This is a genomic window from Serratia sp. PAMC26656 (genome assembly GCF_016469055.2).
In the GTDB taxonomy this organism is placed as follows: Bacteria; Pseudomonadota; Gammaproteobacteria; order Enterobacterales; family Enterobacteriaceae; genus Serratia; species Serratia plymuthica.
In genome coordinates, this window is the sequence record NZ_CP150486.1 from 4,218,325 (window position 1) to 4,331,639 (window position 113,315).

Below are 113,315 nucleotides of genomic sequence, written 5' to 3' on the forward strand. Positions count from 1 at the left end.
CCGCCGCGTGCCAGCCCGGCCAGCTTAACGAGGGTGACCTGCGGTTGGCTGCGCATCAGTTCGCCAAAGGCCTGGAACGGATTAAGCCCCTCCGGCACGTTGCGCGCCAGTTCATCGAAGGCGTGCGGCTCATCGATCAGGGCCATATCGACATGCGCAATGAAGAACTCGGGATCCGCGCTCTGGAAAACCAGCACGCGCGTGTCCGGATCGTCACGTACCGAGAGCAATAAACGACTCATTTCCGACATCAGTGCCACATCAAGCACGTTTACCGGCGGATTATCGATAGCGATCGTCAATACGCCGTGCGCGTGAGACAGGCTGAGCTTGCTGAAATCTGTATCTGTCATATCCATGTCCTTTCTGCCAGGGGATAGCGGTGCTGGATTTTCGCGCCGTTCGTCGAATGGTATACTTTGCATACCTGGCGTCAATTACGCACCTTAAGCATCCCAGGGATGCTGGAGAATACCTATGGACAAGACTGACCCGATCTACCGCGCAGACTGCCCGAGCCGCATCGTTCTCGACCAGATCGCCGACAAATGGTCAATGATGGTGCTGGAGGTGCTGCGTGAACCGCAGCGCTTTAACGCCATCAAGCGCCGCCTGGATGGCGTCACCCAGCGCGTACTGACCCAGACACTGCGCAAGCTGGAACGCAACGGCATGGTGAAACGCAAGGTGTTGGATGGGCGGGTGCTCGGCGTCGAGTATTCACTGACGCCGCTTGGCGAATCCTTGCAGGGGCCGTTCTCGATACTGTTCAACTGGACGCTGGGGAATATGGAGGCAATTCAGGACTGCCAGCGCAGGTATGATGAGCAAAGCGAGTGATGCGATTGCCATAAAAATAGAAAGATAATTAAGGAATGATTTAAATAAAAATATTATTTAGCATATAAATTAGATGACCGTCTAAACGGTCATCATAAAAAATACATATAGAACAAAAAGCATCACCGTACATACTTAAATTTAACAAAGTTGTTGATGAAAGCATTAAGCCCATCACCATTTTCGGCAAGCCTCTTCATCGCCTCTACATTTTCAGCACCAGCACTTTCGTAACTATAGGTATAAGATCTAGCAGTGCCGTCAAACCATACAGTTATGTATGTATCCCCAATGTCATAACCTCTGACACCTGAATCATGATTAGTATCTTTATAAACTTGCATTTTACTCTCCTAAGTAATAATTCAATATGAATTGATAATCGAGAACAATGCCATAACGAGCATTAATTAAATCATTAAAAAAAACAAAAATAAATATATTTAATGCATTACTAACACCCAATTCAATTACCAAGATAATTAATTAAATTTAAACTTATAACCTATCAAAATGCATTCACACGATTGATTAAAAACATGAGAATAAAGAAATATGACACTAGTCAATTCCTGACTGGATTTTTATCCCTCATAAACCCAGTCAGGAACACTGATACATGTTAATAACGAGATGGCCAGATTTCATCAGGACGTTTATCTAACGCCGCGGCTATGAGCCTCTCCCCTTTAGGCCAGCGCCTAACTAATGTATTCGCTAGTGTTGAGGAAGCGAGCCCTGCCTCTCTGGATACGGCTGCCAATGTAGTCCCTTTCTTCCTCAAACTTGCAATAATATCAGCCGGATGCCAGTCATTTGTTTCCATACAAACCTCACCTTTAGTTGACTATGAGTCACAGTTATAGCACAAAAATTAACGATTGTGACTAATAGTCCGTGGACTGATAATCATCAAAGAAGAATCATTGCCGGATGAAAGCATCCGATTCCATCAAAGTCCACTTAGGACAGCGTGTTAAGTTACTCAGATTGCAGGCAGGCCTGTCCCAGGAAGCTTTTGCCGATAGGTGTGGGTTAGATCGAACCTATATCAGTGGTATCGAGCGCGGGGTCAGAAACCCTACGCTGGAAGTGCTCTCTATCATTGCCACTGGTTTAAGTATTGATCTGCCTACACTGTTTGCATTTGATCATTCCGTCTAATTTTTAGACTTTTAACCCCATCAACAAAAAAACACCATTTGTGACTCATCGTCCGTGGTCTGATAGGCAACAAAGAATAATGCTTATCGACATGAAAAAATCAAAAGAAATTACAGTTCTCTTTGGACAACGCGTAAAAGCATTGCGCTTGCAGGCAGGGCTATCACAAGAAACCTTTGCCGATAAGTGTGGTTTAGATCGCACTTATATTAGTGGCATTGAACGAGGGGTTAGAAATCCTACTTTAGAAGTGATTGGGGTGCTTGCTGAAGGGTTGGAGATTAAATTAGCTGTATTGTTCAAATTTCAGTAAACCTAAAAAATCATAATTAAAACTGCTTAATTCAGGAGTGCTTATGATGATTTATAATAGCAAAAAAGACGCAATAGCTGATAATTATTTCAATAGAATCAACGCATTCTCATTTAGCACAATCAATAGCAATTTTAACGTTCTAACCCTACAGCCTATTGCATGGTTCTTCTTAGGACTAACTTCGCTCTCAAAGAGGGTAAATAATATAAAAACCTCCCGCCGCTATGCAGAAAAATATAAGGTACTTCATAAAGTTGAAAGCATTATTCCTAAAATATTTTTAAATGACCAATTCGATTATGAAGATCGAGAGATTTCTGATGAGGAATACATCGAGTTACGTCAGCACCTCTAACAAGGCACTGCTGGTGAACAATTTTCCGAAGGGTGTAGAATTATATTTTCTGAGGATTCAGTGAATGGGAACAACAATCGAAGATATCCGATATGAAGAAATGTTAAGTGAGCTTCAATTCGAATCTGTGATGAAGAGTGAAGCACGCAAGCAATGTATTTACATATTTGTAGAAGGTGAATCTGAAGAGATTACCTTTCAACCTTTGTTAGAAAGTTTTGGTGTAGATTTTGAGAAAGAAGGAATTATAATTGCAAATTACAATGGAATCGGAAATTTGAGACATGCAATTAGAATTTTAGGGAAAACACTTAGTCATGACCGCCCAATTATAGTGACGTTCGATGATGATCTCGAAGGAAAAAAAGTTACCGGGTTAATTAATGATCCTTTAATAACATATTTCAAAATACCATACAGTCCAGTCGTTACATATAAGGATGGATCTAAAGGTGGGTCATTTGAAGAGTGCTTCACACCAGATTGTTTTATTGACTCCTGCTTTAAACCAAAAGCTATAGACAGTAATATTTTAACAAAATCATCTGATTTTAAAAAAATATTTAACCCAAAAAAGCCATGGATTTCACAGTTGGCAAAATTCATTTTAGATAATGGAGGTAAACCAGGCTCTATAAAGAAAGTTGAGATCGCTGGGAATATGGCCTCCGCAGCATCACCTGTACCGCAAACCTTTTCAGAATTGGCGAAGGTTATTACTGATATTAGAGCTAAAAATCCAATAAAGCATCCTGACAATGTGGAGCTAAAAATATAAGAATACCAACCGACCAATAGCAGATATTAGTTCATTTAACTTAGATAATCCTATACCTGCTTAGAGTACATAATCAGTATGTCGGAATATCTCTAAAAGTGAATGGTTCGTTTAAGTGGGATACTTTGTTGCTGAATTGGGAGGTGCTCAAACAACCGGAAATATCAAAATAATGTAGAACTAAAACAGGAGAGCACTTTCATTACCAGCACCTTTAACAACATGAAAAATAAAACTCAGTTCCAATCATTATCAACTTAAGTTAATATAAAAGTCTTTAGACGGTGAATAATAAATTCACATTAATCACAAGGATAATAAATGAAAGCTAGAACATTTATAGGTGACATCAAGAAGAAAATAGTTACTGAAATAAATAATAATACAAAAGCAACTATTCAAGAAACAAAAGCATACATACTAAGAAAATATCAAGAAAACCCCACCTTAGCCGACTTAATAATTTCATTGATGGGTATCAAAGAGGAGTTATATATTAAATATAATGTTCTGCCATTATTAGAGGATTTAGATACACATTTTTATCAATTGGAGTTATATCCACTTGACGATAATTTCTTTGTAAATACTCCATATAATAAAAGTAGGCTAGGAATAATTTTTAATACTGAAAAGCTTTCGCCTAAAGGTATAGTATATACCGCTACAGTCTTCTTTGAACCCTCACTAAGTAATGGAATAGTCAGAACAGAGTTAAGAATGAGGCAAGATGAGCCGGAACCATTTCTATCGCTACTGAGCACTGACGGATATATTTATCTTACTAAAAATGAATCCATGGAAGACCCATTACTCCGTGTAATATTAAAATCCTTACTCGCTTATAAAAACTATAGAAGACCAACTGTACCTTTAAGCTCAATAAAAGGGTCAATTATTCCTAGAAAAAATAGAAATCTAAAATTAGAAAAATTAATAGCAGATGCCTACACTGGCTCCATACAGTGTGCAAGAGTAGAGGTACCTATCGAATTGATAGAGATAAAAGATATAGATTATGCACTATCAATACCTCAATCATTAATTGAAACCATGATCAATGACATTCAAGAAAACAGGAACTGTAACATCGAAATACTATTATATGAAGATAATAAAGGAAAGTTAGTCATGGATGATGACTACTCTGTCTTTCTCGCCTATAAGGCAATAAATAAAAAAACCATTAAATCTGTAATAGTTGGTAAATACGATAAAAACAAAGATCATATAAAAACCATCTCTATTGGTAATGGTAATCTAATCCCTAAAATTATTATCTATCGGGAAGAAATATCTCCTAGAAAAATATCAAAAAAAGAACTATTAGACGAGAAAATAAAAAAATAGCAAAAGAACCGATTAAAAATCATGAAAACAATCTAATTTTTTCATTCATAGAGTTTTGTAGGCTACTAGAAAACGAAAAAACAAAAGAGAGGGATTTACATAATTTCCTACTTAACCACCCAGTACTTATAGATATTAATGGTACCCACGTTATGATTCACTCAGAGGTCAGAATAGGGAACTATATAGCTGACTTAGTTTTGGAATACAACTCTTTACACAAAGGAATCCTATTAATAGAGTTAGAACGACAAAGCGATCTTATATTTACAAAAAAAGGAAGACTAAGAAGTAAAGTAACGCATGCATTGCAACAAGTTGAAGATTGGATAAAAGAAATGCGCGAAAACAAACCAAACATACCAAATTGGTTAAAAAACGAATACACTCCAGAAGGCATGGTCATTATAGGACGTTCGAATATGCTGAGCATGGAAGACAAACTAAGACTTAAATCAATAAATAATAACAGAACTGTAAAAGTATTAACATATGATGATTTACTGCAGCACTTAATGCAATTAATAGAAAATTTATCCAATTAATACATACTTTGACTCAATGTATGATTACACTTAACCTCCTGAAAAAGAAGAGAGGTTAAGTGAGTTTTCTTAACCAATACTGGATCTAAAAATATAATTTAGACCGTACATCACCTGCATGAAAATTAACTTTTAAAACAACCTACTTAACGATAGATGACATAACTCACCCATCAATCAGTTATATTTTAAATTCATGGGGAGCAGAAAAATAATGGCCATACAAAAACAAAAAAACCCGCAATTACGCGGGTTTAGCTATTTTCAGTGCCTGTCAGTGCCAGCTTAAGCCGGCAACCGGATCATTCCCACTCAATTATTTACAACAAGCGTAACTAATTGATTTTATAGTGTGTTATATGCATAGGTGAAATTAGATACCGTCTTTTATACCGTCACCAGAAAAGTCAGCTCAATTTTTGCACGCTTCGTTAGCGGCGATTAGCTCTTTTTCATAACCGATACGCTGGTGACGCTCGGCGCGTAGCGCTCGCATCTGGACGTCGATAGTAGCACCGATCGGCAACTGGTCAACAGCGAACGCCGGGCGCGCAACGTCAGCTGTTTTGCATGGCACGGCGACCGGTACTTTCACCTCAACATAAGACGGTGTCTGCGGCGCGCCGGCGCAACCTACCAGCACCAGTGCGCAAACCACGATCAGAATTTTCATTGTGCTCGCTCCCGGCGCAGTTCGTCATCAAACGAAGCTGATGCCGCTGCGCAGGCTTCGCCGATAGTTCGCTCAGACAAAACGGCATTGGCCTTGCCGTAATCGCCCTGGGCTTCACGGCGCGCTTTATCCTGTTCTGCTTTGGCCTTTGCTGTTCGCAAGGCTTCAGCCTGCTGTAGCGCCACTATGCCAGCGTTCTGGCTGGTGATTGTTGCCGCCTGCTGCCGGCTAGTATCCCTGCACTGCGTCAGCGCGGCGTTGAGCTTATCGATCTTTGGCTGGTAGTGCTGGCCCGCCAGCCAGGCGCCAGCACCGACAATGGCCATCAGCGCGAGAAGGATCACCACAGCAGACGCTATTTTGCCAGACATAGTGCGCGCTCCTTGTCACGGCGAATAACCAAACCGGGTAATTTCTTCCCGTTCGCGTACACCCAGCGCGGGAGCTGATCACAGGCGGCAGCCGCTTGCCCCTGCCGGAAAAGTCGGAACATGGTCGATTTCTGCATCGTCGGGCAGCCAACATTAAACGTGATGCTCACAGCCGAATCGAAAGCCCCCTGTCGCAACTTGTCGCCGGCGGCGTAGCGGGTCACGCATTGCTCAGCTTCGAGAATATTACGCTCCCAGTCAGCGGCGATCTGCGCGTCAGATTTGCGTGCGCCGGTAACGCCGTGCGTGTTGCCGATGCCATCAGTCCACACATCCGCCGGGCATTTGTACGGATCCCGGCGGCACCCTTCCGCGTTGCCGATCAGCTCAAGCCCAGGCTGACTGGTTTTTACGTTGCCGTTGCTCAGCACTAGGCCGATGATCACCATGACTGAGCAAGCCGTACCGCCTGCGACCTTTTTCAAATTGCTCATGCTTCTGCCTCAACTTTATCTACCTGATGGCCAATGACATCGATCGCCGCAGCCTGTGCAGATGCCGGCTTAGCCTTCTGCGACTCTATCCAATCCGCGTAAATGCGCGTGCGTTCTTGCTCAGCAGAAATGGCAGCCTTGTTTTTTCTATCGTTAGACCGATATGTCAGGTATGTGAAAATAGCAGTTACAAGAGCGCCACCTGCAAACGCAATATCCTGGAGCGAAAGTGTGCTTAATAACCCAGTTATCGCCCCCCAAAAATACGACCACCACCCGCTATTTCCTGTTCCCATTTTCATGGCTCCAACCTCCCCTACGGGGATAATTAAAATTCGCCAGCCACCAAAGCTTTTTCAAGCTCTTCAAGCGACTTGAACGCCACGACACAATCAACAGTTACGATACGTCCTGACACATCATTCCCCATCTGTCCGACGAATATTGATGCACCGCACGAAGGAAGCCAGTCACCCGATGTTTGGTAAATTTGTGGAGCATCTACCCCAATACGAGTTTTATATGTCTCAGCATCTAAATTAGGGTTTACTGGAATTACGTCGTAATGCCTGAATGTCTCGTAAATATTTAGTGAAAGAGCGATTGATGACTCCACATCAGCCATATACTCGCCGCCAGTTGGCGTGTAGATGTATAATAATTTCATTATGAAACTCCGTTAAAATAGGTTCTGTTTTCTATCCAGTCAGTGTTCAAGACATGGCTATTTGTTGATGCCGTAGTTAATCTGGTCCATCCGGTAATCACATAATTTGGCTGGCCAGAAAAGTTCGTTTTTACTGGAATAGTCAGTACAGCCATATCACCTGGGCGATAAAACGTTCCGCTTATTGGCATAGATTCAACCGGGAATCGCTTCGGGACATTACTGATAAAAGAGACGTTGTTTCGTCCTGGCATGCCACCCAACGAAGTACTGTTAGATGTATTTACCTGACCATTTGCCCATCTGAAACTGTCCAGTGTTGTGCCTGAGATAGTCGTGCTATCGCCCATCGTCAGCGTACCTGTCGATGTGGTTCCGTAGAAACCACGGGTTTGAGTACCCGAGGATCCATCAACACGCGTTCCCAACACCGTCATACTCGGGTTTGTTCCCGTACTCGTCGCGATTGCCGCGCGCTGTCCGTTGTCAAATCCATAGCCGTAGAACTGTGCGCCGATGCATTTAACATGAGCAGCAGTCTGGATCGCGTCGCTGGAGTAGTTGTTCATCTCTGTAGAATCAAGAACTATTACACCCCCCTCGCTTGTGCCAGAAAACAGGTTAACACTCGGCTCCTTCTCTACGAGACCACCCGTCGATTTAGCATTCCCTGTGAATTTTCCATTAGTGACTGTTAATTGGTTTTGCCAGTTTTGAAAGCGCAACGGATGCACGCAAATATCCATATCGCAATCAGTAAACCTCACACTGTTTGCCGATCCGGTATAACGCTCTGTGCGCAAAAAAATTCCGTTAAAATATCCGAACGCAAATATTCTACTGAAGGCGCCAAAGTCACATCGCCCAAGGTGGAAGGCATCCGCAAAATCATGTATCCATTGACGTAGCGTAAGATCATACGAATAGCCTGCATTATTTGACGCGTCGAGATAGTTGTAATTGAAATGCCAGTTATCGCACTTTGGTATATCCAGTACACGATCCAGCGTCACACCACGCCTTATCGGTGCACCAATAATGTCGCGGATAGTAATACGGGAGGCTGAATAACTTGAGTCACCAAATTGCAGCCCACGATACGTGTTACCCAAATCAAGGTTAATGAACTCAGATGCAAACCCATTACCAGTAAGAAGTGGGAGATATGCAACTGGTGATTCTCCGGTGGCCAGCGATCGTTTTTGATTCGGGTATCTGAAAGCAAAGTTTGCAAAATAGTTGAACCCGCCTTTTAGGGTAAACTGAGATTGCACAGTATCCGTATGGTCTATCAGAATTACCGGCCGCGTTCCTGGCGAACCAAAGAATCTACTGGTTATTTCAGCAGCAATCCCCGCGCTTTCAACACGCAGTACGTAATCGCCTGAGACCTGCACATTAAGTCCAGAGTTAAGCGCGTCGATAACCGCCTGTGTGGCGTTAACACTGCCGTCTTTTACAGTCAGGAAGCGGCGAAAATCTACGATCGGTCCGTTCTTGATATGGACATGGTCAACAGGAGCAAGGTTCTTATCGCTGCCGGCAAGCTGCAGCAACACATCAGCAGCCGATCCACTGGTCGGAACCATAACTGTTGGCGCACCTGTATCATCGAAAGCTGGGAAGGTGTTCCGGCGGCTGGCCGCTGGCGGCAATTGCGGGATAGGTTCCGGAACTCGCAATGCCCTGTTTAAGTTCGCTTCAGCTATTACGTCAACATAACCCTTTGTCGCTGCGTCTTGCTGGTTGATAGGGTTTCCAAGGTTGGCAATCCGGTTTCCCATCGCATCATAGTATTTTGCCAGCCAATTGGGTTTGCGTAGCGCCAGGCCAAAAACACCGAACGCCTGTTGGATCAGCATTGTCAACTTGTCGAAAGCGTCCTCATGAACTTCTGGGAAGAAGTTACCCTGATTACGGATATCGGTCTCTTGCGTTACTGGGAGATCGCGATCGATGCTGATGCGCCAATCAACCGCCAGCGGGTTTACCAGCTTCACCTTCCCACCCGTTCGGCTGCCGGCACCGGTGACCGTGTAATTCGTGTTTAACGTCAGCGTGCTGATGTTTTCTGTTGTGTCAGCGACAGTAACAACAAGCTCATCCGCAGAGAACACACGAAATCGGTAGTCGAAGTCTGTCGTCACCCCGTTGCCGGTGTATTCCTCTCGGCTTATCTCAGTTGATACGGTCATATCTATTGCCCCATTTGCTCACTTAAAGAGCATTCTAGCGGCAGACAATCCATACATGAATTTAATTGTGTGCTATTATAATTTTTGTTACCTAAATGGTAATTATATTGCGCATATTGCTAAACTAATCATTTTTATATATGGTTATTTATACAGTAGTTACAAGCTGAGCGAGGTGCATTAAGCAATGAAGAGGTACAGCTACCCAGTCAGCAGGACGCTGGAAAGAAGAATCAACGCACGCGAAGGGATCGCGGGATTAGCTAAGGCTTCACTACTGGAAAGGCTACTGAAAGAGCTGGATGCGGACGGCTCAGAGATCGGCGGCGCTATGCTGGAACTGAACGCTTTAGTGAACTATGTCACACAAAACGAAAAACTAAAGGAAGAAATCAAGACCCATTCGAAATTTATTACACACCAGTTGGAACAATAATTATCACCATAAATAACTAAGCCCGCTATGCGGGCTTTTTACTTAACGTGACCCACCGCCACCTTTCCTGGCATCTGCCGAGCGATCACCGCAAACAGATCCATCCTTCGCGCGGTCTGTTGAGTGGTCACATGAACCGGCGTATACCTGAGCAGAAGCACCAATAGCCATTACAACCAGTAGCATTGAAATTATTTTCTTCATTATATTTTCCATTGTGTGTAGTTACCGCAAATGCGGAGAGATTAATATAGACAATATTAGGAAAAATGAAAGCCCCGTTATGGGCTTGGTGGGGTTAGTGGATCCGGTCTTTTGCCCCTGATTTATATAGGAAGCTATCTACTTGCTCCTTACTCTCTCCAATTTCTTTTACTTCTTTCCCTGATGAAGAAACCAAGTAGTATGGGTCGTATGAACCACCACCATCTTTGTATTTGTGCTTGTTAACGATTAGATTACCGGCATGCTTCCCAGTTTTAATAACCTGAACATAGTTGCCATCTGTAATATATTTAATGTCATTATTTGATGGGTATTTATTTGACTCTAGCGCCGCCATCCAAATATCTCTAGGCAGCATGTGTACTGCTCCAGAAGTAGCCCAGGCATCAGTAATAAAATAAACGCCACCTGTAATAGGAGCAATAGATATGTTATTTATACCCTCAATGCTTTTCTTAATATCACCTGAAGGCAGTTCACCAAGTATCTTTACAAACCCTTCTTTCCCAGCAAAAAACGCGGCTGTTCCGAGACTTGATTTAACGGTGTAAATAACCATTTCATCGTTAATTATTGAAAAACTTGTTATTTCCATTCTCTGGGCTTTAGCAATTTCTTCCGCGTAGTTCACCTTATCAAGGCATAAAATCTCTCCTACAGAGTGAAAACCCTTAACATTAGTCATTGCACACGAAGCTGAAAGTGCAGGTGCTGAAGTAAGTGCCAGTAAAGCCACAGTTGCAATTATAATCTTGTTTATCATTTGAGCTGTTCCTCAACTCTATTTAGCAGCGGGGATATGTAAAACAGGTTCTGATATGGTAGCAACTTCCTGACCGCATGTGTCTGCTTGTCGTCAAATTCTCCGTTGAGCACTCCGTTGGCGATCACTGCCCCATCACCTGCCATATCGAAGGTTGGCCCCAGCAGCGCGCCGATGGCGTTACGGCTCTGGAAACGGGACACCGGCGGTGCGCCGAACATGGCACCAAGCCCAAATCGTCCGCCACTCATGTTCTCGACGGTGTTCACCGGCTCAGATAACCAGCCCAGCATGCCCGATCTGTCGAGCCCTTCTTTTACCAGGTTGTTTGGTCGATAATCTACCTCACGACCGGATAGATTTTGCTTCATCGTGTAAACCATGGCACCCAGCGCGATAGAGCCGAGTGCGCCAAGATAGAACGATGCATCACCCTGCTGTATTCCTGACGCCAGAACGCGGTTATGAGAGGCAAAAATAAATGTCTTGAACTGCATGATTATTTTTCCAGCTTCAGTGCTCATCATAAGCGGCGTATCTCCCGCCCCCGGAGTGACAATTGTCGAGTCAACATCCTTCAGTACAGCAGCCTGAAACGCTTCTCGCACCGTGCGGTCATCCCACAGATGGCTGTGTCCAGTCAGCAGACCATCCATATCCTCACCATGCTTTGAATATTGCTCCGCGATGCGTCCCAGCATGCTTTGATCAATGCCGAGCTGGGCCAGCTTCCTGATTTCTTTCATAGGCAACTCCTTTCCTGCTGAAAGTAATTGTGCGTTATCGAGGATTCGAGACTGCACAATCAGGCCAGACCACGATTTCAATGTTGTGTTCCACTGATTCATCAAGGACCAGTTGCCAAATTTCTGCGTCCCCCAGTTCAATCCTTTCTCTAACGCTGACCGCCGGCTGTAGGGATCGGTCAGGTCTGCAATTGCTTTGGTTCGGGTGGACAGTACGTAATCCAATCCAACCGCCATTTCGCGCAGGTCTTTTGTAGCCACTTTGATGGAAGACATGTTTCGAAGCATCACACCAAGGGGTCGCAAAGATTTAGCCAGGCCATGTTGCATCATGGGGCGCGCGAGGTCAGGCAGGGCTGATATTGTCATGCCGCCGAGCAGGCGAAGGAAATTAATATTACGTGCCACACGGCCGGCGCGGACAAAGAAACTGCGCGGGTCTTTAGGTGCTCCATACGTACCAATCAACCTATCCCGCATAGCCCCAATGTCGCGCAGGTCAGCTTCACGTTGCTTCTCCAGCTTCGCGCGTTGCTTTGGCGTCTTAGCGTCCTTGATCAGTTGGGTATATTCCTCTGTAACCTGGCGGATCTGCTCACCCATATCCTTGCTGCCGAATTGCGCAGTAAGTTCGATTTCTGGCCCAACCTGACGGAGGTAGCTCTCCATGACATGGTTGATATCCGACTCTAAAAACTCCTCGATTCGCTCATCAGGAATAAGCAGGCTACGGCTCTTCGTGAAGCCTGCCCGTCCGATTATCTTTTCAGGTAAAAGCTGAGCCGGTACAAGGCCAGATGGTGCGCCAATTATTTTATTGACGATCTCGTCAGCGGCATCCTCTGCTTCTTCTCTGGAAAGTGGATCCATCGCCTTCAGTGCGCGCTCACGGCTTGCGTTAAGCCTGGTTGTTGAGCTGGCCTTCTTCTGCAGCTTGCGCAGCTCTGAGCGATGCTTGCGCGGGTTGTCCAGTAAATCCAGGTGACGCTGATATTTAGCCAGTGTACTTTCTGCCTCAGAAATACGAACGAGTTTTGCCTCCAATTCGGCCTGTTTCTTTGTTGGTTTTTTTCTCTTTGATAGCTTAGATATATGCCCCTCAACCTCAGTGCGTTGACTGACTAACTGCGTGAGTTTATGCATTTCATCGCTGAGTAAGGATTTTTTACCAGACCATGACTCGGCAGCGGCGATCTCGTCAGCCAAGGTCTGCGCTCGCGGTGCTGCTTCTGCAGCGTCATTCAGGCCGGTGTTAATCTTTTCCAGACGTGCTGTGGCTTTCTCTGCACCACCATAGCTTATGCCGCGTAGCCACGTAGCAATACGCCCACGGAACTCTGTCCGGTCAGACAAAATTTTATCGAATTTGTAAATGCGTGGCAGGTAGCTTTGCGCCGTAGAAACGTTAACGTCTTCCGGCAAAATTCCCAGTTCCTGCATGCGGACTTTGGTCGCCTCAAACATCGGGCGGATTTGTGCTGCTGCCTGGGCAACTTCTGGAATTTCACTCTGATCCCCACGGCGCATTGCCATGCCAACTGCTTCGTTAAAATCCACGAAGTTAATTCGCTTCCCGCCAGTGGCGCGGATGTTTTTGCTATACGCCTGGTAGGCGTCTTTGGTCGACTCCATCTGTTTGTATAGCATCACATCGTACTGTTTGATCTTTGTTTCCGCCGCGGTAAATGTGGCCAGCCCTTCATCGTTCTTTGCAAAGTAATAGTTGTTCTCTGCCAACTGCTGGTTGATAGCACGTGACGCGCGAGATGGTGACTGAGCCAAGCGGCCACCAGGGTTAATGCTCAGCGTTTTATTGAACAGGCCCAATCCTGCAAGCTGCTCCTGGTCGAGAGTTGTATTAAACACCTGTGCCGCGCCAATGCTCTGTGGTGCGTCAGTTCCTCGTAAGTTGGCAGAGACTGAGGCGTTGACTGCCTCACGAGAACCCACACCAGCTAGCACCTGCGCTCCGGCACCGAGGATCCCGCCAACCATTGCATCAACCACGACATTCATGGCGCTCTGCCCGAGGGTTCTGGTCTCCTGCGTTTCGTTTAACGAGAACTCGGAAGCTATCCCAGCCCCAGCATTGGCGGCCGCAAAGCGAGCGGCGGTGCTGATTGCAGATCCGCCACGTTGAACAGCGCCAAGAGGAACAAAAACTGAGGCTACGTTAATAGGGTCAATCAGACCCATAGCCATGCTGGAAATGATACCCGCACCGCCGGTATCCGCAAGATATTGACGGTCCTGCATCTGCTGATCTATGCGGCCCTTTATGGCTCTCGTCTCATCAGAGGACCCGGAATCAATGAAGGAATCAGCATAATCCTCATATCCCTTTAGGTCTGCTGCGTCGTTGTCGAAAGGGTTATACCCATCAACTTTGTCAAACTGGCTAAATGGCGCAGTTGCGATGAAGCTCCCAAGGGAGTTATCCAGCCGGAAAGCCGCGTCACGTCCCCGCTGCACCTGCTGGTTATCGGTAAATGGGTTGATCGCCGAAAGCAACGACGGCGTTTCCATGTATGCTGCACTATCATCTGGCTGGGGAATGGCCCGGAAATCAGCAGAAAGCAGATCGTCAGGTTTCATCTCATACGTTGGCATTATTGTCCCCCTGCGGTGATGTTGCTCGGCAATTGGTTAGCAATGCCGGTACCAAATGGTTTAGTGAGATCAGGCGGTATGTAGCCCTGTTGATTGGTAAATGCTGGCTGCTGCTCTTCCTGTCTCGCCGCGCGAGCCGCGTCGACTCTCTGCTGCTGAACTCCCATTGTTTGCTTATACATTGGTGAGCTTTGTTGCTCAGGCTTGAATCTCAAAGGCATGCCATTTTCCCCGTAGTACGGGCGCACATCATCATAGCCTTCAGCATTCTTCTGGCGGAGCATGACGCTATAGCTCTGGTCGCGTGGCGTTACTGCATCAGGTATCAGGACTAAATCAGTGTCATCGCGCGCACCACCAAATGCAGACCTTTTAAGCGCCCGCTTCTCTTCTTCCCACTGGCCTTGGATCCAGTTACCCGAGCCGTTTGTAACGCCATACACGGCTTCAGGCGCATATTTCATTACCTCTTCTTTCCCGTTAATGGTAGAAACCGCCCACACCTTTTTAATCATGGCGTTGGTCATGGCCTTGGCCTGATCAGCATCGCCGCCGGTCTGGGCAAAGTTGGCGTCGTAAATGGTCTGGTAGTCACGCTGGTACAACTGATTAGCCTGCCCAGCGGCGCTGATGCTTGGCGCTCCGAAGCTTGTCCACGACGGCGAAAGGCTATTGATATTGTCCTGCGCTGCGGTTGACCTGGCTTTGATATAATCCTTATCCCGTAGCTGCTGGCTTACCATTTGTTTTAAACGATCGTCCTGCTGATAAACCTGGTTGTAGGCCATATCAACAGCTTTCTCGGCAGGCACACCAGCACGGTCATAGGCATAAACTTTCGAATAGAACGCCATGGCACCCTTATCAACACCGGTGGCCGCCGCCGGATTGTTATCGAAAATCTGCCCGTACATCTTGGCCATTGGAACGACGACGGAAGGATCGCGTGATGTAGCCCCTGCAGTGAGCATCGTCTTGATCTGCGTCGGCAGCATGCCGGATTTTGTGGTTATCTCAGCGACCTGGTTCATGCTGTCGGCGTTGTTGATATTGAAGCTAGGCGCTACCTGACGATCAAAATAATGGTCAGCGGCCGCCTGGTTGTTTTTATCATTTGGGTCCAGTGGAAAGTTGTTCTGCAGTGATGATTCAAATCTGCTGCTGCCCTGATTCTTTTCCCATTCCGTATCGAGCTGTTTAAACTTCGCCTGCATCTTGTCCCATCGCTGCTGATTTGCTGCGAAGTTAGGTGCATTAGGGTCTGATGGGCGCAGGCGCTCGAGCAAGTCTTGGCGGCCGGCGGGCGACATGTCTTTTGCTGCTCCGATTACTCCGCCATAGCTCTGTTGATCCTGCAGGTCCTGCCACTGCCGCAACCCTTTAGCCGGGCCATAGGCATTTATCAGATCAGCCTGCGTTGGCAGTTGTCCTGGCTGCAATCCCTCATCAAAGGCTGAATATGCATCCTTCAGAGATGCTCCAAGCTGCTGGGCGTATAGCGCGCGCTGCTCGTTCTGCATTGCCTGAGCCTGGCGGAGATAGGTTCCCTGCGTCGCTGGGCTGGCTGCATCAAAAGCTGCGTTACCGGTACGACGCTTCGATGACTCCAGCGCTGATAGACCAAGCGCGGCGCTGACGCCGTTATTAATCTGATCGGCACTGTATGGCTGGTTACCATTCTCATGCTGCACAATACCAGCACATAATGCGGCCAACGTGCGCGGATTGGTTACATCGATCTGGTCATTGGCCCCAACACCAAGTTGAGCGCAAATAGCCTTGATATAGGAATCGGTATCGTTCTCTTCCGGTGGCGCCCAGCGGGTGATCATCTCCCCGACGGTGTCCAGACCATGGCGCTTGTTGTACGCCAGCAAGTTTTTTCCCAGGGCGCGAATTCCGTGTTCAGGCGTTTCGAACTTGGCAAAGCGGCCATCACTACCGGTCTGACCTTCCCATGGATTATCAGCGCTGGCCTCAATGTTACCTGGGTTGTTGTTTCGGAGGCCACGTGATGCCGATGAATTACCATGAGCACTGAATCGTGGCATTCCGCCGACGTCAGACGGTTCACCATTGCGCGCCAAAAACTGATCATACCGGCCAGCGGTTAACTGGGCATTCAATGCTGCTTTAGCTGAGTTCTCACGGAAGTTTACCCAATTGGCCTCGATCTCTTCCGGGCTTTGGCCGTGAGCCTGACCGAATGCCATGATCTGCTCTCTGGCCAACAGGTTGGTGTTCACGAACCCTTCGTTATCATCAAAGCTGTTTTCGGCCTGCGTTTGCAGGTTAGCCAGCAGACCCTGTTGCTGACCAACTTCAAATTGCTGGCGCTGCCCGACTTCATACTGCCTCGCGCGGTTGGCGATCGGTTGGCCAGCGGCAGCGAACTGGTTCCTGAACCGCTCTTTTACAGGCCCATCAGGTATTGAATCGAAAGCGGAACCGGCCATCTGGCTAAGTTGCCCGGCCACTTGATCGCCCTGGCCGATAGCATTAGCGCCCTGCTTGGTGATCAGTCCAGTCTGTGGGTTATTGATCAGGTCATCAGCCTGCTGGTTAAACTGAAGTAGTGCGTTCTGAGCGAATGCAAGATCCTCACGCTCACGCTGCTGCTGATAAACGCCCAAGGCATTAGCGCCAACGTCGGCCAGGGCAGTGAGTCCATTTCCCTGCGGAATGCGGAGGTTTTGCGTGTTTACAGGCGCCATCTCTGATTGTGACTGGCGCTGGTATACCGGTACTGTTGGCATCGCTCCCCCTTAGAACGTGTACGCGTTGGCGCCGTAACGGCTGCCGCGGGCATTGGTGAACATGTTGTTTCCTGAACCGCTGCCTGTCTTCGCCGCCGGCTTATCCAGTGCACCAGAGGATTGATAGGCACCGTAGGCTGACAGGGACGAATTAAGGATCGTTGTCGCAGCCCCAAGGTTTGCCGCGTTGCGGTCGATCTGGCCCTGTGCACGGCTAACGCCAGCCTGGAAGTTAAGCCCTGCCCCCTGCCTCTCTGCGTTATTGACCGTTGTCAACGCATCGAGCTGGCCACCTTGCGCAGTGTTGCCGAAGATATTCAGCGCGCTGCCGCTGGTCATGTCTGTGCCGGCGGCGCCGAATGCGGCCGCCTGTTGGCCCTGCAGTTGTCGCGTCTGCTGGCGCTGCTGGTCTGCCTGAGCATTGCCGGTGTTCACAGCATCCTTAGCGGCAATCTCCTGAGCATCAGCATTGGCATTGGCCACCTTCGCAGCCGAGCGCCCCTGCTGCACCTGTCCGTATGCACTGACTGCGGCCAGTGCCAGCGAGGCGCCTGCGATAATCGTGGTTGGTTCACACATGGACACCTCGTCTCATATCAAATCTGTGGAATGGAAGCCCGGCCCGGCCAATTGGCTGTGCATCGTGAATGGTGAAACCCATCCAGTGCAGCCAGCATTTCGCCGCTGTGTTACGGGCATCGACGTAATTTTCCAGCACCGGGTAATGCTGCAGGAATAACTGCAACACCGGCCGGCACCGGCGAAGGAAGGTTGCCTGATATCGCTCTAGTAGCTCGGAACCCACCAGCCAAGGAACGCCGGAGCCAGTGATAATGGAGCGCGGCGCCACGCCGAAGATGGTCACCACCTGCCCATTGATCAGACCGGAGAACGAAAAGGCAGAAGTGCGCAGGGCCAACTCCAGCACCTGCGCCGGTGTCTGACCGCTCATCGCTTCGAATTCATCAACATCCGCCTGGCGGACGTGCGGCAGTAACGCCGATACGTGTTCCATTGTGGCTTCGACAACTTCCACCTTACGCATTAAATGCCCCCTACGGTTACGCGTGGGATAATGGCGAGAATGGTCATGGGAAGCGGATCGTTCTGCTCTACGATCAGCCGGCCATTCTTGCCCCAGTTGGCATTCAATTGTAATTCAATGGTTCCCGTCTTCGGTTCGATCGGGTCATCATAAAATTCATCGTTGCGCTGGGCATATTCGTACATCTCGCCACCTGGCGTACCGGCGAATACACCACGCGACTCATTGACCAGAATGGATGCAGCACCGAAAAGCTTTTTCTTATCGAGCAGGGTTTCGTTGCCGTTAAGGTTTACGTCCAGAGTTTCAATGACCGCAGCGATCGGCAGACCTGCATGCACAACGGCGCCGGCTTTCTCCAGTGTGATGCTGCCACCAGTGACAATCTTCTGCGGCTCAACGTTAGCGTCGGAAAGGATGCTCACTGCGTGCCCCTCAAGATGATCAAGGCCGCTGAACTCCCCACGCGCCATACTCCAGTTGCTGACCGACACACCACGAAGTTGCTCAGGAACATCACGGTTGCTGGTTACGGTAGCCTGGTTGCCATTCACCACGGAACGGATCAGCAGCTTAAGGATTTTGTTCTCGTCATTTTCGAAATATGGGATATGGATTTCGCTGCCAACATCACCCGCCGTGAAATAGCTGGCGCCGGCTACCGTCAGCGTCATCTCTTCGTCGTATGGCCAGTCTCCGCTGCCGCCGGTCAGCATCATGGTTTTGCTGGCATCGCGGTTACGCCCGTCGTATGTCAGACCACAGTCAACGAAAAAGGCATCATCCATATCAGCATATAGGCGGGTTTGCATGCGTTCGATATAACGCCGCTGCTGGCCATTGATGGTTCGCGCCACGACGCAATAGAGGGCATCCTCTGTGTCTTCGGCAATGCTACAGAGGGACTCATATCGGCCAACGCCAGGGTGTATGTGCCACGCTGCAACCTGTTGATCGCGCATGTATGTTAGGCCCAGCAGCGCGCCGTCATTACGCGCACACCAGACAATGGACATTGGAGTGATAGCGAAGGCCCAATCAACAATCTGGAATCCGACAAAGAAATGGTTAGCGAGGATGGTAAGGTCTGATCCTTGGAATCCGTCCACATCGAACGAATAGGCAAGGTCGCGCACCGCACCGCCCTTCTGCTGGATGAATAGCGCGACGTTGCTGATGGCTATCGGCTGCACGTGGCTGGCGCCATTCTGACCCTGGCTGGAAAATTGGAAGGCTGACGGCGTTAAGGTTCCCTGCTGGTTGCCGTTAACCTTGTATTCCCCGCCGCTCGTCAGCGCGACCAGTGAGCCAACGTCTATCAGGTGGCGGATTTGGTTAAGCTGGCGCCCGGCATAGGTGTATGTAATCGCATCGTCGTCAACAGTCGGGTTTGAAGTGCCGAAGTCTTTGTAGTCACCGCTGCGGCTTGTCCATATTGTCTGCGGCTGGCTGCGGGATCCGGCAAACATCAACCGCTGCTGGAAATAAACGACAGTGCCGGGGTAGCCAGCATCGGCATTCCAAGCATAATGCGCCCACTTATAGGTTGCAGATTCAGCGCCGACAACCTGGCCGGGAAGTTCGATCTCACCATCCTTGCGGATCACCACATCGGCGGTGGCAGTCAGGCCATCACCACTAACGGCAGTGATGCGACAAATACCGCGACCAGAATGCAGATATCGCCACTTGACACCATAGGCATCAGAACCGGCGACAGCCCACCCATCCCAACTATCGCCTGTGGTATGTGACGGCGCTACCGGTCCAGTATGGCTACGTTCACCAACATCGACACATCGATAATAGTTTTCCTGATATCGGCAAATGTTATCCAGGCTCACGGCTTCTCCAGTAACCCATCGGCCTACCGTATCGACGTTCTTCTGCTCCATGTAGAACAGGCTGCCAACGTGCCAGCTTTTGAATATTGAAGCGCTGGCCGTCAACGTTACCGTGCCGCTCGTTGCGCTGGCGTAGACGGTGATCGCCTCATCAATATTGACGTTGGCGAACGGGCCGCTGACAGTAACTACCGCCGCGGTGCGCCAATCATCATGCGCGTACCGTTGGATCTCCATCGGCGGGTAATTGGGATGACAAACCGTCATCACATCTGCGCTCTGCGTGTACTTCAGCAAATCGATATCACCTGCAGCCCACGGCGTTGCCACATCTACAGGCTGGCCAGCGCTGGCACCAGATGAGTAAACAACCTGGGCACCGTCCATGAATACGCGGAAGTAGTGATCGCCAACCTCGAGAACATAGGTCTGCTCGGTGTTGAACTGGAACGGGATCAGTCGGCACGTGCGATCGGGATATTTGGCCGGCGCCACGTAACGCGTACCAGGGCGATTCTCTACGCCACCATATTGGCGGACGATGAAATTACGGCAGCGGCGCAGCGAGGTCTGGTATTTTTCGAGGTCAACACGGCCGTAAAGGCTCGGGGAAACTTCACCGCCGGCAAAGGATGGCTGAATCAGGCTGGTTGTCATTATGATGCCCTCACATCGGAAACCTCAGACCACGGCGCTGGCGGTTCCTGGGTTTCGTTCATGCTCAGCGTTGAAGCCGAAGAAATGGTTAGCTGGTACTTCTGCTCGGCACGGTTGCCAAGGTTTGCATCGCCAGTGATCTGCATGTTGATTTCGGCGGCCAGGCGCCAGCTCAGCGCGTCGCGAAACTCAGCATCGAACATGTTCGGGTCTGTAACGCGTGATACATAGCGGATCCATGCCGTCGGAAGGTCAGTCAATATCATGCGCCCGGTGCCGCTTTCATCGGCCCCGACCTCATACGGAACCCGCTGTTCTGGCGTTACGAAGCGCTGCCCATCTGGCGAGACTACCGCGACAATGCGCATGCAGTCTGTTGGGTAGCGATAGCTGTATTGCCAGTCAGGCTGTTCAACATCCAGATCGGCAAGCGCCACACGTTTAGTGGCAAAACGCCAAGGGAAGTCAGAAAGTACAGCGTCGCGGCAGTCTTCATAAAACAGAGAGCATACCGCCGCCTCTTTACTTTTTTCCGTCAGGCTGGCGATCACCCGGCTATTGCCAAGACGGCCCAGCGCCACGTTGCAGATCTGGATAACGGATGCCATTACTCGCCCCCGGCTTCGCCATAAAGAGTGTCGGCAGCCGAGCGCTGTGGTGCAGCAGCCGGCTCAACGCCAATATCAGTGAACTGCAGATCAACGGTGTTCTCTTGGTCTCCACCGTCTGAACGCTGTGAAACAGAAAGAACTTTTACCAGGCCGGCAACCTGCAAAATGTCGCCAACTTTCGGAAGTTTTTCTGCATCAATGCCGAGCTTTTCCAGTGCGACGTTGCTCAGAGAAAAACGAAGTCCCCACGGATATTCGTCTTTTGTTTCGGTTTTGCCACCTTCGCCTTCGAAAGAGTCGGTGCCGATTTTGAGGTTTACGGTTTTCATGCGAGGACTCCAGGGAGGAAAGGGGCCGAAGCCCCTATGAGATTAAACGCCCAGCTCTTTACGCTTTTCATCGATAGCAGCCTGCAACTTAGCCGCGCCAGTGTTGAAGTGCGGTTTCTCGTTGAACAACTCTTCATACTGCTGGCGAAGCTTTTCCAGGCTTGTGCTGTCGTCGTCGCCACCGTCGCCGCCCTCTTCCAGCAGGTTGCCTTCACCATCGATCAGTTGCAGGTTGTCGCCAGCCTTGCCGCCGTATTCGATGGTATCGCCCTCTTCCAGCAGATGACCGTTGATGAATGACTTACGCGTGACGCGGTACATTTTCTTTTGTGACATGTCACGCCCCATTAAACGGTGATTTGGAAGGCGCTTGCATAGCTGCGTTGTGCATCAGCATCCAGCAGCAGGCCAGCAGTGAAAGCACCGGCGGTCAGTGGACCCGTCGCCACGGTGTAGTTAACACGCAGGTAGCGCTGCACGCCGTGCGGAACGGTGCCGACGTAGCGATAACCCACCTGCAAATCAGCAACGGCAATCGCACCGGTTTGCAGCAACGTGGTTGCACTGGCGAAATCGCTGGTCTTGGAAGTTTGCAGACTGATCGTCACGGTAGCCGAACCGCCAGCCGCGCCATTGGTTGCTACCTGGGCGAAGAATTCCACCGGATAGCCGGGGCCGATATCACGAACATCGTTACCGGCATACAGAGGGCCGAGATCGATAACGTCGTTGGATGGCGCAGTTGCCGTTACAGCCTGCGCCTGCGAGAACATATTGAGATAGTCGAGGATCATTTTGTCTCTCCATCAATGAGAAAGGAGAGCCGCACCCGGCGGCTCAGCCGGGATTAAACAACCTGTGATTCGGTACTCAACAGAGCATCGCAGGTACGCACTGGCACGCCACGGAACGAGGTCCAGAAAACGCCCTCAGTTTCCTTCACGCTGATCGCCAGAGAGGCTTTTTCAGTCGCCTGAATATCCAGGTACTCTGCCGCATCGCGGTTCATGTAGAACACGGCCTTGCCCATCTGCAGGTTAGGGATGCGGTGCAGAGCCTGTACCATCAACTTGGCCAGGTTAGGGCCATCATCGGCGCCCAACTTGGTGGTGTCGATGTTGGCAATGCGTACTACGTAGCGCCAATCGCGGACGGTAAGACCGTTATCCCACTTGTAATGGGTGCGATAGCCTTCGTATTTCCCTTTATTTTCGTCTTCAAGGGTGACTTGCCCCTTGTCGACGTGGCTCAGCCCGGCGGCCTTACCTTTAGGGAAAATGCCATGGACTGTATTTGTCCCCCAGACAACCAACCAGATAGACGTCAGGTTAGAGCCAGTGCCACCTGCATCAACGATGTTCTGCGCATTTTTGGCAGACTTGTCATTGTAACGAGCCGCCAGACCAGTAAAGCGCTGCGGGTAAATTACCGTATCACCATAGATCACCGTCTCCGCCATCTGTTGGTTCATGGCTTCAATGAATGCGCGATCTTCCGACAGTCGAAACTCATTGGTATTACCATTCAAATCAGCCAGGTCTTTATCGATTTCGGCATAAGCTTCAAGCATGCCGGTACTATCAGTTACTTGTGCGGTGGTAGATTTGCTTGGCTGCACGCCATAGTTAAGCAGGCGCCAGGTTGCCGCTGGCAACCCAGTGCGAACAGTGGTGCGGTGACCAGTTGGAAGGTTCCCCTCAACAAACACCATTTCTGACAGGAAAGGGTTGGTCTGCGAAAGCAATTCTACAATTGCAGAAATTTTCCCATCTGGGTCCATGCGCTTTGCGTGGTCTGCCAGCGTCAGCGCGTTGATGCCTTTAATAGCCATTCGGTGTTACTCCTTCTTACCGTAGAGAAGATCGGCCGTGCTACGCTGACCGCCTTGATTTGGCACGACGAAGCTGTCTTCAGCCATCGACTTGCCTACTTTTGCACAGAAGCGAACCAACGCCGGGTGGTTACCCAGACCGCTAGCTTGCAGGTATTCACGCAACTCAGGGTTGCCAAACTGATCCAACGCGCGCTGTGCTGCCCCGACGCTTGCATTGAACTTGTCGCCGCCGATTTCTTTGTCGGCTTTGACCTGCTCGCCCCAATCGGCTACCTGTTTGCTCCAGACCTCAGCCTGCTGCTGCTGAATCTGCGGATAGATGTCGACCAGCTTCTGAGCCTGTTCTTGGGTCAGGCCCAATTCTTTGGCGATCGGCTCGAACACGGCCAGTGCATTGGCATCCAGCTCCTGGCCTTCAGGTGCTGCGAACTCGTATTTCTCAGGTGCGGAAGGTTTATCATCCTTCTTCGCCTTATCCGCAGATTCCTTTTCTGCCTTCTCTGCAGCGAGTTCTTCAGCGGTTTTCTCAGTGGCCGGTTTATCAGTGCCAGTGGGATTATCACCAGTAGCAGGATCACCAGAAGCGGCCCCATCTGCTGGAGTGTCAACAGCAGCGGCAGGGGTTGTCCCGCCACCACCATCACCACCGTCGGCTGGCGTTTCACTGCACAGGCGGTGATGCATCAATCGTTCGAACAAATTCATGTGACGCCTCTTAGCTTGTTGCGATGATGCCGGCGGCGCGCAGGCTTGCCAGCAAAGCGTTGTATTCGGCCTGTGTTGGGGCGGCCGCTGCGTTTGCTACCGCTGCCCCCTGTTTCACGCCACCAACAACAGATGCTGTTGCGGCCACCGGTGCAAACGTGGTCGGTTTTCCGGTGATGTCGCCCCATGCCGCAGGCGAACCGCCACCGCTCAAAACCTCAACGACTTGCACGCCGCCGTCATTCCGGATCACTTTCTGGCGTTGTGTTGCCATGATTAGCCTCTCTGTCTTTCTCGGCCTCGGCGGCCATTTTTAAGTACAAGTCCGGACAGGTGCCGAACACGTGATTGAATAAAGACAGCCCAGCGTTTCGGTTGCCTTCGTTGAAAATGGTGCTGTTTACCTCGCCGGTGAACGAAATGCGGAACACGCCAGCCTGGTCGAGTAATCCCCAGATGAATCGGCGCCCACCCTCTGTGCTCATCACCTGCTTCACATCGTCAGCGTGGCGCTGCTGTAACTGCTCGCGAGTCATCATTGCTGCGCCCCTTGGCCTTGTTGCATTGCCTGCTGAATGCTGGTCAGCAAGTTAGAGTCGCCGGTGCCGGATTGGCTGAGTGTCTTCGCAATGTCAGCGGCGCCAGCTCCCATCTGCAGGTTTTGCGCAGCCTGTTGCTGCTGCGCGCGCTGTTCGCGCTCAGCCTGCACCTGCTCATCGGATTTGGTGATAGTGGTTGGCACACCCAGCATGTCGAAGTACTCATCAACCGACTGATCAACGTCCAACTTGTCGGCAGCCTGCTGGAATCCAGCGGCTACCAAGTTCCCAATGAAGCCTACGGCACGCTCGATGGAGCCAATGCCAACAGCCTTCTGGGCCTGAGCCATCACGCTGGTGTATTCCACGCGCAACGGTTGTCCCTGTAATTCTTCAGGCGGCGGTGGCAACATGCCTCGGCGGTTCATGATGTTGAAGATCCGGTCAATGGCCGGGTCGAGCAGCTCATCGTTGAGGCGGTCGAGCACCGGCCCGATCTGCAACATCTTCTCGTCGCGCAACTCGTTGACGGCTTCGATCGGCATGCTGCGGGTGTTGATGTTGCTGAACATGTTGAACAGCGGAACGAAGTAGCACTCGTTGACGAGCTGGCGCCCGTCCTGAATGCTTTCGAGTAATTCATTGATTCGCGGGTTGATCTCGTAAACCGGTTTGAACCCACCCATATCTCCCGCGCCATTTACGTAGGAAACATCGCCAGGTAGCAGTGATAGGCGTTCATTTTTCATTGAACTTGGCGCCATCATTGGCGGGTTGACCAGCTTGTCGATCGCCTGGTCTTTGCGCTTCTGCTGAAGCTGCAGCGCTTTAACGCCGCCAAGTGCCAGAATGCCGGGGCAAGATGAGCCGTAAGCGTCCTCGCCGTTGATATCCCAGCGCGGCACCAGTATCGGCATTTCATCAAAGCCGGATTCGCTCAGCAATTTGTCGCCAGAACCACCCGACTCGTAATAAATAGAGCTGTAGCGTTTGTTCCGCGAGTTCAGCTTTCCGGTGTCTCGGTTGGTGTTCGGCAATACCGCGTGCACCACCTCAAACCACGTTTCATATGCGCCGGCATCCCACGCGGATTTAACGCTGTCGCTGACGTTTTCCAGGCCAAACTTTGCCACCAGTTGGCGGCAAGTCATGGAGAACTTGCGGAAAACGGTATCAACCTGCAGGCGATCGCTGTTCGAGATGTAGTAGCTCCCGATCGGCAGCACGTGCGTGCGGATCACGTCTTCGTCATCTTCCAGAATGGAAATAGCACCGGTGGCAAACGTGCCCAGGTAGCGATAGAGAACGGTCAGGGACTGGTACCAGTTCGATTTGTTCATCACGTCGTTCATCAGTTCAACGACCTGAGAAAGCCACATCTTGACCGGCCAGCTATCCATCAGCTGTTTGTTCGGGGTGTTCAGTGAGAACCACGGACGCGTCGGGCTGGTGATGCCGGACAACATGCCTGATTCGAGAGTGCGTGAAGCAAGGCCGCCGGTAGGGTCAACCACCTTGGTATTGCGTTTGTTGCGCCCGGCGTCGGTAGTCAGGAAGCGTCCGCAGTTTGGCAGAATGAAGTCGCTCAATTCCTTCCAGTGCGTGTCGTACGTCGCGCGCGCAGTAACCAGCTGAGACAGCTGATTTTGAAGGAACTGTTTGCGGGTTTCCTGTTCAGCCATGATTAGCCACCCAACAGAGTTTTGCCGGTGGTGCTGGCCTGCCCGGTTGCGCCTTGCGCCCCAGTCAGGATCGTTGATTGCTGACCAGCGGCAGCGCGGCGGCGGGCTTTGTCTTTATCGGCGGCATCAACTACAGCGGCGTCCTGCGATTGTGGCGCAGCCTGTACCTGTGGAGCTGATGAAACCTTTGGCGAACTCATGCACATGCGCGTAACCCTCCCAAATAATTACCAATTAAACCACACATGATTTATTTTAACTATTTTGCTGACGTTACAATCAAAACAAATTACCTTTATGGTAATCATTGAGGGCGCAAGCCGAACCAGCTTCTATCACTTTACACAGTATAAAACTGGTATCGGTGCTCTCGATGGTTCAACGATGGAGGCATTTGATAAAACACGTCGGCGCCGGCAGCCACCACTGCAAAAGAGTGCCTCCACCGTTGTGCCATGACCGTTAACACCCTAAAGCTGTGTGTACCACTTCGCCCGCCTTGCGCGGGCATTTTTTTAACGAGGCCCCGCCATGACTAAATCAGCAACTGAATTCACCCCAACCCACGAAGACAAAACACAAGAGGCTTTGGCGAGATACCACGCCAAGCTTGAAACATTGCGCAGCGTTCTTATTGAGTGCGCTCCACGTGATGGCAAGGACATTCTGGAAAGCGTCGCCGAGAACATCAGCGCAGCATTCGACAAAATTAAACTGTGAGGCGTAGACCATGAACGACAAAGCAATCGAGCAGGAAATTCAAGTCAAAGGAAAAACCGCACCGCGTGTGACGCCTGACCATATCGAGAGCGTTATTCGCTCAGAAGTATATTTTACCGTTGGCGATGCAATCAAAGCGCCTGGCGGTGTGCGCATCAAATCTGAGTATGTCGAAGGCGAGCGAATTTTAGCCCCGCTCGATCTATTGACGATCTGCGTACTGGTGCTGCGCAACGGCTTCACAGTCACCGGCGAAAGCGCCTGCGCCAGCCCGGAGAACTTCGACGCGGAGATCGGGCAGAAAATTGCCCGCGCCAACGCCGTGCAAAAAATCTGGATGCTGGAAGGTTATCTGCTCAAGCAGCATCTTTATCAACAATGCACAGATGAACGCATGTGTGAAAATTGCTACTCAGGGCAAGGAACCTGCCGGAATAAGTAATCTCATGAACAACAGTCAAGCCAGCAACCGCTGGCTTTTTTATGCATACGGATCATATTCTGTTATCGCCCCGCCGCGCTTCTCGCCGGGCAGTGCGTGCTGGCTCTTAGTGACTGGATAAGCGAACGTCAGCACAAAAGCATCACCGCAGCCCGGCGATCGCCCTAACCGCTCCTTTACCTTCTCTTTCGGCTCCAGCACGATCTTGCCGTCAACCCTCACCTTGTACTCAGCCGCTGATAAATCCTCCGCCGTCTCGCGTTCGTCCAATGCGCCGCCGAGCTTTAGCCAGGTCTTGGCATTGTTGTACATCTCACCGCGCTTATTCAGCATCTGCGGATCGCTCGATGCGCTACCGAATGGCACCAGCGTCCATGCGCGGCCCCAGCCATTGCCGACCGAGTTAATGCCAGTACCATAGCCAAAGTCTATGAACACGGCGTCAGCCTGATACTGGTCCTCATAGTCGGCTATGCGCTTGGCCATAATCAGATCGTCGGTAGTCTTGCTACCGCGCCATAGCAGTTTCGCATGCAGCCCACGCCGCATGTAGATCACCGCGTCGTCGGCGCCACTGTATGCCGGGTCAACGCCAATAATTGTCGGGGCGTGTGCCACGTCGCGCTCGGTAACTATGCGCGCCAGAGCGGCATCGGTTAAGCCGGTGGGGATAAATTGCGTCTCCGAGGCATCCGGGAAAACGCCACGCACACGCACTTTGAAGAAGTCGCTATCCTCGCCGTTGTCCTGCTCCCACTTGGCGATCTGTTCTTTGTTGGTTCCTTCAACTGTGCGGCTGTCGATCTGCTTTCCTTTCCAGCGGTGGCGGAACTTGCGGAAGCACTCGCGGAACCGGCCCATGTTTCGCGTCGGGTTACCGAACGCCACCCAAATAATCTCTGTCCCTTCATCCGTCAGCGCACCTTCAGCAACTTCCCACACCAGATCGGCAATGTTGGATGCCTCATCGAAAATCAGGATGATGCGCTTACCCTTGTTGTGCAGCCCGGCGAATGCCTCGGTGTTATTCTCTGACCACGGAACAGCGTCGGCGCGCCACGATTTTGCATGCGCTGGGTCATTGGCATAGATTGCGGTGGCCGTGCAGTTAAACCAGTCGCTGGTGATGGATAAGCGCTGCCACTTGGCGATCTCCGGCCAGGTCTTTGTGCGTAGCTGGTTCTCGGTATTAGCCGTCACCACAACCTTGCAGTCTTCGCAGGTATCCATGCCCCACTTAACCAGCATAGAGATCCAGGCAGATTTGCCGATACCGTGGCCGGACGCGCGGCAGATTAGCAGCGGTTGATGGCGAGTGGCCGGGTTCTGCAAGTGATCGCCGATCTCATCGAATGCTTCACCCTGCCACTGGCGCGGACCGGCTGAGTCGTGCAGCTCGGTTCCTTCCTCGCCCCAAGGGAAAGCGTATAGTGCGTATCCGTGCGGGTCGTGCGTGAAATTGGCGATATCCTCAACCAGCTGCTGCTCGAGTAGATCTTCGTTATCACTCACTTGGTATTTTTCTCCAATGCGCGCCGGCGGGCGTTGGCCATGCGATCAGCCAGGGTCACGTTAACGTTGACGTCCATCCGTTCTTTGAATGCCTGAACATCGACGTGCTTACCGATCAGCTCGAGGTTCTTCACTTTGTCCGGCCACTTGATCTTCTTCAGCATATTCTCAAGGGTGGTTTCATCGAAGTTGGTGATGGTCGTTGAAATGTCCAGCCCGCTTAACGTCGTGCGCCAAACTTTCGGCCATTCACTGATCGGCTTCAGTCCACCGTCATCCTTCAGAATGTCCAATACGTCCATCTGGTCTATCTCAACCAGGCGCTTGAGCACGTAGTCGGCGTCGATCTTGGTACGTTTGTTGCGGTGCTGCATCAGCTCTGCGATGCGAGCATTCACCTTTGGGTTATCCATGTTGCGCGATGCGGACACTGCTGCATTCTTATAGCCGGCAGCGGCGGCCGCCGCCGTCTGGTTATCCGGGTTCTTGATGTATTCTTGGCAGAAACGTTCCATCTGCGCGTTAAGTTTACCGTCTTTAGCCATAATAATTACCTCCTTGGTAACATCATAACACGCAGTGAAAAACCGCCAAGCGGCGGACGTTGTACTGTGTGACCTGCCGTGACTTGTCACGCGTTATCATGTGACACGTCACAACGTTTTTAGCATCAGGTCCCGCCAAATCTGCGTTTGACCGCAGGCAGCTTCGCCATTGCGGAAACATCCACCAGCCGGGCCGGGCATCGACTCTCCGCACTGGCATTTGTGGCTGGCCAGTTCAGCAAGCTGCCGTTTAAGCTGATTGATATCCTGCACCGCCAGCAGTTCGAAATATTCATCGACGCTGTACGGGTCTTTGCCTGGACGCCTGGCGCTACAGTTGGCCTGGATCTGTTCGAATATGTGATCGCTAACCTCGAACGTAATCCGACGCCGACCGCTTGCAGCGACGCTGCTCGCCGCTTCTCTTTCGCGCTGGCGCTGTGCGCGCTTCCGGTCGCGGGCATCGGCCCGGCGTTGTTCGTCTGTTATGTTCATTGCTTTCAATTTCCCCACTTATGTCAGCCTAAAGTCATCATCAAACACGTGTGAATTTGACTGAACCTCGTTTGATAGCATCAAAAATCGTATGCCATCGAAAAGCGACGTTGGCCGCTCGTACTCGATAATGAAAACGTCATCGTATGCCCGTCCCAGCCAGTATCCACCGCCGCAGTTAAGCGGTCGCTGGAAGAACACCCAAGTACCTGGACGGATGTAATCGACTGTATCTCCGCGATAAACAACCATGTACGCACTATCTTTTTTGCCCATAACTCACACCACAAAATACTGTTTATGCATACAGTATAATTATGGCATGGCGGGAGTCAATTGCCGCCCTCCGGTGCTGCTGCCAGCAATCCATCAATCACTTCCATGGTGTTTTCGCAATCATTGATAGTTCTTTCCTTGTAGCTACTGGTGTCCTGCAAGATTGTGTACGTCCGGCACAAGTCGATCAGCGTTGATGCCGTGGCGAGAACCTCAACAGGCACCAACTTGCAACCATCCTGCCCTGTATGGGCTGGCTGTGGGGTGGTGTAGAGACTGCCTTTCATGGTTACTGATTCACACTTCCTTGCCCAGCCACGTATATATCCATTTGCGAAAGTCGCTCCGTGCATTTGCTCCAATTCTTCAAAAGAGAAAGGCATGTCAGGCCACGTAACGGGTTCTTTTTCTTCCCTATCCATAAAATCAAGCAACATTTTAGCCATAGTCTTTATGTCCATGTCTGAATCACAACGATATCCATTTGCCCACACAGCCAATTGCTCTTTATTTATTTCAGTCATTTTGATGTTCCCCACCCGTGGTAATGCATGAACGCGCAGTAGTTAGCGACATCCAGCGGGTCGCCTTTTGTGATGTGGTGATTGAAATCATTCAGGCATTTATCCTGCCAATCACCCAGCATCCACATATTCGAGTAGCCATATTTTTGCTCTGCTTTATGCAGTTTGACCGCCATTGCAGACGCGAACACCAACAGTAACGCTTTCGTGTCACGGTGTAGTCCATCTGGCATCACTAACATATCCTCTCCCCTACCAATCGGCTTGGCCTGCTTTGCTGCTGCCATCGCTTCTATGATTTCATTGGCGATGGAGTGCATGTTGTGCCAGTAAACCTTGTCAGCGAACTCATTAGACTTTAGCCACTGGTTTCGAACGGCTTCACGTAGCGCGGCTACGGCTCTGATGTTCAGGCTATCGAACTTGTAACCCTGCCTTACAGGTTGAGCCTTTTCGTTGGCGTCACCGGAATGGTTCAGCATTGCGCGGCGTTGCCAGACAATCCATGCCACCGCCATATCCCATGCCATATATTCATTGTCGCCGTTCTCGGCCCGGCGGCGATCTACTGCCTCACCGAATTTTTGAGCAATGAAAGACTCAAATTCCGCTCGCTCATCCGGCACTGCTGGCGCTGGCGGGGCGGTGAACACTGCCTGGTACTCCGAATGCCACCCCTCCGGCGTGTTGGGATGAAGGATTATTTCCGGGTCAACGCTATCAAAGCGCTGCGAGTCGATAATCGACTTCTTCAAGTAGGCCACCGGCTGCGCCTCCCGGTTAGCCAGGAGTTCGCGGGCCATTGATACCGATGCATCCAATACTGAGCATGCGTCGAATTCACCTGCTGCGATTGCATTAAGCTGCTTAGTCGTTAGTGTCTGTGTCATGGCTTAGTCCCCGTAATAGCTAAGAGCTTCTAACGCGGCATCAACTGGGTCTTCTAAGCGCCAGTTGTAGAGCGTGTCGTTAGTCTCGAACGGCCAGCACTCCAATTCCGCGGCGACAGCGCAATCGCAGTTGCCAGTGCATTTGCGGATCTGCTCTGAGAATTTTTCAACCCAGGCATCATATTTTTGCTTCTCCGCCATGTGGCGTCGGATTGCCTTGAATGCTTCAATCATCTACTCATCCCCCTCTACGGTGAATGTGAAGCCAGCATTTTTGATTGCGAGGCGTGTTAACCCGGCGTTAAATTTCCCGCGCGATGCCGTCGGCAACCTCACCGGCGTAGCCAGCTGCTTTTCTGCTGACTCTGCACGTTCGGTCAGGTTCATTGCTTTGGCGCACATCACATCAACTCTGGCGTTTGCCGCGGCAATTTCTCTATCCTTCGCTTCCAGCTCTGCCAGCAGGGCTAGAATAGTTTCAGGGTTGGCAGCTGCAACAAAGCGAGCTATCGCCTCGCGGCCAGTTCGTGATGCAACATCGGACGAATCAAAACCAGACCAAGTGATCACTTCGCCTTTGGTATCGGCGTTGAATATCGCCTGCGTTCCTCGACCTCCGGCGCGTCCGATAAAGGGTTCAAAACGTTGCACTGGGCATTTTTCTGCCAGTCGCTTCAGTTCGATCAGCTTATTGTCCATCTGCTAGCTCCTGTTTTGGCATTAACGCCTGCCGCACACTTGGCTTGTAGTAGTGATGGAATGAGAATGTTAGGCCAAGTTTTGTTGGCTTTTCCTTCCTGCAAAGCAACCCAAGACGTGTGCAAATTGTTGTTGCTGTCCAGCCAGAGTGAAAACCAGCGGCACGCTTCATAACTGTTTCTGCAAGAATGGTTCGGAAGTCGGTTCGCCCGAAGTTAGCCCCTTCAAATGCTTTATTAATCAACTCATCGGTTAGGTGTGAATCATCAACGATTCTCATAATGCTTTCTCCTGGGCTACATATGCCGGGTAGAACTGGCTGACCTTGTAATGCCCGTAGCCGTCAACCAACATGCCGTAGAAGGCGAACGGCTCATACTTAACGACTACCGCTGGTTCGTTCTGTAAGTGGTCTGGAACCCAACGGCGCTCAACCTCACCAAGAGGCTGTATAAACACCCACGGGAACGGATTGGATTTGCTCAATTTGTACGGCAGGCCCAAAGCCTTTCTTGCCGCCCTGTTGCTCTTACGCTTAGCCATGCTGGGTTCCTTTCACGAAGATGATCCAATGCGTTTTATCGTTCTTGCCGGTGCGCTGCCAGATAGCCGGTTTCTCGTCGGTGAGGGCGATAATCTGGCTTACCGGTATCTGGGTTTCGTTCCACTTGAAGATCAGCACGCCGTGTGGCCGCAGCACGCGGAAAGCTTCAGTGAACCCGGTGCGCAGTTCATTGCGCCATGTTTCACGGTCAAGCTTCCCGTATTTCTTACCCTGCCAGCCATTTGGCCCGACGCGTTCCAGGTGTGGCGGATCGAACACGACAACAGGGAATGTGCAATCAGCAAACGGCAACGCGGTGAAGTCGGCGATCAGGTCAGGAGAGATAACCAGCTTTCTGCCGTCGCACAAGGTGTGGCTCTCGCTGCGCTTATCGTTGAATACGGCCCGTTCATCCTGCTTATCGAACCAGAACATGCGGGAGCCGCAGCACATGTCGAGAATGCTTTTGCCGTCGAGGCTCAGTTCATTTGCTGGCATCACGCACCTCCCCGATCACTGACAGCGTCCAGATGATGTTATTACCGTGGTCATTTCGTGACTTAAGTAACCCGCGTAACACCATCCCTTTCAGGTGCTCACGAATTTCTTTCGTCACGATGTGGTGGCATGGATATGCAGCTTTAAAGAAGTTCTTTATTCGCCAAGTTGGCACGCTGAAATTGCCATTCCAGTCTGGGTAGTAGTCACTCGATATGGCGTCCAGCATGTTGCTATCGGTAGGCATAAACTTGAATATCATTTGGCCTCCACTTGTTTGAACTCGATCACCCACACCCAGGGGTTAACCTTGAAATCGTTATCTGGGTAAATTCCGTCCCACAAATCACGGAACCACAGCCATGGGTCATGCGCGCCACCATCCACTTCACGCTCCACTGGGTATCCCTCAGCCTTGGCATCCTCTTCGCTGATGCTGTTCAGCCGCTCAACGCGCACGGCGGTGATTTCCAGCGTGATTCTGCTGGCCCAGCGCGGCATGTGGATTGATGGGCGCCATGTGCCTTCGTATTGAATGTCTCGATCAGGTATCGACCACAGGCCGTAGTTCCCCGGTTCTTGCCAGCACGACGCCTTATAAATCCGCGCCGCATGCTTCTCGTCGCCCTTAATCAGGTTTCCGTCCCAATCGATAGGACAGCCGTCTTCGTTGCCGAGAATGGCGAATGTTTCGCGCACCCACAGCTGATCGCCTACACCGCCGAATGGGCAGGCAATTTTCATCATCTCGTTGCGAACCATAGTTTTCCCAGCGTTGAATGGAATCCAGTAGCCAGGGACTCCGCATTCATCTTTTTGCGGGATAACCTCCGGCTGGTCTTTCATAACCCGCCGGGTCTGTGTCTTGCGACCGTCGAGTAGGGCGCGAACCATCTCACCGTTGAAAATCACTGGGCGCTCTTTCATTTGGCCTCCCGCAGCTCGATGGCTTCACGAAGACGCATTGCGAAAACTTTGGCATCCATAGCATTGTCGTTATAAACATCGGCCAGACCAGAATTGCCTATAGCTCTATGCTCTAAGCTTTTTTGAATTTGGCTATCTGCGAATTCATCTACGGCTTGAGATCGGATAGCTTCAAGGGCGGCGTCAGTGGCTGGGGTTTCTGGATTCCAATCATTGTCTCCAAACCAGTTATCAAGCGGTTCGGTTGCCCCGTTCAGGTGCCACCCCAAAACCTCAAACCCTTTTCCGTATAGTTCTTCGTTAAATCCGTCAACCGCCACCCGCAGCGCCGCATTCTCCACAGCCAGCGCATCTGCTCGTTTCTGCTGCGCATCGCGATCAGCCTTCAGGGCTTCGTAACTCATCGCCAGCGGCTTATCAGTTTTTATATCTTGATTTACAAGGTTATTTTTCATTATCAAACCCTTATCTGTGTGTACGTTGTTGCAGTTCTTCCAGCTCTTTGCAGTCGATGCAGAGGCGGACACCTGGCACGGTTCTGCGCCGTGCTTCTGGAATTGGTTCGCCGCACTCGTCGCATTCATGCGCCGCCGGCAGTGATGACTTTTTGGTTGCTGCATCGAGTTGCGCCTTCAGGTACATCTCGGCGCGTTCGTTGGCCTGGTCGATGTTGTCCATGTCAGGCTCCTATGCCGTGGCGGGCGATTAGCAGCGCGTCGGCTACGGCCTGGCCTTTTGCTTTCTGGTCGAGGATCCGCAGTGACGGGTAAAGCTGGATTGCCCGGCTGCGTGCCGCGTCTTTGTCGCTACCGATCAGGCCTGCGGTTTTCTTCCATGCTTGCGGTGTTACCAGGCTGTAGGGAATCAGCAGCCCCTGCAGGATCCCTTCAACTACACCGGCGGCGTGCCCAAACGTGAACATACTGCTGACGCCCTGCCCTGGCATCGCTCCGACCTGCTCCAGAAACGCCTCTGCACCAGTCAGGTCGAAGGCACGAAGAAACGATGCTACTGCTGCGCCGTTAACGCGGGACTTTGCTCCGACCTTGACCGTTGGCATGCAAATCGCGTTTTGGTACACGCAGTTGGAATCCAACACGACAATCGCTCCTGAGCACCCTGGGTCTATGCCGATGATTACTTTGCTCACTGCTTACTCCTTAAGTCACCATTTAGGTAATCATTACCAATTTGGTAACTATATGCAACTAAAAAATAGCGATTGCTCTCACAATTCGCACATGCGCTAAAACTCTCTGTACGGGCCGTGGTTGAGATTTATCGCCTAATCCATCTCGTTATGTGCCTTAATGACACTTAACGGATTCTACCCACCGTAGCCGCAGGAATTTCAGCATTTCAATTCGTATTTGGTTTGCCACTTCTCAATCGCTTTAGCATTTCCATTGCTGCGTAGTGTCCTGCTCCTGGTGTGCCCCGCTTAATTTCAGAAGCTTTTTCTGACAGCAGCGGTACCGGCTTGGGTATCGTCTCCCCCGCCCTGACTTTCTCCGCCCAGCGCTTCAGGTGTTTATCAGCCCGGCGCTCAAGCTCCACTTCGCTCAGGTTCTTCTGGATCATTTCCCGGCGCAGATCGCAGATAACCCAGTACAGAACATCATGGCGCCATGGGTAGGTTTCTGCGCAGCTATGCAGATACTTGTTCCGGTTGTACTTCCGAAACTCTTCCATCACGTCGTCTACAGTCAGGCCAAACATATTTGCCGAAGATTGGCTAACGATCGCCATGAAATCAGCCAGGTCTGGTGCATAGCTGTTGCTATCCCAACAGCGTTGAACACATGCGGCAATCGCCTGCTTGATCTGTTGGTCAGTGAGCGCTGTAATCGCCTGTTTCCAAAGTAACGACGGTGCCCTGCCGTTCTTCGCCGTCCACCGGTCCGAATAGATCTCCATCATTCTCATCCAGAATTTTGCGTATCTGGCTTTCGCTAAGTCCGTCTGCTCGCAGTTGTTCTGTGAGTGCGGCGTATACACCTTCGGCAGCATTTCCGCGCCAATGTCCAGTTGTCCCATCAGGTCGCTTACCTGTTTCATGGTTTTTTACTCCTGTCGTTTTACGGGCGCGGCTCATGAGCACGCTGCGTGCAAGTTTCTGTTCCCACTGCGCTTGGTGGAACGCCTTACCTTCTGGCTCCCAGAAGCTGATAAATTCCTGCAGTTCCTCCGGCGTCACCGGTTCGGCGATCTTCATCCCCCAGGTAGCAGCCATTCGTTGGAAGTCGGTTCCGGGTTGCCAACCGTTTTGCATTGTGAACTTTCCAAAGTTATTCCCGTTGAGCGGGAACGGTGGCGGCGGTTCGGGTTCTACCGGAGGAGGCGGATTTTCCTCTCGCGCTTTAGAGTGGGGTTTATGATCTTCTCTTCTCTTCTCTTCTCTGGTCTTCATTTTGTCCTCATCGGAAGCGGACATTTTGCGGACGTTCCTTTTTCGTGCTGCATCCTGTGCCCGGCGCTTGGCAGATTGCCCGTTATGCTCGTCAAATCTGGGCATTACGAGGTTTTCGCCATCAACCTCAAGCCAGCCTACAGCCATCATCGCGCGTGAAAATCCGGGAAATCCGATCATGTCATCGAGCGTTTCAGGACCGTAACCGTCAAGGAAACCGTCAACAGAATGGACATCGAAAAGACACCATGCGGAATGTAGTCCGCCAACTATCCGAAGTCTGTCCGCTTTCAATGCGGACGCCATGCGGACAATTTTCGGATGCGTATGGAGGTCTGAACGCATCTTGATCCAGTCACCGGCCATCAACGCACCTCCGCGACTTTTGCCCTGGCGTCATGGATCAGCTTTTTGATGTGCTTACGGTAGACGGAAGAATGCTGTGCGGAACATTCGACGCATACCCCGTTACTCGTAAAGCGCTCAGAGTAGTGACCATTACGGCAAGGCTTGCCGGTATAGAACCGGAGTTGACCGAGATTTATGGCCTCGGCCCGGGTAACAATTTTCATTCATAGGCCTCTTTTACTGTCGTCAGTGATGTAAGAATGCACGCAAAGCAAAAATAGATCAACCATAAATGAATTTTTGTTACCACACCTGCGAGACCAATAAAAAAGGGCCGCATAAGCGACCCCTGTTTCGGTGAAGGTGGATCAGTAGAAGAACGATACCAACTGCGGCTTCGTCAGCTCTGGATTGCGTTTCTTGCACGCCTTAAATAGCTGATCCATTAACTTTTTCTTCGGCATACGCGTTCGGCGCTGCGTATGCGTCATGATGTAGTGCGCGGTTGTGCCGGCTTCTGTTGCAAACACATCGCGCTCGTCTTTGCTCATCGCCAGCCAGAACTGTTTGAAGTTGAATGGCTCCATTATGCTGCCTCATATCCGGGGTTTATCGTGCAGATAATTACCTAAAAGGTGGCGATAGGCAAATTTATTACCATTCCGGTTCGTTTACCATTAAGGTAATTTTGTTTTAAATACAGGCAGAAAACAATTCAACGGACTGTGTAACACACTATGAAAAGCATTAACGACATCCGCCGCGAGAACCTCCGCGACATCATCAACCGTGATTTTGACGGTCGCCAGGTTCGACTTGCTGAACGGCTGGAGATTAATGCCAACGTGATCAGCCGTTGGCTGAAGCCGCCGACAGACAAAAACCATAAAGGCATTGGCGATGCTGTTGCCCGCAAGATTGAAGTTGCGGCAAATAAGCCAAAGTTCTGGTTGGACCGCGATCACATGATGGCATTGGCCGCCGGTGCAGAACCTGCCCAGGAAGCAACAGAGGTTGGCGACATCGTAGCCACCAATCTGGAATTGTGGATGAGCAATAACCGCGAGCTATCCAGCCAGGGGAAAGTTGGTGCCGCTGCCGGCGTCGGCCAGTCCACGGTTAACAGGGTGTTGAGCCGCGAAGGTAATATCACCATCAACAGCCTGGAGGCGATCGCCGGTGCGTTCGGTCGCCGTGGCTATGAGCTGCTGCTCAAGCCGAAAGACCCAACCCTGATTAACTATGATCGATCACAGTTTGCGATGCTGTCCGCAGAGGACAAGGCAAAGATCGAATCGTTCATTGAATTCGTGATGCAGCAGGCCCGGCAATGACAGAGAAAAAATCCTACAATCTGGCTAACCTCGACAAAGAGGATATGGATAAGGTAAACGTCGATATGGCCGCCGCCGGTGTGGCCTACAAAGAGCGCATGAATATGCCGGTGATCCCAGTTCAGATTGAAGCTGAGCAACCGGAAGCTCTGCGCGCGTATTTCAAGGAGAGACTTGAGCACCACCGAGCAGCCGGACAAAGATTACCTCGCGGCACGGACCCGGTTTACCTGAAGATGGCCGAGGCCAACGGCAAGAAGTAACCCACTCCACCTTTCCTTCCAATAAGTTACCGCTATGCGGCGGTTAACCACGCAAACAATAATTACCTTTTTGGTAACTTTTTCTATTACTGACTATTGACCAAGAGCTATTTATGGGTAATTATTACCTCAAGGCGTTACCAATCTGGTAATGATGCTCTTTAACAATCAGGCAGGAATTGAGGCACCGCGATGATGCGGTGACATTGCCGGGAAGCCCCGTGCATAACCACGCCATCAATAGTTACCAAATTGGTAATTAATAGAGGTTAAAGATGATTTCTCAAACCATCAACGGGATTTACTGCGTGACCGTCTGCGGCTGTGTCAGTTGGCGGTTTGCAGATTTCCAAGAAGCCCTGCATTGGGCGTTTACAACACGTGTCGCGCTGGACGCGGCCAATCAATTAGAGGTTGCACACAGATGAGCAAAGAAACAGGCGGCCAAGCCTTCCCATGCCCGGCTAGCGAAAACAACTTCTTCTATGAAGGGATGGAATTGCGCGATTACTTCGCTGCAAAGGTGATGCAAGGCACTCAATCAAACCCTGAGTGGAATCACTGGAGTACACAACAACACGTTGCGTATGCGTATGAAGTGGCAGACGCCATGCTGAAAGCGAGGGGTGATTAGCCATGAACGCACAACAGGCTATCGATATTGAAAAAATCGTTGCCAGCTTCACCGAGCAGGACAACGAAGCGGTTTATGCAGAGGTTAAGGCGCTCGATAAGAAAGTACCTCTGCATGCATTCACCACATTCCTAAAGCAGTACCTCCCGGCCGACACCGACGAGAAAGTGCTGGAACTCGGAACCGACTCAACCGATTACCAAGAGCTGGCCAGTTCCGCGATCTGGGACGGCCTAACGGAGCTGGTCAAGCGCCAGCGCGCTGCGGAGATTTACCGCCGCAACCATCAACTTGATGAGGTGGCGTGATGAAAACAGGCATCTATCACGATATTTCAAACGAGGATTACCACGCCGGGGACGGCGTGAGTAAGTCCAACCTCGATCTGGTCGCCAAGAACCCGGCGCTGCTGCAGTGGATCAAGTCGGCCCCGGTCGACACTGAAAAACTGAAGGCGCTGGACATGGGAACAGCCCTGCACTGCAAATTGCTGGAGCCGGACGAGTTCAGCAAGCGGTTCATCGTGGCGCCGGAGTTTAACCGGCGCACCAACGATGGCAAGGCTGCCGAGGCTGCATTCCTGAAGGACTGCGAGCACACCGGGAAAACGGTCATGGACGCAGAGCAAGGCCGGAAACTTAACCTGATGCGTGACAGCGCGATGGCCCACCCGGCTGCGCGGTGGTTTCTGGAAGCTGAAGGCCATTGCGAATCTTCGTTCTACTGGACTGACCCGGATACCGGCGAATTATGCCGGTGCAGGCCGGACAGATACCTGACTAATCACCCGGTGATTGTGGACGTGAAGAAGGTTGCAGACATGGACCGTTTCGCGCGCCACATCGAGGAATTCCGCTATCACGTCCAGGATGCCATGTACCGCGATGGCTTCCAGCAAGTGACCGGTGAAACCCCTGGATTTATCTTCCTGGCTGTCAGCGAGACGATCGACTGCGGTCGCTACCCGGTACGCGTTTTTGAACTCGACGCAGCATGCGTAGATGAGGGCCACCGACTCTACCGCCGGGATCTGAATACCTATCACCAATGCCGCACCACCGATGACTGGGGCGGAGTCGAAAAAATCCAACGCCCGGCATGGGCCAGAAAACAGGACCAATACGCATGAGCAATGACCTGATTGAAGTCAACAACCAGCCATCAACCATGACCGCCAGTAACGCGGTATTTAACCCTCAGGCGCTGGGACAATTGACATCCTTTGCCAATCTGATGGCTGATTCAGTCGTGAGTGTGCCCGCGCACTTTGTTGGCAAACCAGCCGACTGTATGGCCGTGGTAATGCAAGCGATGCAATGGGGCATGAACCCATATGCTGTGGCCCAGAAAACGCACATTGTAAACGGCACCCTTGGGTATGAGGCCCAGCTTGTTAATGCCGTCGTTACCAGCTCAAACGCTGTTCGCGGCCGATTCCATTACGAGTACACCGGTGACTGGTCAAAATGTACCAGCTCTAAAGAAGTCACCGTTAAAAAACCCGCCAAAGGCGGTGGTTCTTACGACAAGGTTGAACGTGTTAGAGACTGGAGTGATCAGGATGAAGCCGGCTTGTGCATCCGCGTTGGGGCCGTATTGCGTGGAGAAGAAGAAATCACCTGGGGTGAGCCGGTTTATCTTTCCAGCGTGGCGATCCGCAACTCCCCACTGTGGGCAACAAACCCAAAACAGCAGATCGCCTACCTGGCCGTTAAATACTGGGCGCGGCTGTACTGTCCCGAAGTGATTCTCGGCGTGTATACACCAGACGAGTTCGACGCTCCACAACCTCGCATTGAGCGTGACGTTACCCCACCAGCAACCAGCGCCGCCGGACTGAACAGCCTGATCAACTCCAAGCCAGCAGAAAAGGAAATCAAGCCGGTTAATCAGGATGACCGAACGCCTGACGATCTGCTTGCAGCCTTTACCGAAGCGGCCACGAAAGCCGCCAGCGTTGAAGAATTGGACAAGGCCTATAAGTACGGCGCCCACGTATTGGCCAGCCATGAAGAACACCTGCAGTTGGCCACCGACGTTTACAACGTTCGCCGCGATGAAATGAACGAAGTTCCTATGTAACCCACCGCCGCGGGGCGTAAGCCCCGCCAAAGGAGTAACCATGAAAGCAGCCATTCGAAAAAAACAGCTCCTGGAGAAGGTGCCGATGTCGGAATCCCAGATCACCAAGCTGGAGAAGTCCGGCGATTTTCCGCAGAGGTTCGCGTTAACCAACCGCACGGTAGCCTGGAACCTCGATGAAGTTGAGGCATGGCTTGATAAGCAGCAGGCAGAAAATACCGGGCGCACGCCGGACCATATTCCTGATGTGCGCCAGCGTAAAAACCGGCCAGTTCAGGAGCGCGCAGCATGAATATTAAACGGCATCTGATGCGCAATGTGTGGGCCTACATGCTTGCCGGCCTGTTCGTATTTTGGTTTCTGTCGATCGGCTTGACTGTTCTGGTCGTTAAGTTTGTGGAGGCGATCCGTGGATGAACGACAGTACGACCTCATAATGGCAGATCCGCCGTGGCAGTACGGAAACAAGATCAGCAATGGCGCCGCCGGCAACCACTACAGCACAATGACGCTGCAGGACTTAAAGCGGTTGCCGGTCTGGTCCATAGCTGCAGAAAACAGCGTTCTCGCTATGTGGTACACCGGCACCCACGCGGAGCAGGCAAAGGAACTGGCCACTGCCTGGGGTTTCGACGTCCGGCAAATGTTCCTTTTCACGTGGGTGAAGTTCAACGAACTGGCAGAGCGCACCATCAACGCAGCGATAGAGGATGGGCTTGTCGATTTTTACGACTTCCTCGACCTGCTTAATGGCGTCACCCGGATGAATCCGGGCAACTACAGTCGCGGAAACCAGGAATCAATGCTCGTTGCTGTGCGCGGTACCGGACTCGAACGCCGAGACGCATCGGTGAAACAGGTGATTTACGCACCAATTACTCAGCACAGCGCGAAACCATGGGAGGCCCGCCACCGGCTCGAGCGCCTTTATGGTGACGTGTCACGAATCGAACTTTTCAGCAGAGGTGACGCGCAGGGCTGGCACCACTGGGGAAACGAATGCCCACGCAATGACGTCGAATTGCTGCCAGGCGGATTTACCATCCCGCAACCAGTGAGGATCGCATCATGAAACATAACCGCGACCATGTTATGCAGATCGTGAAGGAGCACGAAAACATCGGCCATGCTCAGATCAAAGAGCTGTACGAGAAGAAGCACCAGCCAATCACCGCGCACGCGCTTAGCCGCGCGCTGGCCACGCTGGTTGATTACCAGTTACTTGACCGAATACTGCACGGAAACCAACCGTGCACATACGTGTTTATCGGCGGAAAGAAACGCTTTTCGCAAAGCCCAAAGATAGCCATGTTTGATCGGTGCCTGGCATCGGTGGGAGGAAAAGCATGATTTATTTAATTTTCGTACTGATAGCCGGATACATCTTCGTGTCCGGCTACGTGCTGGGTTTCGCAGAACGCGATAACTACTATGGCGCCACGTGGTGGGATTGGCTTTACGCTGCATTATGGCTGCCATTCGTTGCTTATCACCTATATTCAGTTTTGTTAAAAAAGGAATTAAAAGATGATTATTACCGTTAGTAAAATAGCTTTGCTTTCAGCAATGATTTTTCAAGCAAAGAAAGATGTTCGCTATTACTTGAATGGAATTTGTTTCGCACCAGAAAAAAAGTGTTTTCAACAGACGGGCATCGGGCTTTTATTGGTGAGCATGAGACTGAAGGCCTGAAAGAAAACATCATCATTGCAATCAAGGGGGCAAAATTCTCCAAGTTTGAAAAGGCTGAAATCGACACGGACACAGGTCTTGTGGCGTATTTAGATGAGCATGGAACGCGCGTAAGTGCTGGTCTATGTGAAGTTGTCGATGGCCGATTTCCTGACGTTGAGAGGGTTGTTCCAAAAGAAAATAACCCTGTATATGAAATTGGATTTAACGCCAGCTACCTGGCAGATATAGAAAAAGCCGCAAAACTTTACAACCCTAAGTTCTGCGGAATTCGAATAAAACCAAATGGGAACATTAACTCAGCAATAGTTGAATTCAGCAGTGCATACGAAAAAGGATCGGTGATAATAATGCCAATGCGCATTTGAACATTTTTTTATTACCTCTCCTTATCCGCCTCTATCCACTCGTCCACCATATTGGCCCACTGCTGCAGCATATCCCGGCGCTGTTCGGCGTACTCCGCTTTGTTGTACACCGCACGGACGCCGCGCTGCTCATGGGCCAAACACTTCTCTATCCAATCCGAATTAAACCCCTCTTCATGCAGAATCGTGCTGGCCGTTCTGCGCAAGTCATGCACGGTGAAATGCTCTATATCACCACCGGCCTCACGTATCTTCTCGTTGGTAGCGTTGATCACCCGGTTCAGCGCTGAGTTGGACATAGGCTTTCGCGGGTTATACCTGGCTGGCAGCATGTAGTCAGATCCGCATGCAGATACCTGTAACGCCACCATAATATCCAGCGCCTGCTGGGAGAGATAGACGACATGGGGGCGCGATGCCTTCATTCGCTCCGCCGGTATCGTCCAGCGCGCAGAACCAAAATCGACTTCTTTCCAGGTAGCTTCTGTCAGCTCACCCTTACGGACCATCGTGATCAGTATCAACTTGATTGCAAGCTTCAGCGATGACGCCGCGCCGGTAGCGTTCAAGGCATTGAAGAAACGCCCGATCTCATGTGGTTCAAGCGCTCGCTCTCGCTCATCGAATGTGGCAATGCTCGATGCCTTGATGTTTGCTGCTGGATTAGGCACGGAGTGGCCACGGTCAATGGCATGCGTGAACACAGCTCCGACAATCTCACGCACCTGGATCGCCGTCGCCCTGGCACCTCGGTCTACTATCTTGTCGCATAGCGCACGCAGCATTGGCGTTGTGATTTCATGCAGAAGCTTTTTACCCAGCGCAGGCAGAATATCCCTGTCTATCACCGCCTGCTTCATTGCCCGCGTACTATCCGCCAGGCGGACGTGTTTCATATACGCGACGGTATAATCGGCGAAATTATCCGCCCCTTTGATCTGCATGATACCGTCACGCTTTAGAGCAGCCGGCGACTGGCCTGCTTCTACCATCTTTTTGGCGGTATTGAGTTCGTCGCGTGCTTCCGCCAGCGTAATACCGTCTGCGCCATAACGACCTATCGTTAACGTCTCACGGCGGCCGTTCAGCCGGTAGTCATATCGGAACGAGATAGAGCCGCTTGGCTGCACGGCAACATAGAGGCCATCGCGATCGGTGACCTTGTAGAGTTTCTCTCTTGGCTTCAGGTTTTTCAGTTTCGTATCGGTGAGCATGCCGGTAACTCTCTGCTGTGGTTTGTACCGTCAAAAATTACCAAAGTGGTGTCGGACGGATTGGCAGGAGAGTACAGCGAAAGGTGATATACCGTCAAAAATACCGTCAAAAATTGAATGCTTTCACAAATAGCAATTGATAGTCAGAAAGAGAAAACCCCCGCACAGTCTGCCTGTGGCGAGGGTTTTTAAATAATCACTGGTAGTCAGTAATTAGCCGTTCATCATTCCCACTCAATGGTAGCCGGTGGCTTGCCGCTGATGTCATAAACTACGCGGGAAATGCCGTCCACTTCGTTGATGATGCGGTTGGAGACGCGGCCGAGGAAATCGTACGGCAGGTGCGCCCAATGCGCGGTCATAAAGTCGATGGTTTCCACTGCGCGCAGTGAAACAACCCAGTCGTATTTACGGCCGTCGCCCATCACGCCTACCGAACGCACCGGCAGGAATACGGTGAACGCCTGGCTGACCTTGTTGTACAGGTCGGCTTTATGCAGTTCTTCGATGAAGATGGCATCGGCACGGCGCAGCAGGTCGCAGTACTCTTTCTTCACTTCGCCCAGCACGCGCACGCCCAGACCTGGCCCCGGGAACGGGTGGCGGTACAGCATGTCGTACGGCAGGCCCAGCTCCAGGCCGATTTTGCGCACTTCGTCTTTGAACAGCTCTTTCAGCGGCTCGACCAGGCCCAGCTTCATCTCTTTCGGCAGGCCGCCCACGTTGTGGTGCGACTTGATCACGTGCGCTTTGCCGGTGGCGGAAGCGGCGGATTCGATCACATCCGGATAGATGGTGCCTTGCGCCAGCCATTTCACTTCGTCTTGCTTGCAGGCTTCTTCGTCGAACACTTCAACGAATACGCGGCCGATGATCTTGCGCTTGGCTTCCGGTTCGTCAACGCCGGCCAGCGCGCTCAGGAAGCGCTCTTCCGCCGCGACGTGCACGATGTTCAGGCCAAAGTGGTCGCCGAACATATCCAGCACCTGGTCGGCTTCGTTCAGGCGCAGCAGGCCGTTGTCGACAAACACGCAGGTCAGGCGTTTGCCGATGGCGCGGTGCAGCAGCATGGCGGTAACGGAAGAATCCACGCCGCCGGACAGGCCGAGGATCACGTGATCTTCGCCCACTTGCTCGCGGATACGCTCAACCGCATCTTCGATGATGGTCGCAGGCGTCCACAGGGCTTCACACTGGCAGATATCCAGCACGAAACGCTCCAGCATGCGCTGGCCCTGACGGGTGTGGGTCACTTCCGGGTGGAACTGCACGCCGTAGAAGCGTTTTTCTTCGTTGGCCATAATGGCGAACGGGCAGGTATCGGTGCTGGCGACGGTCACGAAGTCGGAAGGAATAGCGGTCACTTTGTCGCCGTGGCTCATCCACACGTCCAGCAGCGGTTTGCCGGCAGCGCTGAGCGCGTCTTCGATGCCGCGCACCAGCGCGCTGTCGGTGGTCACTTCCACCTGCGCATAGCCGAACTCACGCTCGTTGGAACCCTGCACATGGCCGCCCAGCTGCATCGCCATGGTCTGCATGCCGTAGCATACGCCCAGTACCGGCACACCGGCGGTGAACACGTATTCTGGCGCACGCGGGCTGTTATGTTCGGTGGTGCTCTCCGGGCCGCCGGAAAGGATGATGCCGCTTGGATTGAATTCGCGGATTTGCTCTTCGCTAACGTCCCAGGCCCACAGCTCGCAGTAAACGCCGATTTCGCGCACGCGGCGTGCTACCAGTTGAGTGTATTGCGAACCAAAATCCAGAATAAGGATGCGATGCTTATGGATATTATTTGTCATGTGAGGCGAATTCCAGCAACAGAGAAAAAGAGCGAAAAATAAGGTTTCGGGGCGAGGAGCCAAGCCCCCCGCCCCGGCCTCTCCCGCAGGAGAGGGTCAAGCATTAACCCATGCGGTAGTTCGGTGACTCTTTGGTGATGGTCACGTCATGCACGTGGCTTTCCTGAATGCCGGCGCCGCTGATGCGCACAAATTCAGCCTTGGTGCGCAGATCGTCGATGGTGGCGCAACCGGTCAGGCCCATGCAAGAGCGCAGACCGCCCATTTGCTGGTGCACGATCGCTTTCAGCATGCCTTTGTAAGCCACGCGGCCTTCGATACCTTCCGGCACCAATTTGTCGGCGGCGTTATCGGTTTGGAAGTAACGGTCGGAAGAGCCTTTGGACATGGCGCCCAGCGAGCCCATACCGCGGTAGGATTTGAACGAACGGCCCTGATACAGCTCGATTTCGCCCGGCGATTCTTCGGTGCCCGCCAGCATGGAGCCGACCATCACGCAGGATGCGCCGGCCGCGATGGCTTTGGCGATGTCGCCGGAGAAGCGGATGCCGCCGTCGGCGATAACCGGGATGCCGGTACCTTCCAGCGCTTCAACCGCGTCGGCGATAGCGGTGATCTGCGGTACGCCCACGCCGGTCACGATGCGGGTGGTACAGATGGAGCCAGGGCCGATACCCACTTTCACCGCGCTCACACCGGCGTCGGCCAGCGCTTTGGCGCCGGAGGCCGTAGCGACGTTGCCGCCAACGATCTGCAGATCCGGGTATTTGGCGCGGGTTTCGCGAATGCGCTGCAATACGCCTTCGGAATGGCCGTGAGAGGAGTCGATCAGGAGTACGTCAACGCCTGCAGCGACCAGCGCGTCAACGCGCTCTTCGTTGCCGGCACCGGCGCCAACCGCTGCGCCAACGCGCAGGCGGCCATGTTCGTCCTTACAGGCGTTTGGCTTGCGCTCCGCCTTCTGGAAGTCTTTTACGGTGATCATGCCCAGCAGATGGAAGTTGTCGTCCACCACCAGCGCTTTCTCAACGCGTTTTTCGTGCATTCTTTGCAGCACGACTTCACGCGCTTCACCCTCTTTCACCGTGACCAGGCGCTCTTTCGGCGTCATCACGGCGGTAACAGGCTGGTTCAGATCGGTCACGAAGCGCACGTCACGGCCGGTGATGATACCGACCAGTTCGTTCTCTTCGGTCACTACCGGGTAGCCGGCAAAGCCGTTACGCGCGGTCAGTTCTTTCACTTCTTTCAGCGTGGTGGAGGGGGTCACGGCTTGCGGGTCGGTAACTACGCCGCTTTCATGTTTTTTCACGCGGCGGACTTCTTCAGCCTGACGCTCGATAGACATGTTTTTGTGAATGAAGCCCAGGCCGCCTTCTTGCGCCAGCGCAATGGCCAAGCCAGCTTCGGTTACGGTATCCATGGCTGCGGACAGCATAGGGATATTCAGGCGGATGGTTTTGGTCAATTGGGTGCCGAGCTCAGCGGTATTAGGCAGAACCGTAGAGTGAGCTGGAACCAGGAGAACGTCGTCAAATGTTAGTGCTTCTTTCGCGATACGTAGCATGGGCAATATCTCACCAGAGTGGGCTGTGAAAAAGATAAAATATTGCCGCGGCATTATACAGAGCGTAATCGGTTGCCTCCAGCACTTTCTCACAAAAACTCTTGATTACCTTTTTCAGCCCTGTAGTATCGACCAATTAAGTGGTTGTTTTGGAATTTGATCTAGGTCACATGTCGCTACCTGTCTCGCCGTCTATTTTTACCGTAAGCCGCCTGAATCAGACGGTTCGACAGCTGCTGGAAATGGAAATGGGCCAGATTTGGCTCTCCGCCGAGATCTCTAACTTCTCCCAACCGGCTTCCGGCCACTGGTATTTCACGCTGAAAGACGACCGCGCGCAGGTGCGTTGTGCGATGTTCCGCAACAGCAACCGCCGCACCACCTTCCGCCCGCAAAACGGCCAGCAAGTGTTGGTTCGCGCCAGCATCACGCTGTACGAGCCGCGCGGCGACTATCAGCTGATTGCCGAAAGCATGCAACCCGCCGGCGACGGCCTGCTGCAACAGCAATTCGATCAACTGAAACAGCGCCTGAGCGCCGAAGGCCTGTTCGACCAACAGTTCAAGCAACCGCTGCCCAGCCCGGCCAAACGCGTCGGGGTGATCACCTCCGCCAGCGGCGCGGCGCTGCACGATGTGCTGCAAGTGCTGCAACGGCGCGATCCTTCGCTGCCCATCGTTATCTACCCGACCTCGGTGCAGGGCGCAGAAGCGCCATTGCAGATCGTGCGCGCCATCGAAACGGCCAACCGCCGCGACGAATGCGACGTGCTGATCGTCGGCCGTGGCGGCGGCTCGCTGGAAGACCTGTGGAGTTTTAACGACGAACGCGTAGCGCGGGCGATATTCGCCAGCCGCATTCCGATCGTCAGCGCCGTCGGCCATGAAACCGACGTCACCATTGCCGACTTTGTCGCCGATCTGCGTGCGCCAACCCCTTCCGCCGCAGCCGAACTGGTCAGCCGCAATCAGCTGGAGCTGCTGCGTCAGTTGCAATCCCAGCAGCAGCGGATGGAAATGGCGATGGATTACTATCTGGCTCAGCGTCAACAGCAGTTCACCCGCATCAACCACCGCTTGCAACAGCAGCATCCGCACCTGCGCCTGGCGCGCCAGCAGACGCTGTTGTTCAAGCTGCAACGCCGGTTGGAAGACGGCATGCAAAACCAGCTGCGCCTGTCTTCACGCCGCAGCGATCGGGTGCAACAGCGTTTGGCGCAGGTACAGCCGCAGGCGCGCATTCACCGTTATCAGCAACGCGTGCAGCAACAGGAATACCGTTTGCAGCAGGCGCTGGAGCGCCAACTCAATGCTTACCGCCAGCGTTTCGGCGTGGCCTGTAGCCAGCTCGAAGCGGTCAGCCCGTTGGCGACGCTGGCGCGCGGCTACAGCGTGACGCAAACCCCGCGCGGCGAAGTGCTGAAAACCACCAAACAGGCTCAGGTTGGCGAACTGCTGAAAACCCGCCTGCAGGATGGCTGGGTGGAGAGCGAAGTGAAAACTATCACCGTCGCCAAGAAGCCGCGCAAAAAACGCGCGGCTGAATCTACCCGTCATACTTGAAGTTGCATCTGTGTTGGCTGCACCCGCTCACCCGAATCACTTACCTGAGTAAGCTCATCGGGATGAACGTTCTGGCCGCCTTGATGCAACTCCAATTATTTAGGGTATATAACGTTATTTCAGCGTAAAACTCTCGCCCGGCTCACCGTTGATCCACAGTTCCCGCGTTTCTCCGGCAGGCAGGCTGACCGTCAGCGTTCGCCATGCCGGTTTGAACTGCCCTTCGGTGGTGACGTTCAGCATGACGCGCCGATTATCGCTGTGCATCTCCCAGCGCAGCCACAGCGCGTTGCCCTGCTGCCAGCCATAACTTTCCCCGTCGTCTTCGAACAACAGCCCAGAAGCGCTGCCACAGCCTTTAAACGGGTACAGCTGCAACTCGCGCCGATCGTCGGCGGCAACGTCAACGTGCGCCAAGCGAGATGACAGCGGCAACGCCGCCCCGGCGCGCACCAACAGCGGCAAACGCTCCAGCGGCGCATCCAGCACCACCGTCTGGCCACCGCTGAACCACTGGCCGCTGTGGAAGCAGTACCAGCCTTCGCCGTTATCCGGCAGATAGACCGAACGCGCACGCTGCCCCTGCTCCACCACGCTGGCCACCAGCAAATCGCGGCCAATCATAAAATCGTCGGTCTCGTTCAGCGTGCGTTCATCATGCTCGTGATCGAGGAAGGTCGGGCGCAGCATCGGCTCGTCGTCGGCGCTGGCCTGCCACAGCAAGGTGTAGAAATAGGGCATCAGGCGATAGCGCAGGTTGATCGCCTCGCGGACGGCCGGCGTGGCGGCCGGATACATCCACGGCTCGTTAACCGTCGCGTCGTCGTTCCAGGAGTGAATGGTGAAACGCGGGTGCATCACGCCGTTTTGCACCCAGCGCACCAGCAGTTCGGCGTCCGGTTTGTCGCCGGAAAAACCGCCGACGTCGTGCCCCAGGTTATACAACCCAGACAGGCTCATGCCCAATCCCATGCGGATGTTGTAGCGCAGGGTTTGCCAGTTGGTGCGGTTGTCGCCGCTCCAGGTCTGCACGTAGCGCTGCATGCCGGCACAGCCGGAACGGGAGATCAGGTACGGCCGCAGATCGGGCGCAAAGCGCTGCTGGGCTTCCATCGAAGCGCGCATCATCAGCAACGGCATCACCGGGCGGATATGCTTGATGGCGATCGGCCGGCCAAACCCCTGGCAGCGCGCTTCCGAGTCCCACACTTCGTATTCGTTGTTGTCGTTCCAGGTTGAATCTATGCCCATCTCGAGCAGTTGCTGAGTGACGCCCTGCTGCCACCAACGCACCGTCGCCGGATTGGTGAAATCGAGGTGCGAACCTTCGTCGTCCCAAAAGCTGGAACGCTCCGGCTGGTCGCTTTCTGAATCGCGGATGAACAGCCCCTGCTCCGCCGCCTGCCGGTACTGCGGATGATCCTGCAACAGGCAGGGTTTGATGTTGGCCGCCAGCTTCAGCCCGGCGGCGTGGAACGCCTGGCTCAGTAGCTTCGGCTGCGGCACCTTGTCGTAATTCCAGTTGAACACGTAGCGCTTGTTGCCGATCGAGGTGTAACCCGAAGACAACTGGAACGAATCGCAGGGAATATCGTGCTGCTTGCACAATGCGATGAATTGTTGCAATTGCTGCTGGGCGTCCGGCGCATCGGTGTAATGCATGGTCGAACCGCTGTACCCGAGGCTCCATTTCGGCCCGAAGTGGGTCTTGCCGGTAAGGCGCACAAAGGCTTTGGTCACGTCCAGCACCTGCGGCCCCAGAAACAGGTAATAATCGAGATCCCCCGCCTCGGCCTGATAACGGCGGTAGGCCAGATGGTAGTTGTCGATCTCGTTGCCCAAATCCAGCCAACAGCTGCTCAGGTTGTCGTAAAACAGCCCGAAACTGGCCTCTGCACCGCGCGTGATGGTAAAGGGCACATGTTTGTACAGCGGATCGGTGCTGGCGGCGTTGTAGCCCATCGCATCCAGATTGCGCATTTCAAAGCGGCGGCCGCTGCGCTCCAGATCGCCGGCCTTCTCGCCCAGGCCATAATAGCGCTCGCCGGCAAAGCGGCGCTGGTAGTGCGCCACGCCGTCACCCTGCGGATTGAGCAGGTAGGCGCTGGTTGGCCGGTCGGCCGCCAGCGGCCGCCATTCACCGGCGGCATTGCGGTGCTCCCACTCCAGCCACAGCGGCTGATGCAGGGTAACCCGCAGCGCGGCGCTGGTCACCACCAGTCGATCCTCATGCTGTTGCAGTTGATAACCCGGCAGGCTAAAACCGGCGACGCTCAGGCGATCGCGCCCTTCCCAGGGCACGTCAGCCTGCGGCGCAATGCTCCAGGTGCGATCCAGCGCCAGCTCGCCGTTGCGTTTGATCAGCACGCGGAACAGGTTGTCTTCCAGCACGTACAGGCAGAACAGGTGACGCTCGTCGACCAACAGCTCAATACGATCGGCATACTCGCCTGCCAGCGTCCATTTTTTTAACGTTTTCATAGGTATCCAACTTAACTATTCAGTGTTTTTTTACCGCCGCGTTCGGCGATCAAGGCAATCAGGAACACGGCGCCGATCAGATCGAAGAAGCCCATGGCGATAAACAGCGGATTGAAGCCGACAGTGTCGGAAACTGCGCCGATCAGCAGCGTAAACAGGAAGCTGGCGATCCAGGCACTGGAGCCGCGCATGCCGTTGACCGTCGCCATCTGGTTTTTATCGAACGACTCCACCACCAGCGCGCTGAGCATGCAGGAGATCACCTGATGGCCGAAACCGCCGATCGAGATCAACGCGATCGCCACATAGGGATCTTTGGTCACCGCGACAAACGCCAGCGAAACCATCATGAAGGCGCCGGTAACCGAGCTGGCGACCACCGAGTTGACGCGGCTGCAGCCGAACCATTTGCGGTACAGGGTGGTGAGATAACCGCTGGCGACGCTGCCGATATCCGCCGCCAAAAACGGCAGCCAGGCAAACATGGCGATGTGCTTTAAATCCATGCCGCGTTCGGTGGCCAGGTACAGCGGCACCCAGAAGCTGAACACCGCCCAGGCCGGTTCGGCGAGAAAGGCCGGGATGGCGATGCCGTAGAACTTTTTGTTTTTACACAAGATTGCCAATGATTTTAAAAACGGCAGCCTCGGCAAGACCGGCTCGTTATCTTCGCGGATCAGATCCAGCTCTTTTTGGCTCAGGTTCGGGTGCTTTAACGGCTCGTGATAGAACAGCCACCACAGCACCACCCAGATCACCCCCAGCGCGCCGGAGAACAAGAAGGCCCCCTGCCAGCCAAAAGAGATGTGGGCGATGACGATGATTGGCGGGGCCAGCATGGCGCCGATAGAAAAACCTACGCCCGCCCAGCCGGCGGCAATCGGCCGTTCCTTTTTCGGGAACCAGTCGGAGATCGCCTTGGCGTTGCCCGGCGTGGCCGCCGCTTCCGCTCCGCCCATGAAGAAGCGCAGAATAGCCAACTGCACCCAGGTGCCCGCTCCGGCATGCAACATGCACACCACCGCCCAGATGCTGGCGCAGATCAAAAAGCCCATCTTCAGGCCGATAACATCGATCAGCCAGCCGCAGATCGGCTGAAATACCGTATAGGCCAGCTGGAATGACGCCACCACCCAGGAATATTGCTCGGTGGTCATGTTCAGGCTGGTTTTCAGCTCCGGCGCCAGGATACCCAGCGAGTTACGGGTAATGTAGTTGACCGTAACGCCGAGCAGAAACAGCGCCAGCATCCACCAGCGCAGCGATTTAAACTTGCGGCGGCCGCTGTGCGCGACCGTCTGATTAATTTCAACACTCATCTGTCTTCTCTCCACGGCGGCTGCCCGGTGAAACAGCTCGCTTTTTGGTAGGGCACGTTTTGGTATCGAAGGTATGGGTTGCGAAAATTTGCGATGGCGATCACGAAAAATCACATACGCCGCTCACAACCACATGATTTATTTTCATTTTATTTATAATTCAGCCGGTAAATTGGACTGATAAGTCTATAAAATTGGTGTACCAATGCAGACTAGCCAGCCGGGAGCGTGAGCGAAACGTGGTTTTTTGCAAAAATTTTCATAGGTAGCCTAAAAGCTCGCCATAATGGCGACCCAAGCCAGACAGTACGCTGAAAAAACGCGGTGAAAATATTTTCACCGGCAAATTTGAAGGAGATCACAGAATGAACGGAAAGCTGAAAATACAGGAAATCGCCCGCCAAACAGGGCTGTCGATCAGCACCGTTTCACGCGTACTCGCGGGCAAGTCCAACACCAGCGCCGAGGCACGCCACAGAGTATTGGCCTGCGCCCAGCAGAACGGTATCTTGCAAGGCCTGTCCAACGGCCGGCTGATGCTGAACAACGTCATGGTATTTGCCCCGCAACGCGCCTTCGACGTGCGCACCGACATCTTTTATCACAAGGTGATCCAGGGGATCACCGCCGCGCTGGCGGAACATGAGGTACGCATCCGCTATTGCGGGCTTGAAGAACAGCACAGCGACGGCGCGCTGTTCCTGGAAAAAATGAGCGATCCGCAGACCGAGGCGGTGCTGATTATCGGCATCGACGACGAACACATTCACCAGTTGGCCGCCGATCTGCACAAGCCCTGCGTACTGATCAACTGCACCGATCGCCAGATGCGGCTGGACAGCGTCTCCCCCGACCATCAGCTGATCGGCGAGTTCTCCGCCAATTATCTGATCCAACAGGGCCACAGCCATATTCTGAACCTGCAATGCCTGCGCCGACACACCATGGAGCTGCGGCTGGCGGGCATCAGGCAAGCCTATGCGCAGCACAACATCGCCTTTGACGAAGGCCGCCATCTGGTTACCACCTCCGGCTTTGGCAGCGAAGAAGCCGAGCAGGCGCTGACCACCTTTATCAATCAGGTCAGCCAGCGCTCGCAGCTGCCGACGGCTATTCTCGCCGGGGGCGACTATATGGCGGTCGGTGCGGTCAAGGCACTGAACAAGCTGGGGCTGAACGTACCGGCAGATATCTCGGTCATGAGCACCGACGGTTTTAACCTGGCGGAAATTCATGATGTGCCGCTCACCTCGGTGCATGTGCCGCGAGACGAGCTGGGGTATGAGGCGATCCAACTGTTGCAGCGCCGGATGCTGCGCGCCGATGCGCCACCGTGCAACCTGCTGCTGCACGGGAAACTGGCGGTACGCGCCTCGGTCAAGCGCATCAGCCCGCACAAGACCAGCCCGGCGGTCAGCACCCACGATCATCGTCTTTACGATGTCTGAACTACACTTAGTGGTGGAATATTTATTGAGGGTAATTTTTTGCCTAAGGAGAGCCACCATGCCGACCCTGACCGCACGTTCAGTCATCCCCCCTTATATGCTTCGCAGGATTATTGAACACGGCAGCGTACCGCAGCGCGACTGCGCATTGCACACCCTGAACCACGTCCAAAGCCTGCTCGGCAACAAGCCGCTGCGCGCACCCGGCACGAAAACCGCCAGCGGCGGCGAAGTCATCCGCGATATCTACGACGCTCAAAACGGCACTCAGCTTCCCGGCAAACAAGTGCGCAACGAGGGCCAGGCCAGCAACCATGACGTGGCGGTGGACGAAGCCTATGACTATCTCGGCGTAACCTACGATTTCTTCTGGCAGGCATTTGAGCGTAATTCGCTGGACAACAAAGGCCTGCCGCTGACCGGCAGCGTCCACTACGGCCATGAGTATCAGAATGCCTTCTGGAATGGCCAGCAGATGGTATTCGGCGACGGTGACGGCGAGATCTTCAACCGTTTTACCATCGCTATCGATGTCGTCGGCCATGAACTGGCGCACGGCGTAACCGAAAGCGAAGCCGGGCTGATTTACTTCCAACAGGCCGGTGCGCTGAATGAGTCTATGTCTGACGTCTTCGGTTCCTTGGTCAAGCAGTTCCACCTTAGGCAAACCGCCGATAAGGCCGACTGGTTGATTGGGGCGGGCCTGCTGGCCAAGGGCATTAACGGCAAGGGCCTGCGCTCGATGTCTGCGCCCGGCACCGCCTACGACGATCCGTTGCTGGGTAAAGATCCGCAACCGGCCGACATGAAGGATTACATTCAGACCAAAGAGGACAACGGCGGCGTGCACCTCAACTCCGGTATCCCCAACCGTGCCTTCTATCTGGCGGCCACCGCACTCGGCGGCTTCGCCTGGGAGAAAGCCGGTTACGTCTGGTATGACACATTGTGCGACAAAGCGCTGCCGCAGGATACCGACTTCGCCACCTTTGCCCGCACCGCGGTGAAACATGCGCAGCAACGTTTCGATCGCACCGTGGCGGACAAAGTGCAGCAAGCCTGGCATCAGGTGGGGGTGGAATAATGAAACCCTTGCCGTCGCTCAATCAGGACACGGTCATTGAGCTGGCGCGTGAAGGCGGCTTCGCCTTTATTCCCAAACTGGCGGGCCAGCGTCGCATTGCGCTGGCCGATATTACGCCGGAGCAACGACAACGCCTGAACCAGTTGTTGAATCAAACGCTGCCCTACGCGCAAGAAGAGGGAAAACCGGGTTCCCCCGGCTGTGGCGACCAACGCTACTTCCGCGTGCAAATCAGCTATTACAGCCAGAATCTGTGCAGTGAAATCGTCTTGCTGATCCCGGAAACCAGCGCGCCGCAGGCGCTGGTGGACTTGTGGAAAACCGGTCAGGTGGATGAGTGAAGGCTTACAACGGCTGATAATTAAATAGCACGCGCTTTTTGGATACCAGCCCGTGGCCGTTCTGACACAGATAATCCACCGCGCCGCAGGCCTTCAGCTCCTGCAGCGGCTGCCCGCAGTCCGGGCAATGGGCCAACTGCCGATAATCGCGTTCGCAGGCGGCGCAATGGTAGTGACCATTCACCCACTCCATCGTTTGATCGCATTGCGGACAGTGCGCTTCCATACTGACTCCTGAATTAGATCACGCCCCATGAGCGCAAGAAGTATATCCCCAGCGCGGTGGTAAAAAACGAACCGACGGTGGTGATGGCAATAATATTCGCCGCCAGCGTGGCGTTACCGCCCATGGCGCGCGTCATGACATAGCTGCCCGAGGCGGTCGGCGTGGCGGAAAACAGGAAGATAATCCCCAGCGCCGCACCGTGAAAGCCCCACAGCCAGCCGCCCAGCGTCATCAGTACAGGTACCAGAAACAGCTTGGCCGAAGAAGACAGCGCAGCAACGTTGGACGAACGGAACATGGCGCGCAGATCCAGGCTTGCGCCGGTGCACAGCAGCGCCAGCGGCAGCGACAGCCCGGAGATATAACTGCCGGTCTGCCGGATCACCTGCGGGATTGCCAGGCCGGTTTGCGCGAACAGCAGCCCGCACACCAGGCCGATAATCAGCGGATTGGTGACAATGCTGCGCAGCAGCGACAAACGACCGATCTTCTTGCCATGCCCGCCCTGCAGGCTGCGCGTCAGGGTAATCACCGACAGCACGTTAAACAGGATCACCGTGACCGTCAGGTACAGCGAACCCAGCGCCACCCCTTCGTCGCCATACGCAGTCATGGCGTACGCCAGGCCGACAATGGCGGTATTGGCGCGGAACCCGCCCTGCACGAACACGCCCCGTTCACGCGGCTCCTTAACCAGCCAGACCGCCGCCACCTCCAGCAGCAGGAAAGTGGCGATGGTGCCGATCGCGCCGTAAAGAACCAACGGCAGGTTGCCCAACAGTTGCGGATGATTGGTGGCAATACTGAAGAACAGCAGACAAGGCAGCGCCAGATTGAACACCAACCGCGTGGCGCCATCAATAAAACGATCGTCCATCAGCCGCCAGTGGCGCAACAGTATGCCCAGCAACATCATTAACAGATTAGGTACGGTGACGCTGAACGCAAAACTCCAGGTTTCCCAAGACATGGTGTTCCTTCAACTGACGGCGACAATATGCAGATAATAGAACGACTTCGGGGCAATAAAAAAGAGCGCGGTATGGCTACCGCGCTCTTTTTGAAGATTACTTGCTTTTCTTCAGGTGGCTCATCAGGCGTTTACGTTTACGCATCTGGTTCGGCGTCAGCAAGTTGCGCTTGCCGGCGAACGGGTTGTCACCCTCTTTGAACTGGATGCGGATTGGCGTACCCATGACCTTCAGTGAACGACGGAAGTAGTTCATCAGATAGCGTTTGTAAGAGTCGGCCAGATCGCTCACCTGGTTGCCGTGGATCACCACGATCGGTGGGTTGTAACCCCCGGCATGAGCATATTTCAGCTTCACGCGGCGGCCGCGCACCAACGGCGGCTGGTGGTCTTCGGCAGCCATCTGCATGATTTTGGTCAGCATGGAGGTGTTCACACGACGGGTCGCACACTCGTAGGCTTCCAGCACCGATACGAACAGGTTGCCAACGCCGCTGCCATGCAGGGCTGAAATAAAGTGAATGCGGGCGAAATCGACAAAACCCAGGCGCAGATCGAGCATCTCTTTCACGTGCTCGCGATCTTCTTCGCTCATGCCGTCCCACTTGTTGACCACAATCACCAGTGAGCGCCCACTATTGAGGATAAAGCCGAGCAGCGAGAGATCCTGATCGGAAATACCTTCGCGCGCGTCAACCACCAACAGCACTACGTTGGCGTCTTCAATCGCCTGCAGGGTTTTGATTACCGAGAATTTTTCTACGGTTTCCGTCACCTTGCCGCGTTTGCGCACCCCGGCGGTATCGATCAGCACGTATTCGCGCTCGTCGCGTACCATCGGGATATAGATACTGTCGCGGGTCGTGCCCGGCATGTCGTACACCACCACACGCTCCTCGCCGAGGATACGGTTAGTCAGTGTGGACTTACCTACGTTAGGGCGGCCAACGATCGCCAGCTTGATCGGCAAATCTTGCGGGTTGAAGTCGTCTTCCGGCTCTTCGTCTTCCGGGATTTCGTCTTCCTGCTCAGCCCAGTAAGCGGCGTTCGCCTCTTCTTCGGTCAGCTCGACTTCTTCGGGTTTTTCACCGACAAACGGCACCAGCACGTGCTCGATCAGTTGCGCTACGCCACGGCCGTGCGAAGCGGCAATCGCATGCACGTCACCCAAGCCCAGCGAGTAGAAATCGGCGGTGGCCATGTCCGGATCCATGCCGTCGGTTTTGTTGGCGACCAGGAAGGTGGCCTTCTGACGGTTGCGCAGATGCTGGGCGATGCCCTGATCGGCCGGCATCAGGCCGGCACGCGCATCGACCATAAACAGCACGATGTCCGCTTCTTCAATCGCCAACAGCGATTGGCCGGCCATGCGCGTTTCCACGCCGTCTTCGGTACCGTCAATGCCCCCGGTATCGACGATAATAAATTCATTACCCTCAACTTCGGCACGACCATACTTGCGGTCTCGCGTTAGCCCGGGGAAATCCGCCACCAGCGCATCGCGCGTATGTGTTAAACGGTTAAACAAGGTGGATTTACCCACATTCGGGCGCCCAACCAGCGCGACGACAGGTATCATTGTGAAGCCTCATTACTTAATAATCAATGCGTTACTGCACCATGGATAGACACCAGAAGTGCAGATTATAAAAATACGAAACGGCCCCTGAACACTCAGGAGCCGTTTGCAAACCGTGCGATGACCGGCAGCGTTAGCGGGTGAAAGCGTAAACTTTTCCGCCTCGAGCCTGGATAACCAGCTTATCGCCAGCCACCATCGGCGCAGACAGGAAGCCGGAGCTATCCACTTCCTGCTGGGCAACAAAACGGCCGTCCGTGGTGTTAATCCAGTGCAGGTAACCTTCGGAATCCCCGGTCACCAGATAACCATTATACATCACCGGCGGAGTCAGGTTGCGGTGCAGCAGATCGCTCTGCGTCCACACTGTTACGCCACCTTCGGTGCTCAGCGCTACCACGCGATCGTTCTGATCGACCAGGTAGATGCGGCCCGCGTCCACGATGAAGTCGTTCACGGAACCCAGTTCACGCTTCCACATGATCTGGCCGGAACGCAGATCCAACGCCGTCAGGTTGCCATTGTAACCTAATGCGTAGACAACGCCTTCAACAATCACCGGCGTCGTGTCCACATCGTTCAGGCGATCGATCTCGGTCGCGCCGCTCGGCTGGGAAATACGCTGTTGCCAGATCAACTGGCCCTGCTGCATCAGCACTGCGCTGACACGGCCGTTATCACCGCCGACAATCGCCGCGCCAAAGGCAACGGCCGGAGCAGACTCACCGCGCAGTGACAGCGATGGCATGTCCAGGTTAACCGTCCACTTCACCGCGCCATCAGATTCGTTCAGCGCCTGCAGCAAGCCGTTGGAGGTATGAATCAGCACCATGCCATCGCTGATTACCGGGCGAGAAATCGCTTCGCCGGCCACCTTGGTCTGCCACGCCACTTTACCGTCTGCCGTATTCAGCGCGTAAACCACCGCCTTTTCACTGCCGACGTAAACTTTATCGCCCGCAACCGCCAGACCGCCTGACAGCAATGCCGGCAGGTTGCTGGAGAAGAAGCCGGTCTTCTCGGAAAGATCGACCTTCCACTTTTCGTCACCGCTGTCTGCATCCAACGCTTTCACGATACCGTGACGGTCGGCAGCATACAGTGTGCTGTCCTGGAAAGCGGGACGCAGGTGAGAATAAAACTCACCGATACCGTCACCTACCGAGGTGCTCCACGCCTTGTTCGGCGTGAACTGATTTTCAACTTTTGGCAGCGGCGACATGGTAACCACGTCTTCTTCACTGTTAAACAGCGAGCAACCACTCAGCAAGGCGACGGAAACCAGTCCGACCAAGAGTGTTTTACGCAATTGCATGGGAATTCCCCTTAGCTGGACAAGTTATTCAATTTCATGCGCAGCAAAACCTGCAGCGCCTGAGAAGCGTTGGACTCAATGCCTTTGCTGTAAGCCTCACGCGCACCTTTGGTGTCGCCTTTGGCCAGCAACGCGTCACCGCGTGCATCTTGCGCCATCGCCGCCCAACCTTCGCCTTTCACGCCATCCAGCGTTTTCAGCGCTTCATCCAGCTTTTTCTCCTGCAACTGGACACGCGCCAGACGCAGGCTAACCATCGCCAACAGGTTATCGTCTTTGGTCTGGCCCTGAGCCAGCACCAGCTGTTGCTCTGCCTTGGCAAAATCATTCTGCTCGACAAAGTGTTTCGCCAACTCCAGCGAGGCCAGTACGCCATAGCTATTGCTGTTGGCCTTGGCAAACGTCTCCGCAGCGGACACGTCGTCCGGCTTACCGGCTGCCAGACGATCGCTGGCTTCCTGATAGGATTGGGACGCAGCCATCATGTTGGAGTTTTGGTGGCTCTGCCAGAAACGCCAGCCGACCAGGGCACCAATTCCGAGCACCACCCCCACCGCCAGCGCTTTGCCGTTTTCAGCAAAGAACCGACGCACGGCGTCGACTTGTTCGTTTTCAGTGGTATAGACTTCCACGGTGTCCTTCTCCTTAACCTAACATCGTTGCCAGACGCACTGCGACTTCGCTTTGCGCCAGCGTTTCTTGTTCACCACTGCGCAGGTCCTTAACCACTACCTGCTGTGCCGCGACTTCGTTCTCACCGAGGATCAAAGCGACGCGTGCGCCCCATTTGTCCGCACGGGTGATCTGTTTCTTAAAGTTGCCGCCGCCGTAGTTGGTCATTAATTTCAGCTGTGGTGCTGCATCGCGCACGTTTTCTGCCAACCGCATCGCCGCACTTTGAGCGCCTGCACCTGAGGAGATAACGTACACGTCAATGGTCGCCGGGGCTTTGAAATCCGGATTAACTTCCTGAACCAGCAATACCAGACGCTCCAGGCCCATCGCGAAACCGACCGCCGGCGTCGCACGCCCGCCCAGTTGCTCGACCAAGCCATCGTAACGGCCGCCTGCACACACCGTACCCTGAGCGCCCAGACTGGTGGTCACCCATTCGAATACCGTACGGTTGTAGTAGTCCAGACCGCGCACCAGGCGTTCATTGATGGTATATGGGATACCTGCCTGAGACAAAAGTTCACACAGGCCGTCGAAGTGGGCTTTGGATTCATCATCCAGATACTCGGACAGGCGCGGTGCGTCGTTCAGCAAAGCCTGAACTTCCGGATTTTTGGAGTCCAGTACGCGCAGCGGGTTGCTGTACATGCGGCGTTTGCAATCTTCGTCCAGCTTTTCTTTATGCTGTTCCAGGAACGCCACCAGGGCATCGCGGTAGTTGGCGCGCGCTTCCAGAGAACCGATTGAATTCAGCTCCAGATTCACGTGCTCGGAAATGCCCAGCGCCTTCCACCAGCGGGCGGTCAGCAGGATCAGTTCGGCGTCGATGTCCGGGCCTTGCAGGCCGAACACTTCCACACCCAGCTGATTGAACTGACGATAGCGGCCTTTTTGCGGACGCTCATAGCGGAACATCGGGCCGATGTACCACAGACGCTGTTCCTGATTGTACAGCAGACCATGTTCGATGCCGGCGCGAACGCAGCCAGCCGTCCCTTCCGGACGCAGCGTCAGGCTTTCGCCGTTGCGATCCTCGAAGGTGTACATCTCTTTTTCCACGACATCGGTCACTTCGCCGATCGCGCGTTTGAATAACGGGGTCTGCTCTACAATCGGCAACCGGATTTCGCTGTAACCGTAGCTGCCCAGCACTTGCTTCAGTGTGCCTTCAATACGCTGCCATAATGCCGTATCTTCCGGCAGGTAGTCGTTCATGCCGCGAATGGCTTGAATGTTCTTTGCCACGTGATTTCTCTGTCCGTTGTCTATAAAAATGAACCCGATTATAGGGACTTTGCCGCCCCGTATTCAACGCGGGTGCCGCTTTCTGCCTCCCGGGTTCATAAACAAGCGGGCTAATCAGCCCGCCATGTAGCGATAACGCTTATTTTTCCAGCAGGTTGACCGAGATGCGATTGCTTTCATCCATCATCGACGCCTTGGCGCGAATCTTCGCCTCCAGTTGGTCAATCATCTGCTCGTTGTCAAAACGCTCTTTCTGGCGCACGCCGTCTTCGTAAAAACCGCTCTTGTTATGGCCACCGGTCACGCCCAGCGTGGAAACCAGCGCTTCGCCCGGCCCGTTGACCACACAACCGATAATCGAGATGTCCATCGGCGTGATGATGTCTTCCAGGCGTTGTTCAAGCGCATTCACCGTACCGATCACGTCAAATTCCTGACGCGAGCAGGTCGGACAGGCGATGAAGTTAATGCCGCGCGCGCGAATGCGCAGCGATTTCAGAATATCGAAACCGACTTTCACTTCTTCCACCGGATCGGCCGCCAGCGAAATACGCAGGGTATCGCCGATGCCTTCCGACAGCAGAAGCCCCAGACCAATCGCCGATTTCACCGAACCGCTGCGCATGCCGCCTGCTTCAGTGATACCCAAATGCAGCGGTTGATCGATACGGGCAGCCAACAGGCGATAAGATTGCACCGCCAGGAATACGTCGGAGGCTTTGACGCTGACCTTGAACTGATCGAAGTTGAGGCGATCGAGGATATCAACATGACGCATCGCCGATTCGAGCAGCGCTTCCGGCGTAGGTTCGCCGTATTTTTCCTGAATGTCTTTTTCCAGCGAGCCGCCGTTCACCCCAATACGAATCGGGATGTTTTTATCGCGCGCGCAGTCCACGACTGAGCGGATACGCGATTCGTTGCCGATATTGCCTGGATTGATACGCAGGCAATCCACGCCGTATTCGGCAACCTGCAACGCAATGCGGTAATCGAAGTGGATATCGGCGACCAGCGGCACGTTAACCTGCTGCTTGATCAGCTTGAACGCCTCGGCGGCGTCCATGGTGGGAACTGAAACGCGGACGATATCTACGCCCACGCGCTCCAGCGCTTTGATCTGATTAACCGTTGCTTCAACATCGGTGGTACGGGTGTTGGTCATCGACTGCACGGCAATCGGCGCGCCATCACCAATAGGCACCTTGCCGACGTAAATTCGCGTTGATTTTCGACGGTTGATGGGCGCTTGGTTATGCATTACTTACTCTCCATTGTTGCTCTGGCATCACGACAATAGCCGCGCAATTACTGCGCGGCAACGGTCAGACGAGCAACACGGTTTGATTTAACAAACCGGCTTAAATCCACCGGCTTACCTTGATATTGAATCTGTACTGCGGCCGGTGCGCCAATAGTCAGTTTATACGGCGCGGTGCCTGCCAGGTTCAGCTTGCCGCCGCTCTTTTGGGTGCCGCTGAACAACGTCTTGCCGCTGGCGTCGCTTACCTGCAACCAACAGTCAGAGGAGAAGTTCATCACCAGCGCGTTAGGATCTTCGGCCGATGCAGCCAGGCCCGCTTCGCCGGTCGGCAGCGGCGCTTGCGCCGTCGGAGCCGCAGGCGTGGTCTCTGGCAGCGGCGCTTGGCTTGGTGAAACCACCGCAGGTTGCTGCGCGGTTTCACTGCCTGTTGCGGCCGGAACCGGTGCTGCCTGTTGCGCAGGCACAGCGCCGGTATCTACCGGCGTTGAGCCATTGTCAGCCAAAGGCGCGCTGTTATCGGCATTGCTGTCGGTCAACGGCACTGATTGGCCTTCATTGTTTTGCGAAAGCTGGGCGGAAGATTGATCGGCCATGGTGGCGATCTCTTCCTGTTGCGCCTTGTGGTTTTGCCACCACCAGGCACCGGTCAGACCGACTACCACGAAAACAATCAGCCAGGTGAAGCTCATCAGCCAGCCGTCGCGTTTTTTGCGACGCTTGCCTAACGAGAAGCTCTGCATGGGCGCGACTTTCGCCACCTTCAGCGGAGCCTGCTTGGCCAACATCGGCAGCAGCTCATCTTCTGGCAAACGCACCAGCTTGGCGTAGGAACGGATATAACCACGCACGAAAGTCGAAGCAAGGTCTGCGGAGAGATTGTCTTCTTCTATGTCGCGCACGGTAGACATTTTGAGGCACAGGCGTTCTGCAACGGCCTGTTGACTCAACCCGAGTGATTCACGGGCTTGACGCAGACGTTGGCCTGTCGTCATGGATACGGTTTTATCTTGGGAGGCTTCAGTATTCATTAGCTAAGAACTGCTGGTACTGTTTGGATTGTGGAAAACTTCGCGCTAGCTGCTTGCCATAACGTTGAACGCTATCCTGACGACCTGCTAACGCGGCGAAACGAATCTGTAACCATAAGCTGTCGGCACTGGCCGGCAGAACATGTTGATAACTATCCAATAAAAGTTGCGACTGAGCGCGCTTCCCTTCTCCAAATTGCTTTTCTGCCTCCACCAACAGTGGAGTGCCTTTGTCCGGATCGACCTTCAGGGCACGCGTTAACAAGGTGCGTGCTTCATCGTTCTGTCCGGCCTTGAGAAAACAGTAACCTGCGTTTTCCAGGCTGTCGGCAACCTGACCATAATCCGGTGCCAGTGCCGCGGCGCTAAACTGCTGTTGTGCCGGTACATACTGCCCTAAACTGCAGAGAAACGCACCGTAATTATTCAGCACGGTGCCATTGTTTGGCGCAAGTTTGAGCGCCTGCTGATAACGTTGTTCAGCCGCGCCATTCTCGCCAATCCGCTGCTCGTAAAGCGCCATGCCCAATTGGGTACGGTAATCCTGTGGAGCAGCGTCTGCCGCTTTTTCCAGATTCTGCCGCGCGGCGTTCAAATCGCCCTGCTTAAGATATTCCAGCCCCAGTTGCAAACGCGTCTGGCCTGCTTCAGGTTGCGCGTCTTTTTCCGGTGACGAACCGGAACAGCCGGCCAGTAAACCGGCCGCCAGCACCATGCCCCACAGATTCAGCTTCATGCCCGCATTCATTTCCTTATCTGATGTCATCTTGGTGTCTATTCACATAACAGACTGTTAGATAACAAAAAAATCATGCTATAGGATTCAGACCGCACGCACGTTGATAGGTTCCCCGGCCATTTTCTTTTTCAGGGTACGCTTGGTACGGTCGATCACTTCACCTGCCAATTGCCCGCAGGCGGCATCGATATCATCACCACGGGTTTTACGAACAATAGTCGTAAAGCCGTATTCCATCAACACTTTGGAAAAACGATCCACGCGGCTGTTGGAGCTGCGGCCATACGGCGCCCCCGGGAACGGGTTCCATGGGATCAGGTTGATCTTGCATGGCGTGTCTTTCAGTACCTCCGCCAACTGGTGCGCATCGTCGGTGCTGTCGTTGATATGATCCAGCATCACGTACTCGACCGTAACCCGGCCCTGATTGGCGTTGGATTTCTCCAGGTAGCGGCGGACCGCAGCCAGGAAGGTCTCGATATTGTATTTGCGGTTGATAGGCACGATTTCATCGCGGATCTTGTCGTTCGGCGCGTGCAGCGAGATAGCCAGCGCAACGTCAATCATATCGCCCAGCTTGTCCAGCGCCGGCACGACGCCGGAAGTAGACAGGGTAACGCGGCGTTTGGACAAGCCGAAGCCGAAGTCGTCCAGCATGATTTCCATCGCCGGCACGACGTTGTTCAGGTTGAGCAGCGGCTCACCCATGCCCATCATCACCACGTTGGTGATCGGGCGTTCGCCGGTGACTTTCAGTGCGCCGATGATTTTCGCCGCACGCCACACCTGACCAATGATTTCCGACACGCGCAGGTTACGGTTAAAGCCCTGCTGAGCGGTCGAACAGAATTTGCACTCCAGCGCACAACCCACCTGGGATGACACGCACAGGGTCGCGCGATCGCCGTCCGGAATGAACACGGTTTCGACCTGCTGATCGCCTACTTTGATCGCCCATTTAATGGTGCCATCGGCTGAACGCTGTTCTTCTGCCACTTCCGGCGCGCGAATTTCGGCGACGCTCTGCAGTTTGTTGCGCAGCACCTTGTTAATATCGGTCATCTGCTCAAAATCATCGCAGCAATAGTGGTACATCCACTTCATGACCTGATCGGCGCGGAAAGGTTTTTCGCCCATTTTGGCGAAGAATTCACGCATTTGCTGACGGTTCAAATCCAGCAGGTTGATTTTGGCCGTAGCCGGGGTTTCCGCGTTAACGGATTGAGTAGTCAGCGAATTATTTTCAGACACGGTGTGCTCGGACGTGATGGGTTCTAACATGATGATCTCTGGCCTCGTTGTTACACGTTATGGCGCTAAAGAATGGAAAGTAAGTGTGCGTTTAAATCGCACTGAAAAACGCGCCCCTGACAAGACGACTCATCAGGGGCGCGGCATTGTACAAATTTTAGTAGCGGGTTGCCACGACTGAAAGGCATTCAGGGCATTTTTATTGTTTCAGCCGGTGAATGCTCATCGAGCCCCTGCAACCCACAGCACAGAATACCCTATGGATTTCAAGTTGCAGCCAACAACGCGGCGGCTTGAAAGACCGCGGGTATTAGCGCGGACAGATTTCGCTTTCGTTGAAGAAGTAAGCGATTTCGCGCTGGGCAGATTCTACTGCGTCAGAACCGTGCACGGCGTTGGCCGTGAAGCTGTCCGCGTAGTCAGCACGCAGGGTGCCTGCCAGTGCGTTGTCCGGGTTGGTTGCGCCCATGATGTCACGGTTGCGCTGTACTGCATTTTCAGCTTCCAGAACCTGAACCACGATTGGACCGGAGGTCATGAACTCAACCAGACCGTCGAAGAATGGGCGGCCTTTATGCTCAGCGTAGAAGCCTTCGGCTTGTTCGCGAGTCAGACGCAGCATTTTGGATGCGATGATTTTGAAACCGGCACGCTCGAAACGAGCGTAGATTGCGCCGATGTCGTTATTAGCTACAGCATTTGGTTTGATGATGGAGAAGGTACGTTCTACGGTCATGATGGCCTCTATATGGCTTCCAAAACTGGCCGGTCTGCAATTAAACGCGTGCCGGCCTTCTTAAGTGGCGCAGATTATATGTGCGCCGTTAACGCTTGCCTACGGGAAAATCAACATTTCATTAAAAATTATTATCTTCATTCTTCACTTTGCGCCCTGTAGGCCGGAGGTGAAAAATCGGCTTAATCGAGGTTAAAACCGCGTAGCGCCACCTGACCACTCTCATCCAGCAGGCTGAGCTGGTAGCGGCCCGGCTGCGTCAACGTCTGCAACAACGACTCCCCTTCCCCCACCAACTGGCCGTTCAGGAACCACCAGCGCTGCCCGCTTCCTCCCTGAGCGCTAACCCGCAAATCAAGCGCATTTTTACCCGGCAGGCGACGCAGTATCGCGCCGTCGCGTACGCCCAGCATTAACAGCGGCGGCGCCTCCTGTTGTTGCAAGAGCGGGCACCGCGGATCGACGGCCGGCAAACGTTGGGCGCGGCGTTCCGCCGGCGGCAACCACGGCTCCAGCGGCGTTGGCCACAGCGCCAAACGATGCGCCACCGCCCCCGGGCAATCCGCCGCCACGCGCAGCCCGCGAGCATTCAGCCACACCAGGGGTTGGCTGCCCAACGCGCTTTCCTGGCCCGGTGCGGGCAGCGTTGGCGGCAAGGTTCCGTCAAGGATCCAGCTCAGGCGTCGCTGGCGACAGTTACTGTCCCCGGCGGCAAGCGGCTGCCCGCCAGGCCAGCAGATCTCCGCGCGGCTGACGCTCGCCGGGCGCGGATCGGTCGGGATCCCTTGCCCGCGCTGGCGCAAAGAGGCCAGCAGCAAATTATTGACCTGGTTTAGCAGCGGTACCGCCGTGGCGAAACCGAACTGCCCGGCCACCGGCGTGCCGTCCGGCCGCCCAACCCATATGCCCAGCGTGTAACGGGCGTTAACGCCAATCGCCCAGGCGTCGCGGTAGCCATAACTGGTGCCGGTTTTCCACGCCAGCGGCACGCTGGCAGGCAGCACGTCATCCGGTAACGGGCGCGCTTCTCCCGCCAATATGCGCCGCACAATCCAGGCTGCGCCCGGCGACAGCAACTGGCGATCGTAAAGCCCTTGCCGAGGCGTAAATCGCAGCGGCGCCACTTTGCCTTGACGGGCCAATGCGCTGAACCCGGCGACCAACTGATCCAACCGCGCGCCGGCTCCTCCCAGAATCAACGCCAGGCTCGGTTCGGCGTGGGCCGGCAGCCGCAGTTCCACGCCCACGTTGCGTAAATTGGCGGCAAAGCGTTTTGGACCGTAAGCCTCCAGCAGCTGTACTGCCGGCAGATTGAGCGAGCGCGCCAGCGCCTCGCTGGCGCTGACCGGACCGTGAAAACCGGTATCAAAATTGCCGGGCCGGTAATCGCCGAAGCGACGCGGCACATCCTGCAACAGCGATTCAGCGTGGATTAGCCCATCGTCCAGCGCCAGCCCATATAAAAAGGGTTTGAGCGTCGATCCTGGCGAACGCCATGCCGCCACCATATCAACATGACCAAAACGGCCGTTGTCATTGAAATCCAACGAGCCCAGGTAGGCGCGCACCTTCATGTTGGTGTGATCGACCACCAGCACGCCAACCGAGGTTTTTTCCGGCAATTGGCTCTTCCAGCCGCGCGCCAGTTCTTCCAGCCGCCGCTGTAACGTGGCGTCCAGCGTGGTCGTTACGACCTGGCTGCGGTTACCCTGCGTCATGCGCCGCGCCAGCAACGGCGCTAACTGAGGTACCTGACGCGATGCCAGCCACAGCGCTTCCTGGCGAATTTCATTCACCTGTTGCGCCGGCCAAACGCGGTAATACGCCAGCCGCTCCAGCACCTTGTCCCGTGCGGCCTGCGCCCGCTCCGGGTAACGATCCGGCCGCAAACGGCTGGGCGCTTGCGGCAATACCGCCAGCAATGCCGCTTCTCCACGCGTGAGTGCCGAAGGCGGTTTGCCCAGATAGGTCCAGCTTGCCGCGCCAATCCCCTGCAACGTGCCGCCATAGGGCGCCCGGTTAAGGTAGATTTCGAGGATTTGATCTTTCGATAAATGCCATTCCAGCTGCGCGGTACGCCACACCTGCCGTAATTTGCCACCCAGCGTGCGCGGATGGGGATCGATAAGGCGTGCCACCTGCATCGACAACGTGCTGCCGCCGGAAACAATCTGCCCATTGCGCAGGTCCTGCCAGGCGGCGCGAGCCAGCGCCAACGGGTTGATACCGGGATGCTGATAAAACCAACGGTCCTCATAGGTCAGCAACGCTTGCAGGTAATAGGGCGACACCTGCTGCAAAGTCACCGGATAACGCCACACGCCGTCGCTGTCGGCATAGCGCCACAGCGGCGTGCCGTCTTCCGCCACCACCACTCGGGCCATCTCGGCATCTTTCAGCGGCAACGGCCACAGCCGGTCCGCCAGCCACAGCAAAGCGGGCGGCAATAAAATCACCAGCAGCCAAATTAACCCGCGGCGGCGCAAATGGGCGAGGAAGAGAGTCATAAGAAAAACATCGCTCCCTTGCCCCGCCACCGGTTAAACCTCCGGGGCGGGACAAGGTAAGTCATCGGGCAATCTCAAGTCGCGGCGGCGTAGCGCCTAACGCACGCCAGGCGGGCACATACATCGACTCAACCTGCGGAGCCGGCACCAGATAGGCACCCGGCGTCACCGCACGCGCCAGATACAGCAGCGTAGTATGACGGTAGCCGTCGATATTCACCGCCGCCACGTAGCGATCGTCGCGGAACTCCTGGTGCTTGATATCGGCCTGCTGCATGTCCTGCAACAGTTCGGTCACGCTGCTGGCGCTTTCGCCCAGGCTGGCGCTGCTGTCCCCCAGATTCTGGTTTTCCAGCTCCAGACCGGCTGGCAACAGATCGACGACCAGCGCGTCCGGCACCGCGTTATCGGCCCAGACATCCAGATGCACCAGAATCAGCTGTCCGCTTTTCAACTGGGTCAGATCCACAGGTTTGCCGTCCAATCCCAGGAATTCACGGCGAATGTTCAGCACATTGCTCTGCGGCTGCGGCGCCTGCTCTGGGTAACCGACCAGATCGGCGCGGCTGTACAGCGTACCGCTGCCGGTATTGGTGAGTTGCAGCCCCGCGACCACCTGCTCGGCGGACAGGCTTTGCGTCAGTGCCTGGTTGCCGGACAGCGTCTTGCCCTGCACCGTTTGCGCCTGCCACGGCGTTTCAGCACTGCCGATCAAGTTACGCGCCGCCAGGAACAGAGCATTACTCTCCTGCGTGGACAGATAACGCTCGCCGTTAAGCCGCTCAGACAGCGACAGCAAGCGTTGGTCGCGTACCGCCGGCAGCAGATTATTTTCGGTCAGCAGCGCCAGGATCATCGCATCGTCACGCAACGGGCTGCCGTAATCTTCCAGCCAGTAATCCTTGGCGTTGCGCTGTGTCGCCAACCCTTGCTCGATCGCCTGATTGGCGCGCGGCATATCCCCCATCAGCTTCAGCGCGACACCAAGCTGCACCAGCGGCAAGCCTGAGCGAGCGTCGGCACGGCGTTCATACAGCTGCCGCAGTGCGCCAAGCGGTGCCTGCTGTTGACGTGCCAGCACCAACCCGGCATAGGCCTGCACCGCAAAGCGGGTGTGATCAGGGAACGGGGTATAGGCGACGTCGATCTGGCTGCGGTCCTGTAAATAGCGCTGCAGGCGGTTATTGGCCGCGGTCAATGCATCGGCCGGTACGCTGTAATTCTGCTCGCTGGCGCGGAACAGGAAGTCTGTGGCATAGGCGGTCAGCCAGAACTCTTCCTGACTGTCGCGGTTCCACAGGCCAAAACCGCCGTTAAAGCGCTGCATGCTGAGCAAGTGCTCAATGCCGGCATCGATGCTGCTGCGGCGGTTTTCATCACTGCCGGTTTTGATGCCCAATGCGCTCAGTTGCGCCCGGTTGGTATACAGCGACGGATAAAGCCCGCTGGTCGTTTGTTCCAGGCAACCGTACGGATAGGCGTAAAGCTCGCTGATATAACGCGCCAGATTAATCGGCGGCCTGCTGGTTAACAGCCATTGCCCCTCCAGGGTTGTCGGCACCAGGCCAGCGGCGGCATCTGCCGGCAGGCTCCAGCTTTCACCGGCACGGATCACGCTGGCGAACTGGCGGGTTTGCGCCGGGTAAGCCGGGCGCACGCCAATCTTCCAGGTATGCTGATAATCTTTCAGCGTTTCACCCGGCAGCGTCAGGCCACTGACTCTCAGCGCTACCTCCCCCTGGCCAAAGCCCACCAGCGCCTGCACCGGTATCTGCAGCGTAGTGCGTTTGCCGTTTGCCAAGCTGACTTGCTGTTCACCCGCACCTTGCAGCGCCACCAATCCGCTGGCGGCCAATTTCACCGTCAGCGTCTGCGGCTGGCCGGACAGATTGCTGACGTCCAATGCCAACTGGGTGCTGTCGCCCCCGGCCAGGAAACGCGGCGTCGCCAGCTCTGCCACCACTGGCGCGGCAACCACGGTTTTGGCCTCCGCCTTGCCGAAGTCTTCGTCGCTCCACGCTTGCGCCATCAGCCGCAGTTCGCCGTTAAAATCCGGAATGGCGATCTGGATCTCGCCCTCGCCCTTGGCGTCCAGCTTAACCGGCTGCGCCTGTTGGGCCACGATGGTCACTGTGGTAATAGGTTTTTTACCACCGCGCGACAGCGCATCTTCGTCGTCGCCGTCACCGCCGTAACGCAGGTTGGCCAGGCGCCCTTTCCCCTCAATCAACTGCCCGTAGACATCGTACTGATCGGCGCTGTAGCGCTTGCGGCCGAAGAATGCCTGATACGGGTCCGGCGTCGCGTAGTCGGTTATATTGAGAATGCCGCTGTCCACGGCGGAGAGCAGTACGTTGATTTGCTGCGGCGGTTTGCCTTCGCTATGGGTCGCCTTGACCTTCACCGTCAGCGTCTGATTCGGCCGCATACGCTGCGGCGCATCCAGCGTTAGCGCCAGTTTGCGCCCTTCGTCCACCAGCGGCAGATGCAACAGGCCCACCGCTCGCTTCGGCGTCGACTGCTGCTGTTTGTCACCAGGGCGGATCACCAACGCGCTGAGATACAGATCGTGGCGCTTCCAGTCCTGGTTAATCGGCACCTCGACATCGACACCGCCGGCCGGCACCTCCAGCTCCTGCCACCACAGCGGGCCATCGCTCGATTCCACCAGCAAATACCCCTTGCCGGCGGCCGGCGCTTCAATGTGCAGTTTTACTTTTTCGCCCGGCTTATAGGCCGGCTTGTCCAGCTTCAGTTTCACCTGGTCCGGCCGCACCGCGCCGCTGCCGTTGGTGTTGTCTTGCCAGCTGTAACCTGCCCAGAATCGCAGGCTGGTGATCAGGTTGCTCTGCGGATCCACCACTTCAATGCGATACGCGCCCCATTCCACCGGGAAACTCACCTTGGCGCTGCCGTTGGCGGCAATATCCAGGGTCTGTTCCGCCAGCGGCAGATCTTTCTTGTCATACAGCGACTGCCAACCTTCCCCTTCCGACCATTGCCAGTAATAGTCGCGGCGCTCACGCACCAGTCGGGCCTTCAGCCCGCTGGCCGCCAGCTTCTCCCCGGCGACATTGGCGTAAACGATATCAAAGCCGGCCTGGGTGTTTTCATCCACGACCGGTTGAGCCTGATAGCTGTCGCTGCGGTAGTCATAAATCTGTTGTTTGTTGAACAGCGGCCGAATGCCGGGCAGCGCATCGGCAGGCCAGATCGCCTGTTCGGCGCGACGCGTTACCGGGCGGCCGCCGGATTCCAGCAGGCTGGCCTGCAGGATCGCTTTCAGCGGGGATTTCACCTCGGCCCAACTGCTGTCTACCGCCACCTGCGCCTTGCCCGCACTGTCCAGCGCCTGATCGAACTCGTCCATATTGCGTGACAGGCTTTCTTCCGTCACCGAGCCAAATTCATAGCCCGGCAGGCTGCTGACCGCCTCACGCTGGGGCCGCAGGAACACCTGTCCTTGCAGGCGATTGCCGGAAGCCGGCGCACCGTACAGATAGTGGCCAGTGACGTCAAACACCAGTTGCGCGTCGGGTTGCAGCGGGGTTTTCTGTGTGGTGATGTCGAGCGCCATGCGCTCCGGCAGGAAATCCTCGACCTTGAAGCCGTAAAGCCGCGGCTGGTTATCCCCCAGGTTAAAGCGCAGCGACCAGTTGCCGGTCGGCCCGCCCTCGGGGATTTGATACTGGTATTGATACAAACCGTCCTGCGGCTGCCAGACAAAGCTACGTGCCACCTGATCGTCCGGCTTGACGATATCCACCTTCACCGGTTGGGCCGGCAGCGGCTTGCCGTCGGCATCGCGCAGTAAACCGTTGACGATCAGCGTTTCGCCCGGCCGATACAGATCGCGCGGGCCAAAAGCGAAGAACTGCTTGCTGTAACCTTCCGGCCCGGCGATATCAAACTCGGCCAGATCCAGCGCCGGCGTCGAGAGATCTATCATGCTGGTCTGGCCCTGTTGGGTAGCCAGCAACAAGCGCGCCTTGCTGTTTTTCGCCAGTTGAGCATGCCCTTGCTTATCGGTCGTGCCCTGGGCCAGGGTTTGGCCTTTCTCATCCAGCAGGCGCAGCTCAACCGCGCTTAGCGCCGCACCGCCTTCCAACCCCTGGGTAAAGATGTCCAGACGATCGTGGTAGCTGTGCAGCGAAACGCCGATATCGCTGAGAGTGAACAAGGTCGCCGGATTGGTGTAACCGTAATGACCGGCCTGCTGCATCACCGCCAAATAAACGCCGGGCTGCTGCAACGCCTCGATACCATTCAGCGGCAGCAGCAGGCGTTCGCGGGTATTGCGTTGCGGGTTGAGATCGAAGCGGCCGCTGTAGACCAGGTCGGCCATTTTCAACAGCTCTTCCGACTCCCAGCTGGAAAGCGCGTTGCGATATTCCCAGTTGGCCAGAAACGCCGGTAAGGCATCGGCCTTCACCCGGAAGAAGTTAACGTCCACGTTGTCGACGTTCAGCGCCATCACCGGTAACCCCTGCGCCAGCTTGGTCGGCAGCAGCGAGCCTTTGCCGGCAAAGCCGACGCTGGGTTTGATATCGCGGGTGGCGAGGGTTTGTTGCTGTTGTTGGCCCAGTTCGGCGCCGTTGACCGCTTTCAGGCCGCCTTCAACGGTCAGTACCAGCTTGCGGTTGGGTTGCAGATGACGCAACCGCAGCTCCATCAGGTTATCCGACAGCTCCCAGGCACCGTCGATTTTACCGCTGACGCTGTCGACCAGGTGAACCCGTGCGGCGAAATCCTGGTTCGGATCCAGCGGCAAAGAAAACGTCAGCACCATGGCGCTGGCGCCATCGAGTTGCAGTTCGGAAGCATCCAGCAACGTCAGCGGCTTGCCTGCGTCGCGTTTCGCCAGCACCGCCAGTGCGGCGGCATCCGGCCGTTTCGCCTGCGTGGCGCTGTTCGTCGGCCCATCGGCTTGCGCCACGGTTGTTTTTTGACCGCCATCATCGCAGGCGGCCAGCAGCAGCAAGCCCCCCGCCAATGCGATCCCCTGACAAAGTTTCTTGCCTGACGCGAATGCCCCTGAACGGCATGGTTTCATCGTTTAACTCCCTGGCAGCGTTTGCGCGACTTGTCGGCGCAATATCCGGATATGGATGAATAATAGCAGCGCTGCTCCCCAAGCCGTGAAACATTTCAATCTGTGTCGAGCGTAATGGCGAAGCGCTATGCAAAGAACTGTTACGCCGATCACACTGCGTAACGTTACTTGTTACCATTAGAGTTATTTGTTTTTAAAACAATAGGATAGATAGATAAGCAATCACGGCGCTGCTAGCATCAGATTCAACCCGATTGACCCCCGATACGAATAGCAATAATGAGGGCATGCAATGAACAGAGCAGTTAACGTGCTGCAGGATTTTGGCAAGTCGCTGTACGGACCGGTATTGATTCTGCCGATCGTCGGGCTGTTTATCGCCCTCGGCAACCTGTTTGGCAACGGCAATCTGGCGGGCTATATCCCCCTGCTGAATCACCCGTTGGTGCAAGACTTTGGCCAGTTGGTTTCCCGTTCCGCCGTCGCCATTCTGGCCAACCTGGCGCTGGTGTTTGCCGTCGGCATTCCCATTGGGCTGGCACAGCGCGATAAAGGCTACGCGGCGCTGATCGGTCTGGTGACCTTTATCATTTTTATCAATGCCATGAATATCACCCTGCAGCTGCACGGCAAACTGGTGCCGGCGGAGCAGATGCGCGCAGCCGGCCAGGGCATGGTGCTGGGCGTGCAGGTGCTGGAGATGGGCGTGTTCGCCGGCATTCTGATTGGCGGCGTGGCGGGCTATCTCTATAACCGCTACTCCGGCGTGCAGTTTAACGGAGTGATGGCGATCTATTCCGGCCACTGCTTCGTCACCATTCTGGCGATCCCACTGGCTATTGCGTTGGGTTTTGCTCTCAGCTATCTGTGGCCGTACGCCCAACAGGGCATTACCCATCTGGCCTACGCGATTCACGGCGCCGGGGCGTTTGGCGTACTGGTTTACGGCTTTCTGGAACGCATTTTGATCCCCACCGGCCTGCACCACCTGGTCTATACGCCTTTCCTGTACACCGAACTGGGCGGCACGCAGGAGGTTTGCGGTACCGCCTATCAGGGGGCGCGCAATATCTACTTCGCTGAAATGGCTTGCCACAGCGTGAAGCAGCTCAGCCCGACGGTGGTGTGGGACGCACGCGGCATCAGCAAAATGTTTGGCCTGACCGCCGCGGCGCTGGCGATGTATGTCACTGCCAAACCGGAACGCAAAAATGCCGCCAAGGCGATCCTGATCCCGGCGGCTTTCACGTCCTTCCTGCTCGGTGTTACCGAACCGCTGGAGTTTTCGTTCCTGTTCGTCGCCCCGCTGCTGTTCGGCGTGCATGCGGTGCTGGCCGGGGTCGGCATGATGCTGTTTTACCTGTTCGGCGTGCATGCCATCGGCGCCAACGGGGTGATTGATTTTGTGTTGTATAACCTGCCGCTCGGCATCGAAAAATCCAACTGGCCGATGTACATCCTGGTCGGGTTGATTATGGCGGCGCTGTATTTCCTGCTGTTCCGTTTCCTGATCCTGAGGTTCGATCTCAAAACCCCCGGCCGCGAAAGCGATGAAACGGAAACCCGGCTGTATTCCAAAGCCGATTACCAAGGCAAAGCCCCCACCGCCGCACCGCCAGCCACAGGTGACAGTATCGGCCATGTCATCATCGCCGGGCTGGGGGGCAAACAAAATATCGAGGGGGTGGACAACTGCTATACCCGCCTGCGGGTCAGGGTTCGCGATATCTCAACCATCAATGAGCAGCAGCTAAAAACCACCGGTGCCAAGGGCGTCATTCGCTCCGGCAACAATGTGCAGGTGGTGTATGGGTTGCACGTCAAGAAAATGCGTGAAGCGGTCGAAACCGCGCTTTAACAGGAGAATTACCATGACCAAACCCCCGTTCATTCTCGCCATTGCCGGTGGCGGCAGCACTTACACGCCGGGCATCGTTAAAAGCCTGATGGTACGTCTCGCTGATTTTCCGCTGGCGGAGATCCGCCTGTACGACATTGACGGCGAGCGGCAGGACATCATCGCCCCGGTGGTGGAGAAGGTGATCCGCGATCACAGCCAGAGCATCAAACTGACGATCACCACCGACCCGGAGGTGGCATTCAGCCACGCCCACTTCGTGTTCGCGCAAATGCGCGTCGGCCAGTACAACATGCGCGAACAGGATGAGAAAATTCCGCTGCGCCACGGCGTGGTGGGCCAGGAAACCTGCGGGCCCGGCGGGCTGGCGTACGGGCTTCGCACCATTTTGCCGATGGTTGAACTGATCGACCTGGTCGAGCGCTATGCGGACAACGCCTGGATCGTCAACTACTCCAATCCGGCGGCGATCGTGGCCGAAGGGGTGCGCCGTCTGCGTCCACAGGCGCGAGTGCTGAACATCTGCGACATGCCGGTGGCGGCGATGCGCAATATAGCGGCGGTGCTGGGGGTCGATCGCGAAGCGGTAACCGTAAATTACTTTGGTTTGAACCACTTTGGTTGGTTCACTCAGGTGCTGGTCGACGGCGTCGATCGCCTGCCGCAGCTGCGCGAGCACATCGCCAGGTTTGGCCTGTTGACCGAAGACGCGGCAGCCACCGATCCGCAGCATTCCGATCCTTCCTGGGTCAAAACCTGGCGCAACATCAAGCCGCTGATGGACCACTTCCCGGAATACCTGCCAAACCCTTATATGCAGTATTACCTGATGCCAAATCAGATCGTGGAACATCAAAGTCCGGGCTATACCCGCGCCAACGAAGTGATGGACGGCCGCGAGAAAAAGCTGTTTGCCGCAGCGGCCGAGTACAAAAAAACCGGCATTCTGCCCGATGCTTTCCACGTTGGCGTGCACGGCTCGTTTATTGTCGACGTGGCACGCTCGCTGGCCTTTGATCTGCGTCAGCGCCATTTGGTGATCGTTGAAAATCGCGGTGCCATCGCCAACCTGCCTTACGATGCCATGGTGGAAGTGCCGGCCTACATCACGGCTAACGGCCCGGAAGCGGTAACGGTCGGTAAAATTCCGCTGTTCTACAAGGGGCTGATTGAACAACAACTGGCCTGCGAACAGCTGCTGGTGGAAGCGACGTTGGAAGGCAGCTATGAGAAGGCGCTGCAAGCGTTCACTCTCAACCGTACCGTGCCAACCATGCAGCATGCCAAAGCGATTTTGGACGATATGATAGCCGCCAATCAGGATTATTGGCCGCAGTTGACGCAAGCCTATAAAGAAGGCATCGCGCAATAATTTGTACCCGGTAGCCGTCATCTTCTGTTTTAGTATGATTCAGTGGTTTTCCGGCGCCCATTGCAGTACCCGGCCGGCCTTTCGGGGCTGGCCGCTCTCTTTTGCATTGAATCGCCGCCCTGCGCCCCCTAGGATAAGGCAACGCTTGCCACCGGAGGCATATTTCTTGGATAACCGTCTGGCTTCTTTGCTGCAACGCGGCGAGGATCTCACCCGCGCCGAATACCGGGTGCTGGCCTTTATCGCCGACCATGCCCTGCAGGTAGGCAAACTCACCGTACGCGAGCTGGCGCGCGAAACCTTTGTCTCCACCGCTACCGTGATGCGTTTATGTCATAAACTGGGGTTCAGCGGCTACAGCGAGCTGCTGTTCACCATCAAACAGCTGCTGAGCGATAATCCAACGCTGGTGCTCACCTCCCCTTCGCCCGGCAACCTGCCAGCGGCGTTTCAACAGTTTATCGCCAACTACCAGCGAACCTTTGCCTACGTCAGCGCAGAGAAAATCGCCGCATTCAGCGACCTGTTGCAGCAGGAAGAAAGTTTTTACCTGTACGGCACCGGCTTTTCGCATCTGTTTGCCGAATATCTGGAAAAGAAGCTGCAGATCCTCGGTAAAAGCGCCTTTGTCTCCGGCGGCGGCGACAGCCGCGGTATTTTCCTCAACAACGCGCCTAAATACCGGGTGCTGATCGTGATTTCACGCAGCGGGAAGACCGAGCAGGTACTGGACAAGACGCGCATCGCGCGCAACATAGGTATGAAAGTGGTGGCTTTTACCCGTGCCTCCATCAACCCGTTAGCGCCGTTGGCGGATATCCACTTTCCGTTGTACGACGACGCCAGTGACGCGGCGGTCGATGCCGGTGAGATAACCTCGTTCGAATCGAACCTGGTGATGCTGATGGATTTATTGCTGTTGAGCGCTACCGGCGGGCTGCGCGCCGCACGGTAGCAAGAGAAGGGTTACTGCGTTTTGTCTGTGGAAGGAATGATGTTACGCAACCAACTGCCCCAACGGCGCTGATAGAAAGGTTGAGTATGGGTGATCAGATAATGGCTGACCCCACGCTCTTTTTCCGACACCAGACAAAAATCTACCGGTTCGTCGTTGGGTGCCGTTTCGCTGGCTACGCTGCCGGCTTCGTTGATCAAGGCTTCGATATCCCCTTGATCGCCATCCACTTCCAGCCCCACCAGCAGGTTAGGCTTTTCATCCACCGCCTGATCATGCATCAGCGCCAGAAACGCGCGGCGTACCGGTTTGCGCTGGCTGAACAGCGTGGTCAACGCATCCACCATCGAGGACGGATATTCTTCCGGTTGGCCCAACAGGATCTGGGTATCCTTGTCGATATAGCGTTCCGCAGGCTTGGCTACGCCGCCGGTAGCCAGCAACATCGCGACTTCCTCGGGGTAGAACTCTTTGCCGTACTCGGCTTTCGGGTTAAGGAACAGATCCGCGCCTTCGGTAATCTCGAACAACACCCGCGCCGGCATAGCGATAAACGGCTGTTCATCTTCGACGGCTTTCTGCAACGCTTCCAGCGAGGAGAAGAACGGAATGATGCTGCCGCCGTCCTGTTTTTCCCAGTGCTGGATATTCACCGGAGTATCGGCATTCAGCGTAATATCGCCGTCCTGCTGCACCTGATCGCTGTCGCCGAGAATCAATACCGTGGCATCGAGCAACTCGCGGAAAAACGCCGGGCGATGGGCCGGCTCCGTCACCGCCAGCTTCAGCAGACGTTCAAGTTCGTTCTCGCCCGGGGCGGCATCGTGATGATGGGAACTCATGGCAAACTCCAGCAATTAAATAACGGGGCCCAGCATGCTGGGCCCCGAGGATAAACCATATTCTACCGCCCGCTGCAGCGGGCTTTCAATTATTTGGCTTTGCTCAGCAGCAGATTAGCCAGAGTCCGCACGCCCAGACCGGTCGCGCCGGCGGACCACTGATCCACCGCGCCTTTGCGGTAGGTCGCGGAACAGTCGATGTGCAACCAGCCTTGCTGATAGTTTTTCACAAAATGCGAAAGGAAGGCAGCCGCGGTGCTGGCGCCGGCGGTGTAAGCCGGGCCTGCCACGTTGTTCAGCTCGGCAAAATTGGACGGCAATTGGCTGCGGTGGAACTCGGCCAGCGGCAGGCGCCAGAAAGGTTCTTGCTCCGCCGCCGCGCTGGTCAACAGTTCCTGCGCCAACGCATCGTCAAAGCTGAACAGCGCATGGTAATCGTTACCTACCGCCGTTTTCGCCGCGCCGGTCAGGGTGGCGCAGTCGATAATCAGCTCGGGATTTTGCTCGCAAGCGTCAATCAGGCCATCGGCCAGCACCAAACGCCCTTCCGCATCGGTATTCATCACCTCAACGGTTTTGCCGTTGCGATAGCGAATGATGTCGCCCAGTTTGAAGGCATTGCCGCTGACCATGTTGTCGGCACAGCACAGGAACAGCTTCACGCGCTGCTTCAGGCCGCGAGCGGCAGCCAGCGCCAGTGCGCCGGTAATGGTGGCTGCACCACCCATGTCGGACTTCATCGAGTCCATAAAAGCGCTTTGCTTCAGGCTGTAACCGCCGGTGTCAAAAGTAATGCCTTTCCCCACCAGGCAGGCGAAGACCGGCGCATCCGGGTTGCCGGTCGGGTTGAAATCCAACGCCAGCAGCACGGGGGAACGGTCGGAACCGCGGCCCACGGTGTGGAGGCCCGCGTAGTTCTGCTCGCGCAGATCTTCACCCTTGGTGATGCGGTAACTGACGGCATCACAGCCGACATCACACAGCAGATCGACGGCGCGGGTTGCCAGTTGCTCCGGTCCCAGATCTTCTGCCGGCATATTGATGGTGTCGCGCACCCAGTCAACAATCTTCAGGCGCTGTTCCAGTTCTTTATGGTCGGCTTCCGGCAGTTCTGCCCACTCAACGCTGCGTTTGCCTTTCGGCCCACGGAACCCCTGCCAGAATGCCCAGCTGTTTTCCAGATCCCAGCCTTCACCGGCCAGCTTCACTTTTTTGATGCCCTGACCGTCGATTTTACGCGCGGCGCGCTGAACGCTGCCCAGTTTATCGTTGCCGGTCAGGTGAATGGTCATCCCTTCCGCATTGGTGCTCAGCAACGCTTTCTCGCCCCAGCGAGCGTCGGCAGGTTGGTGCGACAGCGTTACCAGCATAATTTCAGTTGTCATAGCCTTCTCACTCCGGATGTTCCCTTTATTATTTCATTAGGGCTTTATTGCATACCCTATGGATTTCAAATTGCAGCTAGGCGGCCAGCGATCTCATCCCCAGGAGCTTACTCAGGTAAGTGACTGGGGTGTGATCGTGCAGGTAACAACGCTGCAGTTTGAAAGACGACGGGTATGTCGGATACAAAATAAACGGGCCGCCCAAGGCAGCCCGTTACGCTATTTACTCCGCTTCATCTAACCAGACCAGCAGAATCGCTTCCAGTATTTTTTCGTTGGAAGCCTGAGGATCGTCGTCGAACTCTTCGAGATCGCAAATCCACTGATGCATGTCGGTAAAACGTACGGTTTTCGGATCGGTATCCGGGTATTGGTCGTACAGGGCTTCGCCGATTTCACGGCTGTCGGTCCACTTCAGTCCCATTATGATCTCCAGCTCTGCGCCGCGACTAGCAATTAATGCTCACGCGCATGGTTAACGGTATAACGCGGCATTTCTACCACCAGGTCTTCATCGGCGACCAGCGCCTGACAACTCAGGCGGCTTTCCGGCTCCAGACCCCAGGCCTTGTCCAGCATGTCGTCTTCCAGCTCGCTGCTCTCTTCAAGCGAATCAAAGCCTTCGCGCACGATGCAGTGGCAAGTGGTACAGGCGCAGGATTTCTCGCAGGCGTGTTCGATTTCAATCCCGTTGCGCAAGGCAACGTTAAGGATCGACTCTCCTTGCTCGGCTTCCAGTACAGCCCCCTCCGGGCAGAGATCTTGATGGGGCAGGAAAACAATTTTAGGCATGATTAAACCTCATCCACAGAATGGCCAGCCAGCGCGCGGCGAATGGAAGCATCCATACGGCGCGCGGCAAAATCTTGCGTTTGTGCATCTAATGTTTTAATTGCGGCTTCAATGGCGGCAGGATCGGTGCCCTGCGTCGCCTGTTGCAGGCCTTCCACCGCAGCGTCGATAGCCGTGCTTTCAGCTTCGCTCAGCAAGGCGGCATCGCTGGCCAAGGCACCCTGCAGGCTTTCCAGCACCCGCGATGCCTCTACCCGCTGTTCCGCCAGCATGCGCGCGCCAACGTCGCTGTGCGCATTGGCCATCGAGTCTTTGATCATGTCGGCGATCTCGCCGTCGGACAGGCCATAAGACGGCTTCACCTGGATCGAAGCTTCAACGCCGGTGGATTTCTCCATCGCCGTGACGCTCAGCAGGCCGTCCGCATCCACCTGGAAGGTAACGCGGATATGTGCGCCCCCGGCAGGCATTGGCGGTAAACCTCGCAGCGAGAAGCGCGCCAGCGAGCGGCAATCCTGCACCAGCTCACGTTCACCCTGCAACACGTGGATCATCATCGCGCTCTGGCCGTCTTTAAAGGTGGTGAATTCCTGCGCGCGCGCCACCGGAATGGTGGTGTTGCGCGGGATCACTTTCTCGACCAGACCGCCCATGGTTTCCAGACCGAGCGACAGCGGGATCACGTCCAGCAACAGCATGTCGCTGTCCGGCTTGTTACCCACCAGGATATCGGCCTGGATCGCCGCGCCGATGGCGACCACTTTGTCCGGATCGATAGACGTCAGCGGCGTGCGGCCAAAGAACGCACCCACCTGCTCACGCACCAGCGGCACGCGAGTGGAGCCGCCCACCATCACCACTTCAAGCACCTCTTCCGCGCTGACACCGGCGTCTTTTAGAGCGCGGCGGCAGGCCATAAGGGTGCGTTTAACCAGTGGCGCTATCAGCGCATCGAACTGTGCGCGGGTCACTTCGCCTTGCCAGTTGGCCACGTCGATGCTGACGCTGTCGGCATCGCTCAACGCAATTTTGGCGGCGATAGCCGCATCCAATAACTGGCGCTGGACACCGTGATCGCTGCGATCGGTCACGCCGGCCTGCTCGCGCAACCAGTCGGCCAGCAGGTGGTCAAAGTCATCGCCGCCCAGCGCAGAATCCCCGCCGGTGGCCAGCACTTCAAACACCCCGCGACTCAGGCGCAGAATGGAAATATCAAAGGTCCCGCCGCCCAGATCATAAACCGCAATGGTGCCTTCCTGACCAGAATCCAGGCCATAGGCAATCGCCGCAGCGGTCGGTTCGTTCAGCAGGCGCAGCACATGCAGGCCGGCCAGACGCGCTGCGTCTTTGGTGCCCTGGCGCTGTGCATCATCAAAATAAGCGGGAACGGTGATCACGACACCGTCGAGCTCCCCTTCCAGCGCCGCTTGTGCGCGAGTGGAAAGTGCCCTGAGAATGTCGGCGGAAACGCCTACCGGATTCACCAGACCGGCGGCGGTGACGATCATCGGCAGGCCGTTATCGCTGGACTGGAATTGGTACGGCAGGTTCGGGTAACGCTGCTGAACGTCGGCCAGCGAGCGGCCCATCATGCGTTTGATCGAGCTGATGGTATTGGCCGGATCCTGCGCCGCTTGCTGGCGCGCTTCCCAACCTACGCGCAACCCGTCAGTCTGATAGTGCACCACCGAGGGCAATAAATCGCGCCCCTGCGCGTCGGCCAGCGTTTCCGCCTGCCCACTGCGTACCGTGGCGACCAGAGAATTGGTGGTGCCTAAATCAATACCGGCAGCCAGGCGGCGCTGGTGCGGTGCGGCGCTGAGGCCAGGCTCGCTAATTTGTAATAAGGCCATATTGAAGCTTCCACAATCAGAATGTATTACTCAAAACCCAGCAGTTTTTCTTCGAGTTGTTCAACCTGTTGCTGGAGTTTGTCCAAAAAGCGCAGCTTACGCACGGTGTCGGCGGCGTCAGACCACTGCTGGCTATCCAACTGTTGCACCATCATCGCACTGCGCTGTTTGACCGTCTCGTTCACCCGCGCGCTAAAAGCGGCCAGCAGGCTTTCTGCATCCGCTTTGCGTTCAATGGTATCGAGCTCTTCACGCAGTTCCAGCTGTTCCATCAGGAACGCGGTATCGCGCACCGTGTGCTGCTCATTACCCAAATCAAAACCGTGCAAAGATAGCATATACTCCGCACGCTTTAATGGGTGCTTCAGCGTTTGGTAGGCTTCATTGATGGTCGCCGCCTGCTGCAACGCCATCAGGCGTTCGCGTTCTGGCTGGAGGGCATTGCGATCGGGATGGAATTGGCGCTGCAGATCCTGATAGCGAGAGGCAAGCAGGCCGCCGTCCACGGAATAGCGAACTGGCAGCCCGAATAAAGTAAAATAATCCATAGCGTGCTCTGGGCGTTATCGGATGGGGTTCCCCCGCAGCACGCGGGGGAGCACGATGGGCTGTCAGACGTTGAAGCTTTCGCCGCAGCCGCACTCGCTCGAGACATTGGGGTTGTTGAACTTGAAGCCTTCGTTCAGGCCTTCCTTAACGAAATCAAGCTCGGTACCGTCAAGGTAGACCAGGCTCTTGCCATCGATGATCACCTTGACGCCTTTGTTTTCAAAAACGATGTCGTCATCGTTCATTTCGTCAACAAATTCCAGCACATAAGCCATCCCGGAGCAGCCGGAGGTTCTTACCCCCAGACGCAAACCCAGACCTTTGCCGCGGTTATTCATAAAAGCCTGAACACGCTGCGCAGCGCTGTCGCTCATGGTAATTGACATCACAACCTCACACTCAATATCCCCAACCTCTTGCAAAACCGGTGTTGGGGAGCAAACCGGTGCAGGGGGCGAATATCTTCGCCCCGATCAACGCAGGCGCAATATACAGCGCCCCTACACAAAAACTACTTGGCGCTGTGCTTGCTCTTGTAGTCGGCGATCGCTGCTTTGATGGCATCTTCAGCCAGAATAGAGCAGTGAATTTTAACCGGCGGCAATTCCAGTTCTTCGGCGATCTGAGTGTTTTTGATCGCTTCGGCCTGATCAAGAGACTTGCCTTTCATCCATTCGGTCACCAGCGAACTGGAGGCGATGGCGGAACCGCAGCCGTAAGTCTTGAAGCGGGCGTCTTCGATGATGCCTTCATTGTTGACTTTGATCTGCAGCTTCATCACGTCGCCACAGGCCGGTGCACCCACCATGCCGCTACCAACGGTAGGATCTTCGTTGTCAAACGAGCCCACGTTACGTGGGTTTTCATAATGATCGATTACTTTTTCGCTGTAAGCCATGACCTTGCTCCTGAATCCTGAGAATTAATGATGTGCCCATTCGATGCTGTTGATATCCACGCCCTGCTTGAACATGTCCCACAGTGGAGACAGGTCGCGCAGACGGCCGATGGATTTACGCACCAGTTGAATGGTGTAATCGATCTCTTCTTCCGTGGTAAAACGCCCCAGAGAGAAACGGATCGAGCTATGCGCCAACTCGTCGGTCATCCCCAGCGCGCGCAGCACGTAGGAGGGTTCAAGGCTAGCGGAGGTACAGGCGGAACCTGAAGAAACGGCCAGGTCTTTCAGCGCCATGATCAGCGATTCGCCCTCAACATAGTTGAAGCTGACGTTGAGGATGTTCGGAACGCCGTGTTCCAGGTCGCCGTTCAGATACACTTCTTCCATATCTTTCACGCCGTTCCACAGACGATCGCGCAGCGTACGCAGGCGCGCCATTTCCGTCGCCATCTCTTCTTTGGCGATACGGTAGGCTTCGCCCATACCGGCGATCTGGTGCACAGGCAGGGTGCCGGAACGCATACCCCGCTCGTGACCGCCGCCGTGAACCTGGGCTTCGATGCGAATACGCGGTTTACGACGCACGTACAGCGCGCCAATGCCTTTCGGGCCATAGATTTTGTGGCCGGAGAACGACATCAGATCGACTTTCAGCTTGCTCAGATCGATAGGCAGTTTGCCCACGCTCTGGGTAGCGTCAACGTGGTAAATGATACCGCGCACACGGCACATCTCGCCGATAGCTTCGATATCCTGCACCACGCCGATTTCATTGTTCACGTGCATGATCGATACCAGGATGGTGTCTTCACGCATGGCGGCTTCGAGAGCCTGCAGACTGATAATCCCGTTGCTCTGCGGCGCCAGGTAGGTCACTTCAAACCCTTCACGCTCGAGCTGACGACAGGTGTCCAGCACGGCTTTGTGTTCGGTTTTGCTGGTGATGATGTGCTTGCCTTTCTTTTGATAGAAATTGGCCGCACCTTTAATCGCCAGGTTGTCGGATTCGGTCGCTCCGGAAGTGAACACGATTTCACGCGGGTCAGCGCCAACCAGTTCAGCAATTTGGTTACGGGCGATATCTACCGCTTCTTCCGCCTGCCACCCAAAGCGGTGGGAACGGGAAGCCGGGTTACCGAAAGTCCCGTCCAGGGTCAAAAACTGCATCATTTTCTCGGCAACGCGCGGGTCAACCGGCGTCGTTGCTGAGTAATCGAGATAAATCGGTAATTTCATTGCTCTTGTGCTCCGTACATCACTTCCAAAAACTAAAAAAATATCGCCAGCTGCTTATGCGCGCAGATTAACGTTGATAGTTTCTTGCGGACGACCGTTGGCCGTGCGACGGGTATCGTTGTTCTGACGGTCCGCCACCACCAGCACTTCCTGGTTGTTCACCAGTTCTGCCAGCGTAATGTTGTTCAGGAACCCGCTGATGCGCTCGCTCAGATCGCGCCACAGGGTATGAGTCAGACAGCGATCGCCACCCTGACAGCCTTCTTTACCCTGACAACGGGTTGCATCTACCGATTCATCGACGGCAGTGATGACAGCGCCAACGGCGATCTCACCTGCGTCTTTCCCCAGCAGATAACCACCGCCCGGCCCACGCACGCTGGCCACCAGGCCATTTTTACGCAGACGGGAGAATAATTGTTCCAGATAAGAGAGCGAAATCCCTTGGCGCTCAGAAATATCCGCCAGAGGAACGGGCCCTTCCTGGGAGTGCAATGCCACATCAAGCATAGCGGTTACGGCATAACGGCCTTTGGATGTCAGTCTCATAGCTAAATGGTTACCTGTTGGTGAAACATGGCCGAAATTCTGACATTCCCGAGTAAATCAGTCAACTATTTAACCTAGTAATTTACTCAAGTATTAGCACATTTTGTCCTGAGCTATATCAAATGCATATAAAATACATGTTATAACCATTGGATAACTAATACTATTATTACTGGCCGTTACGCCACATCAAATTAATTACCTTGATGTTTATCCTGTTTCTCTATCGACGTCAGCATGCCACGCAAGATATTCAGCTCCTGAGCTTCCGGCCGCGCTCGGGTGAATAAACGGCGCAATCTGCTCATTACCTGCCCCGGATGTGCCGGGCGGATAAAGCCGCTGTGCTGTAGCGTTTGTTCCAGGTGCTGATAGAAACGTTCGAGATCGTCCACCAGAGGATAAGGCGTTTCTTCCAACTGCGGCGCCCCCACTTGCTGGCGATCGAGATAAGCCACGCGCACTTCATAAGCCAGGATCTGCACCGCCATCGCCAGGTTCAGCGAGCTGTAATCCGGGTTGGCGGGAATGGCGACGTGATAATGGCACTTTTGCAGCTCATCGTTGGTCAGGCCAACGCGTTCGCGACCGAACACCAGCGCAACCGGCGCGTGCTCGCCTTCGTGCACGGCGCGTACGCCGCATTCGCGCGGTTCCAGCATCGGCCACGGCAAAGTGCGTGAACGCGCACTGGTGCCGACCACCAGGCTACAGCCGGCGATAGCGTCATCAAGGGTGTCAACGATAGTGGCGTTGCCGATCACGTCGCTGGCGCCTGCGGCTAGGGCAATCGCCTGCGAATCAGGTTTTATCAGCGGGTTAACCAGATAAAGGTTGGTTAACCCCATGGTTTTCATGGCTCGAGCGGTCGAGCCCATGTTACCGGTATGGGAGGTTTCTACCAGAACAATGCGGATGTTGTGCAGCATACAAACTCTGAGCGTAGCGGAAAATCACAGCATCTTAACACAGCCATAGGCATTTTGCCGAACAGCTGCTATACTTCGCGCCGTTTCCTGTTCTTTAACATCCTAGTTGGAAGATACCCATGCATCCGATGCTGACTATCGCCGTGCGCGCTGCGCGCAAGGCCGGTAACCTGATTGCCAAAAACTACGAAACCCCGGACGCTGTAGAAGCGACCCAGAAAGGGACCAATGACTTTGTCACTAACGTCGATCGCGATGCAGAGCATCTGATCATCGACGTGATCCGCAAGTCTTATCCGCAACACACTATTATTACCGAAGAACGCGGTGAGCTGGTCGGCGAAGATCAGGATGTACAATGGGTGATCGATCCACTGGATGGCACCTCAAACTTCATTAAACGTTTCCCACACTTCTCCGTTTCCATCGCCGTACGCATCAAAGGCCGTACTGAAGTGGCCGTGGTTTACGATCCAATGCGCAACGAACTGTTTACCGCTGCCCGCGGCCAAGGCGCACAGCTCAACGGCTACCGCCTGCGCGGCACCAATGCCAAAGATCTGGATGGCACCATCCTGGCTACCGGCTTCCCGTTCAAGGTTAAACAGCACGCAACCCCTTACATCAACGTGGTTGGCAAACTGTTCACTCAGTGTGCAGACTTCCGTCGCACCGGCTCCGCCGCGCTGGACCTGGCCTATGTGGCCGCCGGCCGCGTTGACGGTTTCTTCGAGATTGGCCTGAAGCCGTGGGACTTTGCTGCCGGCGAACTGCTGGTACGCGAATCTGGCGGTCTGGTGACCGACTTTGTTGGCGGCCATAACCACTTCAGCTCCGGCAACGTGGTTGCAGGTAACCCGCGCGTAGTGAAAGCCATGCTTTCTACCATGCGTGAAGAACTGAGCGAAGCGCTGAAGCGTTAATATCGAGAAGTGATTGAATAATAAAGAAAAAGCGCTGCAATTTATTGCAGCGCTTTTTTTATGCCTGTCAGCGGGAGAAAGGCCGGATACCGCCACCAAACTCCGGCTGAGCGCTGGTATACAGCAGCAATCCGGCGAACAGCAGAATCAAGCCACCGGCCAATGCCAGCGATCCCCAGGCAACGGCGCTCCAGGCGGCCGGTGCGCGCGAACGGCTGAGGCGCACCGCCAACCGGCGGCTGTAATGCACCAGCAAGGCCAACAATGAAATGGTCAGCGACGTGCCAAACGCCATCGCCAACGCGGAAATAACGCCCCAGGTGAATACGCCAATCACCTTGGAAAACAGCAGCACCAGTATCGCCCCCGAGCAGGGGCGTATGCCCATCGCCAGCACGATGGCGGTTTGCGTGCGCCAGTCACTGCCCGTCTGCAATTCGCTGTCGCTCGGCAAATGGCGGTGCCCGCAGCCGCAGTGTTCGCTGTGAACATGATGAGTCGGCAGCAGTTGCAGGCTATTGATGCGCAGCGCCGGTGACGGACGTAGCGCTTTCACCGCGTAATACAGGCGTTTCAGCGCCCGCCAGCTCAGCAGCACGCCCAGCAGCATGACCAAAATAAAACTGCCCTTCTCCAGCCAGAAACTGCTCTGATGCAGTTGGCGGGAGGATAATTGCAGTACCACCAGCATCAGAGTCACCAACGCGATAGCCACCAGCCCTTGAACCAGCGACGCGGCAAAGGTCAGTTTCAGGCTGCTTTTCAGCCGCGCCGGGTGGGTGGCCAGATAGGTGGCGATCACCACCTTGCCGTGACCGGGGCCAAGTGCATGCAGCACGCCATAGCTCAGGCTAAACAGCGTCAACGCCAGCCCGGCCTGCTGGGGGGCGGCTTTTACCTGCTGCAACAGACCGGCCAATTGTTGATGCAGCCCCTTCTGCCACACCACGCTTTGCATCAGCAGCTGCGGCCAATAGTGCCACGCCACTTGAGCGGCCAACGCCAGCAACAGCGCAAACAGCAGCAGCGGCCACAGGCTGAAGGCCCAGTGCCGCTTACGCGCAGTGTTCTGGCTGAGATTTATTGACATTGCAAAGTGACCCGCTGCGCGAACTGTTGCCCCAGCGCCATATCTTCGCTGGGTGCATCGTTCTTATCGAGGGACAATGCGTAAGCCTGCAAGGAGGAATCCGGCTTCGGCGTCATCAGGCTGAACTTGCACTGTGGCGCCATTTCCGGCGGCAGATGCAGCGCCGTTTGGTCTTTGTAAGTCATATCGACAAAATAGGTGGGATCGTAGGTGGAGATTTCAAACGGCTTGCCTGCCAGCGGCTGCGGCTCGGCCAGCGGCAACACAAACTCCAGCACCGCCTGGTGCCCCTGACGTGACAAGTGGTATTCGGTCGGCAGATTCAGGTATTTCACCGGCTTTCCGTCGCGATACACATCGGTGAAATAGTGCTGACCGAGCACGTTGGCCATCACTTCCGCCGCCAGCTTTTTCCACACTTCCGAGTCGCTTTTCGCGTTCTGCGCATCGTACAGCAGATCCGCCGAGGTGATTTCATCCATTACCCAAACCATTTTCAAGCCTACCAACTTTTGATCTTTCGCCACGAAGGTGGTGTTCATATCAATGAAGCTGTGCGGGTGTGCAACAACGCCGGCGCTGAACAACGCTAAAAAACCGGCCACAATAAAACGTAACTTCATCATCAAACGATACTCATTATTGTTATAAAGTAACATTAATCAACCTTCAACCACCGTTAATCGGCACAATAATTGTGACGAAAGTGGTAAGCCGAAATAAAACCGGGCGCCGAAGCCGCGCCGCAGCACAGCCTTTTGCTATGCTTATTCATAATTTAAACGTTACCTGCCAGAAGGTGATATGAGCCTGGACACTGCTCCTGTGCCTGAGCTCTCCGGTCAACAACGGCGCTGTCATCTGTTATTGATGCTGTATGCGCCGGTGCCCGCTGTACAACTGGAGACTATCAGCCAAATCAACGGCGTCGACCACCCTACTGCCCGGCAAGATATAGCCGAGGTTGCCAGTGAAATCCAGCGTTTCCACCATCTGGAGCTCGTCGGCAATTCCGACGAAGGTTACCGGCTCAAGGGAAGCGCGCTCAACCAACGCCTCTGCCTGCTCCACTGGTTGCGCAGAGCCCTGCGCTGTAGTCCGGTGTTTATTGACCAACATTTTGCCCCCTGGCTGCACCAGGCGCTGGCGGTAAACTCCGCTCCCTCGCCGCAGTTGGAAAGTTACCTCAACAGTTGTGAACCGTTGCTCAACCGTACCCTCGATCAACGCGATCGCCAATTTCTGCAGCACTACCTGTGTTACTGCGCCTGGGAAGCCCAGCGCCAACGGCACCCGGTATTCACCCCCGCGCAACGAGAGTGGCTGCATCAGAAACCGGAACATCAGGCAGCCAGCTTGCTGCATCAATCGCTGAACCAGCTTTTCGCCCTGCAGCCCAAGGCCAGCGAAAGCGACTTTCTGGTACTGATGTTCACCATGCTGAAAAACCACAGCTACCACAGCAACGACTCGGAGGAAGATCTGCGGTTAATGAGAGCGATTGAAAAGATGGTCGAGCGCTTCCAGCAGATTTCCGGCATGACCTTCAGCAGTAAAGAGGATTTGATCAGCCAGCTGTTCGCCCATCTGGCGCCTGCGGTCGAGCGCTGTCGTTTTGACATCGGCATCGACAACCTGCTGCTGGAAGAAGTGGTACGCAAGTACCCGCGTCTGATGCGCACCACTCAGGACGCGCTGGCGCCGCTCGAACAGGAATATGAAATTCGTTTTTCCAGTGAGGAAGCGGGGTTGGTGGCCATCAGTTTCGGCGCCTGGCTGATGCAGGGTAATGCGCTGCAGGAAAAACAGGTGTTGTTACTGACGCTGGACAACCCGCAGTTGGAAGAGGAAGTGGAATATCAGATCCGCGAATTAACGCTGTTGCCATTAAATATCAAGTATCTGCCGTTGCGCGATTACCTGCGCTCCGGCGCGCCACAGGGTATCACGCTGGTGATCAGCCCTTATGCGGCGGTACACAGTGAACCGCAACCGCCGCTGATTTATACCGAATTGCCGTTAGAACGCCAGCAGCGCAAAGCCATCCGCGCGCTGCTGGAAACGACTTAACGGTTGCCGCTGACCGCAACGGCCGGCGGGCGAATAAACAACGCCGGCACCGCCACCGCCGCCATCACCCAGAATACCCCGCCCTGCAGATGTTCAAACAGGAAGCCGGCAATCACCGTCATAATCGCAATACCGCCCCCCATCGCCAGCGCCGAGTAAATCGCCTGCAACCGGATCACCTCCGGCCCTTTGCGTGCCGCGATAAATCGCATCGCCGCCAGATGGCAAACGGTAAAGGTGCCGCAATGCAGGATCTGGATCACCAGCAGCCAGCCCAGTTCGGTGCTGTAAGCCATCAGGCTCCAGCGCAGCACCCCGCAGCAGGCGGAAAGCAACAGCAGATTGCGCGCATTCCAGCGGCGGAACAGGAAATTGCTGCTGGCGAAAATAATGACTTCCGCCACCACGCCCAGCGACCACAGATAACCAATCGTCGAAGCCGAGTAGCCGGCCTCCTGCCAGTAGATAGAGCCAAAGCTGTAATAGCCGGCATGCGCGCCCTGCAGCAACGTAACGCACAACAGGAAACGCCAGACCGGCCCTTCCTTGAGCATTTCACGCAATGAGCGGTCTGGCCCGCTTTGGGTACGCGTCTCCCCCTGCGGCATCACGCTCGGTTTCAGCATCATGCCCAACAGCATCGCCAGCACGCTGAGGATCAAGCTGTAAAGAATGGCGTTATGGCCCCAAACCGACACCATTTGCCCGGTCAGCGCCGAACCGATCACAAACGCCAGCGAACCCCACAGCCTGACACGGCCGTAGTCCATGGTGATTTGTTTTTGCCAGGTGGCAGCCAACGCGTCGGTCAAGGGTACCAACGGCGAGAAGAACAGGTTGAAGCCGGCAATCACCAGCATCAGCCAACCCCAGCCGTTGCCGAAGCAGAACCCCACGGCGAAGGCCAACGTCAGCAACGCCAACAGGCGAAGCGCCGTCACCAGATGGGAAGGATCTTTAACCCGGGGAGCGATCAGCAAACTGCCGAGGAAACGCGCAACCAAACCGGCACCGAGCAGCAGACCTATGGTTTCAGGCGTGATGCCTTCGCCTTTCAGCCAAACGCCCCAAAACGGTAAGAAGATGCCATAAGAAAAGAAGTAGGTGAAATAACTGAGAGCGAGCCAACGCGTTGATTGCAGAACCATGATCCCTCCGGTGTGTAGGCGATACTTTGACAGAGCTCACACTCGCGAGCAACGCTCATTCACGATCAAGGGGATAGAGTGCTAAGCAGTTCACAGTTTGCCGGTACAGGCATAAAAAAACCCGCCGAAGCGGGTTTTTAAAGAGAAAGCAGAATTATGCGTAGACCGGCAGGCGGGCGCAGATCTCCAGCACTTTCTTCTTGGTGCGTTCGATGGTGGCTTCATCGTTGATGTTGTCCAGCACGTCGCAGATCCAACCAGCCAACTCAGTCACTTCAGCAGTTTTGAAGCCACGGCGGGTCACAGCCGGCGTACCGATACGTATGCCAGAGGTAACGAACGGGCTCTTCGGATCGTTCGGCACGCTGTTTTTGTTCACGGTGATATTGGCGCGGCCCAGGGCTGCGTCAGCTTCTTTACCGGTCAGGTTTTTGTCAACCAGGTCCAGCAGGAACAGGTGGTTATGAGTACCGCCGGAAACCACTTTGTAGCCGCGCTCCAGGAACACCTTCACCATCGCTTTGGCGTTATCGGCGACTTGCTGCTGGTAAACCTTGAACTCAGGCTCCATCGCTTCTTTCAGCGCTACCGCTTTACCGGCAATCACATGCATCAGCGGGCCGCCCTGGCCGCCAGGGAATACGGCGGAGTTCAGCTTCTTGTACAGATCTTCATCACCGCCCTTCGCCAGGATCAGGCCGCCACGCGGACCCGCCAGGGTTTTGTGGGTAGTGGTGGTGACGATGTGCGCGTGCGGAACCGGGTTCGGATAAACGCCGGCGGCGATCAGGCCCGCAACGTGCGCCATGTCAACGAACAGGTAAGCACCGATGCTGTCTGCGATTTCACGCATTTTTGCCCAGTCAACCAGACCGGAGAAGGCTGAGAAGCCGCCGATGATCATTTTTGGTTTGTGGGTCTGCGCTTGCTTGGCCAGATCGTCGTAGTCGATTTCGCCTTTTTCGTTGATACCGTAAGGCACCACGTTGTACAGCTTGCCGGACAGGTTGACCGGTGAACCGTGGGTCAGATGGCCGCCGTGCGCCAGGTTCATGCCCAGAATGGTGTCGCCCGGCTGCAGCAGCGCGGTGTAGACGGCGAAGTTAGCCTGGGAGCCGGAGTGCGGCTGAACGTTGGCGTAATCTGCGCCAAACAGCTCTTTAGCACGGTCGATGGCCAGTTGCTCAACGATATCCACGTATTCGCAGCCGCCGTAATAACGCTTGCCCGGATAGCCTTCAGCGTATTTGTTGGTCAACTGGGAACCCTGAGCCTGCATTACGCGTGGGCTGGTGTAGTTCTCAGACGCAATCAGTTCAATGTGCTCTTCCTGACGCACGACTTCTTGCTCCATTGCACGCCACAGTTCGGCATCATAATCGGCAATGTTCATTTCACGCTTTAACATCCGGCATCTCCTGACTTAAATCGGCTAACTAAAAAATCACCAAATAACTACCCGGTTGGGTTCTGGGCAACAGTGTAAACTGTTTTCCCCTACCGAGGATAGGTCTTGACAGAGGTTTTTACGCAAACGATTGGCATGACGCGCTGCAAGGCTTTGATCCGATAAATCACGCCATCCGGCAACGGATTTTTACTCATGCTGAGAATGCGTTTTTTTCATGTTCTGTGAGCGGGATCGTCGCTTAACAACGCCGTAACAAAAATAAGGGTATTTACAGCCCCGGCGGAAATCGCTAATATTTGCGCAAACTTAAAAGATGCATTTAATATGCAACTTTTAAATATTCCAATAATTGAAGTCAAAGGAGCGCTACCATGCTGGATAGCCAAACCATCGCCACCGTAAAATCCACGATTCCCCTGCTGGCTGCGACCGGGCCTAAACTGACCGCTCATTTCTACGATCGCATGTTCGAACACAATCCTGAGTTGAAAGATGTTTTCAACATGAATAACCAGCGCAACGGCGATCAACGCCAGACGTTGTTCGATGCGATCTGCGCCTACGCCGCCAATATCGAAAATCTGGCGGCGTTGCTGCCGGCGGTAGAGCGTATTGCCCAGAAACACACCAGCCTGAATATCCAGCCGGAGCAGTATCAAATTGTCGGCGGCCACCTGCTGGCGACGCTGGACGAAATGTTCAGCCCAGGCCAGGAAGTACTGGATGCCTGGGGCAAGGCCTACGGCGTATTGGCGAACGTGTTTATCCAGCGTGAAGGCCAGATTTATCAGGAAAGTGAAAACGCGAATGGCGGCTGGCGCGAACGGCGCGCTTTCCGCATTGTCAAAAAGCAGCCGCAAAGCGATGTGATTTGCAGCTTCGTGCTGGCGCCGGTGGACGGCGGCCGCGTGATTGACTTCAAGCCGGGGCAATATCTGGCGGTCTATATCAATCACGACAGCATGGAAAATCAGGAAATCCGCCAATACTCACTGACCACCGCGCCGAACGGCGAATACTACCGCATCGCGGTGAAGCGTGAAGATCAAGGTAAGGTCTCGAATTTCCTGCACCAGCAGGCCAAAGAGGGCGATGTGCTTTATCTGGCGCCGCCGCACGGGGATTTCTTCCTTGACGTGCAGCCAACCACCCCGCTAGCCCTGATCTCCGCCGGCGTAGGCCAAACGCCCATGCTCGGCATGCTCAATACCCTGCACGACAGTCAACATCAGGCGGACGTGCACTGGTTGCATGCAGCGGAAAACGGCAACGTTCACGCCTTTGCAGATGAAGTGGCGGATATCGCCGGCCGCATGCCAAACCTGAGCCGTCACGTCTGGTACCGCGAGCCGGGCACCGACGACGTGGAAGGCCGCGATTATCAGAGCCGCGGGTTGATGGACCTCAGCGCACTGCGCGAAACGCTCGACGATCCACAGATGCATTATTACTTCTGCGGCCCAGTGCCGTTTATGCAGCATGTTGGCAAACAGCTGCTGGAAATGGGCGTGAACGCCGATCGCATCCATTACGAATGCTTCGGCCCGCATAAGGTACTGTAATCAAACGGGGCGCGGTCTATGAACAGCACTGCGCCCCGCCGTTATGTTGGATCAGATAGCTTCTTCGTCCTGTTCGCCGGTACGAATACGCACCACGCGCGCCACGTCGAAGACGAAGATTTTACCGTCGCCGATTTTACCGGTTTGCGCGGTTTGCATGATGGTTTCCACGCAGGTATCGACGATATCGTCGGCCACGACAATCTCAATTTTCACCTTCGGCAGAAAATCGACCATGTACTCCGCGCCACGGTACAGCTCGGTGTGGCCTTTCTGGCGGCCAAAGCCTTTCACTTCGGTCACAGTCATACCGGTAATGCCGACTTCGGCCAGAGCCTCGCGGACGTCATCCAGTTTGAACGGCTTGATAATCGCGTCAATTTTTTTCATCTTCTTTCCTTAATTACCAAAATTACCAATTTTTGCGGCCAAAGCCGGATGTGATTGGGTAGCGGCGGTCTTTGCCGAAATTGCGTGCGGTAATACGCGGCCCGACTGCGGCCTGACGCCGCTTGTATTCGTTGATATCCACCAAGCGGATAACCTTGCGCACGATCGCCTCGTCGAAGCCTTCGGCCACCAGATCGGCAACCGACTTATCACGTTCGACGTAACCTTCCAGAATCGCATCCAGAATGTCGTACGGCGGCAGGCTGTCCTGATCGACCTGATCCGGCGCCAGCTCGGCGGACGGCGGACGATCGATAACGCGCTGCGGGATCACGTAGGAGACGGTATTGCGGTATTCGGACAGTTTGAACACCAGCGTTTTCGGCACATCCTTCAGTACGTCAAAGCCACCGGCCATATCACCATACAGCGTGGCGTAGCCCACGGCCATCTCGCTTTTGTTACCGGTGGTCAGCACGATGCTGCGGCGCTTGTTGGACAGCGCCATCAGCACCACTCCGCGACAGCGCGCCTGCAGGTTTTCTTCGGTAGTGTCGCGTTCGGTACCGGCGAACATCGGCGTCAGCTGGCCCATAAAGGCGTCGAACATCGGTTCGATGGAGACGATATCGAACTCGACGCCGAGGATTTCAGCCTCTTCCTTGGCGTCGGCGATGCTGATATCCGCGGTGTAGCGGAACGGCATCATCAGCGCCTGCACCTTGTCTTTACCCAGGGCATCAACGGCAATCGCCAGCGTCAGCGCCGAGTCGATACCGCCAGACAGCCCCAACACCGCGCCCTTGAAACCGTTTTTGGTCACGTAATCGCGCACCGCCAGCACCAGCGCCTCATAAACCTGCGCCAACTGCGGCAACTCGGCGGCCGGTGCGGTCATTGGCACCACGTCCAGTTCGTTGAACCTCAACAGCGTCACCTGCTCGGCAAACGCCGCCAGGCGGTGGGTCATGTTACCGGCCGCGTCGAACACCTTCGAGCAACCGTCAAAAATCAATTCATCCTGCCCGCCGATCTGGTTCAGATACACCAGCGGCAAATGGGTGCGCTGGCAATGGCCGGCCATCAGCGTCTTGCGAATATACGGCTTCTCGCGATTGTACGGCGAGGCGTTGATCGACAAAATCATTTCGGCGCCGGCGGCCTTGGCGGCATCGACCGGCTCCGGGAACCACAGGTCTTCGCAAATCAGCAGGCCCAGACGGTAGCCTTTCAGGTTCACCACGCAGGTTTCGTTGCCGGCGTGGAAGTAGCGTTTCTCATCGAAGACGCCGTAGTTCGGCAGCTGTTGCTTGAAATAGCGCGCCAACAGTTGCCCTTCAGAGAACAGCGACAACGCGTTATACAGCTTGTCGCCTTCGCGCCACGGGTGGCCGACCAGGATCGCCACATCGGTGGACGCCTGCTGCAGGCGATGAAGCTGCGCGTCGCAACGTTGGTAGAAATCGTCGCGATACAGCAGGTCTTCCGGCGGGTAACCGGACAGCGCCAGCTCGGTGAACATGACCAGATCGGCTCCCGCCTTCTGCTGCTCTTGCACGGTTTGCAACATGCGTTCGGTGTTGCCTTCAATGTCACCGACCAGCAAATTCAGCTGGGCCAATGCGATGGAAAGTGATCTGCTCATTGTTTAGGATCCTGCTTAATACGTTCCATGGTTCTCTACGCCCGGTCATGCCACGACAAAGAGAACGGAGTGTAAATCATTCCGCCACGTTTGTTGAGAACCTGCGCGCGCAGGCCATGGCGGAAAATATCATTCTTTAAAATCGTTGGCGTCCAGCTCGTGGCGCGACAGCAATTTATAAAACTCGGTACGGTTGCGGCCCGCCATGCGTGCGGCCTGGGTTACGTTACCCTTGGTGATCTGCAACAGCTTGCGCAGATAGTGCAATTCAAACTGATTGCGCGCCTCGACGAAGGTCGGCAACGCGGTATTTTCCCCTTCCAGCGCCTGCTCCACCAGCGCTTCGCTGATCACCGGCGCAGACGTCAGCGCCACGCACTGCTCGATCACGTTCACCAGTTGGCGCACGTTGCCCGGCCAGGTGGCGGTCATCAGGCGCTTCATGGCGTCGGAAGAGAAGCTGCGGACAAACGGCTTGTGGCGCTTGGCGGATTCACGCAGCAGATGGTTGGCCAGCAGCGGAATATCTTCAGCCCGTTCATTCAGCGCAGGGATCTTCAGGTTCACCACGTTCAGGCGGTAGTAAAGATCTTCGCGGAACTCGTTTTTCGCCATCGCCTTTTGCAGGTCACGGTGGGTGGCGGAAATAATGCGCACGTCGATGTCCAGATCGCGGTTGCTGCCCAGCGGGCGCACCTTGCGCTCCTGCAGCACGCGCAGCAGTTTAACCTGCAACGACAGCGGCATATCGCCGATCTCATCGAGGAACAGCGTACCGCCCGCCGCCGCCTGGAACAGCCCTTCACGGCTGCTGACCGCACCGGTAAACGCCCCTTTGGCGTGACCGAACAGCTCAGACTCCAGCAGTTGTTCCGGCAAGGCGCCGCAGTTAATGGCGATAAACGCCTTTTTGCCGCGCGGGCTGGCACCGTGGATCGCCTGGGCCAACACTTCTTTACCGGTGCCGCTGTGGCCATTGATCAGCACGCTTACGTCGGACTGCGCCACCATTTTCGCCTGCTCCAGAAGGCGCAGCATAATTGGGCTGCGGGTGACGATATCTTCGCGCCAGCTGTCGTCACCGGCCGGCAGCGAAAGCGACAGCGCTTCATCTATGGCCTTGTACAGCGCATCGCGATCCACCGGTTTGGTGAGGAAGCTGAACACGCCCTGCTGAGTGGCGGCTACCGCATCCGGGATCGAACCATGGGCGGTGAGGATGATGACCGGCATGCCAGGCTGGTGCTTTTGAATTTCGGCAAACAGCGCCATGCCGTCCATTTCGTCCATCCGCAGATCGCTGATTACCAGATCAATCTGTTCACGCCCCAACAGGCGCAGCGCTTCCTGGCCGCTTTCGGCGGTGGTGACATGAAAACCTTCGCTGGTCAGGCGCATACCCAACAGCTTGAGCAAGCTGGGATCGTCGTCAACCAATAACAGATTGGCCGGTTTGCGTGCTGTCATCGCGCGTGAGACTCCTTGTTAGCGGGGGGCGGCGCGTAGGTATCTTCCGGATCCACCGGCAGGGCGGTGCCCTTTTCCGGTTCGGCTTCCGGCTCTGCGGCCTTGGCCGACGCGGCATTTTTATCTGCGGCGTCGGTTTTTTGCTGTGTCGCGCCGTTATCCGGGATTTCACCCTGTAACTGCTTACGCGAGGAGAGCTGACGTTCGATATCGGTCAGATTCTCCAGCTTGCGCGAAGTATCCTGTAACTGGGCCTGCAAGCGGATCTGGCTCTGGCGCAGCGCATCTATCTGGCCGTCCGAGCTTTCCTGCAGGTGCTGATAGCGCGCCTTTTCATCGAACAAGGTGATCTGCAGAACCTGCTGCTGACGCCACAGTTGCAGCAACGGGCGCAAGGAGCTGGGGAACGCCAGGCGGTAACTGTTCAGACGATCGATCATCTGGCGGCGTTCGCCCGACGTCGGCTCGGCGCTGCCCAGCAGAATACTTTGCTTGAAAATACCGTCCCAGCTGTCGCCAGGCAGGGTTTTCGCCAGCGAGCGCGCCTGGGTCGACCCTACACGATCGGCGCAATCCATCGCGCGCAGCCAGTAAAGTGAATTATTCAACGCGTCTTTGTCGTCGAGCTGCCACAGGGTATCGCAGGCTGCGATGCGGTAATCCACCACTTTGGTGTCCGGGATCGCTTCTTGCTGCTGCTGACTCAGGCCGCTGCTGACCGCACGATCGACGCAGCCTGCCAGCAAAAACGGCATGCAAAGAACGCTGCCTAAAAAGGAAAGACGACGCTTGCCGAGTGGCGCGCTCTGCGTGGCACGCGGTGAACGTTCGGTCTGCAATAGACGAAGGCGTTTAGACCATGTGTACATTATTTATTCATTCTCGGCGGTTAATGGCAATTCAATGCGGAAGCAGACGTCTGCGCCGGCGACTTCGACCAGCTGCAATTCACCGCGCATCCGGCGGATACAATCCTGAGCGATGCTCAACCCCAGACCGCTTCCTTTTACCGCCCCTTTTCGCTGGTGGCTACCCTGGAAAAAAGGCTCAAAAATCATGGTTTGCTCGGCCTCGGGGATTGGCGTGCCGCTGTTGGCGACATCAATCTGCACCCGTTGCCCAACCTGACGGCTGCGAATCCAAATGTTACCGGATTCCTTGCCGTAGTGCACCGCATTGGAGTAGAGATTATCCAGCACGCGCATTAAAAGCGTAGGCTCTGCCCAGCAGATTTCCGCATCCAATGTGATCTCGGTGCGGATCATTTTCGCCCTGGCCGGCAAACTGTGCGCAGCGACCACCAACTCGACCATATCGCGCAGCTCAACATTCTCATGTTCCGCCGGGCCATCGGCCAGTTTACGGTTGTAATCCAGCAGTTGCTCTATCAGCAGTTGCAGGTGGCGGCTGCTGTTATCGAGAATAGTCACGACTTCTTTCTGATCAGAGGTCAGCGGGCCGGCCACTTCGTCTGCCAACAGTTCAGTCCCCTCGCGCATGCTGGCCAACGGCGTCTTCAATTCATGCGAGATATGGCGCAGGAACTCATGCCGCTGCGACTCGAGCCACGCCAGGCGCTCACTCAGCCAGATAATACGTTGCGCCAACGAACGCAGCTCACGCGGGCCTTTAAACGACTCGGTGCTGCCCAGCGCCCGCCCTTCCCCCAGACGGTTGATCATGCGCTCCACCGCTTTCACCGGGCCGATAATCATGCGGGTGAAAAGCACCACCAGCAGCACGCTGACCAGAAACAACATCAGCGCCTGCCAGCCGAAGAACTGGCCACGTTCGGCAATCGCCTGCTGCAACTGCTGCCCGCGCGAGAACACTACGGCGCGCGTAGCTTGCACCATCTCGGCGTTGGAACGCGAGAAAGACTCCAGCAGCGTCGATGCCTGTTTGTCCGGCCCGCTGCTCTGGCATTTAATCGCAGCGAGCTGGGTCAGCAGGCTGCGCAACGTTTGATAATAGCGTTCATCCGGCAGGATCGGCGCATGGGCGTCCAGCATCTGCGAATACTGCTTACGTTGATTTTGGTACAGCCGCTCCAGGGTGGGATCTACCAGCACGCAATACTGACGATAGCTGCGCTCCATCTCCAGCGCCACGCTGGTCATCGCCTCGCTGCGCCGCGCATCCACCAGCGTGGTGCGGTTGATATCCGCCGCCTGCGCGCTGAGATGATCCAGGCTTTGATAAGCCTGATAAGCCAGCACCAGCAGCGGCAGCAGCACCAGCAGAAACGCCATCAGGACCAACTGACGCAGCGAGCGGGGGAATAAACGCCATCTTTTCAACGAAATCATCTCATTGTCTCTCATCTGCTTCGATGCTAACCGAGTCACCGGTGAGAGGAAAGCCCGGCGTTCAGCGGAGCGTCAGGAAAATAGGGGGAATCGAGCTGTGAGGATAAGGAGTTTGTGTTTGGACCTATCGTCTATACCCAAAATAATTGGAGTTGCGTCAAGGCGACAAGCTTGTAAGTCCCCAGGAGCTTACTCAAGTAAGTGACTGGGGCGCACAAGCGCAGTCAACACAGATGCAACTTCAAGTATGAAGGGTATTTGACGCTGGGGCAGGACTGCCCCATCGCAAGAAAGTGTGGATGCCCTTGAATCTCGTCCCCAGGGTGATGTAGCACAAGGCTGGCATCGAACAGGACGAATAGCATCCATAAGTATCCGGGATTGATGAACACTCATCACAGTTGGATACAGGCGGTGCCTCACTCCACGTGTCGTCCGATGCTTGATAAAGCCGCTTGCGCGTCTGTTATCGGTTTGGTTGGACGATAGGCACCATTTCTTTGGCATCATTCGGAGGCTTATGAGGCAAACTTCCGTCTAAATACGGGGCCATCATAAAAAGTTGAATGAGCAACTGGGGATAATAATGCACTTTGCGTGCCAACTTTTCAACAAATTTATTAACATACTGAATGTATTGAAAAATAAATTAAAATGCAGTCTATAAGCTCAAATTAACCCATTATGGGTCGATTAAAAAATAGCCATCCTGTCGCCAAAAACCGACAACTTAAGCCAATTAATTTTTCATCATTATAAATCAATGAGTTAAGTGTCTCTTTTTAGAGACATGGAAAAGGTTCTCTGTCGCAAAATGCAGACAGCGGCAAACCGGCACGGGCGCAATAAGTAAAAAGGGACGCAATCTCTTGCGCCCCTTTCGTTACCGCGTGGTAACCGCTTAGCCCAGTTGCTTGCGGGCGTTGCGGAACATGCGCATCCACGGGCTGTCTTCGCCCCACTCTTCCGGGTGCCATGAGTTGCTCACGGTACGGAATACACGTTCCGGGTGCGGCATCATCACCGTCGCACGGCCGTTGCTGCTGGTCACTGCGGTGATGCCGTTTGGCGAACCGTTAGGGTTGGCTGGATAGGTTTCCGTTACCTGGCCGGCATTGTCCACAAAGCGCAATGCCACCAGGCCACTGCTTTCCAGCGCCGCCAGGTGTGCGGCATCACGCACTTCAACGTGCCCTTCGCCGTGGGATACGGCGATCGGCATGCGTGAGCCGGTCATGCCCTGCATGAACAACGACGGGCTGGCCGCCACTTCCACCAGGCTGAAACGCGCTTCAAAACGATCCGACAGGTTACGTACGAAACGCGGCCAGTGTTCGGCACCCGGGATCAGATCGCGCAGGTTCGACATCATCTGGCAACCGTTGCACACGCCCAATGCCAGGGTCTGCGGACGGTGGAAGAAGGATTCGAATTCGTCACGAACGCGGTCGTTGAACAGAATCGACTTCGCCCAGCCTTCACCGGCGCCCAGTACGTCGCCGTACGAGAAACCGCCGCAGGCAACCAACGTATGGAAGTCCTGCAGATCGCGACGCCCTTCCAGCAGATCGCTCATATGAACGTCTACCGCATCGAAGCCGGCGCGGTGGAAGGCGGCAGCCATCTCAACGTGGGAGTTGACGCCCTGCTCGCGCAACACCGCCACTTTAGGGCGTGCGCCCTTGGCAATGTAAGGCGCGGCAATGTCTTCTTCCGGCGCAAAGGTCAGCTTGACGTTCAGGCCCGGGTCGCGGTCGTCCTGTTTGGCCTGATGCTCCTGATCGGCGCATTCCGGGTTATCGCGCAGGCGTTGCATCTGCCAGGTGGTTTCCGCCCACCAAGTGCGCAAGGTCGCGCGGCTTTGGCTGTACAGCGCTTTGTCGCCCTGAGTAATCACAAAGCGATCGCCGGCCTGCACGCTGCCGATGTGATGCACATTGTCCGTCAGGCCGTGTTGAGCAAATATCTGTTGCACCGCTTCAAGCCGGTCGGCCGTGACCTGAATCACCGCACCCAGCTCTTCGTTGAACAGCGCTGCCAGCGCATCGTCGCCCAGCCCTTTGATATCCACGTTCACGCCGCAGTGGCCGGCAAACGCCATTTCCGCCAGCGTAACCAGCAGGCCGCCGTCGGAACGGTCGTGGTAAGCCAGCAGCGCGCGATCGGCCACCAGTTGCTGCATGGCGTTGAAGAAGCCCGCCAGTTGTTCGACATTGCGCACGTCGGCCGGCTTGTCGCCCAGTTGGCGGTAAACCTGCGCCAGTGCGGTAGCGCCCAGTGCGTTATGGCCGTTGCCCAGGTCGATCAGCAACAGCGCACTCTCGCCCTTATCGGTACGCAATTGCGGCGTCACGGTGTGGCGAACGTCTTCTACGCGGGCAAAACCGGTGATCACCAGCGACAGCGGCGACGTCATTTCGCGCTGCTCTTCGCCTTCCTGCCAGCGGGTTTTCATCGACATCGAGTCTTTGCCCACCGGAATGGTGATGCCCAGCGCCGGGCAAAGCTCTTCGCCCACCGCTTTCACTGCTGCATACAGGCCGGCGTCTTCACCCGGGTGACCGGCTGCCGCCATCCAGTTAGCGGAAAGCTTCACGCGCTTGAGCGAACCGATTTCGGTCGCGGCCAGGTTGGTCAAGGCTTCCCCTACCGCCAGGCGGCCGGAGGCGGCGAAGTCCAGCAAGGCTACCGGCGCACGCTCGCCGATCGACATCGCTTCACCATAGTAACTGTCCAGGCTGGCGGTGGTCACCGCGCAGTCGGCTACCGGGATCTGCCACGGGCCAACCATCTGGTCACGCGCCACCATGCCGGTTACGGTGCGGTCGCCGATAGTGATCAGGAAGGTTTTCTCTGCCACAGCAGGCAAATGCAGAACGCGTTTTACCGCATCCTCCAGGGTGATGTTCGCACGTTGGATCGGCTCGCCTTTGACCTGCAGACTGGTCACGTCACGCGTCATTTTCGGCGTTTTGCCCAGCAGCACGTCCAGCGGCATGTCGATCGGTTGATTGTCGAAATGGCTGTCGTTCAGCGTCAAATGCAGCTCTTCGGTGGCTTCGCCGATCACCGCATAAGGTGCGCGCTCACGGCGGCAAATTTCGTCAAACTGCGCCATCTGCGCCGGCGCAATCGCCATCACATAGCGTTCCTGCGATTCGTTACACCACACTTCCAGCGGGCTCATGCCCGGCTCGTCGTTAAGGATATCGCGCAGTTCGAAACGGCCGCCGCGGCCACCGTCGCTGACCAGTTCCGGCATGGCGTTAGACAGGCCGCCGGCACCTACGTCGTGGATAAACAGAATCGGGTTTTGTTCGCCCAACTGCCAGCAACGGTCGATCACTTCCTGACAGCGACGTTCCATTTCCGGGTTGTCGCGTTGTACCGAGGCGAAGTCCAGATCGGCATCGGACTGACCGGACGCCATGGAAGAAGCCGCACCGCCGCCCAGACCGATATTCATCGCCGGGCCGCCCAGCACCACCAGCTTGGCGCCCACGGTGATTTCACCCTTCTGCACGTGATCGGCGCGGATGTTGCCGATACCGCCCGCCAACATGATGGGCTTGTGGTAGCCACGCAGTTCGACGCCGTTGTGGCTGTTGACCTGCTCTTCATAGGTACGGAAGTAGCCTACCAGCGCAGGACGACCGAATTCGTTGTTGAACGCCGCGCCGCCCAATGGGCCGTCGGTCATGATATCCAGTGCGGTCACGATGCGATCCGGTTTGCCGAAGTCCTGCTCCCACGGCTGTTCGAAGCCGGGAATACGCAGGTTGGAAACCGAGAAGCCCACCAGACCCGCCTTGGGCTTGGCCCCGCGGCCGGTGGCGCCTTCGTCGCGGATCTCGCCGCCGGAGCCGGTAGCGGCACCCGGCCATGGGGAGATCGCCGTCGGGTGGTTATGGGTTTCCACCTTCATCAGGATATGCGCGTCTTCCTGATGGTAGTCATACTGGCCGTTTTCCGGCGCGGCGAAGAAACGGCCGACCTGAGAACCTTCCATGACCGCCGCGTTGTCTTTATAAGCAGAGAGTACGTAATCCGGCGTCTGCTCAAAGGTGTTTTTGATCATTTTGAACAGCGACTTCGGTTGCTGTTCGCCGTCGATGATCCAGTCGGCGTTGAAAATCTTGTGGCGGCAGTGCTCGGAGTTGGCCTGCGCGAACATATAGAGTTCGATATCCGTCGGGTTGCGCCCCAGACCGGTAAAGGCATTCAGCAGATAGTCGATTTCATCCTGCGCCAGCGCCAGCCCCAGCTTGAGGTTGGCCTGTTCCAGCGCGCTGCGACCTTCGCCCAGCACGTCCACCGCCTGGTACGGCGCCGGCTGATGCTGAGCAAAAAGCTGTTCTGCCTGCTGCAGTTCGCTGAATACCGTTTCCATCATGCGATCGTGCAGCAACGCGGCAAGCTGTTGCCACTGCGCTTCGGTCAGCGTCGGCGCCTTGACGTAAAACGCCAGGCCGCGCTCCAGCCGCACCACTTGCTTCAAACCGCAGTTGTGGGCGATATCGCTGGCTTTGGAAGACCAGGGGGAAATGGTACCCGGACGCGGCGTCACCAACAGCAGGCGGCCTTCAGGGGCATGTTCGGCGAGAGAGGGGCCGTACTTGAGCAGGCGCGTGAGCTTGCCATGTTCTTCGGCACTTAGCGGTGCGTTAACATCGGCAAAGTGGACGTATTCGGCGTAGATATCACTGACCGGAAGTTGAGCGTCCTGACAGCGGGACAGCAGTTTGGTAATACGAAAAGCCGACAAAGCGGGCGAACCACGCAGTATTTCCATAATCAAAGTTCTCTCGTCTTCGAAGCAACTGACTTCAGCACTTCTTTGGGCGCAACAGGGGAAAACGCGCGCCATTATAGAGAATCTACGCCGCCGACGAAACCGTTTGCGCAGCTATTATTGATAAAAGCTGTTCGTCCCCTCGAATTGTCATAACGTGTCAATAAAGTTGCACGCTGGCGTTTTGTTGCGCAAAATGCTCCCGCACTGGTGATTTAACCATAAGAAAAGACTGACCTTCGGTCACCGGCGCACCCGTACCACCACTGGATAACTATTTGAAACGCCTAAAAATAAACTACATTCTCATCGGTGTTGTTACCTTGCTTCTGGCGCTCGCCCTGTGGCCCAATATTGCCTGGCGCGGTGGCCAGGGAGGGCAGCTCGAAGAGATCAAATCCCGTGGCGAGCTGCGTATCAGTACGCTGAACACGCCGCTAACCTATTTCACCACCAAACAGGGGCCGGGTGGGCTCGATTACGAGCTGGCGAAACGCTTCGCCAATTACCTGGGCGTGAAGCTGGTGGTGATCCCGCACAACAATATCAATGACCTGTTTGACGATCTGGACGATGACGACACCGACCTGCTGGCCGCCGGCCTGATCTACAACCAGGATCGCCTCAGCCGCGCACGCACCGGCCCGGCCTATTATTCCGTATCCCAGCAGTTGGTCTATCGCCTGGGCACCCCACGGCCAAAAACCTTTGCCGATATTAAAGGCAAGCTGGCGGTCGCCTCCGGTTCCGCGCACGTCAGCACGCTGAAACAGCTTAAGCAAAGTAAATTTCCGGACCTCAGTTGGGAAGCCTCCAGCGATCTGACCTCAAAAGAGCTGCTGGAACAGGTGGCCGACGGCAAACTGGACTATACCCTGGGCGACTCTGTGACTATCGCCCTGCTGCAGCGCATCCACCCGCAATTGGCGGTTGCGTTCGACGTCACCGATGAAGAGCCGGTCACCTGGTATCTGAAGCGCGGCAACGACGACAGCCTGTATGCGGCGATGCTGGATTTCTATAGCCAGATGGTGGACGACGGCACGCTGGCGCGGCTGGAAGAGAAGTATCTCGGCCACGTCGGCAGTTTCGATTACGTCGATACCAGAACCTTCCTGTCGGCCATCGACTCGGTGCTGCCGACCTTCCGCTCGTTGTTTGAAAAATACGCCAATGAGATCGACTGGAAATTGCTGGCGGCCATCGCCTATCAGGAGTCGCACTGGAACCCGCAGGCAACCTCCCCCACCGGCGTACGCGGCCTGATGATGCTGACGCGGGCCACCGCCGACGGCCTGGGGGTCAGCGATCGTCTGGATCCCGAGGAAAGCATTCAGGGCGGCGCACTTTACCTGCAAAGGCTGATGGCCAAGGTGCCCGACAGCGTGCCGGAAGACGAACGCATCTGGTTCTCGCTGGCGGCGTACAACATGGGCTGGGGCCATATGCTCGACGCCCGCAAGCTGACCAAAATGCAAAAAGGCAACCCGGACAGCTGGGTGGACGTCAAACAGCGCCTGCCGATGCTCAGCCAAAAACGTTATTACCCGCAGCTGACCTACGGCTATGCGCGCGGACGCGAAGCTTATAACTACGTGGAAAACATTCGCCGCTATCAGGTCAGCCTGGTCGGCTATCTGCAAGAAAAAGAGAGGAAGGCGGCGCAGGAAGCGGCCGAACAGGAGGCGCTAGGGAAAGGCTATCCGGTCATTATACCGGAACTGGCGCTTAACCACTAATTACTCCGGCTTATCCGCCGCGCGCTGCGCCAGCTTAAGCGCTTTTTTCTGCTCGCGGCGCAGGCGGAAAAAGTTGCTCAGCGTCGCGGCGCATTCGTCCGCCAGCACACCTGAAGCGATCTCCACCTGATGGTTCATGCCGGGATGGCGCAAAATATCCACCAGCGACCCTGCCGCACCGGTTTTCACATCGGCCGCGCCATACACCAGCCGACGAATGCGGCTGTGAACCATTGCGCCGGCGCACATCACGCACGGCTCCAGGGTGACATACAACGTGGCATTCAACAGGCGATAGTTCTGTAACACCGCTCCGCCCTGCCGCAGCGCCATGATCTCCGCATGCGCGGTAGGATCGTGGCGGCCAATCGGCCGGTTCCAGCCTTCGCCAATCACCTGATTGTCCAGCACCAGCAGCGCACCCACCGGCACCTCGCCTTCTTCCTGAGCACGCTGGGCAAGCAGCAACGCCTGGCGCATCCAGTATTCATCGTTATATTCAGTCATCGCATAATTCCTCGTGCGCTTTTGCGGCGGGCATTATACACAGTAGGTGCGCTGCATGCTGCGCCCGCGTTAACCGGGGTGAATATATTCGCCCCTGCCTGCCGTGAGCGGAGTCGAACGCTGCGGCTTGAAATGCAACGGGTATATACTGAACGAATAGCGATGTTATCAGGGATAAGAAACATGAAATTCAGCAAGAAGAACGCCGCCGTGGTACGCAAAGCCCTGAACGGCTGGGTCGGCGAAGGCGCGCTGACGGCGCAACAACAAGAACAGTTGTTGCAGCATGTGGAAGTACAGCCTTTCGACTGGCGGCGGCTGGCGCGTTATGCCTTTCTCGCCGCGCTGGCCTCGCTGGTCATTGCCATCACCAGCCTGTTCGCCGACAGCGATCTGTTGGACTGGCTGAGCGGCTTGTTCCGCTTCGATACTCCGGTTCGCATGGCGATGGCCGGCATACTGGCCGCGCTGGCCTATACCTGGGCCTTGCGCCGTCGTCGCCATCATCCGGAAAAACGCTACGGTAATGAGGCCGCGCTGTTCGTTGCCGTGCTCTTCACCGCTTGCGCTCTGTGGCAAATGGGCGTCTGGCTGGACAACGGCAGTGGCCGGGTTTCATTGCTGCTGGTGTTCGCCGCTCTGCTTTACGGCGTGATTGGCTGGTTCAGCCGTTCCGGGTTGGTGTGGTGGTTTGCCCTGCTGTCGTTCGGCAACGCCTTCGGCGCCGAAACCGGTTACCTTTCCGGCTGGGGCGCTTACTGGCTGGGTATGAGCTTCCCGATTCGCTTTATCGCCTTCGGCGCAGTCCTGATCGCCGCAGCATTGCTGCTGCAACCGCTGCTTGCACGGCGTGGGCTGGAGCGGGTTTCGCTGGCGATGGGGCTGCTGTATTTGTTTATCGCCCTGTGGCTGCTGTCGATCTTCGGCAATTACGGCGATCTTGACAGCTGGTATAGCGTGCGCCAGATCGAACTGTTCCACTGGAGCCTGCTGTTCGGCATCGCCGCCGCAGTGGTCATCTGGCTGGGGCTGAAACGTGATGACGCCATGCTGCGCGGATTCGGTCTGACCTTCCTGTGCATCAACCTTTATACCCGCTTCTTCGAGTTTTTCTGGGACAGCATGCCCAAGGCGATTTTCTTTGTGGTGCTCGGTCTGAGCCTGTGGGCGCTGGGGCACTATGCAGAGAAGATATGGCAACTGGGACGCAAACCGCACGATCTGACCGATGATTAAGGCGTTATGGCCGCCGTCTTTCACGCTGCAATTCGAAAACCCGAGAGGATATAAACGGCAAAGGGCGGAAATCCGCCCCTTTGCTTACTCCAACTGCTGCAATTCCCCCAGCTTACTGACCCGCCAGCGGTGCTCGCAGAAATACAGCAGCGGGTTGTCCTGCTTGCTGTCACTGTAACCGCTGTACAACCTGAGCGGCGCACCGAGGCGCTGCTCCAGTTGCATCACTTTCTGTACGCCAAGACAGCGCATAGTCAACACCCAGCCGCCGTGACGACGCACAATGCGGCTGCCGACCAGGCGCACCCGCGACAGGAAAGCGGAGTCCCGATAAACCTGCTCCACCAGCCGTTCCGGAGAACCGGTAATCAACCACACCTGTGCATCGTGCACATCGAGGTACTGACGCAGGCGCATTTGCACCACCGGAAACGCGGTCACCTTGTCGCGGAAATAGCTGACGAACTGCCGTTCCAGCGCCGTTAACCTGGCCTCCGACCGGCCAAAGGTGATCGACCACAGCAAGACGCTCATCGGCCAGCGCGCAGCGCGCCCCATCACCAGCATCGCCAACCCGACCACCGGCAGCAGCGGTACCACCAACAGCAGGTTCAGCGGCAGGTGACGCAGCAAGAAACGCAAGAAACTGCCAAACATGTCTTCCTGATGCAGCGTACCGTCCAGATCAAAGAACACCACGCGGCGGCCTTCCACGGCCTCCTGGCTCTGTTTCTCGCTCAAGCGTTACTCCTCAGGATCGTTGAATCCCATTATCCAGGTGAAAATAAATCCAGCCACAATCGTAATCACCATACCGGCCAGATACAACATCACCTTACCCGAGACAATGGTCAGCGCCAAAGGCAAACCCGAGATACCGAAGGTAATCACCGTCGCCACTTTCCAGTAGCTGATCAGTGCGCCCCCCACAGCGCCGCCGAGGCAGGCGGCAATAAAAGGCTTACCCAGCGGCAGGGTCACGCCGAAAATCAGCGGTTCGCCAATGCCGAGAATACCGACCGGCAGCGCCCCTTTGATCACTTTTTTCAGGCGCGCGTTGCGGGTTTTCATTAATACTGCCAATGCAGCCCCCACTTGCCCCACTCCCGCCATCGCCAGGATCGGCAACAGCGGGTTGGAGCCGTGCGCCTGCACCAGCTCGACATGTATCGGCACCAATCCCTGATGCAGACCGGACAGCACCAGCGGCAGGAACAACCCGGACAGTACCGCGCCCACCAGCAACCCGCCTTTGTCGATAGCCAGATTGGCGCCGTGGGCGATGGCGTCCGAAATGTAGCCGCCGAGCGGTTGCAAAATCATAATCGCCAGCGATGCAGTCACCAATGTGGTCAACAGCGGATTGAGGATAAGCTCGATCGACTCCGGCAGCAGGTTACGCAGACGTTTTTCCACCCAACACATCAGCGCCACCACCAGCAGCACCGCAATCACCCCGCCGCGCCCCGGCTGCAACGCCTCGCCGAACAGCGTAATCTGCGCCAGCGCCGGGCTGGAGAGAATGCCGGCCATCACGCCGCCCATCGCCTGCGAACCGCCAAACACCCGGGCGGCGTTAACCCCCACCAAAATGTTCATGATGGCGAACACCGCGCTGCCGAAAATCGCCAGCAGCCCAAGTACGTTGGGGTAGTTAACCGCCAGCTCGCCGGCGATGTCGGGCCGCTTCAGCAGGTTGATGATGCCGGTAATCAGGCCCGAGGCAATGAACGCCGGTATCAGCGGGATAAAAACATCGGCCAGTTTTTTCAGTGCGCCGCTCATCGGGGCTGCATATTTCTGCTTGGTCTGCGCTTTGGTACGAGCGATATCATCACCGCCCGCCAACACGGCGGGAGCACCATTGAGCAGCGAACGCATGGCGTCCACGACCTTGGCGGCGGCGCCCGGACCGACAATAAACTGATGCTGATCGCCCTGCTTGATATAGCCCTTAACGCCCGGCAACTGCTTGAGCGCCGGTAAATCAAGGCGCAGTTCGTCGCGGACCTCGACGCGAACCCGCGTCATGCAGTTCTCCAGCCTGAGGATATTCCCCTCGCCGCCAATCCCCGCCAGTATCTGTGTTGCCAGTGCCGTTGTCTTGTCCATCGCCCGCCCCAAGTGTGGTTTAACGCGTCAATGCCGCGCGCAAATAGCCATCGTGCTGCTGCAAGCGACGCTGCGCTTCTTCAGCGCCAATACCGGCCAGAATCATCAGAATCGCCGGTTTGACTTCAAAACCGGTCTGCGTCAGCGCCGCCTCAGCCTGACTGCGTTCGGCGCCGGTGGCTTCCACGACGATGCGGCAGGCGCGATCCACCAGTTTTACGTTAGTGGCTTTCACGTCCACCATCAGGTTCTGATATACCTTGCCCAGTTTGACCATCGCGCCGGTCGACAGCATGTTCAGCACCAGTTTTTGCGCGGTGCCGGATTTCATGCGCGTCGAGCCGGTCAACGCCTCCGGCCCCACCACCGGTGAAATCGCCACCTGCGCTTCGTGGGCGATGGGTGAATCCGGATTACAGGAAATCGCCGCCGTCGGGCACCCCAGCTGACGCGCGTAGCGCAAGGCGCCGATCACATAAGGCGTACGCCCTGATGCCGCCAGCCCCACCACCATGTCGGTGGCCGCCAGCGACAGCGCTTTCAAATCGGCTTCT

General features: G+C 55.3%; 119 protein-coding genes (2 of these 119 only partly in view). 34 read left to right on the top strand and 85 right to left on the bottom strand.

The features are described from left to right. Positions 1-353, bottom strand: the beginning of a protein-coding gene (locus JEM67_RS20785; RefSeq protein ID WP_199637034.1) for an enoyl-CoA hydratase/isomerase family protein. It extends 481 nt beyond the left edge of the window; 353 of the gene's 834 nt are visible here — the first part of the coding sequence; its start codon is at positions 351-353; the stop codon falls past the left edge of the window. Between the two features lie 124 nt (positions 354-477). On the opposite strand from JEM67_RS20785, the gene JEM67_RS20790 reads away from it, so the two are divergent. Next, positions 478-840 (top strand): winged helix-turn-helix transcriptional regulator, encoded by a 363-nt coding sequence (locus JEM67_RS20790; RefSeq protein ID WP_199637032.1) that lies wholly within the window; start codon positions 478-480, stop codon positions 838-840. A gap of 122 nt (positions 841-962) precedes the next feature. Here JEM67_RS20790 and JEM67_RS20795 read toward each other — a convergent pair whose 3' ends face one another. Together JEM67_RS20795 and JEM67_RS20800 are read right to left on the bottom strand one after the other, a co-directional pair. Next, complete coding sequence (locus JEM67_RS20795) at positions 963-1,184, bottom strand: hypothetical protein (protein WP_199637030.1); 222 nt, start codon at positions 1,182-1,184, stop codon at positions 963-965. A gap of 278 nt (positions 1,185-1,462) precedes the next feature. Continuing rightward, positions 1,463-1,666, bottom strand: a complete 204-nt coding sequence (locus JEM67_RS20800) for a helix-turn-helix domain-containing protein (RefSeq protein ID WP_199637028.1) — start codon at positions 1,664-1,666, stop codon at positions 1,463-1,465. 107 nt (positions 1,667-1,773) lie between these two features. On the opposite strand from JEM67_RS20800, the gene JEM67_RS20805 reads away from it, so the two are divergent. From JEM67_RS20805 to JEM67_RS20830, 6 genes are all read left to right on the top strand, one after another. After that, positions 1,774-2,004 (top strand): helix-turn-helix domain-containing protein, encoded by a 231-nt coding sequence (locus JEM67_RS20805; protein WP_199637026.1) that lies wholly within the window; start codon positions 1,774-1,776, stop codon positions 2,002-2,004. 91 nt (positions 2,005-2,095) lie between these two features. After that, complete coding sequence (locus JEM67_RS20810) at positions 2,096-2,317, top strand: helix-turn-helix domain-containing protein (protein WP_199637024.1); 222 nt, start codon at positions 2,096-2,098, stop codon at positions 2,315-2,317. Between the two features lie 43 nt (positions 2,318-2,360). Beyond that, positions 2,361-2,675, top strand: a complete 315-nt coding sequence (locus JEM67_RS20815) for a hypothetical protein (protein ID WP_199637022.1) — start codon at positions 2,361-2,363, stop codon at positions 2,673-2,675. Positions 2,676-2,739: 64 nt separating this feature from the next. Next, positions 2,740-3,453 (top strand): TOPRIM nucleotidyl transferase/hydrolase domain-containing protein, encoded by a 714-nt coding sequence (locus JEM67_RS20820; protein WP_233527762.1) that lies wholly within the window; start codon positions 2,740-2,742, stop codon positions 3,451-3,453. 321 nt (positions 3,454-3,774) lie between these two features. After that, positions 3,775-4,803, top strand: a complete 1,029-nt coding sequence (locus JEM67_RS20825) for a hypothetical protein (protein WP_199637020.1) — start codon at positions 3,775-3,777, stop codon at positions 4,801-4,803. Between the two features lie 134 nt (positions 4,804-4,937). Beyond that, positions 4,938-5,348 (top strand): Shedu anti-phage system protein SduA domain-containing protein, encoded by a 411-nt coding sequence (locus JEM67_RS20830; RefSeq protein ID WP_426406368.1) that lies wholly within the window; start codon positions 4,938-4,940, stop codon positions 5,346-5,348. Between the two features lie 412 nt (positions 5,349-5,760). On the opposite strand, the gene JEM67_RS20835 is transcribed toward JEM67_RS20830, so the two are convergent. Genes JEM67_RS20835 through JEM67_RS20860 form a run of 6 tightly spaced genes read right to left on the bottom strand, consistent with a single transcriptional unit; the run spans position 5,761 to position 9,748 of the window. Then, a complete protein-coding gene (locus tag JEM67_RS20835; RefSeq protein WP_199637018.1) occupies positions 5,761-6,021 on the bottom strand; it encodes a hypothetical protein in 261 nt (86 codons plus the stop codon). Continuing rightward, positions 6,018-6,392, bottom strand: a complete 375-nt coding sequence (locus JEM67_RS20840; protein WP_199637016.1) for a hypothetical protein — start codon at positions 6,390-6,392, stop codon at positions 6,018-6,020. The genes JEM67_RS20835 and JEM67_RS20840 overlap by 4 nt, the downstream gene beginning before the upstream one ends. Beyond that, entirely contained in the window at positions 6,377-6,886 is a 510-nt protein-coding gene (locus JEM67_RS20845) for a lysozyme (protein ID WP_199637014.1), read from the bottom strand. Before JEM67_RS20845 ends, JEM67_RS20840 begins: the two co-directional genes overlap by 16 nt. Then, complete coding sequence (locus tag JEM67_RS20850) at positions 6,883-7,188, bottom strand: hypothetical protein (RefSeq protein WP_199637012.1); 306 nt, start codon at positions 7,186-7,188, stop codon at positions 6,883-6,885. Before JEM67_RS20850 ends, JEM67_RS20845 begins: the two co-directional genes overlap by 4 nt. Before the next feature lie 26 nt (positions 7,189-7,214). Next, positions 7,215-7,553 carry a hypothetical protein gene (locus JEM67_RS20855; protein WP_199637010.1) on the bottom strand — a complete coding sequence of 113 codons (339 nt, stop codon included), beginning with the start codon at positions 7,551-7,553 and terminating at the stop codon, positions 7,215-7,217. Then, positions 7,553-9,748, bottom strand: coding sequence for a hypothetical protein (locus JEM67_RS20860; protein WP_199637008.1), 2,196 nt, complete (start codon positions 9,746-9,748; stop codon positions 7,553-7,555). Before JEM67_RS20860 ends, JEM67_RS20855 begins: the two co-directional genes overlap by 1 nt. Before the next feature lie 187 nt (positions 9,749-9,935). On the opposite strand from JEM67_RS20860, the gene JEM67_RS20865 reads away from it, so the two are divergent. Further along, complete coding sequence (locus JEM67_RS20865; protein WP_199637006.1) at positions 9,936-10,184, top strand: hypothetical protein; 249 nt, start codon at positions 9,936-9,938, stop codon at positions 10,182-10,184. A 298-nt stretch (positions 10,185-10,482) separates the two neighbouring features. Here JEM67_RS20865 and JEM67_RS20870 read toward each other — a convergent pair whose 3' ends face one another. From JEM67_RS20870 to JEM67_RS20945, 16 genes are read right to left on the bottom strand one after another with little or no spacing between them, the layout of a single operon-like run. Further along, positions 10,483-11,172: a hypothetical protein gene (locus JEM67_RS20870; RefSeq protein ID WP_199637004.1), complete on the bottom strand. Its 690-nt coding sequence runs from the start codon at positions 11,170-11,172 to the stop codon at positions 10,483-10,485. Beyond that, entirely contained in the window at positions 11,169-14,528 is a 3,360-nt protein-coding gene (locus tag JEM67_RS20875) for a hypothetical protein (protein WP_199637002.1), read from the bottom strand. The genes JEM67_RS20870 and JEM67_RS20875 overlap by 4 nt, the downstream gene beginning before the upstream one ends. Next, a complete protein-coding gene (locus tag JEM67_RS20880) occupies positions 14,528-17,284 on the bottom strand; it encodes a hypothetical protein (protein ID WP_199637000.1) in 2,757 nt (918 codons plus the stop codon). Before JEM67_RS20880 ends, JEM67_RS20875 begins: the two co-directional genes overlap by 1 nt. Positions 17,285-17,293: 9 nt before the next feature. Further along, entirely contained in the window at positions 17,294-17,863 is a 570-nt protein-coding gene (locus tag JEM67_RS20885) for a hypothetical protein (RefSeq protein WP_233527761.1), read from the bottom strand. After that, on the bottom strand, positions 17,856-18,329 hold the full coding sequence (locus JEM67_RS20890; RefSeq protein WP_199636998.1) for a hypothetical protein: 474 nt from the start codon (positions 18,327-18,329) through the stop codon (positions 17,856-17,858). Before JEM67_RS20890 ends, JEM67_RS20885 begins: the two co-directional genes overlap by 8 nt. Beyond that, entirely contained in the window at positions 18,329-20,830 is a 2,502-nt protein-coding gene (locus tag JEM67_RS20895; RefSeq protein WP_199636996.1) for a hypothetical protein, read from the bottom strand. Before JEM67_RS20895 ends, JEM67_RS20890 begins: the two co-directional genes overlap by 1 nt. After that, the gene (locus JEM67_RS20900; RefSeq protein WP_199636994.1) at positions 20,830-21,438 is read right to left on the bottom strand and encodes a hypothetical protein; all 609 of its coding nucleotides are present in this window, start codon (positions 21,436-21,438) and stop codon (positions 20,830-20,832) included. The genes JEM67_RS20895 and JEM67_RS20900 overlap by 1 nt, the downstream gene beginning before the upstream one ends. After that, positions 21,438-21,770 carry a capsid staple protein gene (gene gp10, locus JEM67_RS20905; protein ID WP_199636992.1) on the bottom strand — a complete coding sequence of 111 codons (333 nt, stop codon included), beginning with the start codon at positions 21,768-21,770 and terminating at the stop codon, positions 21,438-21,440. Before gp10 ends, JEM67_RS20900 begins: the two co-directional genes overlap by 1 nt. 42 nt (positions 21,771-21,812) lie before the next feature. Beyond that, on the bottom strand, positions 21,813-22,106 hold the full coding sequence (locus JEM67_RS20910) for a hypothetical protein (protein WP_199636990.1): 294 nt from the start codon (positions 22,104-22,106) through the stop codon (positions 21,813-21,815). Between the two features lie 11 nt (positions 22,107-22,117). Beyond that, positions 22,118-22,564, bottom strand: coding sequence for a Bbp16 family capsid cement protein (locus JEM67_RS20915; protein ID WP_199636988.1), 447 nt, complete (start codon positions 22,562-22,564; stop codon positions 22,118-22,120). Positions 22,565-22,617: 53 nt separating this feature from the next. Continuing rightward, a complete protein-coding gene (locus tag JEM67_RS20920; protein WP_199636986.1) occupies positions 22,618-23,601 on the bottom strand; it encodes a major capsid protein in 984 nt (327 codons plus the stop codon). A gap of 6 nt (positions 23,602-23,607) precedes the next feature. Next, positions 23,608-24,309, bottom strand: coding sequence for a peptidase (locus JEM67_RS20925; protein WP_199636984.1), 702 nt, complete (start codon positions 24,307-24,309; stop codon positions 23,608-23,610). A gap of 10 nt (positions 24,310-24,319) precedes the next feature. Then, complete coding sequence (locus JEM67_RS20930) at positions 24,320-24,583, bottom strand: head fiber protein (RefSeq protein WP_199636982.1); 264 nt, start codon at positions 24,581-24,583, stop codon at positions 24,320-24,322. Next, positions 24,549-24,848, bottom strand: coding sequence for a hypothetical protein (locus JEM67_RS20935; RefSeq protein ID WP_370576168.1), 300 nt, complete (start codon positions 24,846-24,848; stop codon positions 24,549-24,551). The genes JEM67_RS20930 and JEM67_RS20935 overlap by 35 nt, the downstream gene beginning before the upstream one ends. Further along, the gene (locus JEM67_RS20940; protein ID WP_199636980.1) at positions 24,845-26,530 is read right to left on the bottom strand and encodes a portal protein; all 1,686 of its coding nucleotides are present in this window, start codon (positions 26,528-26,530) and stop codon (positions 24,845-24,847) included. Before JEM67_RS20940 ends, JEM67_RS20935 begins: the two co-directional genes overlap by 4 nt. A gap of 2 nt (positions 26,531-26,532) precedes the next feature. Further along, entirely contained in the window at positions 26,533-26,736 is a 204-nt protein-coding gene (locus JEM67_RS20945) for a hypothetical protein (protein WP_129941407.1), read from the bottom strand. 325 nt (positions 26,737-27,061) lie between these two features. Here JEM67_RS20945 and JEM67_RS20950 point away from each other — a divergent pair, with 325 nt between their 5' ends. Both JEM67_RS20950 and JEM67_RS20955 read left to right on the top strand, forming a co-directional pair. Continuing rightward, a complete protein-coding gene (locus JEM67_RS20950) occupies positions 27,062-27,250 on the top strand; it encodes a hypothetical protein (RefSeq protein ID WP_199636978.1) in 189 nt (62 codons plus the stop codon). Positions 27,251-27,260: 10 nt separating this feature from the next. Beyond that, positions 27,261-27,692 (top strand): Gp49 family protein, encoded by a 432-nt coding sequence (locus JEM67_RS20955; RefSeq protein WP_199636977.1) that lies wholly within the window; start codon positions 27,261-27,263, stop codon positions 27,690-27,692. A 39-nt stretch (positions 27,693-27,731) separates the two neighbouring features. Here the strand turns inward: JEM67_RS20955 and JEM67_RS20960 are convergent, their stop codons facing one another. Together JEM67_RS20960 and JEM67_RS20965 are read right to left on the bottom strand one after the other, a co-directional pair. Further along, complete coding sequence (locus JEM67_RS20960; RefSeq protein WP_199636976.1) at positions 27,732-29,204, bottom strand: terminase; 1,473 nt, start codon at positions 29,202-29,204, stop codon at positions 27,732-27,734. Further along, on the bottom strand, positions 29,201-29,749 hold the full coding sequence (locus JEM67_RS20965) for a terminase small subunit (protein WP_199636975.1): 549 nt from the start codon (positions 29,747-29,749) through the stop codon (positions 29,201-29,203). Before JEM67_RS20965 ends, JEM67_RS20960 begins: the two co-directional genes overlap by 4 nt. Positions 29,750-29,896: 147 nt before the next feature. Between JEM67_RS20965 and JEM67_RS20970 the strand changes: the two genes are divergently transcribed. Then, entirely contained in the window at positions 29,897-30,298 is a 402-nt protein-coding gene (locus JEM67_RS20970) for a hypothetical protein (protein WP_199636974.1), read from the top strand. Between the two features lie 278 nt (positions 30,299-30,576). Here the strand turns inward: JEM67_RS20970 and JEM67_RS20975 are convergent, their stop codons facing one another. The 15 genes from JEM67_RS20975 to JEM67_RS21045 all read right to left on the bottom strand — a co-directional run bounded on the left by JEM67_RS20975 (position 30,577) and on the right by JEM67_RS21045 (position 37,947). Further along, positions 30,577-31,044: a hypothetical protein gene (locus JEM67_RS20975; protein WP_199636973.1), complete on the bottom strand. Its 468-nt coding sequence runs from the start codon at positions 31,042-31,044 to the stop codon at positions 30,577-30,579. Continuing rightward, a complete protein-coding gene (locus JEM67_RS20980; protein ID WP_199636972.1) occupies positions 31,041-31,934 on the bottom strand; it encodes a hypothetical protein in 894 nt (297 codons plus the stop codon). The genes JEM67_RS20975 and JEM67_RS20980 overlap by 4 nt, the downstream gene beginning before the upstream one ends. Before the next feature lie 3 nt (positions 31,935-31,937). Next, entirely contained in the window at positions 31,938-32,168 is a 231-nt protein-coding gene (locus JEM67_RS20985; RefSeq protein WP_233527759.1) for a hypothetical protein, read from the bottom strand. Next, on the bottom strand, positions 32,169-32,633 hold the full coding sequence (locus JEM67_RS20990) for an ead/Ea22-like family protein (protein ID WP_199636970.1): 465 nt from the start codon (positions 32,631-32,633) through the stop codon (positions 32,169-32,171). Beyond that, the gene (locus tag JEM67_RS20995; RefSeq protein ID WP_233527758.1) at positions 32,623-32,913 is read right to left on the bottom strand and encodes a hypothetical protein; all 291 of its coding nucleotides are present in this window, start codon (positions 32,911-32,913) and stop codon (positions 32,623-32,625) included. Before JEM67_RS20995 ends, JEM67_RS20990 begins: the two co-directional genes overlap by 11 nt. After that, a complete protein-coding gene (locus JEM67_RS21000) occupies positions 32,910-33,176 on the bottom strand; it encodes a hypothetical protein (protein WP_199636968.1) in 267 nt (88 codons plus the stop codon). The genes JEM67_RS20995 and JEM67_RS21000 overlap by 4 nt, the downstream gene beginning before the upstream one ends. After that, positions 33,169-33,675, bottom strand: a complete 507-nt coding sequence (locus JEM67_RS21005) for an SAM-dependent methyltransferase (protein WP_199636966.1) — start codon at positions 33,673-33,675, stop codon at positions 33,169-33,171. Before JEM67_RS21005 ends, JEM67_RS21000 begins: the two co-directional genes overlap by 8 nt. Continuing rightward, positions 33,662-33,937 carry a hypothetical protein gene (locus JEM67_RS21010; protein ID WP_199636965.1) on the bottom strand — a complete coding sequence of 92 codons (276 nt, stop codon included), beginning with the start codon at positions 33,935-33,937 and terminating at the stop codon, positions 33,662-33,664. The genes JEM67_RS21005 and JEM67_RS21010 overlap by 14 nt, the downstream gene beginning before the upstream one ends. Beyond that, the gene (locus JEM67_RS21015; protein ID WP_199636964.1) at positions 33,934-34,602 is read right to left on the bottom strand and encodes a hypothetical protein; all 669 of its coding nucleotides are present in this window, start codon (positions 34,600-34,602) and stop codon (positions 33,934-33,936) included. Before JEM67_RS21015 ends, JEM67_RS21010 begins: the two co-directional genes overlap by 4 nt. Continuing rightward, positions 34,599-35,057, bottom strand: coding sequence for a hypothetical protein (locus JEM67_RS21020; protein WP_199636963.1), 459 nt, complete (start codon positions 35,055-35,057; stop codon positions 34,599-34,601). The genes JEM67_RS21015 and JEM67_RS21020 overlap by 4 nt, the downstream gene beginning before the upstream one ends. 10 nt (positions 35,058-35,067) lie before the next feature. Beyond that, a complete protein-coding gene (locus JEM67_RS21025) occupies positions 35,068-35,280 on the bottom strand; it encodes a TraR/DksA family transcriptional regulator (RefSeq protein ID WP_199636962.1) in 213 nt (70 codons plus the stop codon). A gap of 1 nt (position 35,281) precedes the next feature. Beyond that, positions 35,282-35,752 carry a hypothetical protein gene (locus tag JEM67_RS21030; RefSeq protein ID WP_199636961.1) on the bottom strand — a complete coding sequence of 157 codons (471 nt, stop codon included), beginning with the start codon at positions 35,750-35,752 and terminating at the stop codon, positions 35,282-35,284. A gap of 209 nt (positions 35,753-35,961) precedes the next feature. Then, positions 35,962-36,522 carry a replication protein P gene (locus JEM67_RS21035; protein WP_199636960.1) on the bottom strand — a complete coding sequence of 187 codons (561 nt, stop codon included), beginning with the start codon at positions 36,520-36,522 and terminating at the stop codon, positions 35,962-35,964. Next, positions 36,434-37,378 (bottom strand): DnaT-like ssDNA-binding domain-containing protein, encoded by a 945-nt coding sequence (locus JEM67_RS21040; protein WP_233527757.1) that lies wholly within the window; start codon positions 37,376-37,378, stop codon positions 36,434-36,436. Before JEM67_RS21040 ends, JEM67_RS21035 begins: the two co-directional genes overlap by 89 nt. Before the next feature lie 350 nt (positions 37,379-37,728). Continuing rightward, positions 37,729-37,947: a hypothetical protein gene (locus JEM67_RS21045; RefSeq protein ID WP_199636959.1), complete on the bottom strand. Its 219-nt coding sequence runs from the start codon at positions 37,945-37,947 to the stop codon at positions 37,729-37,731. 150 nt (positions 37,948-38,097) lie between these two features. Here JEM67_RS21045 and JEM67_RS21050 point away from each other — a divergent pair, with 150 nt between their 5' ends. From JEM67_RS21050 to JEM67_RS21100, 11 genes are all read left to right on the top strand, one after another. Beyond that, positions 38,098-38,694, top strand: a complete 597-nt coding sequence (locus JEM67_RS21050; protein ID WP_199636957.1) for a helix-turn-helix domain-containing protein — start codon at positions 38,098-38,100, stop codon at positions 38,692-38,694. Further along, on the top strand, positions 38,691-38,957 hold the full coding sequence (locus tag JEM67_RS21055) for a DNA polymerase III subunit theta (RefSeq protein WP_199636955.1): 267 nt from the start codon (positions 38,691-38,693) through the stop codon (positions 38,955-38,957). The genes JEM67_RS21050 and JEM67_RS21055 overlap by 4 nt, the downstream gene beginning before the upstream one ends. A 424-nt stretch (positions 38,958-39,381) precedes the next feature. Next, a complete protein-coding gene (locus JEM67_RS21060; RefSeq protein WP_199636953.1) occupies positions 39,382-39,591 on the top strand; it encodes a hypothetical protein in 210 nt (69 codons plus the stop codon). Between the two features lie 2 nt (positions 39,592-39,593). Beyond that, positions 39,594-39,899 (top strand): hypothetical protein, encoded by a 306-nt coding sequence (locus JEM67_RS21065; RefSeq protein ID WP_199636951.1) that lies wholly within the window; start codon positions 39,594-39,596, stop codon positions 39,897-39,899. Continuing rightward, entirely contained in the window at positions 39,899-40,720 is an 822-nt protein-coding gene (locus tag JEM67_RS21070; protein WP_199636949.1) for a PD-(D/E)XK nuclease-like domain-containing protein, read from the top strand. Before JEM67_RS21065 ends, JEM67_RS21070 begins: the two co-directional genes overlap by 1 nt. Then, a complete protein-coding gene (locus tag JEM67_RS21075) occupies positions 40,717-41,673 on the top strand; it encodes a RecT family recombinase (protein WP_199636947.1) in 957 nt (318 codons plus the stop codon). Before JEM67_RS21070 ends, JEM67_RS21075 begins: the two co-directional genes overlap by 4 nt. Positions 41,674-41,713: 40 nt before the next feature. Next, positions 41,714-41,965 (top strand): helix-turn-helix transcriptional regulator, encoded by a 252-nt coding sequence (locus JEM67_RS21080; protein WP_199636945.1) that lies wholly within the window; start codon positions 41,714-41,716, stop codon positions 41,963-41,965. Continuing rightward, on the top strand, positions 41,962-42,090 hold the full coding sequence (locus JEM67_RS21085; protein WP_255520013.1) for a hypothetical protein: 129 nt from the start codon (positions 41,962-41,964) through the stop codon (positions 42,088-42,090). The genes JEM67_RS21080 and JEM67_RS21085 overlap by 4 nt, the downstream gene beginning before the upstream one ends. Positions 42,091-42,109: 19 nt before the next feature. Continuing rightward, the gene (locus JEM67_RS21090; RefSeq protein ID WP_199637119.1) at positions 42,110-42,745 is read left to right on the top strand and encodes an MT-A70 family methyltransferase; all 636 of its coding nucleotides are present in this window, start codon (positions 42,110-42,112) and stop codon (positions 42,743-42,745) included. Then, entirely contained in the window at positions 42,742-43,023 is a 282-nt protein-coding gene (locus JEM67_RS21095) for a hypothetical protein (RefSeq protein ID WP_199636943.1), read from the top strand. Before JEM67_RS21090 ends, JEM67_RS21095 begins: the two co-directional genes overlap by 4 nt. A 284-nt stretch (positions 43,024-43,307) precedes the next feature. After that, on the top strand, positions 43,308-43,733 hold the full coding sequence (locus JEM67_RS21100) for a hypothetical protein (protein WP_199636941.1): 426 nt from the start codon (positions 43,308-43,310) through the stop codon (positions 43,731-43,733). Positions 43,734-43,744: 11 nt separating this feature from the next. Here JEM67_RS21100 and JEM67_RS21105 read toward each other — a convergent pair whose 3' ends face one another. From JEM67_RS21105 to guaB, 3 genes are all read right to left on the bottom strand, one after another. Next, a complete protein-coding gene (locus JEM67_RS21105) occupies positions 43,745-44,947 on the bottom strand; it encodes a tyrosine-type recombinase/integrase (RefSeq protein ID WP_199636939.1) in 1,203 nt (400 codons plus the stop codon). Positions 44,948-45,171: 224 nt separating this feature from the next. Beyond that, complete coding sequence (guaA, locus tag JEM67_RS21110; protein ID WP_006318108.1) at positions 45,172-46,749, bottom strand: glutamine-hydrolyzing GMP synthase; 1,578 nt, start codon at positions 46,747-46,749, stop codon at positions 45,172-45,174. A 103-nt stretch (positions 46,750-46,852) separates the two neighbouring features. Continuing rightward, positions 46,853-48,316 carry an IMP dehydrogenase gene (guaB, locus tag JEM67_RS21115; protein WP_004952045.1) on the bottom strand — a complete coding sequence of 488 codons (1,464 nt, stop codon included), beginning with the start codon at positions 48,314-48,316 and terminating at the stop codon, positions 46,853-46,855. Between the two features lie 170 nt (positions 48,317-48,486). On the opposite strand from guaB, the gene xseA reads away from it, so the two are divergent. Beyond that, positions 48,487-49,878, top strand: a complete 1,392-nt coding sequence (gene xseA / locus JEM67_RS21120; RefSeq protein ID WP_199636937.1) for an exodeoxyribonuclease VII large subunit — start codon at positions 48,487-48,489, stop codon at positions 49,876-49,878. A gap of 114 nt (positions 49,879-49,992) precedes the next feature. Here xseA and JEM67_RS21125 read toward each other — a convergent pair whose 3' ends face one another. Together JEM67_RS21125 and JEM67_RS21130 are read right to left on the bottom strand one after the other, a co-directional pair. Beyond that, positions 49,993-52,359, bottom strand: a complete 2,367-nt coding sequence (locus JEM67_RS21125) for a glycoside hydrolase family 31 protein (RefSeq protein ID WP_199636935.1) — start codon at positions 52,357-52,359, stop codon at positions 49,993-49,995. Between the two features lie 11 nt (positions 52,360-52,370). After that, entirely contained in the window at positions 52,371-53,678 is a 1,308-nt protein-coding gene (locus tag JEM67_RS21130; RefSeq protein WP_199636933.1) for an MFS transporter, read from the bottom strand. A 365-nt stretch (positions 53,679-54,043) separates the two neighbouring features. Between JEM67_RS21130 and JEM67_RS21135 the strand changes: the two genes are divergently transcribed. Genes JEM67_RS21135 through JEM67_RS21145 form a run of 3 tightly spaced genes read left to right on the top strand, consistent with a single transcriptional unit; the run spans position 54,044 to position 56,551 of the window. Continuing rightward, entirely contained in the window at positions 54,044-55,126 is a 1,083-nt protein-coding gene (locus JEM67_RS21135; protein WP_199636931.1) for a LacI family DNA-binding transcriptional regulator, read from the top strand. 58 nt (positions 55,127-55,184) lie between these two features. Next, a complete protein-coding gene (locus JEM67_RS21140) occupies positions 55,185-56,210 on the top strand; it encodes a M4 family metallopeptidase (RefSeq protein ID WP_199636929.1) in 1,026 nt (341 codons plus the stop codon). Next, the gene (locus JEM67_RS21145) at positions 56,210-56,551 is read left to right on the top strand and encodes a protealysin inhibitor emfourin (RefSeq protein ID WP_013814139.1); all 342 of its coding nucleotides are present in this window, start codon (positions 56,210-56,212) and stop codon (positions 56,549-56,551) included. The genes JEM67_RS21140 and JEM67_RS21145 overlap by 1 nt, the downstream gene beginning before the upstream one ends. 4 nt (positions 56,552-56,555) lie before the next feature. Here JEM67_RS21145 and JEM67_RS21150 read toward each other — a convergent pair whose 3' ends face one another. The 13 genes from JEM67_RS21150 to JEM67_RS21210 form a co-directional block, all read right to left on the bottom strand. Next, entirely contained in the window at positions 56,556-56,777 is a 222-nt protein-coding gene (locus JEM67_RS21150; protein ID WP_199636927.1) for a zinc ribbon domain-containing protein, read from the bottom strand. A gap of 13 nt (positions 56,778-56,790) precedes the next feature. Next, positions 56,791-57,747, bottom strand: coding sequence for an AEC family transporter (locus tag JEM67_RS21155; protein ID WP_006318145.1), 957 nt, complete (start codon positions 57,745-57,747; stop codon positions 56,791-56,793). Between the two features lie 97 nt (positions 57,748-57,844). Continuing rightward, complete coding sequence (gene der, locus JEM67_RS21160) at positions 57,845-59,326, bottom strand: ribosome biogenesis GTPase Der (RefSeq protein ID WP_004952062.1); 1,482 nt, start codon at positions 59,324-59,326, stop codon at positions 57,845-57,847. A gap of 133 nt (positions 59,327-59,459) precedes the next feature. Beyond that, positions 59,460-60,641: an outer membrane protein assembly factor BamB gene (bamB, locus tag JEM67_RS21165; RefSeq protein ID WP_013814141.1), complete on the bottom strand. Its 1,182-nt coding sequence runs from the start codon at positions 60,639-60,641 to the stop codon at positions 59,460-59,462. Positions 60,642-60,652: 11 nt separating this feature from the next. Further along, entirely contained in the window at positions 60,653-61,273 is a 621-nt protein-coding gene (locus JEM67_RS21170) for a YfgM family protein (RefSeq protein WP_013814142.1), read from the bottom strand. A gap of 13 nt (positions 61,274-61,286) precedes the next feature. Then, positions 61,287-62,561 (bottom strand): histidine--tRNA ligase, encoded by a 1,275-nt coding sequence (gene hisS / locus JEM67_RS21175; RefSeq protein WP_199636925.1) that lies wholly within the window; start codon positions 62,559-62,561, stop codon positions 61,287-61,289. Positions 62,562-62,700: 139 nt separating this feature from the next. Then, positions 62,701-63,822 (bottom strand): flavodoxin-dependent (E)-4-hydroxy-3-methylbut-2-enyl-diphosphate synthase, encoded by a 1,122-nt coding sequence (gene ispG / locus JEM67_RS21180; RefSeq protein ID WP_004952070.1) that lies wholly within the window; start codon positions 63,820-63,822, stop codon positions 62,701-62,703. A 47-nt stretch (positions 63,823-63,869) separates the two neighbouring features. Then, a complete protein-coding gene (gene rodZ / locus JEM67_RS21185) occupies positions 63,870-64,853 on the bottom strand; it encodes a cytoskeleton protein RodZ (protein ID WP_199636923.1) in 984 nt (327 codons plus the stop codon). Next, positions 64,843-65,589, bottom strand: a complete 747-nt coding sequence (pilW, locus tag JEM67_RS21190; protein ID WP_006327320.1) for a type IV pilus biogenesis/stability protein PilW — start codon at positions 65,587-65,589, stop codon at positions 64,843-64,845. The genes rodZ and pilW overlap by 11 nt, the downstream gene beginning before the upstream one ends. An 87-nt stretch (positions 65,590-65,676) precedes the next feature. Beyond that, positions 65,677-66,873 carry a bifunctional tRNA (adenosine(37)-C2)-methyltransferase TrmG/ribosomal RNA large subunit methyltransferase RlmN gene (locus tag JEM67_RS21195; protein ID WP_013814146.1) on the bottom strand — a complete coding sequence of 399 codons (1,197 nt, stop codon included), beginning with the start codon at positions 66,871-66,873 and terminating at the stop codon, positions 65,677-65,679. A gap of 280 nt (positions 66,874-67,153) precedes the next feature. Continuing rightward, a complete protein-coding gene (gene ndk / locus JEM67_RS21200) occupies positions 67,154-67,579 on the bottom strand; it encodes a nucleoside-diphosphate kinase (protein WP_004952077.1) in 426 nt (141 codons plus the stop codon). Between the two features lie 182 nt (positions 67,580-67,761). Then, complete coding sequence (pbpC, locus tag JEM67_RS21205) at positions 67,762-70,086, bottom strand: peptidoglycan glycosyltransferase PbpC (RefSeq protein ID WP_199636921.1); 2,325 nt, start codon at positions 70,084-70,086, stop codon at positions 67,762-67,764. 61 nt (positions 70,087-70,147) lie between these two features. Next, complete coding sequence (locus JEM67_RS21210; RefSeq protein WP_199636919.1) at positions 70,148-75,139, bottom strand: alpha-2-macroglobulin family protein; 4,992 nt, start codon at positions 75,137-75,139, stop codon at positions 70,148-70,150. Positions 75,140-75,431: 292 nt separating this feature from the next. On the opposite strand from JEM67_RS21210, the gene JEM67_RS21215 reads away from it, so the two are divergent. The 3 genes from JEM67_RS21215 (at position 75,432) to JEM67_RS21225 (ending at position 79,324) form a co-directional block, all read left to right on the top strand. After that, positions 75,432-76,997 carry a PTS transporter subunit EIIC gene (locus JEM67_RS21215; RefSeq protein WP_197929921.1) on the top strand — a complete coding sequence of 522 codons (1,566 nt, stop codon included), beginning with the start codon at positions 75,432-75,434 and terminating at the stop codon, positions 76,995-76,997. A gap of 13 nt (positions 76,998-77,010) precedes the next feature. After that, the gene (locus JEM67_RS21220) at positions 77,011-78,369 is read left to right on the top strand and encodes a 6-phospho-alpha-glucosidase (protein ID WP_199636917.1); all 1,359 of its coding nucleotides are present in this window, start codon (positions 77,011-77,013) and stop codon (positions 78,367-78,369) included. Positions 78,370-78,535: 166 nt separating this feature from the next. Next, positions 78,536-79,324 (top strand): MurR/RpiR family transcriptional regulator, encoded by a 789-nt coding sequence (locus tag JEM67_RS21225; RefSeq protein ID WP_013814151.1) that lies wholly within the window; start codon positions 78,536-78,538, stop codon positions 79,322-79,324. 11 nt (positions 79,325-79,335) lie between these two features. Here JEM67_RS21225 and sseB read toward each other — a convergent pair whose 3' ends face one another. From sseB to trmJ, 11 genes are all read right to left on the bottom strand, one after another. Further along, positions 79,336-80,166 carry an enhanced serine sensitivity protein SseB gene (gene sseB, locus JEM67_RS21230; protein ID WP_199636915.1) on the bottom strand — a complete coding sequence of 277 codons (831 nt, stop codon included), beginning with the start codon at positions 80,164-80,166 and terminating at the stop codon, positions 79,336-79,338. Between the two features lie 89 nt (positions 80,167-80,255). Then, the gene (gene pepB, locus JEM67_RS21235) at positions 80,256-81,551 is read right to left on the bottom strand and encodes an aminopeptidase PepB (protein WP_199636913.1); all 1,296 of its coding nucleotides are present in this window, start codon (positions 81,549-81,551) and stop codon (positions 80,256-80,258) included. A gap of 223 nt (positions 81,552-81,774) precedes the next feature. Continuing rightward, the gene (gene iscX, locus JEM67_RS21240; RefSeq protein ID WP_006327336.1) at positions 81,775-81,975 is read right to left on the bottom strand and encodes a Fe-S cluster assembly protein IscX; all 201 of its coding nucleotides are present in this window, start codon (positions 81,973-81,975) and stop codon (positions 81,775-81,777) included. Positions 81,976-82,007: 32 nt separating this feature from the next. Beyond that, on the bottom strand, positions 82,008-82,343 hold the full coding sequence (fdx, locus tag JEM67_RS21245) for an ISC system 2Fe-2S type ferredoxin (RefSeq protein WP_004952086.1): 336 nt from the start codon (positions 82,341-82,343) through the stop codon (positions 82,008-82,010). 2 nt (positions 82,344-82,345) lie between these two features. Then, positions 82,346-84,196 carry a Fe-S protein assembly chaperone HscA gene (gene hscA / locus JEM67_RS21250; RefSeq protein ID WP_199636911.1) on the bottom strand — a complete coding sequence of 617 codons (1,851 nt, stop codon included), beginning with the start codon at positions 84,194-84,196 and terminating at the stop codon, positions 82,346-82,348. A gap of 26 nt (positions 84,197-84,222) precedes the next feature. Continuing rightward, positions 84,223-84,744 carry a co-chaperone HscB gene (hscB, locus tag JEM67_RS21255; protein ID WP_199636909.1) on the bottom strand — a complete coding sequence of 174 codons (522 nt, stop codon included), beginning with the start codon at positions 84,742-84,744 and terminating at the stop codon, positions 84,223-84,225. Between the two features lie 63 nt (positions 84,745-84,807). Beyond that, positions 84,808-85,131 carry an iron-sulfur cluster assembly protein IscA gene (iscA, locus tag JEM67_RS21260; RefSeq protein WP_004952089.1) on the bottom strand — a complete coding sequence of 108 codons (324 nt, stop codon included), beginning with the start codon at positions 85,129-85,131 and terminating at the stop codon, positions 84,808-84,810. Positions 85,132-85,256: 125 nt separating this feature from the next. Beyond that, entirely contained in the window at positions 85,257-85,643 is a 387-nt protein-coding gene (gene iscU / locus JEM67_RS21265) for a Fe-S cluster assembly scaffold IscU (protein ID WP_004952090.1), read from the bottom strand. 24 nt (positions 85,644-85,667) lie between these two features. Continuing rightward, entirely contained in the window at positions 85,668-86,882 is a 1,215-nt protein-coding gene (locus JEM67_RS21270) for an IscS subfamily cysteine desulfurase (RefSeq protein ID WP_199636906.1), read from the bottom strand. Positions 86,883-86,936: 54 nt separating this feature from the next. Then, positions 86,937-87,431, bottom strand: coding sequence for a Fe-S cluster assembly transcriptional regulator IscR (gene iscR / locus JEM67_RS21275; protein WP_020828166.1), 495 nt, complete (start codon positions 87,429-87,431; stop codon positions 86,937-86,939). Positions 87,432-87,625: 194 nt separating this feature from the next. Further along, the gene (gene trmJ, locus JEM67_RS21280; RefSeq protein ID WP_006327339.1) at positions 87,626-88,360 is read right to left on the bottom strand and encodes a tRNA (cytosine(32)/uridine(32)-2'-O)-methyltransferase TrmJ; all 735 of its coding nucleotides are present in this window, start codon (positions 88,358-88,360) and stop codon (positions 87,626-87,628) included. Positions 88,361-88,479: 119 nt separating this feature from the next. On the opposite strand from trmJ, the gene suhB reads away from it, so the two are divergent. Further along, entirely contained in the window at positions 88,480-89,283 is an 804-nt protein-coding gene (suhB, locus tag JEM67_RS21285; protein WP_013814158.1) for an inositol-1-monophosphatase, read from the top strand. 67 nt (positions 89,284-89,350) lie between these two features. Here suhB and JEM67_RS21290 read toward each other — a convergent pair whose 3' ends face one another. Both JEM67_RS21290 and JEM67_RS21295 read right to left on the bottom strand, forming a co-directional pair. Next, a complete protein-coding gene (locus JEM67_RS21290; protein ID WP_199636904.1) occupies positions 89,351-90,373 on the bottom strand; it encodes a nickel/cobalt transporter in 1,023 nt (340 codons plus the stop codon). Then, positions 90,364-90,999: a DUF1007 family protein gene (locus JEM67_RS21295; protein ID WP_370576167.1), complete on the bottom strand. Its 636-nt coding sequence runs from the start codon at positions 90,997-90,999 to the stop codon at positions 90,364-90,366. Before JEM67_RS21295 ends, JEM67_RS21290 begins: the two co-directional genes overlap by 10 nt. Before the next feature lie 178 nt (positions 91,000-91,177). Between JEM67_RS21295 and csiE the strand changes: the two genes are divergently transcribed. Beyond that, positions 91,178-92,443 carry a stationary phase inducible protein CsiE gene (gene csiE / locus JEM67_RS21300; RefSeq protein ID WP_199636902.1) on the top strand — a complete coding sequence of 422 codons (1,266 nt, stop codon included), beginning with the start codon at positions 91,178-91,180 and terminating at the stop codon, positions 92,441-92,443. On the opposite strand, the gene JEM67_RS21305 is transcribed toward csiE, so the two are convergent. Then, positions 92,440-93,591 (bottom strand): 3-phenylpropionate MFS transporter, encoded by a 1,152-nt coding sequence (locus tag JEM67_RS21305; protein WP_199636900.1) that lies wholly within the window; start codon positions 93,589-93,591, stop codon positions 92,440-92,442. The genes csiE and JEM67_RS21305 overlap by 4 nt on opposite strands. Before the next feature lie 154 nt (positions 93,592-93,745). Further along, complete coding sequence (glyA, locus tag JEM67_RS21310; protein WP_013814163.1) at positions 93,746-94,999, bottom strand: serine hydroxymethyltransferase; 1,254 nt, start codon at positions 94,997-94,999, stop codon at positions 93,746-93,748. Positions 95,000-95,373: 374 nt separating this feature from the next. On the opposite strand from glyA, the gene hmpA reads away from it, so the two are divergent. After that, complete coding sequence (hmpA, locus tag JEM67_RS21315) at positions 95,374-96,564, top strand: NO-inducible flavohemoprotein (protein WP_199636898.1); 1,191 nt, start codon at positions 95,374-95,376, stop codon at positions 96,562-96,564. Between the two features lie 51 nt (positions 96,565-96,615). Here hmpA and glnB read toward each other — a convergent pair whose 3' ends face one another. The 6 genes from glnB to purL all read right to left on the bottom strand — a co-directional run bounded on the left by glnB (position 96,616) and on the right by purL (position 107,167). Continuing rightward, positions 96,616-96,954, bottom strand: coding sequence for a nitrogen regulatory protein P-II (glnB, locus tag JEM67_RS21320; protein WP_004847623.1), 339 nt, complete (start codon positions 96,952-96,954; stop codon positions 96,616-96,618). Positions 96,955-96,976: 22 nt separating this feature from the next. Then, positions 96,977-98,599: an NAD+ synthase gene (locus tag JEM67_RS21325; protein ID WP_004952129.1), complete on the bottom strand. Its 1,623-nt coding sequence runs from the start codon at positions 98,597-98,599 to the stop codon at positions 96,977-96,979. 129 nt (positions 98,600-98,728) lie between these two features. Then, a complete protein-coding gene (glrR, locus tag JEM67_RS21330; protein ID WP_004952130.1) occupies positions 98,729-100,066 on the bottom strand; it encodes a two-component system response regulator GlrR in 1,338 nt (445 codons plus the stop codon). Continuing rightward, positions 100,063-100,935 carry a two-component system QseEF-associated lipoprotein QseG gene (qseG, locus tag JEM67_RS21335; protein ID WP_013814166.1) on the bottom strand — a complete coding sequence of 291 codons (873 nt, stop codon included), beginning with the start codon at positions 100,933-100,935 and terminating at the stop codon, positions 100,063-100,065. Before qseG ends, glrR begins: the two co-directional genes overlap by 4 nt. 3 nt (positions 100,936-100,938) lie before the next feature. Beyond that, on the bottom strand, positions 100,939-102,375 hold the full coding sequence (locus tag JEM67_RS21340; RefSeq protein ID WP_013814167.1) for a sensor histidine kinase: 1,437 nt from the start codon (positions 102,373-102,375) through the stop codon (positions 100,939-100,941). Between the two features lie 901 nt (positions 102,376-103,276). Beyond that, entirely contained in the window at positions 103,277-107,167 is a 3,891-nt protein-coding gene (gene purL, locus JEM67_RS21345) for a phosphoribosylformylglycinamidine synthase (protein ID WP_199636896.1), read from the bottom strand. Between the two features lie 278 nt (positions 107,168-107,445). Between purL and mltF the strand changes: the two genes are divergently transcribed. Continuing rightward, on the top strand, positions 107,446-108,906 hold the full coding sequence (mltF, locus tag JEM67_RS21350) for a membrane-bound lytic murein transglycosylase MltF (RefSeq protein ID WP_199636894.1): 1,461 nt from the start codon (positions 107,446-107,448) through the stop codon (positions 108,904-108,906). On the opposite strand, the gene tadA is transcribed toward mltF, so the two are convergent. Continuing rightward, on the bottom strand, positions 108,907-109,413 hold the full coding sequence (gene tadA / locus JEM67_RS21355) for a tRNA adenosine(34) deaminase TadA (RefSeq protein ID WP_004952136.1): 507 nt from the start codon (positions 109,411-109,413) through the stop codon (positions 108,907-108,909). Between the two features lie 183 nt (positions 109,414-109,596). Between tadA and JEM67_RS21360 the strand changes: the two genes are divergently transcribed. Continuing rightward, positions 109,597-110,649, top strand: a complete 1,053-nt coding sequence (locus JEM67_RS21360) for a DUF2157 domain-containing protein (protein WP_199636892.1) — start codon at positions 109,597-109,599, stop codon at positions 110,647-110,649. Between the two features lie 84 nt (positions 110,650-110,733). Here JEM67_RS21360 and yfhb read toward each other — a convergent pair whose 3' ends face one another. The 3 genes in view from yfhb to murQ are tightly spaced (at most 19 nt apart) and all read right to left on the bottom strand, a layout consistent with a single transcriptional unit that may run on beyond the window. Beyond that, positions 110,734-111,390 (bottom strand): phosphatidylglycerophosphatase C, encoded by a 657-nt coding sequence (gene yfhb, locus JEM67_RS21365; RefSeq protein WP_199636890.1) that lies wholly within the window; start codon positions 111,388-111,390, stop codon positions 110,734-110,736. A 3-nt stretch (positions 111,391-111,393) separates the two neighbouring features. Next, entirely contained in the window at positions 111,394-112,761 is a 1,368-nt protein-coding gene (locus tag JEM67_RS21370) for a PTS transporter subunit EIIC (protein ID WP_199636888.1), read from the bottom strand. A 19-nt stretch (positions 112,762-112,780) separates the two neighbouring features. Continuing rightward, on the bottom strand, positions 112,781-113,315 hold the 3' portion of the coding sequence (gene murQ, locus JEM67_RS21375) for an N-acetylmuramic acid 6-phosphate etherase (protein ID WP_199636886.1). The gene runs 359 nt beyond the window's last position; only the last 535 of its 894 coding nucleotides appear in the window; its start codon lies beyond the right edge, outside the window — the gene reads right to left on this strand; the stop codon is at positions 112,781-112,783.

Coding starts and splice junctions, on each gene's coding strand:
- JEM67_RS20790 (WP_199637032.1), top strand. CDS start 478: ATGGACAAGACTGACCCGATCTACCGCGCAGACTGCCCGAGCCGCATC.
- JEM67_RS20795 (WP_199637030.1), bottom strand. CDS start 1,184: ATGCAAGTTTATAAAGATACTAATCATGATTCAGGTGTCAGAGGTTAT.
- JEM67_RS20800 (WP_199637028.1), bottom strand. CDS start 1,666: ATGGAAACAAATGACTGGCATCCGGCTGATATTATTGCAAGTTTGAGG.
- JEM67_RS20805 (WP_199637026.1), top strand. CDS start 1,774: ATGAAAGCATCCGATTCCATCAAAGTCCACTTAGGACAGCGTGTTAAG.
- JEM67_RS20810 (WP_199637024.1), top strand. CDS start 2,096: ATGAAAAAATCAAAAGAAATTACAGTTCTCTTTGGACAACGCGTAAAA.
- JEM67_RS20815 (WP_199637022.1), top strand. CDS start 2,361: ATGATGATTTATAATAGCAAAAAAGACGCAATAGCTGATAATTATTTC.
- JEM67_RS20820 (WP_233527762.1), top strand. CDS start 2,740: ATGGGAACAACAATCGAAGATATCCGATATGAAGAAATGTTAAGTGAG.
- JEM67_RS20825 (WP_199637020.1), top strand. CDS start 3,775: ATGAAAGCTAGAACATTTATAGGTGACATCAAGAAGAAAATAGTTACT.
- JEM67_RS20835 (WP_199637018.1), bottom strand. CDS start 6,021: ATGAAAATTCTGATCGTGGTTTGCGCACTGGTGCTGGTAGGTTGCGCC.
- JEM67_RS20840 (WP_199637016.1), bottom strand. CDS start 6,392: ATGTCTGGCAAAATAGCGTCTGCTGTGGTGATCCTTCTCGCGCTGATG.
- JEM67_RS20845 (WP_199637014.1), bottom strand. CDS start 6,886: ATGAGCAATTTGAAAAAGGTCGCAGGCGGTACGGCTTGCTCAGTCATG.
- JEM67_RS20850 (WP_199637012.1), bottom strand. CDS start 7,188: ATGAAAATGGGAACAGGAAATAGCGGGTGGTGGTCGTATTTTTGGGGG.
- JEM67_RS20855 (WP_199637010.1), bottom strand. CDS start 7,553: ATGAAATTATTATACATCTACACGCCAACTGGCGGCGAGTATATGGCT.
- JEM67_RS20860 (WP_199637008.1), bottom strand. CDS start 9,748: ATGACCGTATCAACTGAGATAAGCCGAGAGGAATACACCGGCAACGGG.
- JEM67_RS20865 (WP_199637006.1), top strand. CDS start 9,936: ATGAAGAGGTACAGCTACCCAGTCAGCAGGACGCTGGAAAGAAGAATC.
- JEM67_RS20870 (WP_199637004.1), bottom strand. CDS start 11,172: ATGATAAACAAGATTATAATTGCAACTGTGGCTTTACTGGCACTTACT.
- JEM67_RS20875 (WP_199637002.1), bottom strand. CDS start 14,528: ATGCCAACGTATGAGATGAAACCTGACGATCTGCTTTCTGCTGATTTC.
- JEM67_RS20880 (WP_199637000.1), bottom strand. CDS start 17,284: ATGCCAACAGTACCGGTATACCAGCGCCAGTCACAATCAGAGATGGCG.
- JEM67_RS20885 (WP_233527761.1), bottom strand. CDS start 17,863: ATGTGTGAACCAACCACGATTATCGCAGGCGCCTCGCTGGCACTGGCC.
- JEM67_RS20890 (WP_199636998.1), bottom strand. CDS start 18,329: ATGCGTAAGGTGGAAGTTGTCGAAGCCACAATGGAACACGTATCGGCG.
- JEM67_RS20895 (WP_199636996.1), bottom strand. CDS start 20,830: ATGACAACCAGCCTGATTCAGCCATCCTTTGCCGGCGGTGAAGTTTCC.
- JEM67_RS20900 (WP_199636994.1), bottom strand. CDS start 21,438: ATGGCATCCGTTATCCAGATCTGCAACGTGGCGCTGGGCCGTCTTGGC.
- gp10 (WP_199636992.1), bottom strand. CDS start 21,770: ATGAAAACCGTAAACCTCAAAATCGGCACCGACTCTTTCGAAGGCGAA.
- JEM67_RS20910 (WP_199636990.1), bottom strand. CDS start 22,106: ATGTCACAAAAGAAAATGTACCGCGTCACGCGTAAGTCATTCATCAAC.
- JEM67_RS20915 (WP_199636988.1), bottom strand. CDS start 22,564: ATGATCCTCGACTATCTCAATATGTTCTCGCAGGCGCAGGCTGTAACG.
- JEM67_RS20920 (WP_199636986.1), bottom strand. CDS start 23,601: ATGGCTATTAAAGGCATCAACGCGCTGACGCTGGCAGACCACGCAAAG.
- JEM67_RS20925 (WP_199636984.1), bottom strand. CDS start 24,309: ATGAATTTGTTCGAACGATTGATGCATCACCGCCTGTGCAGTGAAACG.
- JEM67_RS20930 (WP_199636982.1), bottom strand. CDS start 24,583: ATGGCAACACAACGCCAGAAAGTGATCCGGAATGACGGCGGCGTGCAA.
- JEM67_RS20935 (WP_370576168.1), bottom strand. CDS start 24,848: ATGATGACTCGCGAGCAGTTACAGCAGCGCCACGCTGACGATGTGAAG.
- JEM67_RS20940 (WP_199636980.1), bottom strand. CDS start 26,530: ATGGCTGAACAGGAAACCCGCAAACAGTTCCTTCAAAATCAGCTGTCT.
- JEM67_RS20945 (WP_129941407.1), bottom strand. CDS start 26,736: ATGTGCATGAGTTCGCCAAAGGTTTCATCAGCTCCACAGGTACAGGCT.
- JEM67_RS20950 (WP_199636978.1), top strand. CDS start 27,062: ATGACTAAATCAGCAACTGAATTCACCCCAACCCACGAAGACAAAACA.
- JEM67_RS20955 (WP_199636977.1), top strand. CDS start 27,261: ATGAACGACAAAGCAATCGAGCAGGAAATTCAAGTCAAAGGAAAAACC.
- JEM67_RS20965 (WP_199636975.1), bottom strand. CDS start 29,749: ATGGCTAAAGACGGTAAACTTAACGCGCAGATGGAACGTTTCTGCCAA.
- JEM67_RS20975 (WP_199636973.1), bottom strand. CDS start 31,044: ATGACTGAAATAAATAAAGAGCAATTGGCTGTGTGGGCAAATGGATAT.
- JEM67_RS20980 (WP_199636972.1), bottom strand. CDS start 31,934: ATGACACAGACACTAACGACTAAGCAGCTTAATGCAATCGCAGCAGGT.
- JEM67_RS20985 (WP_233527759.1), bottom strand. CDS start 32,168: ATGATTGAAGCATTCAAGGCAATCCGACGCCACATGGCGGAGAAGCAA.
- JEM67_RS20990 (WP_199636970.1), bottom strand. CDS start 32,633: ATGGACAATAAGCTGATCGAACTGAAGCGACTGGCAGAAAAATGCCCA.
- JEM67_RS20995 (WP_233527758.1), bottom strand. CDS start 32,913: ATGAGAATCGTTGATGATTCACACCTAACCGATGAGTTGATTAATAAA.
- JEM67_RS21000 (WP_199636968.1), bottom strand. CDS start 33,176: ATGGCTAAGCGTAAGAGCAACAGGGCGGCAAGAAAGGCTTTGGGCCTG.
- JEM67_RS21005 (WP_199636966.1), bottom strand. CDS start 33,675: ATGCCAGCAAATGAACTGAGCCTCGACGGCAAAAGCATTCTCGACATG.
- JEM67_RS21010 (WP_199636965.1), bottom strand. CDS start 33,937: ATGATATTCAAGTTTATGCCTACCGATAGCAACATGCTGGACGCCATA.
- JEM67_RS21015 (WP_199636964.1), bottom strand. CDS start 34,602: ATGAAAGAGCGCCCAGTGATTTTCAACGGTGAGATGGTTCGCGCCCTA.
- JEM67_RS21020 (WP_199636963.1), bottom strand. CDS start 35,057: ATGAAAAATAACCTTGTAAATCAAGATATAAAAACTGATAAGCCGCTG.
- JEM67_RS21025 (WP_199636962.1), bottom strand. CDS start 35,280: ATGGACAACATCGACCAGGCCAACGAACGCGCCGAGATGTACCTGAAG.
- JEM67_RS21035 (WP_199636960.1), bottom strand. CDS start 36,522: ATGATGGAGATCTATTCGGACCGGTGGACGGCGAAGAACGGCAGGGCA.
- JEM67_RS21040 (WP_233527757.1), bottom strand. CDS start 37,378: ATGGCCGGTGACTGGATCAAGATGCGTTCAGACCTCCATACGCATCCG.
- JEM67_RS21045 (WP_199636959.1), bottom strand. CDS start 37,947: ATGGAGCCATTCAACTTCAAACAGTTCTGGCTGGCGATGAGCAAAGAC.
- JEM67_RS21050 (WP_199636957.1), top strand. CDS start 38,098: ATGAAAAGCATTAACGACATCCGCCGCGAGAACCTCCGCGACATCATC.
- JEM67_RS21055 (WP_199636955.1), top strand. CDS start 38,691: ATGACAGAGAAAAAATCCTACAATCTGGCTAACCTCGACAAAGAGGAT.
- JEM67_RS21060 (WP_199636953.1), top strand. CDS start 39,382: ATGAGCAAAGAAACAGGCGGCCAAGCCTTCCCATGCCCGGCTAGCGAA.
- JEM67_RS21065 (WP_199636951.1), top strand. CDS start 39,594: ATGAACGCACAACAGGCTATCGATATTGAAAAAATCGTTGCCAGCTTC.
- JEM67_RS21070 (WP_199636949.1), top strand. CDS start 39,899: ATGAAAACAGGCATCTATCACGATATTTCAAACGAGGATTACCACGCC.
- JEM67_RS21075 (WP_199636947.1), top strand. CDS start 40,717: ATGAGCAATGACCTGATTGAAGTCAACAACCAGCCATCAACCATGACC.
- JEM67_RS21080 (WP_199636945.1), top strand. CDS start 41,714: ATGAAAGCAGCCATTCGAAAAAAACAGCTCCTGGAGAAGGTGCCGATG.
- JEM67_RS21085 (WP_255520013.1), top strand. CDS start 41,962: ATGAATATTAAACGGCATCTGATGCGCAATGTGTGGGCCTACATGCTT.
- JEM67_RS21090 (WP_199637119.1), top strand. CDS start 42,110: ATGGCAGATCCGCCGTGGCAGTACGGAAACAAGATCAGCAATGGCGCC.
- JEM67_RS21095 (WP_199636943.1), top strand. CDS start 42,742: ATGAAACATAACCGCGACCATGTTATGCAGATCGTGAAGGAGCACGAA.
- JEM67_RS21105 (WP_199636939.1), bottom strand. CDS start 44,947: ATGCTCACCGATACGAAACTGAAAAACCTGAAGCCAAGAGAGAAACTC.
- guaA (WP_006318108.1), bottom strand. CDS start 46,749: ATGACAAATAATATCCATAAGCATCGCATCCTTATTCTGGATTTTGGT.
- guaB (WP_004952045.1), bottom strand. CDS start 48,316: ATGCTACGTATCGCGAAAGAAGCACTAACATTTGACGACGTTCTCCTG.
- xseA (WP_199636937.1), top strand. CDS start 48,487: ATGTCGCTACCTGTCTCGCCGTCTATTTTTACCGTAAGCCGCCTGAAT.
- JEM67_RS21125 (WP_199636935.1), bottom strand. CDS start 52,359: ATGAAAACGTTAAAAAAATGGACGCTGGCAGGCGAGTATGCCGATCGT.
- JEM67_RS21130 (WP_199636933.1), bottom strand. CDS start 53,678: ATGAGTGTTGAAATTAATCAGACGGTCGCGCACAGCGGCCGCCGCAAG.
- JEM67_RS21135 (WP_199636931.1), top strand. CDS start 54,044: ATGAACGGAAAGCTGAAAATACAGGAAATCGCCCGCCAAACAGGGCTG.
- JEM67_RS21140 (WP_199636929.1), top strand. CDS start 55,185: ATGCCGACCCTGACCGCACGTTCAGTCATCCCCCCTTATATGCTTCGC.
- JEM67_RS21145 (WP_013814139.1), top strand. CDS start 56,210: ATGAAACCCTTGCCGTCGCTCAATCAGGACACGGTCATTGAGCTGGCG.
- JEM67_RS21150 (WP_199636927.1), bottom strand. CDS start 56,777: ATGGAAGCGCACTGTCCGCAATGCGATCAAACGATGGAGTGGGTGAAT.
- JEM67_RS21155 (WP_006318145.1), bottom strand. CDS start 57,747: ATGTCTTGGGAAACCTGGAGTTTTGCGTTCAGCGTCACCGTACCTAAT.
- der (WP_004952062.1), bottom strand. CDS start 59,326: ATGATACCTGTCGTCGCGCTGGTTGGGCGCCCGAATGTGGGTAAATCC.
- bamB (WP_013814141.1), bottom strand. CDS start 60,641: ATGCAATTGCGTAAAACACTCTTGGTCGGACTGGTTTCCGTCGCCTTG.
- ispG (WP_004952070.1), bottom strand. CDS start 63,822: ATGCATAACCAAGCGCCCATCAACCGTCGAAAATCAACGCGAATTTAC.
- rodZ (WP_199636923.1), bottom strand. CDS start 64,853: ATGAATACTGAAGCCTCCCAAGATAAAACCGTATCCATGACGACAGGC.
- pilW (WP_006327320.1), bottom strand. CDS start 65,589: ATGAAGCTGAATCTGTGGGGCATGGTGCTGGCGGCCGGTTTACTGGCC.
- JEM67_RS21195 (WP_013814146.1), bottom strand. CDS start 66,873: ATGTTAGAACCCATCACGTCCGAGCACACCGTGTCTGAAAATAATTCG.
- ndk (WP_004952077.1), bottom strand. CDS start 67,579: ATGACCGTAGAACGTACCTTCTCCATCATCAAACCAAATGCTGTAGCT.
- pbpC (WP_199636921.1), bottom strand. CDS start 70,086: ATGACTCTCTTCCTCGCCCATTTGCGCCGCCGCGGGTTAATTTGGCTG.
- JEM67_RS21210 (WP_199636919.1), bottom strand. CDS start 75,139: ATGAAACCATGCCGTTCAGGGGCATTCGCGTCAGGCAAGAAACTTTGT.
- JEM67_RS21215 (WP_197929921.1), top strand. CDS start 75,432: ATGAACAGAGCAGTTAACGTGCTGCAGGATTTTGGCAAGTCGCTGTAC.
- JEM67_RS21220 (WP_199636917.1), top strand. CDS start 77,011: ATGACCAAACCCCCGTTCATTCTCGCCATTGCCGGTGGCGGCAGCACT.
- sseB (WP_199636915.1), bottom strand. CDS start 80,166: ATGAGTTCCCATCATCACGATGCCGCCCCGGGCGAGAACGAACTTGAA.
- pepB (WP_199636913.1), bottom strand. CDS start 81,551: ATGACAACTGAAATTATGCTGGTAACGCTGTCGCACCAACCTGCCGAC.
- iscX (WP_006327336.1), bottom strand. CDS start 81,975: ATGGGACTGAAGTGGACCGACAGCCGTGAAATCGGCGAAGCCCTGTAC.
- fdx (WP_004952086.1), bottom strand. CDS start 82,343: ATGCCTAAAATTGTTTTCCTGCCCCATCAAGATCTCTGCCCGGAGGGG.
- hscA (WP_199636911.1), bottom strand. CDS start 84,196: ATGGCCTTATTACAAATTAGCGAGCCTGGCCTCAGCGCCGCACCGCAC.
- hscB (WP_199636909.1), bottom strand. CDS start 84,744: ATGGATTATTTTACTTTATTCGGGCTGCCAGTTCGCTATTCCGTGGAC.
- iscA (WP_004952089.1), bottom strand. CDS start 85,131: ATGTCAATTACCATGAGCGACAGCGCTGCGCAGCGTGTTCAGGCTTTT.
- iscU (WP_004952090.1), bottom strand. CDS start 85,643: ATGGCTTACAGCGAAAAAGTAATCGATCATTATGAAAACCCACGTAAC.
- JEM67_RS21270 (WP_199636906.1), bottom strand. CDS start 86,882: ATGAAATTACCGATTTATCTCGATTACTCAGCAACGACGCCGGTTGAC.
- iscR (WP_020828166.1), bottom strand. CDS start 87,431: ATGAGACTGACATCCAAAGGCCGTTATGCCGTAACCGCTATGCTTGAT.
- trmJ (WP_006327339.1), bottom strand. CDS start 88,360: ATGCTGCACAACATCCGCATTGTTCTGGTAGAAACCTCCCATACCGGT.
- suhB (WP_013814158.1), top strand. CDS start 88,480: ATGCATCCGATGCTGACTATCGCCGTGCGCGCTGCGCGCAAGGCCGGT.
- JEM67_RS21290 (WP_199636904.1), bottom strand. CDS start 90,373: ATGTCAATAAATCTCAGCCAGAACACTGCGCGTAAGCGGCACTGGGCC.
- JEM67_RS21295 (WP_370576167.1), bottom strand. CDS start 90,999: ATGATGAAGTTACGTTTTATTGTGGCCGGTTTTTTAGCGTTGTTCAGC.
- csiE (WP_199636902.1), top strand. CDS start 91,178: ATGAGCCTGGACACTGCTCCTGTGCCTGAGCTCTCCGGTCAACAACGG.
- JEM67_RS21305 (WP_199636900.1), bottom strand. CDS start 93,591: ATGGTTCTGCAATCAACGCGTTGGCTCGCTCTCAGTTATTTCACCTAC.
- glyA (WP_013814163.1), bottom strand. CDS start 94,999: ATGTTAAAGCGTGAAATGAACATTGCCGATTATGATGCCGAACTGTGG.
- hmpA (WP_199636898.1), top strand. CDS start 95,374: ATGCTGGATAGCCAAACCATCGCCACCGTAAAATCCACGATTCCCCTG.
- glnB (WP_004847623.1), bottom strand. CDS start 96,954: ATGAAAAAAATTGACGCGATTATCAAGCCGTTCAAACTGGATGACGTC.
- JEM67_RS21325 (WP_004952129.1), bottom strand. CDS start 98,599: ATGAGCAGATCACTTTCCATCGCATTGGCCCAGCTGAATTTGCTGGTC.
- glrR (WP_004952130.1), bottom strand. CDS start 100,066: ATGACAGCACGCAAACCGGCCAATCTGTTATTGGTTGACGACGATCCC.
- qseG (WP_013814166.1), bottom strand. CDS start 100,935: ATGTACACATGGTCTAAACGCCTTCGTCTATTGCAGACCGAACGTTCA.
- JEM67_RS21340 (WP_013814167.1), bottom strand. CDS start 102,375: ATGATTTCGTTGAAAAGATGGCGTTTATTCCCCCGCTCGCTGCGTCAG.
- purL (WP_199636896.1), bottom strand. CDS start 107,167: ATGGAAATACTGCGTGGTTCGCCCGCTTTGTCGGCTTTTCGTATTACC.
- tadA (WP_004952136.1), bottom strand. CDS start 109,413: ATGACTGAATATAACGATGAATACTGGATGCGCCAGGCGTTGCTGCTT.
- JEM67_RS21360 (WP_199636892.1), top strand. CDS start 109,597: ATGAAATTCAGCAAGAAGAACGCCGCCGTGGTACGCAAAGCCCTGAAC.
- JEM67_RS21370 (WP_199636888.1), bottom strand. CDS start 112,761: ATGGACAAGACAACGGCACTGGCAACACAGATACTGGCGGGGATTGGC.